Raw genomic sequence first — 114693 nt, forward strand, 5'->3', positions numbered from 1 at the left:
GCGATCCGCCGCCAACTCGCCTGGCGTCATGCTGATCGAGCTGGTTTTGGCTCTTGTCTCGGCGATTGCGTTCTGTGTGGCGCGCCACAACGGCTGCGCAAAATATGCCGCAAAGGCGGCGACAAGAGAAAACGCGATCCGCCGCATGAGCGCACCGTAAGCCAGCGGCGGACTTGCCGGAAAGGCCGCGCCGCCGCTGGAGTCAAGCATAGGCCGCGCGCCGCGCCTGAGTCGAGAGCCACGCGCCTCTCGTTGCGCCGACGATTCGTCCATGCCGCTGTCCCATGCGCTTCTTTGGCCGACGCCATTTGGAGCCGGCGGGAATATCTTTTAGGCTAGGTTCTGCGTCTGGGGATTGCGCGAGCGCACATCAAAACCAGGGAAGTCGGCATGCGTCGGTCGCTATTTGCCTTTGTTCTTTTCGGCGCGCTCTCCTGCGGTCAGCAGGCGGCGGCGATAAAGCTGACGCTCGCCTACCCGGCGGTGCTGCGCGCCGGTCCAGAGGAGAATTACGCGGCGATCACGACCGCGCCAGCGGGGACGGAGGTCAAAATCTTGCGCGACGATCCAAGCTGGACGCGCATCGCCATCGACAAGAGGCGTTTTTTCGTCGCGACCCTAGAGCTTGTGTTCATGTCGTCTAGGGTCACCCAGACGTCCGGCTGCGATTTCGGCTATCCCTATTCGGGCAGCAGCCAATATTTCGCCTCGCCGTTAGCGGAGTTGCGCCACAGCTGGCCGCTTGGCGAGCTGCTCGGCTATCATAACCGCTTTCCTTGCTAGATCACAGGCTGTCGCCGACGCGGGCCAGTTCGACTTGTGGCGACCGCGTGCCCGTATCCTCGAACTTCGCCCGATAGACGACGAAATTCTCCATCACCCGCTGTACGTAATTGCGCGTTTCGGTGATCGGAATCCGCTCGACCCAGTCGATCGGATCGACATTGGGCTTGCGTGGATCGCCATAGGCGTCGATCCATTGCTTCACCCGGCCGCCGCCAGCGTTGTAGGCGGCGAAGGTGAGGAGATAGGCGCCCCGATATTCGCCCAGCAGAATGCCGAGATGCGCCGCGCCGAGCTGGGCGTTGAAGGGCGGATCGCTCAGCATCCGCGACATGTCGAAGCTGACGCCGCGCATATAGGCGGTGTGCCGCGCCGTCGAGGCGATCATCTGCATCAGGCCCATGGCGCCGGCGGAGGAGACGGCCTTGGGATCGAAGGCGCTTTCCTGGCGTGCGACGGCGAAGACCATCGAACGGGACGCGGAGCCTGGAAGCGCGTTGAAATCCGGAACGCCATAGGCGGGGAAGGCGACGTCGTCGAGCGCGATTCCCCTATAGGAGGCGGCCTTGCCGTAAATGAGCGAGAGTTTCGCGTCGCCCTGGCGCGCAATGACTTCTCCGAGCGCCGCGACCTGCGCCTCGTCCTGCAAGTATTTTGCGCTATCGAGCGCAAGCGGCGCCGCGACGTCCTTCTCGCCCACGGCGAACAGCAACTCCGCGACGCGAACCGCTTCGGCTCGGCTGTCGCCGGAGGCGGCTGTCGGTGGCCGGCGAAGCGGGCGCTCGTCGGCGCCGACGCGGGAATTGGCGAGCTGCCCGTAGAACGTCGTCGAATGCGTGGCCGCCTGGAGATAGAAATTGCGCGCTTTGGAGTCATCCTCGGCGTGCGCGGTTTCCGCCGCGCGTCCCAGCCAATAATACGCGCGAGACTTTTGCAGCGGAGTCTCGGCGACCTGCGCAAGCCGCGTGAAATGGCGCTCGGCTTTGATCGGGTCGTTCAAGAACCGCAGAGCAATCCAGCCAGCGTTGAATTCGGCGTCGACCTTGTTGCTGGTCTTGGCGGCGGCGTGATCCGCGCAAAGCGTGTAAGCGGTCTGCGGATCTCCCTGGTCCAGAAGCTTGCGGGCGACGATGCGCCGCTCCTCCCACCAGGCGTCGCCGTCGACGACCTTCTCGATGTCGCGCGGCGCATTGCGCAGCAGCGCGCCCGCTTCAGCGAATTTCTTGTCGTTGCGCAGCTTGTGCACGCGTCCGTAAAGCAGTCCGGGATCGTTCTGCACAGACGCCGGCAAAGCGGCCGCCAGCTTATCGACGCCGGACATGCGCGCGCGGGCGAGCAGCGCGACGTCCTTGCCGGCGAATTCGGCGCTGCGCAAAGCGAGCGTATTCTTTCCAGCATAGAGCAGACGATCGGCGCGGAACTTGTGATCGGCCGGCGTCAGAAACTCGCCGAGCTCCTTGTTGAAGATCGTATCGAACCCCTGTCCGATATCGTCATTGCGCCAAGCGTCTCGCGCCAGCGCCGCCGCCGATTCGAAATCGCCTTCGCGTGCGATCGCCCGCGCCTGGGCATATTTGCCAAAGCCGGTGAGCGGCTTGTTGTCCGCGAACCAGGCCAGCACGCTCTTGTCGGCGTGGCGCTCGGCGACGAGCGCCTGCTCGGCGCGACGGCGCAACCAGTCGCCGGCGGGCCAGTCCGGGTGAGCCGCAAGGAATTCGGCGATGCGCTTGAACCCGGCTTCGCGGGGATGAAGCCGAAGGCCGGTCCATCGCGCGGCGTCGGCAAGCGGCGTACGGAGCCGCGACGCGGCCTCGTCGCCTTGAGCGAAATCGCCGCCTTTATACAAGGCGACCGCTTGTATGAAGCCGTCTGTGTCGTCGCCCAGCAGCGCGGCGAGACTCGCCTTTGCTGCGGCGCCATTAAGCCAGCCCTGTGCAGGAACGTAGGCGACGATCGGCGGCAGCGCGCCTTCGTCGGCGGCAAAGAGTGAACTTTCCAGAGGATGCGCCGCCTCGTCGTCAGCGTGTTTGCGGTCGACGAACTCGCGCACAGTCTCCTGCAACGTGCCGACCCGCGAGCGCCAAGCGCCGAGACTGAAAGGAATCGATGGCGTCCAGCGCCAGGAGGCCTTGCGCTTCGCCTCTCCGTCGCCAAGACGGTCAAGGCCGGTGAAAGCTGGCGCGGCGATCACGAGGGCGGCGATGCCGACCGTCAGTTTGAACCGCGTCGCGACACGTCGAGGCAACATCATCACCGCGTTTCCCTACTGGTGTGAGAAAGCTGCGCTCATTTGGTTTACGAAGGATCAACTTCGCGCGCCGGCTGTCTTCGAGCTCTGGCGTCTCCCATTATAGCGTGGGGCTTTATAGCACAGCGTGGGGCTTTCCTCGACGCAGCCCAACGGCTATGAAGGGCGATCAATCTTAGCGACGCGATTACGGCGGCTCTGAGGCGTAGGGAAAGCATTGATTCTATGAGCGTAAAGCCGATTTTTCATGGGTCGATGACGGCCCTGGTCACGCCGTTTTCCCATGGAGAGGTCGATTATGACGCACTACGCGCGCTGATTGATTGGCAGATTGAAAATGGAACGCACGGCCTCGTTCCTGTTGGCACGACGGGCGAGAGCCCGACGCTGACCCACGAGGAGCATGGGCGGGTCATCACCGAGACGATCCGCGCCGCGCGGGGGCGGGCGCCGGTCGTCGCGGGCGCAGGCTCGAACAATACCCGCGAGGCGATCGCCATCGCCGGCCACGCGGAACGGGCCGGCGCCGACGGGCTCCTCATCGTCACGCCCTACTACAATAAGCCCAATCAGGAAGGGCTTTATCTGCACTTCAAGGCGATCAACGACGCCGTCTCTATTCCCATCATCATCTACAATATCCCGCCGCGCTCGGTCATCGACATGAGCGTCGAGACCATGAAGCGCTGCGCCGAGTTGAGCAATGTCGTCGGCGTGAAGGACGCCACGGGCAACATCGGCCGCATTTCGCTCCAGCGTGAGGCGATGGGGCCGGAGTTCATCCAGCTTTCGGGCGACGATCTCACGGCGCTCGCCTGCATGGCGGCGGGCGCGCATGGCTGCATCTCGGTCGTCGCCAACATCGCGCCGCGGCTTTGCGCCGATTTGCAGAACGCCTGTCTCGCTGGCGATTACGCCAAAGCGCTGGAGATCCAGGACAGGCTGACGCCGCTGCATGTCGCGACTTTTCTTGAGGCCGGCGTCACGGGCGCGAAATACGGGTTGTCGCTTCTCGGCAAGGCTGAAGAAGAGGTGCGTCTTCCTCTGGTGCCGTGCACGCAACCGACCAAGGATCGCATACGCGCGGCGATGATCCACGCCGGCGTGCTCCCCGCCTAGAGCGCTTCCCGATCACACGGATGTGATCGATAAGGAATCGCTCGAAATCAAAATGGTGGAGCAGGTTCTCATCGAAAAAGTCTGTCAACTTTTTCGGAACCTGCTCTAAGGCGCTAGTTTCGCGTCTCTCCTTTGTCGAGACGCTTTGAGGAAAACCAGTGGCCGCAAAGCCGGATCCGAATTTCAAGGTCGTCGCCGATAATCGCAAGGCGCGCTACAATTATGAAATCGGCGAAATTTTCGAAGCGGGGCTGGCGCTGACGGGCACTGAGGTGAAGTCGCTGCGCACGGGCAAGGCGACGATCGCCGAAAGCTACGCCCATGTCGATCGGCAAGGCGAGGCATGGCTCGTCAACGCCAACATTCCCGAATATCTCGCCGGCAACCGCTTCAACCATCCGCCGAAGCGGCCGCGCAAACTGCTGCTCAAGTCGCGGGAACTCGCCAAGCTGTCGCAGGCTATTGAGCGCGAGGGCATGACGATCGTGCCGCTGAAGCTCTATTTCAACGCCAAGGGCAGGGCCAAGCTGCAAATCGCCCTAGGAAAGGGCAAGAAGCTGCACGACAAACGTGAAGTCGAAAAGAAGCGCGACTGGAGCCGCGAAAAAGGCCGGCTGTTGCGCGCGCGCGGCTGACGTCGACCTCCTAAGGTTCGGCGCCCTGAAAGTCGAGACGCCGACCCTTTGGTTTTCCGTCAGGACCGCGCCGTCACTCGCCGTCTTCTTCTTCGGCGTGAGCCGCTTGTGGCGCGGGACGAGGACGCTCCTGATACCGCTGCATGCGCTCTGCGCGTTCGCCCGGATCGCGGCCGATTTTACCCACAAGATGAATAAGGTCGATGAATTCGTCGGCCTGGCGTCGCAATTCGTCAGCGATCATCGGCGGCTGGGTGGTGATCGTCGAAATGACTGAAACTCGAACGCCGCGCCGCTGCACGGACTCGACCAGCGACCGGAAGTCGCCGTCGCCCGAGAACAGGACCATGTGGTCGATATGCCCGGCCATTTCCATGGCGTCGACCGCCAACTCGATGTCCATATTGCCTTTAACTTTGCGACGGCCGAGCGAATCGACGAATTCCTTCGTCGGCTTGGTCACGACCGCATAGCCGTTGTAGTCCAGCCAATCGATCAGAGGACGGATTGACGAATACTCTTGATCCTCGATCAACGCAGTGTAGTAGAACGCGCGGATCAGACGGCCCTTGCCCTGAAATTCGCGGAGCAACCGCTTATAATCAATATCGAATCCAAGTGATTTCGCGGTCGCGTATAAGTTCGCGCCGTCAATAAACAACGCAGTTCGTTCGATATCTGCCATCTTAGTCTCGCGGTCGGGTTAAGGTGTTAAACGCGGGCGTCGTCGGCTAACGCCGTCAACCCGCAGTTCGGCGTTTCGCTCAATCGTCCAATGTCCGGCGCCCAAATTAACGAATAGCGATTGCGCCGTTCTCGCTGCATTCGCCGGCTATTCACAGCCATCCTTAAAAAGCGCCGCACACATCTCTCGCAAATACATCGCCTCTCCATGTCACAGCGTCAAGAGGAACTGCGTTTTTTTGCGGGACGATGATTGGGCATTTTCTAGAAAAAATCCCCAAGGCAGCGTCAAAAAAAAGCGCCCGCGCGTCTAGAGCTAAGAGATTATTGCCTAATTTTCCTAATTGGCGTATCAGCGCTACTCCCGAACCAAATGGAGCTTGACAGCTGATGGCGCGCGTTACTGTCGAAGATTGCGTCGACAAGATCGAAAATCGCTTCGACCTCGTCCTTCTCGCGGCGCATCGGGCGCGGAACATTTCGTCTGGTCAGCCGATCCTCGTCGATCGCGACCGCGACAAAAATCCTGTGGTCGCCCTGCGCGAGATCGCTGAATCGGCGCTTGCGCCGGAAGACCTTTCCGAGGATTTCATCCACTCGCTGCAGCATCACGTCGAAGTCGACGAGCCGGAGGCCGAAGCGGCGCCGGCCTTGACCCCAGCGGTCGGCGGCGAACTCGAAGTCGAGGGCCCATTCGACCGGATGACGGAAGAAGACCTGCTGCGCGGTCTCGAAGGTCTGGTTCCGCCCGCCGAGGTCGAGGACGAAGCGGAGTAGGTTCGACCCGATTCCCGCGCTGGCGGGGCGTCCGCGATACGTCTCCGCCGCGACGCCTCCGCCAGAGCCGCGCCTTCGCATCGCCGCCGTTGGTCGTCGTCGCCGTTGGTCATGGCGGCCGGCGTGCGCTATTCTCGCTCAACACACTCGCCGCTCCGGCGCCGCTCGCTTGCCTTTTGCGTGGAATTTGCGCATGGACGGCGGCCGGGTCGGCGCATAACCGGTCCTTGGCGCCACGCGCATGATGCGTCAGTACGAGCTTGTCGAACGCGTGCGGAAGTATAACCCGCGCGTCGACGAGGATTTGTTAAACCGGGCTTATGTGTACGCGATGAAGGCGCATGGGGCGCAAACCCGCGCCTCCGGCGACCCTTATTTTTCCCACCCGCTCGAAGTCGCGGCGATCCTCACCGATCTGAAGCTCGACGACGCGACGATCGTGGCGGCCGTTCTGCACGATACGCTCGAAGACACCGACGCCACGCGCGAAGAGATCGATCGGCTGTTTGGCGAACAGATCGGCAAACTCGTCGAGGGCCTGACCAAGATCGAGAAGCTCGATCTGGTCACCAAACAGGCGCGGCAGGGCGAGAATTTCCGCAAATTGCTGCTCGCCGTCGCCGAAGACGTGCGCGTGCTGCTCGTCAAGCTCGCCGACCGCCTGCACAACATGCGCACGCTGCATTTCGTCCCGCAGGAAAAGCGCGCGCGCATCGCTCAGGAGACGCTCGACATCTATGCGCCGCTCGCCGGCCGCATGGGCATGCAGCGGCTGCGCGAAGAGCTCGAGGGCCTCGCCTTTCGGCATTTGATGCCGGAAGCGCATCAGACCATCGAGCAGCGACTGCATGATCTGCGCGCGAAGAACGGACGCATCATCAAGCGCATCGAGGACGAACTCACCAAGGAGTTCGAGGCGCGCGGCATCACCGCGGCGGTCACCGGACGCCAGAAGACGACCTTTTCGGTGTGGCGCAAGATGGAGCGCAAGTCGATCTCCTTCGAGCAGTTGTCCGACATCTTCGGCTTTCGGATCATCGTCGGGGCGGTGGAGGATTGCTATCGCGCGCTCGGCGTCGTGCATACGAAGTGGCCCAACGTCCCCGGCCGCTTCAAGGATTACATCTCGACGCCGAAACAGAACGACTATCGTTCGATCCATACGACGGTGATCGGTCCTGGCCACCAGCGCGTCGAACTTCAGATTCGCACCGCCGAAATGCATGAGATCGCGCGCTTCGGCATCGCCGCGCACGCGCTCTACAAGGATGCGGTCGGCGCGCATGGCCGCGAGCAGCTCGCCAAGGAAAGCCGCGCCTTCCGCTGGCTGCAGGAAACGCTCGATCTCCTCGCGCATGGCGACAATCCCGAGGAATTTCTCGAGCATACGCGCCTCGAGCTCTTTCAAGATCAGGTGTTCTGCTTCACGCCGAAGGGCGGATTGATCGCGCTGCCGCGCGGCGCGACGCCGATCGATTTCGCCTACGCCGTGCACACGAAACTCGGCGATTCAGCCGTTGGCGCGAAGATCAACGGACGCGTCGGCCCGGTGTTGTCGCAGCTGAAAAACGGCGACGAGGTCGAGATCATCCGCGCCGAAGGGCATGTGCCCCCTGCCGCCTGGGAGGGGGCGGTGGCGACCGGCAAGGCGCGCGCCGCGATCCGACGCGCGACGCGCGACGCCGTCCGCCAGCAATATGCCGGGCTCGGCCGCCAGATCGTCGAACGCGCCTTCGAGCGGGCCGGCCGCGTCTGGAGCGAAGAGAAACTGAAGGCGGCGCTGACCAGGCTCGCGCGGCCGTCGGTCGAGGACGCGCTCGCCGCCGTCGGCCGCGGCGAAATCTATTCGGGCGACGTCGTCAAAGCGGTCTATCCGGATTTCAGCGAAGAGCGCAAAGCCGCGCCCACCGCCATCGGTCCTGGGGAGCCGGGCTGGTTCGGCGTCAAGGCGAACGCCAATGTCGTCTTCAAAGCGCCCGGCGCGAAAGAGGGCAGCGGCGCGATTCCGATTCGCGGGCTGCGCGGCGACGCGCCGGTGCGTTTCGCGCCGGACGGCGGCGCCGTGCCGGGCGACCGCATCGTCGGCATTTTCACGCCGGGCGAAGGCATCACCATCTACCCGATCCAGTCGCCCTCGCTCACCGCCTTCGACGACCAGCCCGAACGCTGGCTCGACGTGCGCTGGGATATCGAAGCCGGCTCTTCGGCGCTATTTCCCGTTCGCATCGTCGTGACGGCGATCAACGAGCCGGGCACGCTCGGCGCGCTGGCGACGCTCGTCGGTGAGACCGGCGCCAATATCGACAACATCAGCTTCAAGGCGCATTCGCCGGATTTCCGCGAAATGACCTTCGATCTCGAAGTCGCCGATCTGAAACATCTGAACGGCATCGTCACGCGGCTGCGCGCGAGCGCTTTGGTGAGCAAGGTCGAGCGGATGATTGGGTAGTTGGAGATTAGAATGGACGTCAATAATTTTCAGCGTGTCGGTTCCATCAGCAATGCGCATGCAGGAAGGGAGTTCGAGCAAGCGGCGCAGTTGTTTTTTGCCCGCCAAGGCATCGATTTGATTAGCAACTTTGGCGTGGAAGTAGGCTTTGCCAAGAAAAAAATCAGAAAGTTCGATCTGGGATCGAGCGATCCAGCTGTCGTTGTGGAGTGCAAATCACACAACTGGACGCAGGGGGGCAATATTCCAAGCGCAAAAATTACTGTTTGGAATGAGTCGATGCTTTACTTTCATATCGCGCCCGACCGGTACAGGAAAATACTTCTGGTGCTCCGGAGCGTCCGGAGCAATCAGTCGCTTGCTGAGTATTATTTACGCAACTACGGCCATCTTATCCCACCGGGTGTCGAAATCTGGGAGTGCGACGCGACGGGCTGTTCCGGTCAGCGCATTTCTCCACGTTGAGCTATAGCCTAGAAAGAAAGCGAGTCGATCGCCGCGCCACCGCCTACAATGTGAAATGTGGCTGTGCTGACCTCGCCCGCACCTAGCGACGCTCTTCGTTGCATCGGTTAAAGCGTGCCGATCAGACGGGGTGCGGCTTTCTTGACGGGCCGGCAGCGTTACATCTTTGACAGCTTTTGCAGCTTGAGCAGGTCGAGGGCGAGAGTCGGGGCCTCCCCTGGCAGGCGGGTGAATCCGTGATGCATGTAAAAGGCTTCGGCGGCGGGCGAGATCGCATGGACGACCACCAGCCGCGCCGAGACCTCCGCCCCCGCCCGCAGCGACCGCCGCACCACATCGGCTAGCAGCGCGCGCCCCAATCCCTTCCCCTGCCACGCGCGATCGATCGCCAGACGCCCGAGCGCCACCGCCGGAATCTGTCTCGGCATGTTCCGGCGCATGGAGCCTTTGACGTCCTGCGCGAGGATTTGCCCCATGCTCAAGGCGAAATAGCCGATAATCCGGCCAGATCCAGCGGGGCAAATCACATAGGTGCGGCTGGCCGCGGATTGCATATTGTCCCATGCGCGGTTGCGAAGCCAATCATCGAGCACGGGTTCGCCACAGTCGAACGACGCCGCATCATGCGCTTGCGTCAATAAAACGGGCGGGCTGAATAACGGCGTTGCGTCAGTCACTCTGCCACGGGGCTTTGGATTGAAGGATGCGCTTCATGCCTGCCGCCTCGTCGGACGTCGCTTCGGCATCCATCCAGTCCATGATTTTTTTGAAAGTCTTCGCGTCGGCGTAGATGGTCGACTGGTCGAGCAGAATGTTTTTGGCCTCTTTGAGCGCCGAGGCCATCATGAATTGCGAACGGTTCGACCCCACCAGCTCCGCCGCCTGATCAATCAACTTCTTGTCCCTAGCGCGGGCGCGCAGGTGAATATTGACTTCGGCGGATGGGCGGGAGCGAGCGGTCATTTCGGTATCATATCAATGTGTGTTGACAACTGCAACACATCCTATGGCGCGCGCGTCAAATGGCGAGCGCGCCGCCCGCCGCCGGCCGCTATTTCAGCGGCAGATAAATCTCGGTCAGATGGCGGTGTTCGGGCGTATCGTGATCGAGGTTCAGATAGTGGAAATAGACCGGGAAATCCCGCAGCTCTTCCCCTGAATCCGGCAGCCAATCACGATAGAGCGCGTAAACGCTCTCGTCGATCCGGTCGCGAGAACCGGCATGGATCGTCATGGCGCAGCGGCCGCCCGGGATCGTCTTTGTGACGACGCCCTGAGTGTTGGCCGGCGCCGGCGCCGTCACCGAGCCGCAAATGTCGAAGCGAAACTCCTCGGGCGGCGTCGTGTTGGGGTCGTTATAGGGCACGCCGTAGGTCTCGCATTGGCTGACCGGAGAAAGCCCGGACGATTTTCGCCAGGCGATGAAACGCTGCACTGATTCGTTGAGCCGCGCCGGCGTGCCGCGATGTTCGAGCGCCGCGACCAACACCGGTTCGACGTCGATGATCTTTACGTCCATGTCTTTCGTCCTTTCGCTGGGTGGGAGGCTTATTCGAGATCGCGCGCTCCATGACGCCCAGTCCGGCGTCTTGCGAAACGCGCTGGGCGTCTGGCCGAACGCGGCTTTGAAGGCGCGGGAAAAAGATTCTGGATTCTCGAATCCCGAATCCAAAGCGACGTCGATGATCGGCGCGGTCGGATTGAACGCCAGTCGATAAGAGGCTCTCTTAAGCCTCATGAATTGGATGTAGCGTGAGAGGCTAATCCCGCAGTTCTGGGAAAATTGCCGATGGAAGTGGAATTTTGAAAAGTTCGCGACTTCGCTCAGCACGTCGATGGTAAGTTCTTCGTCGAGATGCTTGTCGATGTAATCCAGCACGCGATTGATGCGTCGCGCATAGTCAGGTTCCTTTCGTCTTGTCTTGGTCTCCATGTTTGCATCGTAGCAAGCGCAACGGCCGGCTTCCTGACCGAAATTGCTCTTTGCGCCGTCGCGCCGGCCGCGCGCCCAATGACAAACCGTCCGCCCGCGCGCTATGAGAGCGCAATGACCACGAAACCCCTCCGCCTCGGCGTCAACGTCGATCATGTCGCCACCGTCCGCAACGCGCGCGGCGGGCCGCGGCCCGACCCCGTTCGCGCGGCGCTGCTCGCCATCGAGGCCGGCGCCGACGGCGTCACCGCGCATCTGCGCGAAGACCGCCGTCACATCAATGACGCGGACATGGCGCGGCTGAAGGCGGCGATTTCGAAGCCGCTCAATTTCGAAATGGCGGCGACCGAGCAGATGCTCGACATCGCCGTCGCGACGGCGCCGCACGCCGTCTGTCTCGTGCCGGAAAAGCGCACCGAGCGCACGACGGAAGGCGGTCTCGACGTCGTCGGCCAGCACGACTACCTGCTGCCTTACGTCGATCAGCTGACGCGGGAAGGGGTGCGCGTGTCGCTGTTCATCGAGCCGTCGGCAGAGGCGATTGACGCGGCCGTCTCCATCAAGGCGCCGGTCGTGGAGCTCCATACGGGCGCCTGGTGCCATGCCGTCGAGGTCGGCGACACGGGCCGGGCCGAGGCGGAATTCGCGCGGGTCGCCGAAGCCGCCGCCTATGGCGCCGCCCTCGGCCTCGAAATTCACGCCGGGCACGGCCTCGATTATGAGACGGCGCGCCGCGTGAGCGCCTTGCCGCAGATCGTCGAACTCAACATCGGCCATTTTCTCATCGGCGAGGCGATATTCGTCGGGCTCCCGGAGGCGATCCGGCGGATGCGTGAGGCGATGGAGCAGGGCCGGGCGCTGGCCTTCTAGGGCCAGGGCGCGGCGCGGCGGATCGCAAGCGCAGGCGCGGCGTTAGCCTTAATCCCGATCGGGCGGAGACGCGCTCGCTGAGCGCGCTAAGGTGGCGGGCGGTCATCCATTTGACGCCGGCCCGGGACTATTCTTTGGCTCGGGCGAAGGTTCTCATGGAAGCTTTAGCGTGTTAAGCCGGGCGGCCGGGCGGGCCGACGCCGCCCTAATGCATGAGGAGTGAGTCGGCTTGAGCAGGAACGTTCCGGTGGCTGAAAAACGCGAAGAGGGCGGGGTTCTCGAAACCATCAAGGTCATCCTTCAGGCGCTGGCGATCGCGCTTGTCATTCGCACGCTGCTCTTTCAGCCGTTCAATATTCCTTCGGGCTCGATGATCCCGACGCTGCTGATCGGCGATTATGTTTTCGTGTCGAAATACGCCTACGGCTATTCGAATTACTCGATGCCGTTCGGACCCGACATTTTCTCCGGCCGCATTCTGGCTTCGCCCCCCAACCGCGGCGACGTCATCGTCTTCAAGCTGCCGCGGGACAATGAGACCGACTATATCAAGCGCGTCATTGGGCTTCCCGGCGACCGCATCCAGGTCATCGATGGCCGGCTCTATATCAACGGCGTCATCGTGCCCCGCACCCCGCTCGAAAAGGAAGTGACGGAGAACCGCGAAGGCCGCGAAGTTCCCGTGACGACCTATGAGGAAACGCTCCCCGGCAACGGCGATCATCCCGCGGTCGAACATACGATCATCGAAATCGAGGGCGATCACGGCATTAACGACAACACCGAGCTGTTCGTGGTGCCGCCCGACCACTATTTCATGATGGGTGATAATCGCGACAACTCTACCGATTCGCGCATTGCGCCGGAGATCGGCGGCGTCGGCTTTGTGCCCTTCGTCAATCTCGTGGGCCGCGCCGAGATCATCTTCTTCTCGGTCAGGAAGGACGAATCGGCGCTCGCCTTCTGGCGCTGGCCGTGGTCCGTGCGTTGGGACCGGCTGTTCCGGCCCGTTCATTGATCGGACGCACAGGCGTGACATGACGCGCAGCCGCGACAAGGGGCTCGCTGATCTCGAGGCGCGTATCGGACATGACTTCGCCGATCCGGCGCTGCTCGGCCGAGCGCTGACGCATGTCAGCGCCTCGCCAGCCCGGCGCGATTCATACGAACGGCTGGAGTTTTTGGGCGACCGCGTGCTCGGCCTCGCCGTGGCGCACATGCTCTATGACGCCTTTCCGAACGAAAGCGAAGGCGAGCTGTCGCGCCGCCTCGCGGCGCTGGTGCGCAAGGAGACCTGCGCCGAGGTGGCCGAAGTCTGGGGCGTTGGCGCAGCAATGCGGCTCGGCGAGGGCGAGGCCCAGACCGGCGGACGCGGCAAACGCGCCTTGCTCGGCGACATTTGCGAAGCGATCATCGGCGCAGCCTTTCTCGACGGGGGCGCCGCTGCGGCCGAACATATCGTTCGCAAGGCGTTCAGCGACCGTATGGCGGCGAGCGGCCAGGATTTGCGCGACGCGAAGACCGCCTTGCAGGAATGGGCTCAGGCGCGCGGCCTCGCCACGCCCCGCTACCGGCTCGTCGCCCGCAGCGGACCGGACCACGCGCCCTTCTTCGAGGTCGTCGTGGAGGTACAGGGATTTGCGGCGGCGCCCGGATCGGGCGCCTCGAAACGGGTCGCGGAACAGGCCGCTGCGGCGGCATTTCTGGCCCGCGAAGACGCGGCCAAAGGAAAGGGCGACACATGAGCGGCGACGACGAATTGGCGCCGGAAGGCACGCGCTGCGGCTTCGCGGCGCTGGTCGGCGCGCCCAACGCCGGCAAGTCGACGCTGCTGAATCAGCTCGTCGGCGCCAAGGTCTCGATCGTGTCGCGCAAGGCGCAGACGACGCGGGCGCTGGTTCGCGGCATCGCCATCGAGGGCGCGGCGCAGATCATCCTTGTCGACACGCCGGGCATCTTCAAGCCCAAGCGGCGGCTCGATCGCGCCATGGTCGCGAGCGCGCTCTCGGGCGCCGCCGACGCCGACGTGATCGCGCTGCTCATCGACTCCCGCAAGGGGATCGACGAAGAAGTGGACGCGATACTGGCGCAGCTTCAGCACGCCAAGGCGCCCAAGCTCCTCGTCCTGAACAAGATCGATCTCATCCCCCGCGAAAGGCTGCTGGCGCTGGCGCAAACGCTGAACGCGCGAGAGAAATTCGACGAAACGTTCATGATCTCGGCGCTGAAAGGCGACGGCGTCTACGATCTGCGCCAGGCGCTGGCGCAGCGCATGAGGCCCTCGCCCTGGCTCTATCCCGAGGATCAGCTTTCGGACGCGCCGCTGCGGCTGCTCGCCGCGGAAATCACCCGCGAGCAGATCTACGAGCGGCTGCACGACGAATTGCCCTATCAGTCGACGGTCGAGACGGACTCCTGGACCAATCAGAAGGACGGCTCGGCGCGCATCGAGCAGACGATCTTTGTCGCGCGCGACAGCCAGAAGAAGATCGTCATCGGCGAAGGCGGCCGCACCATCAAGGCCATCGGTCAGGCGGCGCGGCGGGAGATCGCCGAGGCCGCCGAACAGCCGGTGCATCTCTTCCTGTTCGTGAAGGTCCGGGAAAATTGGGCCGACGACCCGGAGCGCTATCGCGAGATGCGCCTGGATTTTCCCAAGGGCAAATAATATCGGCCAAGGTCGGGTGATTCGCGCGGCGCTGGAGAATCGAATGTCGAACGAACGCAAGGCGATGACCGCCTATCGTTTTCTCACCGGGCCGGACGACGCGGCGTTTTGCCATCGCGTCACGGAAGCGTTGAGCCTCGGCTGGCGACTCCACGGATCGCCGTCGCTCACCTTCGACCCGACGCAAAACCGGGTGATTTGCGGCCAGGCTTTGATCAAGGATGTCGAAGGCTTAGATTACAGGCCGGATATGAAGCTTTCCGAAGTGTGAGCCTGATATGGAATGGCGCGACGACGCTCTCATTCTCGGCGTGCGTCGGCATGGCGAAACTTCCGTCATCCTCGAGGTGATGACGCGCGGACACGGCCGGCATCTTGGTCTCGTGCGCGGCGGTCGCTCGCGTCGGCTCCGTCCGATTCTGCAGCCCGGCAATCTCGTCGCGGCGCAGTGGCGCGCGCGTCTTGAGGACCATCTCGGCGCCTTGACGGTCGAGCCGCTCGCCGCCCGCGCTGCCTATTTCCTCGACCGCGCCGCGGCGCTCCATGGCGTCGTCTCGCTCTGCGCGCTGCTGCGCCTGCTGCCGGAGCGCGACCCCCATGAGGAATTGTTTGAAATGGCAGACGCCATTGCGGCGCTGTTCGGCGACATTCGCGCCGTCGAAGGCGCCGCGACGATGTTGGCGCGATTCGAGCTTGCGCTGCTCGGCGCGCTCGGCTTCGGCCTCGATCTCAACGCCTGCGCGCTGACCGGCGCGAGGGACGATCTCGCCTATGTGTCGCCGAAATCCGGCCGCGCGGTGAGCCGCGCCGCCGGCGCGCCGTGGCGCGACAAACTCCTGCCCTATCCCGACTTTCTTCAGCATGAGAGCATTGTGGCGGAACAGGCCGATCTCATCGCCGCGTTCCGGTTGACCGGATATTTCCTGACGCGCGACGTGCTCAAGCCGCGCGGCGTCGCGCTGCCGGCGGCGCGCGAACTTTACGTCGGCGCTCTTTTGCGCGTGGCGTGAGGAAAAAACAGTTCTAGCGGCGCTTGTCGCCGCAAATATAACGCGATTCATGGCTGCTGACGCCGTAGCCCTGATCGATGTCGACGAGCACCTCGCGGCAGAGCGCCTGCATGTCTTCGTCAGCGTCGCGCGCCTGAGCCGCGCGGTCCCGCGCGGCGACCGTCGAGCCGGCGACCGTCATTTGCGATCTATCCAAGGCGAACGAGGCGGATGTTACGAGCAGCGCGGCGATGAGCGACGAAAACAGTTTCTTCATGGACGCCATGTTTTGAAAGCCGCGGAAAACCGGCGAAAATTCGACCGCGCCGATCCGCGCCATCGCTTCGCAAGCCTTCTAAAGGACGAAACGCGGCGTCTGCAATACCTTATTTGCTACGATTCCGCACAAAACGCAGCCGATGCGTCGACGACGCCCTTTCAGAGTTAAAGAGCCGCCTCGAAATCCTTCGCTTGCGCCGACGCTCCTGCGGCCATAGTACCGATCACAAAGGCAGAATCGGGTTTTTGACATGGCGCAAAAAGGCGGCGGGGGAAGCGGAAAAGGCAAGAGCGCAAGCGATGTTAGCGTAATTGCGCCGGTCGATCTGCGCGAGGCGCTCGAGGAGCGCTATCTGCGTTACGCGCTGTCGACCATCACCGGCCGCGCGCTGCCCGACGCCCGCGACGGGCTCAAACCCGTGCACCGCCGCATCCTTTACGGGATGCATATTCTTCGCCTCGATCCCGGCGCGCCGTTCAAGAAATGCGCAAAGATCGTCGGCGACGTGATGGGCTCGTTCCACCCGCATGGCGATCAGGCGATCTATGACGCGCTGGTGCGCCTCGCGCAGGATTTCTCCTCGCGCTATCCGCTCGTCGACGGGCAGGGCAATTTCGGCAATGTCGACGGCGATTCGGCGGCCGCCTATCGCTACACCGAAGCGCGCATGACGGCGGTCGCGCGCTCTCTTCTTGAAGGCATCGACGAAGACGCGATCGACTTCATCCCGAATTATTCCGGCGAGGAGAAGGAGCCGGTGGTGCTGCCGTCGGCGCTGCCCAATCTCCTCGCCAACGGCGCGCAGGGGATCGCCGTCGGCATGGCGACGTCGATTCCGCCGCATAATCTCGCCGAGCTGTGCGACGCGGCGCTCTATCTCATCTCCCACCGCAAGGCGACCGCCGAACAGCTGCTGACCTTTGTGCAGGGGCCGGATTTTCCAACGGGCGGCATCGTCGTCGACAAGCGCGACGAGATCATCGAGACCTATCGCACCGGGCGCGGCTCGTTTCGTGTGCGCGCGCGCTGGATGAAAGAGGAGCTGCCGCGCGGCGGATGGGTCATCGTCGTCACGGAAATCCCTTACGGCGTGCAGAAGTCGCGCCTTATCGAACGGCTCGCCGAACTCATCTCTGAGCGCAAACTGCCGCTTGTCGCCGATGTGCGCGATGAATCGGCGGAAGACGTGCGCATTGTTTTCGAGCCGCGCGCGCGCACGGTCGACCCGGCGCTGATGATGGAGACTTTGTTCAAGCTCTCCGAGCTCGAAACGCGCTTTCCGATGAACATGAATGTGCTCGTCGACGGCGTGACGCCGCGCGTCGTTTCGCTCGACGAGGCCTTAAGGCAATGGCTCGACCATCGCCGGACCGTGCTGCAGCGCCGCTCGCGCCATCGCCTCGCCGCGATCGTTCGGCGCATCGAGCAGTTGGAAGGCATGGTCATCGTCTTCCTCAATCTCGATGAGGTGATCCGCATCATCCGCGAAGAGGATGACGCCAAGGGGGAATTGAAAAAGGCGTTCAAGCTGACCGACCTGCAGGTCGAATACATCCTCGACACGCGGCTGCGCGCTCTGCGCCGGCTCGAAGAAATGGAGCTGAAGAAGGAGCTGGGCGAGCTCTCGACTGAGCGCAAGGAGATCGAGTCGCTGCTCGCCGATGAGGACAAGCAGTGGAAGACCATCGCCTGGCAGGTGCGCGAACTCAAAAAAACCTATGGCCCGCAGACGCCGAAGGGCAAGCGGCGCACGAGTTTCGAGGACGCGCCCGAGGCGATCGATCTCGACCTCGCCGAGGCGATGATCGAACGCGAGCCGGTAACGATCGTGGTGTCGAAGAAGGGCTGGATCCGCGCGCTCAAGGGCCATGTGCAGGATCTCTCGAGCCTGCAGTTCAAGGGCGACGATGAACTCGGCGCGTCATTCTTCGCGCAGACGACGTCGAAAATCCTGGCGCTTGCTGCGAACGGCAAGGCCTATACGCTCGATGCTTCAAAACTTCCGGGCGGGCGCGGACATGGCGAGCCGATCCGGCTTTTCGCCGAGATCGAGGAAGGCGCCGACGTCGTCGCCGTTCTGCCGCATGTCGCGGGCGCCGCGCTGCTGCTCGTGACCAATGACGGACGCGGCTTCGTCGTGAGCGAGGACGATCTCTTATCGTCGACGCGCAAGGGGCGCGCGGCGCTCAATGTCGAGCCGCCCTCTATATTGAAGATCGTGACGCAGGCGGAGGGCGATCATATCGCCATCATCGGCGAGAACCGGAAGCTGCTGGTGTTTCCCTTGAGCGAAGCGCCGCGCATGGCGCGCGGCAAGGGCGTGCGCATGCAGCGCTACAAGGACGGCGGCGTCGCGGACGCGAAGGTCTTTGCGCTGAAGGACGGCCTCACATGGACCGATGCCTCGAACCGCGTCTTCACGATCGACAAGGCGGAACTCAAGGACTGGATCGGCCATCGCGCCGAAGCGGGACGACTGCCGCCGAGAGGATTTCCGCGGAACAATCGGTTTGGGTGAGGGCAATTTGCGTTGGCCCACTCCTCTGATGAGGATGTGAGCGGATAATGGACTGTCCCAGTCAGCGCCTCATTTCGTGGCGGCCGCCAGTCCGGCTGTGGCTACGTCACGCGAGATTTCAGAGACGTCCATCTGGTAAGCGCCGGAGCGCAGCAGCCCGATCAATTCGATCGTAGATTCTCGCCATGTAAGAGTCGCAACGCGAGGCGGCCGTTTCTCGTCTGAGAGCGCTTGCATGAGGGCGTCTGCGAGGCTCGCCGAATCGAGGAGATCGAAATAGCGCACATCTGAGCCGCCAAGCTCACGAAATTGGGGGATGTCGCTGGCGATGATGGGGGCGCCGCATTGTGCGGCCTCCACCAAGGGCAAACCAAAGCCTTCGGCGAAGGTCGTGAACACGGCCGCGCACGTCTCGCGGTAAAGGTGGCGCAAATCCGCATCACTCGCGTCGTCTAGCCAGAACAGACGCCGTCCCTTTTCCTCATGCTGCCGCAAGCGCTGTTCAAACGCCCGGGCGTTCCACCCGGGTCTGCCAACAATGACAAGGTTGACGTCTATGTTGTCGGCCCAAAGACGTTCGAAAGCCTCGATCGCGACCGGATAGCCTTTGCGCGTCTCGACTGTGCCGACGCAGAGAAAAAATGGGCCTTGCGTCGCGATTTCGATTGCGGCTGCGGCTGGTTCTCTGGAGGGTTCAGCCGATAGATTGGCGCCCAGCCGCCACCAGCCGATTTTTTGGCTCCTGCACCATTTATATCGCATCATCGCATACTCGGCATAGCACGTCGCGGAACACCGAGAAATTGCAACGACCGCATCACTCCGGGAGACGACGTCGCTGAGCCAGGTCTCAAAGGCGATCACGAGTTCGGGCCCGTATAACGTCGGATAGAGGACTGGAAAAAGATCATAAACGCCAGCTACGACAGCGCCGCCTTTTTCTTTGAAGGAGCTGATGGCGTGCGCATAATTGTCCACATTGTTCCAGCCAGCGTCTAGCAACAGGAGTATATCGCCAGGACGCGCTTCGATCCTGCCCATCACTCCGTCTATTTCGGCTAGTATAAGTCCCCCGCGAATCTGGACCGGTTGGCCGTTTCCCAGTTCCGTGACGTAATGAGCGGTCTCGCTGACAACGCGTTGAATGCCCGTCACTTTGTCAAAAAATTTGGTGTCTGTGACATCGACGTATATGCATGGCTGGTCCCCGGGCGCGATCGTAATGAGCGGGAACTGTTGCTGCGGGGCCGGCCGTGGGGCTTCCTCTATACATTGGGCTGCGGGCGACCTGCGGCGGGGCGGAGCAAGCACTCGTGACAATGTCCAGTACAGCTCCAGCATCCTACGATAGGCGCCGCGCGTAAACGGATCGACATCATACGTCGTGTCTGCTTTTTGAGCCTCGAACTCATAGCGCCTTTCAGCTTCAAACTGACGGCGCAAATAGCCAACAATTTTGCGGTGATCACGTTGCGCAATTGTCACGCGGGCCTCAAACATGCGGGTTAAACCTGAAAAAGCGAACGAGAAATTGTTGATCGTTTCTGCGTTCACCTGATTTCTGAAGCGACGGTCTTGATGCCAGCTTAAGCGACGTCTAATCGTTCCGGAGTGGAGACCCGGAATGATTTGGCCAGCGCCGTGTAGGTTTATAAAGTAGTGACCTAGTTGTCCTTTAGGGGCAACTCCTGTGGACACAATGCCGCTCTCTACCGATACGCTATCGGCAAATCAATCCATGACTTGCGAAAATGATAATTTCTCGGCGCGGTTGGGAAAACGTCCCGAGTAGTTGGATGAGCCGTTCATGCGCGGAGATCGACGAGCTGGTGAAAGCCGTCGCGGTTTACGTGCAAGATTCAGGAATCTTCATAACGCGCGCAATCTGCCCCCTCTCCTGCGCGAAGCGCGGGGGAGGCAGGGGCACGCCAGGAAAGGGCTCAATCCGTCTTCGAAAAATCCGGAATTTTGAATCCGAGCTTGCCCTGGCGCCAGAGATAAAAAGCGGCGCCGCCGGCGGCGGCGACGAAAACGGCGAAGGCGATATAGAGATAGATTTCCTCCTCGGTGACGAGGCCGACCGAGAATGGGTGCTTGCCGATAAAACTCTTCGCGCCGTCGTCGCTCGTCAGCTTGGCGTAGAGCACATAGGCGCCGGGCTCTTTAAAATTTTGGTCGAAATTCACCATGCCGTTGCGAAATTTCTGCACCGGCAGGCGGCCGACGATGTCGGCTTCGGGGTCGGCGTCGCCGTTCGGCCCCTTGCCGCGTAGGATGCGGATATCCCAGTTCATGTCGCGCAATTCAGCGTCAGCGGCGTCGAGCACGATGACGCTCGGGCCGACGTCGGGCAGCGCGATGCATTCCCGGTCGACGTTCTTCTTGGGCTGCATGGCGACGAATTTCATCGACTTGCCGCCAAGATCAATCGGACACTCAGGGTCGTAATAATGCCAACCGGCGGCTGTCGCGGCGCGTGGAGACAGCAACGACGCCGCGACAACGACGAGCGCAAAGCCCAGTAGAATTCTGCTCAAGGTCAACCCCGCCCCTCACATGCCGGCGTCGAGATAGGCCAGCATCTGATCCATGGCAAGCGCCGGCTCGGCGCAGCGCGCGTCGCCGACGATTCTGGCCGGCACGCCGGCGACGGTCTTGTTGGCGGGCACCGGGTCGAGCACGACCGATCCCGCGGCAATCATGGCGCAGCGGCCGATTTCGATATTGCCGAGGACCTTCGCGCCGGCGCCGATCAGCACGCCGCGCCTAACCTTGGGATGGCGATCGCCGCGCGCCTTGCCGGTGCCCCCTAACGTCACGCCATGCAGCATCGACACTTCATCTTCGACGACGCTCGTCGCGCCGATGACGACGCCGGTCGCGTGATCGATGAAAACGCTCTTGCCGATCAGCGCGGCGGGATGGATGTCGACCTGGAAGGTCTGCGACGAGAGGCTCTGCAGGATCAGGGCGAAGTCGCTGCGGCCGTTCTTCCACAGCCAATGCGCCAGCCGGTAGGTCTGCAGCGCATGGAAACCTTTGAAATATAGCGCCGGCTCGATCAGCCTTGTGCAGGCGGGGTCGCGCTCAAGCACGGCGAGCAGGTCGGCGCGGAAGGCCTCGACCAGTCCAGGCTCGCGCGCGGCGCATTCTTCGAACGCCTGGCGGATGGCGATATAGGGGGCCTCCGGCCGGTCGAGGCGCTGCGCCACGCGATGCGCGACGACGCCCAAGACGCCGTTCTGCGACAGGATCGCCGGATGCAGGAAGCCGCCGAGCTCCGGCTCGCGGCGCAGCACGTCCTCCGCCTCCGCGCGCAGCCGCGCGAACAACGGATCGTTCTGGGCGAAGTCGATGATTTTCGCGCCATATTCGCGCGTTTCGGCGCCCATCCGCCCCTCCTTGGTCAGGCAATAATATAGCGGAGCGCTCGGACAATAGCACGGGCGCCCGCCCGCGAGCGTTAAGGCCGCGCGTCAAGGAACTCCAGCACCGCCTGCTTGTAGATCCTGTCGCCGACGGCCCGGTTGTGGTCGCGGCCGGGAATATCGACCACGCGGGCGTTGGGGAAGAACTCGGCCAGCGGGAGCGGATCGCCGGCGACGTCATCGCGCGTGCCGACGCAGATCAGCACCGGCGCGGTGATGCGCGCGAGCAACTCTGGCTCGACGGACTTGCGGGCGCCGCGCACGCAGGCGGCGAGGGCGGCGAGGTCGCTACGGGTGGCTTCGGCGAAGCCGCGGAAGATTTTCAGCGTCGAATCGTTAATGTCCTCGATGCGCTCAATCTCCATGGCTTCGGCGAGGCCGCGCGGCAGGCCGGAGTTCTCGATGAGATTTTCGCCGATGCCGCCGAGGATCAAGGAGCGCACGCGCTCGGGCGCGGCCAGCGCCAGCACCGTGCCGATGCGTCCGCCGAGCGAATAGCCCATGACGTCGGCGCGCGGGATCGACAGATGGTCGAGCAGATGCACGATGTCGGCGGCCATCAGGTCGAGACTATATTGCGCCGGATCGTACAGCTTTGCGGAGCGACCATGGCCGCGGTTGTCGAAGACAATGACGCGGCGGCCGTCTTCGGTCAGCGTCTTGACCCATTGCGTGAACAGCCAGTTCACGGCATGGGTCGAGGCGAAGCCATGCACGAGGACGATCGGTTCGCCGCGATCTTCCGTTAAAGGCTCGAAATCCACATAGGCTATCTCGACGCCATCCGACAGGAACGTTTCCATTAGAAATCTCACTTAGGGCCTTTTATCTAAATGCTTACACGGTCGACGCAAGGCCGCGGCGCGGCGAAAGTAAATGCGCTATTGCCATTCGCGTCGCTTGCCGGTAAACGAGCCGACACGTCGCCATAGCCCGTTTAACGCACAGGGGCTATGGCCAGACAGGCGCCCGTAGCTCAGCTGGATAGAGCACCAGACTACGAATCTGGGGGTCAGAGGTTCGAATCCTTTCGGGCGCGCCATCCTATCAAAGCTCACAAGCCAAAAAGGCTGACGAGCTACTAGCCCTTCCCCCGCGCGGGTCGCCCAAAAGTTGACGGCGAAAGATGCCCTGAGCGCTCGCGATGGCGCAAATCACCACCGAACGTCCATTTGCGCGCCGCAGCCTGCGTGGGACGATTTGACGGTGGAACGGATGCAAAAACGCGCGGTCACAGCGAAATGCGGGAGGCCTCATACCGGGGTCAAAATTACGCTTCGGATCCTCTTGACTGGATCAATGCACGACACAAACCGAGACGCTCCGCTTCCATGTCGCCATCCTTCCAAGCCTGCCTTGAAGGCAAAGGGAGCGCCGGTCTGAGTCAATTTTAACGATTACTCCCGCGCGTCTGGCTGCCGGCCACATCGATTCGACAACGGCTCACCGCCATCGCTGGCCTTGTCTGAACGGTAGATAGGTCCATATTTTCCGCAGGGTCGGCTGCCGTTTGGGCAAAGTCGGCTTGGTGGAGACGCCACAATGATCGAAACATTGATAGGACTCATCTTTCTCGTCATCATCATCGGGGTTTTTTGGTGGGCCGCGACGACCTTGCTCCGTGTCATTCCTCTCGCAGAGCCATTTCGAACAGTTGTTCACGTGCTCGTCGTTTTGGTCGGGGTGTTCATCGTTCTTTATGTGGCGCAGATGTTCCTGGAGGCAGCCGGCATTAAAGTGCCATGGCCCAAGTTTGGCGAAGTGAAATCAATACACTTGGTCATGCCGGCCTGAGTGATCCGTTTACAGTGAGTGGACCCGCGCAGCTGCACCGCTCAGGTGCTGCTGACGAGTCTTCAACGCGTGTGGATACCGCTCCTGAAAATTATCCCGGCAGACCTTTCGTTGTCCGCGCTACTCAGCAATTTGAACTCCTCGCCACGCGCCTCGCGGTTTATGCGCGTCTCCAGGGCAGTTGTTGTCGGGAAAACTTCGCAACGCGATGAGCGGCATTCTTTGCGTTGCTGAAGGCTTAGGTTGCTCCGCAAGAATCCAGCGACATATTGGTGTCAGGGATTCGCCCACTTCTTTTTTGTCTGTCGGCATCCCCCATATGCTGTGCCTATCTCGGCGTGGTCATTTGTGAACAAGCCAAAGCCGCAGCCATCGCACTGAAGGGAATGTACATCATGGATACCCAGACGCTCCTCATCATTATTATTGTTCTTCTCATCCTTGGCGGCGGTTGGTACGGCCGTGGACGCTGGTTTTAGGCGGCAGGCGGGCGCCCGACGCGGATCATGTTGGAATAAACAAAGGCTCCTGGCGTCCGATCAGGCGGCGAGCGCTAACGCTTGGCCTTGAGGGGATCTAGTCCGGTCACGCAGATTTCTTGGAAACCTTCTCGCGCCAGGTCATCCGGAAGGGTGAGCTGAACCTTACTTGCTACCGGCAATCATCCGGTCTCTCGGGAGAGGTTCGAATCCTTTCGGAGGCGCCACGTCTTTTCCGTTAAAACCCCGCCGACTTCGGGACGATTGCGCCCGCGCGCGGGCGGCGTTATGAAAGCGCCGTCCATCCAAAGCGACTTACGTCGACTCGTATCGGCGACTGAGCGCGACAGGAGCGCAAACATGGTAGCGGTTACATTCCCCGACGGGGCGTCCCGTCAGTTCGAGCCCGGCGTTTCGGGCGTCGACATCGCCAAGAGCATCTCTCCCTCTCTCGCCAAGCGCAGCGTCGCCATGACGCTCGACGGCGCGCTCGTCGACCTCGCAAGCCCGGTCGCGCGCGATGCTAGAATCGAGTTCGTCACGCGCGAAGATCCGCGCGCGCTGGAGCTCATCCGTCACGACGCCGCGCACGTGCTGGCGGAGGCGGTGCAAGAACTCTATCCCGGCACGCAGGTGACGATCGGCCCGGTCATCGAGAACGGCTTCTATTACGATTTCTTCCGCGCCGAGCCGTTCACGCTCGAAGACCTGCCGGCGATCGAAAAGAAGATGCGCGAGATCGTCGCGCGCGACGCCAAGATCACGCGCGAAGTCTGGAGCCGCGACGACGCCAAGCAGTGGTTTCTGACGAAGGGCGAGATTTTCAAGGGCGAACTCATCGACGCGATCAAGTCCGATGAGCCGCTCTCGATCTATAAGCAGGGCCAGTGGCTCGATCTCTGTCGCGGTCCGCACCTGCCCTCCGTCGGCAAGGTCGGCACGGCCTTCAAGCTGATGAAGGTCGCAGGCGCTTATTGGCGCGGCGATTCGACGAAGCCGATGCTATCTCGCATCTACGGCACGGCCTGGACGACGCAGGAGGAGCTCGACGCCTATCTGCACCGGCTGGAGGAAGCCGAGCGGCGCGATCACCGCCGCTTGGGACGCGAGATGGACCTCTTCCATTTTCAGGAGGAAGGCCCCGGCGCGATCTTCTGGCACCCGAAGGGCTGGGCGCTGTTCCAGAACGTCATCTCCTACATGCGCCGTCGCCTGAAGGCCGACTACCAGGAAGTCAACGCGCCGCTGCTTCTCGACAAGTCGCTGTGGGAGACGTCCGGCCATTGGGAGTGGTTTCGCGAGAACATGTTCGTCTCAGCGCCCGCGCGCGAACAGACGGACGAAGATCGGCTGTACGCCATCAAGCCGATGAATTGTCCCGGCCATATCCAGATCTTCAAACACGGCCTGAAGTCGTACCGCGATCTGCCGCTGCGCATGGCCGAGTTCGGCGTCGTGCATCGTTACGAGCCGTCCGGTGCGCTGCATGGCCTGCTGCGCGTGCGCGCCTTCACGCAGGATGACGCGCATGTCTTCTGCACCGAAGCGCAGATGGCCGAAGAGTGCCTCAAGATCAACGATCTCATTCTCTCGACCTACGCCGATTTCGGCTTCGAGGAAGTCGTCGTGAAGCTCTCGACGCGTCCCGAAAAGCGCGTTGGCTCCGACGAGGCCTGGGACGAGGCCGAGGCGATCATGACGCGGGTCTTGAGCGACATCGAAGCGGGCTCGGGCGGACGCATCAAGACCGGCATCAATCCGGGCGAAGGCGCGTTCTACGGCCCCAAGTTCGAATATACGCTGCGCGATGCGATCGGCCGCGAGTGGCAATGCGGCACGACGCAGGTCGACTTCAACCTGCCGTCGCGCTTCGGCGCCTATTACATCGGCCCGGACAGCGAGAAGAAGACGCCGGTGATGATCCATCGCGCGATCTTCGGCTCGCTCGAACGCTTCACCGGCATTCTGATTGAGCATTTCGCCGGACATCTGCCGCTGTGGCTGTCGCCGCTGCAGATCGTCGTCTGCACGATCACGCAGGACGCCGACGACTACGCCTATGAGGTCGCCGCCGCGGCGCGGAAGCTCGGGCTTGTCGTCGAGGTCGACGCGCGCAACGAGAAGATCACCTACAAGGTGCGCGAACATTCGCTGGCGAAGGTCCCCGTGCTGCTCGTCGCCGGCAAGAAAGAGGCGGCCGAGCGCACGATCTCGATGCGCCGGTTGGGCTCGCAGGCGCAGACGCAGCTTTCGCTCGAGGAGGCGTTGAAGCGGCTGGCGGAAGAAGCGACGCCGCCGGATCTGCGGGGTTAGTTTTATCGCAAGGGCTGACGCTGGGAGCGCAATCCTTTTCCCATTGGGAGAGGGTGGCCCGGCGGAGCCGGGTCGGGTGAGGGGTTTATCCCCACATACACGTCAGGCGCTTTCCCCTCATCCGTCGCGCTTCGCGCGCCACCTTCTCCCCATGGGAGAAGGGATGCCCGACGAACTCGGGGCGCCGCAAAACAAAAGCCCCGCCGCAAGCGACGGGGCCAAATGTCAAAACAGAAGGCGAAGCTTTAAGCGCTCGCGGCCGCCTGCTTCTTCTCGATTTCGCGCTTGAGCGTCCGGGCGTTCTGCGACAGCTCTTCGGTCTTCGCCTTCGCGAGGAAGGCGTCAAGCCCGCCGCGATGCTCGACCGACCGCAGCGCGGCAGCGGAGATGCGCAGTCGCACCGAACGCGCCAGCGCCTCTGAGGCGAGCGTCACATTGACGAGATTGGGCAGAAAGCGGGTCTTCGTCTTCCGATTGGAATGGCTGACGAGATTGCCGGACTGCACGCCCTTTCCGGTCAGCTCGCAACGGCGGGACATAATGGTTCCTTTCGCTCTATTCTTCCATGCGTCGGCCGCTGCGTCAGTCGCCCGCGATCGCCAGCAGAGGGTGAAAAAGACAGCGAGGCGCGACGCCGATTGCGCCGAGCCTCGATTGCGGGGCTTATAGAGGCAAAGCGCGGCCGGCGTCAACCGACAGCCCCCGCCATGCGGCCGCACGCTGCGGCGCACGCGCCTCTAGACATCGGCTTCGTTCTGGGTTCTAAGCCTCCCATCGCTCCGGGCGAGGCCGAGGCGCGCGCCCGCGCGCCGTTCCTTTAGCCGGGTATCTTTGAGAGATCGAGGGGCTGGAGACTGTCTCCCGCCGCGCGTCGCCTATTGGCCGCGTAAGACGCGAAAATCGAGGGAAAGGTTGGGGAGATTCAATGGCCAAAGCGATTCTGCACATGCTCAGCACGTTGAAGCATATGAGCCCCTTCGATGTGAACATGGCCCTCGACGCCGGCTATGACGCGGCGATTCCCTACACCAATGTCACGCTCGACGAAGTCACCGCGCTCGTGCAGGACGCGATGTTTTCGCGCGCGCCTTCGGCGGCGCTGCGCACCGGCATCTTCTTCGCCGGCCGCGACGCCGTGCTCGCGCTCGACATGATGGACACGGCAAAGAAGGCGCTGCTCAAGCCCTTCGAAGTGTCGCTCTTCGCCGATCCCTACGGCTCCTTCACCACCGCCGGCGCCATGGTCGCCTGCGTCGAAAAGATTCTGCGGGAGAAGAAACAGCGCGAGCTCAAGGGCGCAAAAGTCGTCATCTACGGGGCGACGGGCGTTGTTGGCTATTCCGCCGCCGTCATCTCGGCGCTTGAAGGCGCAGAGGTCACCGTCGTCGGCTATAGCGGCCTCGAGCGCGTCGCCAAGCTCGCCGACGAAATGTGCAAGCGTTTTAACATCAAGGTGGCGCCTGCCGACGGCTCCACTCCAGAACAAGTGCGGGAATTGCTGCGCCAGCATGAAATCGCGCTGTGCGCGGCGCGCGCCGGCGTCCAGGTGCTATCGAAGGACGATCTCGCCGCCGCCAAGGATCTCCTGATCGCCGCCGACGTCAACGCCGTGCCGCCGCTTGGCGTTGAAGGCTGCGGTTTGCACGACAATGGCGTCGTGGTTTCGCCTCATGGCGCGCTGGGCATCGGCGCGCTGGCGATCGGCAACGTCAAATACGGCACGGAAGCTGGTCTCTTCAAGAAGATGGCGACGTCCGACGAGCCCCTCTGCCTCGACTTCCGTCACGCTTTCGCGCTGGCCCGCGAACTCGTGTGACGTCTCGCGCGCTTGCCAGGTCTCGCGCCTTGGCAAGACCGCGCGAAAATGGTTGAGTCCGCGCCGCGAGCGCGGGCTCTTATCGCCGCGCGCCCCGCGTGCGGCTCGCTTAGGCGCCTGTGAATCCGGCGCCAGAATTCTGGGAGAAAAACATGGCTTTGATCAACAAGATGCTGGTCGGCGAGTCGCTGGTCGGCGACGGCAATGAAGTGGCGCATATCGACCTGATCATGGGTCCGCGCGGCTCGGCGGCCGAACTCGCCTTCGCCAATGCGCTCGTCAACAACAAGGACGGCTTCACGACGCTGCTCGCCGTCGTCGCGCCGAACCTGCTGTGCAAGCCCAACACGATCCTCTTCAACAAGGTGACGATCAAGGGCGCCAAGCAGGCGGTGCAGATGTTCGGCCCGGCGCAGCATGGCGTCGCCAAGGCCGTTGCGGATTCGGTCGCCGAGGGCGTGATCCCGATGGATGAGGCCGACGACATCTTCATTGCGGTCGGCGTGTTCATTCACTGGGACGCTTCGGACGACAAGAAGATCCAGGACTACAATTATACCGCGACGAAGGAAGCGATCGCCCGCGCCGTCAAGGGCGAGCCGAAGGCTTCGGAAGTCGTCGCCAAGCGCAACGAAGCCAAGCACCCCTTCGCGCCGAACTGAGTCGCGCGAACGTCTTCAATATCGAAGGGGAGCCGCGCGGCTCCCCTTTTGTTTTTGGAATAGGCGCGTGGCGACGGTCATCGGCTGGGATATTGGCGGCGCCCATGTCAAGGCGGCGCGCGCGGACGACGGGCGCCTCACGGCGGTCGTGCAGATCGCCTGCGCCCCCCACGAAAGCGTCGCAAGCCTGGAGCAGGCGCTACGCGCCGCGCGCTCGGCGCTCGGCGAGGCAGAGCGTCATCGCATCACCATGACGGCGGAGCTCTCCGACGCCTTCGAAAGCAGGGCGCGCGGCGTCGTTACGGTCGCCACCATCGCCGCGCGTGAAATCGGCGTTCCTGACATTCTTTTTTACGCCGGCGAACGCGGCTTCATCAGCCGCGACGAGATCGGCGCCAATGTCGACGCCGTCGCTTCGGCGAATTGGCGCGCCTCGGCTGAATTCGTCGCGCGCCATTGCGCCGAGGCGCTTTTCATCGACATTGGATCGACGACGACGGACATTGCGCCGATTTGCGCCGGACGTGTCGCGGCGCGCGGGGCGGGCGACGCCGAGCGCCTCGCTTATGGCGAACTCGCCTATGCCGGATTTTCACGCGGCGCGCCTCAGGCCTATGCGACGCGCGCGCCGATCGCCGGACGGTGGACGCCGCTCGTCAACGAGGCCTTTGCGTCGATGGCCGACGTGCGGCGCGTGCTCGGCGATCTTCCCGAGGGCGAAACCGATGCGGATCTTTCACCGACGGCGGACGGGCGGCCGAAGACGGCTGCAGCGTCGCGCGCGCGGCTGGCGCGTCTTGCCGGGTGTGACGCCGCCGAACTGAGCGATGCGCGATGGCGCGCCTTCGCGCAGTATCTTGCGCGCGCGCAATCGCGCGCCATCGAAGATCAGATGGCGCTGCTCGCATCGCGTGAGGCGATTGCATACGACGCGCCCATCGTCGGCGCCGGCGTTGGTCGCAAACTCGCTGCGCGTCTGGCGCATGCGCAAGGCCGAACATTCATTGATTTCGCCGATCTGATCGCGGCGCCGCCGGATTTGGCCGAGAGGGCGGCGAATTGTGCGCCGGCCTCGGCGCTCGCGCTGCTGGAGGTCCGGTAGCGCACAACGATCATTGGATTGTGAATGGCGCGATTACGTCCATCGAGAAAAGGCCCTGCGTGCGCTTTGGACCGTTCGGCCCGAAGAAGGGCGCCGCATCATTCACCGCGGCCTCCCATCGAAATTCGGGTCTCAGGATCAATCCTGAAAAATACGGAATCGCTGTCAGCTTTTGCGAAAAGGTAACGCCGGCCGTAATTGCAAGATAGCTCGTCCCTTGTCCCTGCGGCTGCACAATTACCGATGGAGCGGGAAAGCCGTGTTCGGAGTTGACGCTGTCGAAGTAGCCCGGATAGGCGGCGGCGAAGAAATTTTTGGCGTCGCGCCAAAATTCGACGCGCGCGCCGAGTTTGATCGAGTCGTCGACCTTGTACGTCGCATATTGGGCAATCCCATATGCGTTGGCGCCGCGAGGATGTTGCGGGAAGAGAGACGCATTGAAGCCGAAGCCGTTAGGCAGGGCGTTAAGCGTGTCAAAAGAGGATCCGAAAACCGATACTGGGTACCAGCCGCTCTCCCGAAAATAGCTGATGTCCGACGTGAAGCTCAGGTTTTCCGTGACATTCCAGGTCGCCGTCAAATTATTGAACAGACGCCAGGCGTTGTTGGGATTGCAGGCGCACGCCGCAGGTACGCCGCCGATGACGCCATCCGGCCAACCCACCAACAAAGGGTCTTTCACATTCGGATTTTCTGGTCCGGAATGTGTAATCGCGAGGATCGAAAGCTCGCCGTCGAGCAGGTTGAGACCAAAGCCGGCATGAATTGAGGGCGAATTATTATTGTCGCCGGGCCAGCCGATTGAGGTGTCCACGCCGGAGACAATGCCGGCGTATAGATCGAGCCAGTCCGTTGCATGGACGATCGACATGACGCCGGTGTCGACGAAGGGTCCGAAATTCGAGCTGTAGGAGCGCGTATAAAAAACATTGTCCTTCGACGTGAGCTTTTCGAAGCCATTATAGCTCATGAATTGTCCGATCGTGACGTCGACGCCGCCCTTGGTCAGAATTGGCAGGTGGACCTGGAGATTCGCCTCGACGATCGAGAGCTGCGTGCGATCGTGAATGAGGTATTCGGTCTGGCCTAGGAACTGCGTGTAACGAGCGTCTGTGCCGATCATTCCGATGAAGCCAAGTCCGAAGTCCAGGCCGGTCGCCTTCTGGTCGAGCGGACGCTCCACATTCAGTATCGCTTGATTGAATTGCGGCCAGTTGGCGCGATCCGTCTCGAGATGACCGAAGTTTATCTTGTTGAAAGGACGCGCGAAGTTGATGGCCACGCCTCCCGACAGGAAGCCGTCGATCGACAGGCTATCGAGCCAGCGTGACGTCGACGCCGATGGCTTCGTCGACGCGTCGCCACAAATTGCCTGCGACGTTGAAAGGAGAACGATCGCCGCCATCGCGCAGACGTTTCGGTTCATCGCACGCTTCTTTCATGGGGCATGCTTGCGAATCGCGCGACCAAAGTTCGCTAACGCGACGCGCGCTTTTCCGCTCGCTCCTTATGCGCGTCAATTTTTTCCATCACCATGTTCCAGGCTTCGCGCTCGGCCTCGCCGGCGGTTTTGTCGATGGCGATCTGCAGATAGGCGAGTTCGCTCTCGATTTTTTCACGCGGAAGCATGTCGAGCCGAGTTGCGAGAATCGCCGCTTCCAGCACGGCGGCGCGCGCCCGGTTCATGCCGAGAAAAGCGCGATGCGACTCAATTCGCCTCACTCTGCAGAAGAAGCGCGGCCGCGATTCATGCTCCTCGACGCGCGCGACGATGAGTTCGGCGTGCGCCAGCGCGGCGGAAAGGCGCGGCGCCGGCCAGTCTTCAATGTCGGTGAGCGGCCAGTTGCGTTGGCCGGCGACGAGTCCGGCAAAAATGCGCGCGTCGTCGGTGAAGCTCGCCGTCGCTTTGGGATTATGTGTGAGATTGAACAGGGTCGACGATGGACGAAACGGCGCCGCGATCCAGAAACCGTGTTCCTCGATCAATCCGAGCGGCGCGATATGCGGTCGACCTTCCGGCGACAGCGTCGTGACGACGCATTCATGTATCAGAGGCATCTTTCGCAGGTCCTTCGCCCGCTTTGCGCATGGTGTGACCCATTTCCTTGAAGCGGGTCGCGTCCTCTTCGTTGACGTCCGACGCGACCCCGAAGTCGAGCGGCTCGTCTTGACGATAGCGCTTGCCGAGCTTGTAGGCGATCTCGGCTTTCATCAATTCCGCGCCAAGGTAAAAAGCGTGGGCGCCGTCATGTTCGACGGCAAGATGCGGGAAGAGCGCCATCGCGTCTGCCGCGACATGGTGGAATCCTTTGGCGTAGATGTGCACGCCGTCCTGCGTCACATCTATGCGGAAATTAGCATCGCGCAGTTCGCGCGCAAGCGCGGCAATCTCTTCCGGCGTCGCAGCATAAGGTTTGCGGTCGTGGATCTGCAGCAGGGCGTCGCTATAGCCCTTTGGCAGCGCGCGGTCGGCGCGCGCCGCAAACATCAACCGCCTCGCCGCATCGTGCTCCTGCAGCGTCCGCCGCGTATGAGGGGACACCTGCACCGTGAGGAGATGCCGGATGTCGAGCTCCGAACATATGCCGAGCATCGCCGCGGTGACGCCGGCGGAATCGGCGTCGGTCAGCTCCGTGAGATTGCCCGTTCCCATCATGATCTCGGCCTCAGGCTCGCGCGCGCGCAGTTCGACGTAGCGGGCGATCGAGGCGGCAAGGCCGAAATGAATCGGATCGAGGATCGGATCGAGAATGGCGCTGATTCCGCGCGCGCGCGCACGGCGCGCGGCGCGCTGCAGCGAGTCGAGATCGCCGTGCGGCCGCGGCGTCAGAATCGGAATGACGGGCGAATTGTCGGGAAGGATCGACAGCGTTGCTTCGTCCAAACTCAAGAGGTGATCGACGCCGGCCTTCGCCGCGCGTTCAAGCTCGGCGACATTGGCCGAGTCGACGCTCACCTTCAGGCCGTGGGCCTTGAGCGCCGCGATCGTTTCCTCAAGATGATCGAAAGGCGTATCCGGTAGACAGCCGAGATCGATGACGTCGGCGCCGCCCGCGGCGAGTTCGCGCGCCTTGACCGAAATATCTGCGACGCTCATCTTCGATGCGTCGACGATCTCGGCAAAAATCTGCATGTCGTAGCGTGAGAGATCCGGCGCCGCGCCGCCGCGCCCGAGATAGGCGGGAAGATCGGCGATCTCTTCCGGCCCGCGTTCAAAGGCGACGCCGAAATCCTCGGTCAGCACGGCGAGATTGGCGCGACAGCGCCCCGGCAATATGACGCGGTCCGCTTGCACGGGTCGCGGCAGGCGACGATGAATGATCTCCTGGGTCATGAGCGCCGCGACCTTCACGCCAATGTCGTGGATGCGCCACCCCTGCGCCGCTTCGCCGAAGCTCGCGACCATGCGCTCCAACCGCGGCAGTGCAAGATGGCCGGTGAGGAACAGCAGGCGCTCGCTCATGCGGAGCTTTCGTTAGGGTTGCGGCTCGACTTCGCGACGGCGACGCTCCACCGCCTCCTGTAGCGCCGCGAGGCTTTCGACGACCTGCGTCGCTTCGAAGGATTTGAGCGCGTCGGTGTTCTGCAAATCGATGCGGCGCGGATAGACCATCACCATGCCCTTGGGCGCGCGCGTCTCGAGTTCGGGCGCGGTGTCGCAGGCGAAGACGATCGTCGGCACGCGGCATTTGCCGGCCTGCGCGAAGACATTTGTCGCAAGGTTGTCGGAAATGCCGGCGACGCATTTCGCGACGGTGTTCGACGTCGCGGGCGCGAGAACCAGCGTGTGATAAAAGTTGTAGTAGAAATTCCCGACCGGCGCGGCGCTCGCGGTGGTGTCCTTAAAGATGCGAACCGTTTCCGGCAGATCAAGATCGTGCTTATACATGCGCACGACTTCCGCCGCCGCCTTGCTGACGAAGAGATCGACGTGATCGAGCGAGCGGATCATCTCGAGACATTCGGTGAAGAAATGCCCAGATCCGGTGAGCGCCCAACCCCAGCGCGGCGTGACTACTTTCTTTTTGGTCATCAGGCGAACTTCCGCGTTGGAAAATTTGTGATGGCTGCGCCCGGCGGGACGCCGTCGGCAAGAAGCGCGGCGGCGCGCGGGAGAGACGAGGGGCCGGCGAGGAAGAGCGGCGTCCCATCGAGATAATCCGGAAGCGCCGAATCGACAACGCCCTTGCGCACAATCTCGCTCAATAAGGCGCCATCGCCGACATCGACGCTCTTGATAAGCATCAGCGCGCAAGCGTCTATTTTTTTGGCAAGCCAGGCCGCGAGACTGTCGGAGGTGACCTCCCAGGAGGGCGCAATGTCATCGGCGGCGGCGACCATTGCGCTCGGCCGCCAAAGGGCGATTCGACCTCGCGCCTGCGCCGCTGCGATTGCGTCACGAGAGCCCGCGAGCTCCAGCGAGTTGTCACGGTTCGCGAGCGCCAGTGCATATTGCTCCATCGCCAGAACCGCCATGGCGTGTGCGGTCTCATCGTCATAGCCTAATGCGGGTTGCGCGGCGCGCACGGCGTCGGCGAAGGGTCCGCCGCCGGGAACGATGGTCAGCGGCCGCGAATAGCGCTTCAGCGCCGCAACCCAATCGGCGAGCTCCGGGGAAGCGTGCAGGCTGCCGCCGAGTTTAACGACGAGGGGCGCGCTACTTGACGGCATCGATGCGCATCGGCGCCGGCTGCAGGCGACGCACATCCTCATGGGCGCGCGCGCGACGGATTTTCACGCCGACGGCGCCGGGCGCGACATCCAGCTTTTCGACCTGGACGGTGACGGCGCGCACGCGTTCATGCAGCAGCACGCTTTCGGCGAGGCGCTCGGCGATCGTTTCGACAAGCTCGATATGGCCGCCGGCGAGGATCATTTTGATCGCGTCCATGATCACGTCGTAGGAGAAGATCGAGCGCATGTCGTCGGAGCCGTTGATGCGGGTCACGTCCGCTTCCACGTTGAACCGCACACGCTGCGTATGCCCGTGTTCGTGGGCGTAGGCGCCGATCTCGACAGGCGCGACATAATCCTTGAGAAACACGCAATCGGTGTCGTTCGCGCCGGCGGGCTCGATATAGCCGCGGCCGAGGAACGACCAGTGGGCGTGAAAATCGGCGTGCGCGCCTCGTGTCGAAGGGATCAGATCGCGGATCAGCGTCGTGGCGCGGGCGTCGATGGCGGCGCGCCGCTCGCCATGCGCGCAGAGCGCGCCGCGAAAGCCGAGCACGTCCGCTCCGGTGACGAGCAGGCGCGGCACATCGGGAGGCTCCAATGCCCCAGCGAGTCCTGAGGCGAGCCCGAGCGCGCGGCAGCGCGCCACGAATTCGGACAGCGCGCCGACGCTCATAAAGTCGACCAGTCGGCCTTTGCCTTTATGCGCGGTATCCAGCATCGCGCCATGAAAGCCGGCGCCGGCCAGCGGCTCGAGAGTGTCGAATTCGGGGCCGAGATCGGCGAAGAGGACGGCGACGAGCTTTGTTTTTGCGGTCAGCGGCGCCAGCGCCTCGATGATCTCGACGGCGTCGGGCGTCGCCGGCAGGGCGAATTTGACATAATCGACGCCTGCCGCGACGACCTCTTCAAAGTCGCGCAGCGCATGCGCGACGTCGTGCGGCAGCTCGACGACGGCGCTGACGGGGCGGCGCCCGTCGACGAAGGCGACGATCTCAGCGACGGTGTCCAGGGGTAGGGCGCCCAGCGCGCCGCGCGAGGGCGCCTTGCAGTCGATGATGTCGGCGCCGCGCGAGAGGGCGATCTCCGCCTCTTCGCGGGAGAGAACGCTCGCCAACATCAGGGTCATGAGTTCTTGGCTCCAGTCATTGCGCAACGCGCATCTGCGCGCTTGTGGAGCAAATTTTTACCGAATCCAAGTGGCTCGCGCGCCTACCCTCCTGCTCGCGCTGGGCGCCGCCGGACCACTGCGTCATTTTTTCGCAACCCCAGCCATGCGAACATGCTCCCCGAAACAGGAGAAATCCGTGAAAATCCTCATCGTCCTCACCTCGCATGACAGGCTCGGCGACACAGGCCGAAAGACGGGCTTCTGGCTGGAAGAGCTCGCTGCGCCCTATTACGTCTTTCTCGACGCCGGAGCCGAGATCACGCTTGCCTCGCCCAAGGGCGGTCAGCCGCCGTTGGACCCAAAGAGCAACGAACCCGAATTTCAGACCGATCTCACCCGCCGGTTCCAAGCGGACGAGGCCGCCAAGGCGCGCCTCGCCGACACGGCGCGGCTCGATAGCGTCCGTCAGGACGATTTCGACTCGGTCTTCTATCCCGGCGGCCATGGGCCGATGTGGGACCTCGCCGAGGACCCGGATTCGATCAGGCTGATCGAATCCTTCATCCGCGCCGGCAAACCCATCGCGCTCGTGTGCCACGCGCCGGGCGTGCTGCGCCATGTTGAAGGTCCCGACGGCCGGCCGCTGGTCGCGGGCAAGACAGTCACCGGCTTCACCAATGTCGAGGAGGAGGCGGTAGGCCTCACCCACGTCGTTCCGTTCCTTGTCGAGGACGAGCTTCAGGCGAAGGGCGGGCGCTTCTCAAAGGCGGCGGACTGGGCCCCGTATGTCGTCCGCGACGGCCAGTTGATCACGGGCCAGAACCCGGCTTCCTCCGGTCCGGCGGCTCGCAAGCTTGTGGAGGAGCTTACAAAAGCGTGAGACCCGGCTCTCTCGGCGATGTCGCGGCGCGGGCGAAACGGGGCGGCGCGGCTCATTCCACCAGCGAGCCGTTGGCCGCCAGCACCGAGGCGGCAAGATAGAGCGAACCTGCGATGAGCACGCGCGGCGGCGCGTCGAAGCTGCGCGTCGAAAGGAGCGCGAGCGCTTCCTCGACGCCTCCCGCTGCGGCGCCGGGCATGCCCTCAGCCCTGGCAAGTCTCGCGACGTCCTCGGGCGGCCAGCTCTTATGCTCGCCCTCGACCGGCACCGCGACGACCTCGCGCGCCAGTCCGACGAAATGCTTGAGCAGCGCGCGAATGTCCTTGGTCGTCTGCGCGCCGCAGATCAGCGCCAGCGGGCGTGGCGCCTTGTCGTGGAACTCGGCCATCGCCTCGGCCAGAACGCGGCCGCCATCCTCATTATGGCCGCCGTCGAGCCACACCTCGGCGCCGGGCGGCGCGAGATCGACGATGCGCCCGCGTGTGAGCCGCTGCAGCCGCGCCGGCCATTCGGCGCGCGTCAGCCCCGCTTCGATCGCCGCAGCCGGAATCTCCGGGGCGACGGCGCGCAGGGCGGCGATCGCGCCGGCGGCGTTTTCATGCTGGTGGCGTCCGGCGAGACGCGGCAGCGGCAGATCGAGCAAACCGCGCTCGTCCTCATAAACGAGGCGCCCGTTCTCATTGGAGATGTGAAAGTCCCGGCCGGCGACGATCGGCGTCGCGCCGACGCGTCGCGCCTCGCGCTCCAGCGCCCTCGCCACGGGTTCCGACTGGAAGCCGATCACGGCCGGGGCGCCCTTCTTCAATATTCCGGCCTTCTCATAGGCGATCTTTTCGACCGTATCGCCAAGGAACTCGAGATGGTCGAGGGAGATCGAGGTGATGACGGCGCATTTGGGCTGCGAGATGACATTGGTCGCGTCATAGCGCCCGCCGAGCCCCGTCTCGAGCAGCAGCCAGTCGGCCGGCGCTTCGGCGAAGAGCAAAAAGGCCGCCGCCGTCGTGATCTCGAAGAAGGTGATCGGCTGCCCCGCGTTCGCCTGTTCGCAACGTTCGAGCGCCGCCTTCAGACGCTCGTCGTCGACAAGCGTTCCGCCGCCGTCGCCGCCGAGACGAATCCGCTCATTGAAGCGCAGGAGGTGAGGGGACGTATAGACATGCACGCGCTTGCCGGCGGCTTCGAGCATGGCGCGCAGAAAGGCGATCGTCGAGCCTTTGCCGTTGGTTCCGGCGACGTGGATGACGGGCGGCAGTCTGAGCTCCGGTCGTCCGAGCGCGGCGAGCAGCCGCTCCGTGCGCCCCAGCGACAGATCGATCTTCTTTGGATGAAGCGTGAGCAGTCGCGACAGGATCGCGTCATGCTGATCCATTGCGGCTGCGCCTCGCGATATCAGGCGGCGGCGCGGCGCGGCGGCGACTTGGTCAAGAGACCGCACAGGCGCGCCAGCGTCTGGCGCAGCTCCTGACGCGGCACCACCATATCGACCATGCCGTGATCGCGTAGATATTCGGCGCGCTGGAAGCCTTCGGGAAGCTTCTCCCGGATCGTCTGCTCAATGACGCGTGCGCCGGCGAAGCCGATGATCGCGCCGGGCTCGGCGATCTGCACGTCGCCGAGCATGGCGTAGGACGCGGTGACGCCGCCCGTCGTCGGATTGGTCAGCACGACGATATAGGGCAGGCGCGCCTCGCGCAGGCGCTGCACGGCGATGGTCGTGCGCGGCATCTGCATGAGCGAGAACATGCCCTCCTGCATGCGCGCGCCGCCCGACGCCGTGAAGATCACAAAAGGCGTGCGCTTGGCGAGCGCATGTTCGCAGCCGGCGATGATCGCCTCGCCGGCGGCCATGCCGAGCGAGCCGCCCAGGAATTCGAAATCCTGAACCGCGACGGTGACCGGCGAGCCTTCGAGATTGCCGAAGGCGATCGTCACGGCGTCCGCCATGCCGGTTTTGACTCGATATTCCTTCAGCTTGTCGACGTAACGCTTGATGTCGCGAAACTTGAGCGGATCCAAGGGCGCTTCCGGCGTCGGAATCAGCTCGCATTCGGCGCCGTCGAAAAGACTGGCGAGCCGAGTCTCGACCGGACAGCGCATGTGGTAGCCCGAGCCGGGCACGACATAGAGATTGGCCTCGATGTCCTTGTGGAAGACGAGTTGGCCGCTCTCGGGACATTTCACCCAGAGATTTTCCGGCGCTTCACGCTTGATCAGCGCCTTGATCTTCGGCGGGACGACGTTCGAATACCAATTCATGACACGAGCCTCGTCAGCCAACTCATAAAGCCGCCCTTAGGGCGAGCGTCGCGCACGCCTTCGGCGATGGACGCGACGAGCCCGGTCACAGCGCCAACGCTCGAAGGTCCGGCGCGGCCTTCCGCGTCGAGCGAGGCCTTAAGCGCTTGGACCAGCGCCGTGCCGACCACGACGCCATCGGCGTTACGGGCGAGTTCGGCGGCGTTCTCCGCATTTTTGACGCCAAATCCGACGGCGATCGGCAGCGCCGTGTGCCGCTTGATGCGCGCAACCGCCTGACTGACGCCGGCGTAGTCGGCAAGCGCCGCGCCGGTGATGCCGGTAAGCGACACATAGTAGACGAAGCCGCTTGTATTTTCGAGCACCTTAGGAAGCCGCTTGTCATCGGTCGTCGGCGTGGCCAGGCGAATGAAGTTCAGCCCAGCGCTGCGGGCGGGAACGCAGAGTTCCGAGTCTTCCTCCGGCGGCAGGTCCACGACGATCAGGCCATCGACGCCGGCGTTCCGGGCGTCGCGCAGAAAGGCGTCGACGCCGTAAACATAGATTGGATTGTAGTAGCCCATCAGCACGATGGGGGTGGCGTCGTCTCCGGCGCGGAAGTCGGCGACGAGCTTCAAGGTCTTCTTGAGCGTGGTCCCCGCCTTGAGCGCTCGCAGGCCCGCCGCCTGGATCGCTGGCCCATCCGCCATCGGATCGGTGAAAGGCATGCCGACCTCGATGACGTCCGCGCCGGCGCCGGGCAGGCCACGCAAAATGTCGAGCGACGTCGCGAGATCCGGGTCGCCGGCCATCACAAAGGTCACGAGGGCGGCGCGCCCTTCCTTCTTGAGGGCGGCGAAGCGATCATCGATGCGGGTGGGCATAAGCGACAGACGTCCTTCGTAAGGCGGTGAAATCTTCAAAAAGCCCTTTCGACCGGGCGCCGCCGGGCCCTTTCGGCTCTTACGCGAGCCCCGCAGGCCGCCGTTGCTTAGGGCCTGGGCCCCGTCCCGTCCACTGTTTTCGCGCGCGCTAAATCGTCACTTGCGCGCCCAGTTCGACGACTCGGTCGGAGGGGATCGAGAAGAAGTCCGTGGCGTTGGCGGCTTGTCGAGTGAGCGCGACATAGAGCTTGTCCTGCCACACCGGCATTTCGGAGGAGGGGCTTTCCTTGATCGAGCGCCGGCCGAGGAAGAAGCTCGTGGTCATGATGTCGTATTTGAACCCGGCTTTGCGCATGGCGGCGAGCGCGGCCGGAACGCGTGGACTTTCCATGAAGCCATAGTGCAGCGTCGCGCGGTAGAAGTCGGCGCTGAGCTTCTCGATTTCGAAGCGCTTGTCCGGCGCGACGCGCGGCCGATCCTCGGTCCTCACACAAATCACAAGCACGCGCTCGTGCAGAACCTTGTTGTGCTTAAGATTGTGCAACAACGCCGCCGGCGCGACGGAAGGATCGCTGGTCAGAAAGACCGCTGTGCCAGGTACGCGCGTCGGTTTTGACTTCTCCAACATCGCAATCAGCTCCCTGAGCGGTATTGAGTCGCGATGGGTTTTTTCGGCGAGAAGCCGCGTGCCGCGCATCCAGGTCCACATGACGATCATTGCGCAACCGCCAAGCGCGAGAGGCACCCAGCCGCCATCTTTGACTTTCATAAGGTTCGCCGCAAGGAACGCCAGGTCCACGACGAGAAACGCCGAAATCAGCAGCAGCGCCGCCCAGAGCGGCCAGCCCCATTTTTTCCATACCACGACGAAGGCGAGCCCGGTCGTGACCACCATGGTGCCCGTCACGGCGATGCCATATGCAGACGCCAGAGCCGACGAGCTTTTGAAGGCGATGACGAGCAGCAACACGCCAATGAGCAACAACCGGTTGATGCGGCCGATATAGATTTGGCCTTCCTGCGAGGCGGAGGTATGCGTGACCTCCAAACGAGGGACCAGCCCCAGTTGAATCGCTTGTCTCACGATCGAAAAAGCGCCCGTGATCACCGCCTGACTCGCAATGACTGTGGCAAGCGTCGACAAAATGACGAGCGGCAATAGGCCCCACTCTGGGGCTAAAAGAAAGAAGGGATTGTCGATCGTTTCCGGACGGGAAAGAATCAAAGCTCCCTGGCCCAGATAATTCAGCAAGAGCGCCGGAAGCACGAAGGCGAGCCAAGCAAACCGAATAGGAAAGCGGCCGAAATGGCCCATATCGGCGTAAAGCGCTTCGGCGCCGGTCACGCCCAGGAAGACCGATCCCAGCACCGCAAACCCCAACCATCCATGTTGGAGTAGAAAGCTTATGCCAGCGCGGGGGTCGAAGGCGGTCAACACTTGCGGCGCATCGGGAATGTGCGCGGCGCCCAGCACTGCGATGCAGAGGAAAAACGCAATCATGATCGGGCCGAAAAATGCCGCGACTCGCGCCGTTCCATGGCTCTGCACCCAGAACAGCGTGACCAGGATGAAAATGGTGATCGGCAGAACGAATTCGCTGAAGCGGTGAGTGACGAGCTCCAGTCCCTCGATCGCCGACATGACCGAAATTGCAGGCGTGATGATGGCGTCGCCGGAGAATAACGCAGCGCCCGCGACGCCGAGCAGAAAGACCGGCGCCGACCCCCCGCCAAGTGCGGATTGCGCCAGCGCCATCAATGATAGGATGCCGCCTTCGCCGCGATTGTCGGCCCGCATGAGAAAAACCACGTATTTGATCGTTACGGTGAATATCAGGGCGAAGATCAATAGCGAGATTGGGCCTATCACCGCTTCTTCAGTAAGGACATCGGCCTTCACGCTGTGGGCGAGCGACTCGCGCAGGGCGTAGAGCGGGCTCGTGCCAATGTCGCCATAGACGACGCCCATCGAACCGATGATGAGGCCGACGACACCGCCCTTCTCGCGTTCCTCTCCCTGGTGCGCATGCGTTTGCGTCCCATCGCCGCCGGAGGCGGGACCGGCGTCGGATCGCTGCATCATGGGAGGTTTCCTTTGAGAGGAGCGCGCCGCGCCTCTTGTCGACGGTCTCGGAAGAGGGCGCTCGCCGGGAGCGAGAACGAGGGCGCCAAGGCTTCCTCTCCTTCGGCGTGGGGCCGCCGATACGGTGCGGCGATATACGCGGTTTCGCGCACAAAGAGAAGCCGCGGTTGCGACGCCATATAGGCGCGCCGGACTTTCTACGCCCCGGGGAGGGGGTTCGCGGCGGTCGGAACTTTAAAATAGAGCCGACGGCGTCGTGGTCGGCCGGCTGGACACAGCCCGTCCTTTGCATAGCTAATCCCCGACGTCAGCTTTGTAGGAGGCCTCGTGACCTTGCCTTCGAACAACCACGCCCGGTTCGCCCAAGCGGCGGGCGCGCCCGCGCCAAGCGCCATCGCCACGGACGTGGAGGGGCTTGAGGCGGACATGACGACGCTGCCGGGCGGCGCGCCGGCCTATATCGCCCGCCCGCGGACCGGCGGCGATTTCCCGATTATTCTTGTGGCGCAGGAAATCTTTGGCCTGCACGAACATATTCGCGACATCGTGCGGCGGTTCGCGAAGCTCGGGTTTCTCGTCATCGCGCCCGACTTCCTCATTCGCTACGGGGACCCGCAGGAAGCGCCAGACATAGAGGCGATTCGCGCCATCGTCGCCAAGGTTCCCGACGCCGAGACGATGGAGATATTCGATCAGGCGCTCGCTTACGCCGCGACGAAAGGCGGCGACGCCAAACGCGCGGCGATCACCGGGTTTTGCTGGGGCGGGCGCGTCGCCTGGCTCTATGCGGCGCACAATCCGCAACTCCTCGCCTGCATCCCCTGGTATGGAAGGCTCGATGGGCCGCATACGCCGGCGCAGCCACGCTGGCCGATCGACATCGCGGGGGAGCTGAAAACGCCGACGCTGGGGCTGTACGGCGGCGCCGACCCGAGCATTCCCGCCGAACTCATCGAGACCATGCGCGAGCGTCTGAAGAAGGCGCAGGCGCCCGCTGAGATCATCGTCGATGCCGACGCGCCGCATGCGTTCTTCGCCGACTATCGCGACAGCTATCGGCGAGACGCCGCCAGCGACGCCTGGGAAAAGGCGTTGGCCTTCCTGCGCGCGAAGGGCGTCGGGTAACCGCGTCTATCGCGGGACGAGCGCGATGATGCGGGCGGGGCCGCCCGAGCCTTTTTCGATCTTCATCGGCAAGGCGACGAGAATCGCGCCCGTTGGCGGCAGCTGATCGAGGTCGGTGAGGTTCTCAAGCCCGCCAATATTGGCGGCGCCAATGATCCGGTGCACCAAAAAATCCTGCGACGGTCCGTTGTCCACGCTCGCCGTGTCGACGCCGATGAGGTTGGGGCGGCGCTCTTTCGCGAGCCAGGCCGCCGCTTCAGGCCCAAAAGACGGGAAATGGAGATGTGTGGCGTCGCCCGGCGTGTCGTCGCCGAGATAGGCCTTCTTGTCGGGCCAGCGCGCGCTCCATCCGGTGCGCAGCAGCACGATCGCTTTGTCGGGTATGCGGCCATGCGCCGCCTCCCAGGCGGCGATGTCTTCGATCGTCAGCAGATAGTCCGGGTTCGCCGCGGCCTTGGCGGCGACGTCAATGACGATCGCCGGGCCGACGAAGCGCTCGACGGGAATTTCGGCGTTTGTCCAGCGGCCCTCGGCGAAATGCATCGGCGCGTCGAGATGCGTGCCGCCATGCTCGGGCGAACAAAAGGCGTTGGCGAAATAGAAGAACCCAGCCTTGGTCGGTCCCTTGTGCAGCACTCTGAGCTCGAAGCCCGACGGCGAAGTCGGCCAGTAGATGGTTTCGGCGCTGAAGGCGTGGCTGAGGTCGACGACCTTGCTCGACGCGAGATCGAGGCTCTGAGCTTGCGCCAATTCGAGTTGGGCGGCGGAGAACGTCAGACACAGCAACAGACCGCCTAACGCTGTTCGTTTTTTCATATCGGAACGCTCTCCAGAAACGCGCTCGCGCGCAGCGGATCAAAAATCGCTAGCAATTCCTTTGACTTCCCAGTCGCCGTAGCGCGCCGGGTCGGGTCCGTCGCGGCCGCCAAGTTCTTGCGGCGGGGCCGGAGCTTGCGCGGCCTCGCGGCGACGCGCCTGCGCTTCGGCCAATGCGCGCTGCGCGGCCGGCGGCGGCTGCGCGCGCCGCTCTGTCAAATTCGCTGTGTCTTCTGCCTTCGACACGGTCCGTTCCTGTGTGCATTCATCGCCCGCCGCCGCGCTATTGTGCTATGATTCGGTTCGGTCGCGGAGGGAGAAGCCGTTTGGCGAACAGCGACAGTAGATCAATTTCCGCCCGGACCAAATCGGCGCGTCAAGGGTCCCGGCAAGGCTTCGTGCCCGCCGAAGCGGTGCGGGAGGCCGAAGCCGCGAAGATTCCCGGGTTGCCGGCGCGCCTCGCCGCCGCCAACATCATCGGCGACATCGTGCAGGGCGGCCATCGTCTCGATGAGTGTTTCGCCCCGAACGCCGTTCCTTCGCGCCTGTCCGGGCTCGACGCCCGCGACGTGTCGCTCACGCGCTCGATCGTCACGGTCGCGGTGCGCCGGCTTGGCCTCATCCGCTACATTCTCGCCGAACTCCTCGAAAAGGGGCTGCCGCGTCAGGCCGCTCGGCTTGAGTTCTCGCTGATCGCCGCCGCCGCGCAAATCCTGTTTCTCGACGCCGCCGATCACGCCGCCGTCGATCTCGCGGTGCGCGCGGCGCGCCTCGAACCGAAAACCGCCGGCTTTAGCGGACTGGTGAATGGCGTGCTGCGCAATCTCGCGCGCCGTCGCGAGGAATTCCTCGAGATCGCCGCAAGCGGCGAGTACGACGCGCCGCCATGGCTGGCGCAGCGTTGGCGCAAGCATTACGGCGAAGACGCTGGGCGCGCCATCGCGGCGATGCACATGCTCGAGCCGCCCCTCGACGTGTCAGTCAAGGACGATCCCAAGGGCTGGGCGGAGCGGCTCGACGGCGTCGTGCTGCCGACAGGCTCGGTGCGGCTGCGCACCCACGCGCCGATCAGCGAACTTCCCGGCTATGGGGACGGCGAGTGGTGGGTGCAGGACGCCGCCGCCGCTCTGCCGGCCCGCCTGCTGGCGCCGCGGCCCGACGAACGTGTGCTCGATATGTGCGCCGCGCCTGGCGGCAAGACGGCGCAGATGGCGCTTGCCCGCGCGCAGGTGGTCGCTCTGGACCGTTCGGCGGAGCGCCTAAAGCTGCTCGCCGCCAATCTCGCTCGGCTACAGTTGCACGCGGAAGTTGCGGTCGGCGACGCCGCCGCCTATCAGGCGCAGCCTTTCGACGCGATTTTGATTGATGCGCCCTGTTCGGCGACGGGAACGATCCGCCGCCACCCCGACGTGCCCTGGACCAAGAAGCCGGGCGACATCGAAGCGCTCGCGAGCTTGCAGACAAAGCTGCTCAATCGCGCGGCGCTCCTGACGCGGGCCGGCGGACGAATCATTTATTGCTCCTGCTCGCTGGAGCCTGAGGAAGGCGAACAGCAGATCGCCGCGTTTTTGCGCCGCAATCCCGATTTCCGCCGAATGCCGATTGATCCTGGCGAGGGCGTCCCGGAGGAGTTCATCAACCGAGACGGCGATCTGCGCACATTGCCGCATTACTGGCCGAACGAAGATCCGCGCCTTGCCGGCATCGACGGATTTTTCGCCGCGCGGCTGCTGCGGTCGGCCTAGCTTTAGGCCCGCGCCGCGACGAGAGGCGCGAATTCCTTCACCACCTGCTCATAGACGATCCGCTTGAACGGCACGATGAGTTCCGGCAGCGCCGAAAGCGTCTCCCAGCGCCAGGCGTCGAATTCGGGCTTATGCGCGCCGTGGCCCGGCGCGTGAATATCGATCTCGCTTTCGTCGCCGGTGAAGCGCAGCGCGAACCAGCGCTGGGTTTGGCCGACATATTTGCCGCTCCAGCGGTTGTTGTTGTTTCTGGGCAGATCGTAGCAAAGCCAGTCTGGAGCCTCGGCGAGAAGGGCGACGCTCGACACATTGGTCTCTTCGTGAAGCTCGCGCAGCGCCGCCTCATAGGGCGTCTCGCCCTCGTCGATGCCCCCCTGAGGCATCTGCCAGAGATAGGGTGGGCGGGTCTGGTCATGGGCGCCTTTGGCGCGCCGCCGCCCGATAAAGGCGAGGCCTTGCGCATTGAGCAATAAGACGCCGACGCAGGGCCGATACAATCCGCGGCCGCTCATCGCCCCGTCTCGTGGCGCGGCCCGCGCTGGCGCGCTCCATCGATTGCATCTGTCATCCGCTCCCCCCAAGCGTTCGCATTTTTTTCGCGGACGTTTCTGCCCGTCCGCGCGCCCGCCGTCGAGCCGCTAGAGCAGGTTCCGGAAAAGTTGACAGACTTTTTCGATGAGAACCTGTTCCAACATTTTGATTTTGAGCGCTTCCCGATCACATGATTTCATGTGATCGGGAAGCGCTCTAGACGCGCCGCGTCAGCGCGCCGTCGGCCTCCATCAGCTCCAGCAGCATGCCTTCGCGCAACCCCCGGTCGGCGATGCGCGTCCGCTGCGCCGGAAAAAGCGTGCGAATCGCCTCGAAAATTGCGCAGCCGGCAAGGACGAGATCGGCGCGTTGCGGTCCGATGCAGCCGTTGGCGACACGCTCATCGAAATCCATGTCTCGCAGCCGCAGGATCGCCCGCGTTGCGTCATCATCGCTCATCCACAGGCCGTCGACGCGCCAGCGGTCGTAACGCTCGAGCCCAAGATGAACGCCGGCCAGGGTGGTGACCGTCCCCGACGTGCCCAGAAGATGGAAGCGCGGACAGCGGCGCTCCGAGGCCATGCGCCGCGCGAAGGGGGCGAGAGTCTCGCGCACCTGCTGGGCCATGGCCGCGAAGGTCTCGGCCGAAACGCAGCGGCCGCCGAAATGCTCCGCGAGGGTCACGACGCCAAGTTCGAGCGAAGTCCAGGCGCGAAAGGCGTAAGCGCCATTTTCGCTGCGCCGTTCGCGCGTCAGCCACACGAGCTCGGTGGACCCGCCGCCGATGTCGAACAGCAGCACGCTTTCGGCGGCCGGATCGGCGAGCGATCCGCAGCCGCGGGCGGCGAAGCGCGCCTCGGTTTCGCGGTCAATGATCTCGAGCTGCAGCCCGGTGCGTTCGCGGACGCGCTCGACGAATTCGTCGCCGTTCGCCGCGCTGCGGCATGCCTGGGTCGCGACGAGCCGGGCGCGGGTGACGCCGCGCGCATCCATTTTTTCGCGGCAGATTTGGAGCGCGGCGATGGTGCGCTCGATCGCTTCCTCGCTGATCCGGCCAGCCTTGCCGAGGCCTTCCCCCAGCCGCACGATGCGCGAGAAGGCGTCGATGATGCGCAAAAAATCATTGTTGCGCCGCCGCGGCCTGTGCTCGGGCCGGGCGATCAGCAGCCGGCAGTTGTTGGTGCCGAGGTCGAGCGCAGCATAGACATGGCGCGAGTCGAGCGCGCCGGAAGCGACGCCGGGGGTGATATGAAGCTCGGGCGCGGCCTGCGCCGAGGCCGACGCCGTAGACGGTAGACCGGTTTCCCTCACTCGATCCCTTCCGCGAAGCCGCTCCGTCTCGCCTTGCGCCGCATCGACGGAAGCGGAGCGGCGATCATCGTAACGCCAGACGGCTGGCGTAAATTTCTTACATGCAGGATCGGCGCGCCGCCCGCAAGGGCGTTTCCTGCAGCCATAAGGGCGCGAGCGGCGGCGTTGGCGGCCGGAAGGTTGACACTGTCGGCGGCGCTCTCTAAGTCACCAGCCGTTCGCGCGCGCTCTGCGCGGCGCCGTTTGGGGGATAGTTCAACGGTAGAACAGCGGACTCTGACTCCGTTAATCTTGGTTCGAATCCAGGTCCCCCAGCCAGCTAACTCCCTGATTTCCTGTGTCTCCGAAGGTTCCCGGTTGAGAAGGGGAGGGCCAGACATTTCCGTGGGTTACGAGAGGGGTTTTGCAGCGGTCGCTTTTCAGAGACGAAAACCGGGGCTTTCGGTGCCTAAACGGCGCGAATGTCTCTCGGGCCGGTTTTCGAACCGTCAGTTGCGCAGCTTTGCTGGTGGTTTTCAGGCCCCGGTCAGGGTGTGGGGAAGCCAAGGACGCGCTTTTGTTCTTGCCAATCGTGCGGGAGACCTCTCGACAGGGCGATAAGCCGCGTCGGCGTCAACTCGACCGGGTGCTGGCCGGCGAGGATGGCCCGAACAATGTCGGGCGAGAGGTACGATAGGCGCAGCAGCACAGCCAGATAATCCCGCCGCACACCCAGCCGCGCGGCCATCGCCTCAACGCTGTCATCTTGGCCCGAGAAGAGCATCGCGCGCGAGGAGATTGCTTTGGCGACGAGCGAGGCGAGGCCGCTGTCGATGGCGTTGGCGGCGCCTCCGCCGATCACAAGCCGTATGCCCTTTCCGGCGCGTTGGAGACTAGCGGTAATGGACAGCACCAAAGGCTCGAAGGGCAACGCGGGCTTCATCGACCCCGGCGACCAGTCCGGCAACGCCACTGAAGGAATCGATGCTCGATCCAGGTGCATGAAGATCTGCTCTTCGTCGACCTCGATCCGTGGGATGAGCGCCAGGACGATCTCGCGCCGCTGAAGCGAGGTCAGTCTGGTCCAGCGCTCAGCGAGGTCTTTGGATCGACCAAGCAGAGCCCGTTGGGTCGGCGCGTCGAGACCGAGCGGCGCAACCGCGCTCGTGATCTCCGCTTCTGACGCGAACAGCGCGCGCAGCCGATCCAGAACCAGCCCTTCAATGTCGCCCGCAGGGATCCGTCGGCCTTTGGATTGGTCATTCCGTTTGCCGGCGATAAGCGCGGCGGAGACGTAATAGCGGTAGCGTTTGCCTTTCTTCACGGAATGGGTCGGCGACAAGCGTTCGCCATCCGTATCGAAGATCAGGCTCGCCAACAGGCTCGACTCTTCCGCGCCAGTGCCCAACGATCGTTCCACCCGATTTGTTGACAGACAATCTTGCACAGCTTGCCAAAGCGCTGCGTCGATGATCCCCTCCTGCTGTCCCGGATGGATGTTACCTTTGTGGGCGATCTCTCCGACGTACAGCCGGTTCTGCAGCATCAGGTAAAGGTTGCCTCGCGAGAAGGGCTTGCCGCCGGAGAGTTTGCCCTGCGCGCCCTCCCGTCGTTTGCTGACGACGCCGCGCGCATCGAGTTCGGCTTTAAGGAGCGAGACTGAGCCGAGCTCGGCGTAACGCCGGAAGATCATTCGGACAGTCGCCGCCTCAGCCTCGTTGACGACAAGCTTCCTGTCCTTGACGTCATAGCCGAGCGGCACATTGCCGCCCATCCACATGCCCTTCGCTTTTGACGCGGCGATCTTGTCTCGGATCCGCTCCCCCGCGATCTCCCGTTCGAACTGGGCGAAGGAGAGCAGCATGTTCAGGGTCAGACGCCCCATGGAGGTTGTGGTATTGAACTGCTGGGTGACGGAGACGAAGGAGGCGCCATGGGCGTCGAGCACATCGACGATCTTGGCGAAGTCGGCCAGCGATCGGGTCAGACGGTCGACCTTGTAGACGACGATGATCTGGATCTTCTTCGCCGCGACCTCGGCTAGCAGCCGCTGCAGGGCAGGGCGCTCCATGGTGCCGCCGGAAAGGCCGCCGTCATCATACATGTCGGGAAGGGCGATCCAGCCGGCGTGGCGCTGGCTGATGATGTAGGATTCACAGGCTTCGCGCTGGGCGTCGAGGGAGTTAAACTCCTGCTCCAGCCCGTCTTCGGAGGATTTGCGCGTATAGATGGCGCAGCGGACAATGCAAGCTGACTGCGCGCGATCAGATTTCCGCACGGCCGCTCTCCGCGCCCTTTGATGAAGCGCCAGTCAGCCTTCTCAGCCCGAAGAACCGCGGCCCCGACCAATGGGCGCCGGTGATCTTTTCGGCGATGAGGGTCAGAGAGCCATAACGTTCGCCGCTCCATTCAAATCCATCCGCATGGACCAGTACGCAGTGGGTGACGCCACGCCATTCGCGCACCAGCCGCGTGCCTGGCTTCACGGAAACCGGCACGGGCGGCGGTTTGTTGACGTCGGTGTTAGCTTTCAAGCTTGCCAGTTTGCGTAACGTCGCCTTGGAGAGGCCGCCGAGCGGCCTCTCCTGAAGCTTGTAAGTGATGCCGCGCATGAGGAGATCGCGCGACAAGCGCATCGGCGGCTGAGCCCGATGCAGGCGCCGCCATTCGGCGCGAAGCTCGAAGATCGTCAAATCGGCAAGCCGGGCGAGCTCGGCGGCGATGTCAATCGAAACCTTGCTCATATCAGCGGCCTCGGCGCGCCTTGATGTGATAGCGACGGACGCCATCGGCGGTCTTGGCGCTTGACAGAACAAAGCCGAGCTTCTTCTTTACTGTCCCTGCGAGGAAGCCGCGAACACTGTGCTGCTGCCAGTTCGTCGCCTGCATCATCTCTTCGATACTGGCGCCCTCTGGGCGGCTGAGCAGGGTAAGCATGCGCTCCTGCTTCGTGCTGGGACCGACCTGCGGTTGATCGACAGGCTTCGGCGCGGTTGCAGCAGTCGCCGCTACCTTCTGGCGCTTCGACGCCCCGGGAGTTGTGGGCGCTGAAGGGGCTTTTGCATTTCCGTTCTTAGACGGAGTGACCCTCTCGACTGGAGATTTTTGTCTCGGGCGGGCTGACATGACCTGGGCTCCTTGGGCGGGCGTCGGAATGACGCTTGCACTGCCCAAAGCCCCGCAAATCGCGGGGCGCGCCCTGCTGTCGGCGGCTTATCAGCGGTCACCGAGTGACCACCACAGTGCGTACTGTGCGGGAGAAGTCCAGTCAGTTGGGGGCAATAAAATAAACGAAATCCGGTGGTTAAGAACGGCGCTCCGAGCAGCGTCTCTCGGTTCGAATCCTCTCGCCCCAGCCATGCATTCCCGGAAGTTCACACAGGACGCAGACTTTGGGGAAAGGGCCGGGAATTCGGGGCATTCGCACTGGGAGCGGCGGCTCAGAGACTTTCCAGAGTCTGAAATCCCGGTTTCAATGGCGTGAATCCAGGCACGGTCTCAGTCGGCGATTTTCCAATGTCGGGATTTTTGACGGACGCCGCCCGAGACGGGTTCGCTTCGCGCGCAGACCGGTTCGCTTCGACGCGGTTCGGTCGATAAACCCGGATGTTTATTCACTGTGTCATCCATTCCAGGATCCAAACGCGACGGCGGCATGAGACGGCGCGGCGCCGGTCGCAATCGGTCAAGATGGTGATTGGGGATTTTAGCCGATGCCGAGCAGTCGCTCTTGATCCGCCCAAGCATGAGGCAGAGCCTGTGTCAGGCTGGAGACTGTCACACCCGAGGGAGCGGCGCCGTCAGCGATCGCCTGAACGCTTTCGGCGACAGGAACGCAAGGACGGCCAAGCGCCGGACATGACGTTCGGCGAGGCCTTCGCTCGAGGCGATCTCGTCGAATGATGCGGCCTTACCCGAGAGGATCATCTCCATCCATCCGCGTGAACGCGCAATCGCCTTCAGCAACGTCTCGCGCGTTTCGGAAACAATCCTCTCCTGGTCCATTGGCGCATGCACAATTCCCGTCCGGCGCATGAGATTTGGAGCAAAGGGGATCGTCAGCTCGGTCAATCTGTTGGGCGCGGTTTCAGAGTTTGATAGATCCGCTTCCAGCTCCGGCCGGTGAAACGTAACCACGATCCGATCGGCTTGGATGACGATCCGCTCGATCCGGGCCCGAATCAGATCACGATCGCAGGCGTCGTCATCTGCGTGCAGCCTCCCCCTCAGAGCGTCGCAAACGAGTTGTTCGATGTCGGGCGCCGACACGCGGGAGACGGTTCCCGCTTCGCTCTTTCGGTTCTGCAATAAGGCGTGAGACACGTAATAGCGGTAACGCACGCCCTTCTAGTTAGCGTGGCTCGGGCTCATCGGATTGCCGCGATCGTCGAAGAGAAGACCGACGAGCATGGACGAGGAAGCGTGATCTCGTGAGCTTTCGCTTGACGGCACCTTCGGCCAGTCTCACCTGCACCGCGTCGAAGAGATCGCGATCGAGGATCGGCTCGTGCTCGCCCTTGTGGATGTCGCCGCGATAGGCGATCTCACCGACATAAAAGCGATTTTTAAGCATATGCGCGAGCGGACCGACCATGAAGCGCGCGGCGGCGACAATTTTGCCGCTCGCGAGCTTCCGGGGTCTTGGTCTGACGCCTTCCCGGTCGAGCGCCGCCGCCAGTTCGCCGATCGATTCAAGGCGCAGGTAGTCGGCGAAGATTTTTCTTACCAGTCCCGCCTCGTCAGGAACGACTTCGAGCTTCTTGCCGACGCTTCGATAACCTAGAGGAACCGGCCCGCCGACCCAGATTCCCTTGCGCTTGGAGGCGGCGATCTTGTTGCGGACGCATTCACCGATGACCTCGCGTTCAAATTGAGCCAAGGACAGCAGCACGTTCTGGGTCAACCTTCCCATGCTTGAGGTGGTGTTGAAGGATTGAGTGACCGAGACGAAGGAGACGTCGAACTCATCGAAGAGCTCGACCAGCTTAGCGAAATCGGCGAGAGACCGCGTCAGGCGATCGACTTTGTAGACCACGATGATGTCGATCTTACGGGATTGGACCTGCTCCAAAAGGCCTTGTAACGCCGGGCGCTCTAGCGAGGCTCCGGACAATCCGCCGTCGTCGAAGCGATCGGCGACGAGGCGCCAGCCTTCATGCGCCTGACTCTTGATATAGGCCTCACATGCTTCTCGCTGCGCGTCGAGCGAGTTGAAGGCGAGGTCGAGATTATGCTCGGTGGACTTACGCGCAGCGCTGAGGCTTGGCGACTGCTGTTTTCATGCGCTGCGTCCCCCGACTAACAAGGGGAGAGGCGGCGGCTGGCGAGCCGCCGCCTGAGCGTTGTGCGGGAAGGGTTGGCTCGGGCGTATTCCTGCCGGGCCGAATTGAAGATCTTGTTGGCAGAGCACGTGATTGGGTTGTCGTTTCTGCGTCTGGTAGCCGCTCAGATTCTTCGGCGCCTCGCAGGCCAAAGAAGCGCGACGACATGCTTCGCAAAATGCTCCAGTCTGGACGCAATAGATTCAAGATGATCCGTGCGTTCCGTAAGCACAACGGGCGATCGTCCCGCGTCAAGAGAATTCAAAATATCATCAAAGATGAGCGCGTTCCGCTGCTCATCTGATACAAGCGCCCTGAAATTTTTTGAATAGAAACGGCTGCGGAGAGCGCCGCGCTATCGACAGCAAAGCCGGTTTCCCGGACGCATATCAAATGGTCGAAGGGACGTTTTGCCGCTTCCGAACGCAGGTCCATTTTGTGGCTAATGGGACCACATTGCATCGCTATAATCGGATGGTGGCCGTCCGTGCGCGTCGTCCGTAGTCGCCGACAAGATCGTCGACCTCGCCCTTCCGAACAAAGCTCTGGATCAGCGCCACATCGACCGCGCCCTTGGGCTTTCGTTTGTCCGCCCCGATTACTCCGACGGCTTCGCGAGGCAGATCGGAGAAGGCGATAACTCGCACGATCCACTGGTCCAGAAGTTGACGCCGCTTCACGAGAATCAGATTGCTTACGCTGCGCTCAGCGATCATTTTTATCGCCACGACGGTCTTGCCGAAAGCCGTTGTCTCTTCGATCGTGACCAAAATCCCCAACGACTCGAGTAGGCCAACGCGGCGTCAAAGCACCCTCGGGGAAGCGCGATATGACGGCTCGTCAGTTCCGCGCACGAGATGATGCGGGGCTTGTCGTGATTGGAGCGACGCATCGCCTGCGCCGCATAAAATTCCCGGTTTTGGAACGCCGGCAGGCGGATCAGTCGTGTGATCAAGGGCGCTCGTAATTTGGACGAGGCGCGAAAACCGTCGCCTGGAAGCGCTAATCCGAGCTTGCAGACCCGTCGAGCTCCCGCGCTATACGGAAACCTATCTGATCACTGCTGTCGTCATTTATTGGTTGCCAATCGCGACTGGCCGACCGTAATGCTTTGGCGTCGGATTGCCAATGTCCGCCGCGCACCACGCGGTGATTGCAAAATCTGCCAGTTGTCCATGCTGCTTCAGTAAGCGGCGCGCCGTTGTAATTATCATGAAAACAGTCCTCCACCCACTCAGCTACATTTCCATGCATATCTTTGAGCCCACTGGGATTTGGTTTTAATTTGCCAACTGGATGAGGGCTGCCTTTGCCTTTCGAGTTTGACTCATACCAAGCGTATTGATTGATACTTGGCTCTGGGAACGAATAGCCTGATGTGGTACCTCCCCTCGCGGCGAATTCCCACTCCGCCTCGGAAAGTAGTCGATATCGCTTTCCAGTCAAAGCAGAAATCCATTTGATGTAAGTTTGCGCGTCTTCCCACGAAACCTTCATCACGGGAGCATCTTGGTTTTCTCTTCCCCATTCGCTAGACGAAAGATTTGATCTGCATACGCCCTGGCTCGCACAAAAATCCCATTGTGAAAACGTGATCTCAGTGACCGATACAGCAAAACTTTTTCTTATTTTAACGTCGCTGATAGGCGTTTCTCGATCTGGAGCGGGGCTTCCGAGGAGAGGTCCGCCGCGGCGAAACTCGCCGCTAGCAATAGAGATCATTTCCGGGCAGTCCAGACATTCTTTAAATTTCACCTGCCTTTCTGAATAGGCCTTCTCGTCCGCTTGTGACTTCACGTAAGGACGGACATTGAAGAACCAATAAGAAGCAAGTCGCAATCTATCAAAATTATATACGGCCAATCCTCCAGTTCCGATGACCACCAGTAAAACTCCGACGATCGCCTTTGAACGACGCTTCGACCATTTTTCGGCGCTCTCGCGCTCCGCGCACGCTGCGAGATACGCCTTCGCCGCAGCGATTTCGCGCGCCCAATTGGGGCCGCGAAAGCCGAGCGCTTGAGCTTTCGCCAATCGAGAACCACGATGGAGAAGAAAATCCGCCTTTCGCAAATCTTGAGTCTTTGACCATTCCTCGGCAGAGAGGAGCACGCCGTCGAGCAGCAGCAGCGCATCTCGGTCCTCGCCGAGCAATTCGGCCAGCATCGACCAGTGGCGGAACAATGCCTCGTGTGCGACCTCGATCGTGGTTATTGGGGTATGGTCGGAGCCGTTTGCTGCGCGTTCGACATCTGTCGCCCCTCCGAACGCGCCTTTGGCCACCGCTAGCGTCGCGCGGACGACCAGAAGCCGTCGCTCGGTGAGCGCGCGTGCAAGCGGTAGGAGCTCACTCGACAATTCGGTCTGCGACGCCACATGGCGCTGCGCCGCGTTACTTTCGCGGTTGATGCGTACGAGGGGCGGAATGAATAACTTCCGCAGCGCCTCGCGACGGTCGTTTCGACTGTGTGCGTATCCGGCCTCGGAAAACGCCGCCTCGGCTTCCAACTCAATCGCTTCGGCGAGCCCGCCGGACCGATGTATTTGTGAAAGCCCGATGACGCCTTCTCCAGCGTGCTCGCGCATGAGGCGCTGCAGCACAAAGGCAAGCAAAGGCAGCGCGTCGGGCTCTCCCTCGAGTTCAGCCTGCAGCCGCTCAACCACAGCCGCGTCAAACACCGGGGCGTCGGGCCCGACCTTTCGGCGCAGGATTTCGGCCGGCTCGCGAATGATGCTCGCGAGCTCGCCTTGCGGCATCGGTCCCAGGCTGATGGGGACCTGGTCGATCCCTGCAAACGCCTTTGCAGTCTGCATTCGGCTGTAGGCGTCCGACCGGATGGTGATCAGGATCAGCGCTTCGTCCGCCTCGCTTGCCGCGCGCGCAAGCAAGAGCAGCCTCTCGCTTTCCTTTCCCTCGTCGCTTGCGAACAATTCTTCGCCCTGGTCGAGGCAGATTACCGGGAGGGGAAACGGCGGCTCGGTCAAAAGCGCGCGTTTTGCCGCGACCTGCCGCAGCTCACGTAAGAGGCTGACGAACCCATCGGCGCTCTGTAGCCGCTCGCGCAATTGACTGCGGCTGGACCGGAGCGCAAATCGCAAATGGACGTCCAATAGCGCGGCAAGCAGGCCTTCTTGCCCTTCGATCGCGCCGCCGCGCGCAGCCCGAATGACCTTCAGTGGCAGCCACTGAGCGTCGTCGCGCGATAGCCTCGGCCATAACCCGGCGCGCAAGAAGGACGACTTACCTGCTCCGGACGCTCCGAGGATTACGGCGACCCGGGGCGGCGCGCGCGTGGCGAGCCCGCGTAATGTGTCCATGCCGCGGACGAGGTCGGCCCTTCGGCCAAAAAATACCGCGGCGTCCTCCGGCTCGAGCGCCTCAAGCCCGCGATAGGGAGAACGCCACCCAAAAATGCCATTCTCATCTCGCTGCAGGTCGAAATTCTCAGGTCCCACGCCCGCCTTTTGAAGGCCGCTCTTGAGTTGGGTAAGGCCAGTCTTCGAGATGTGCACGGGCCATTGCTTTTGTGAATACGGATGCACCGCGATAAAGCGCTCGGCCGGCTCGCCCTTCAGCCTCACAATTTGCCACTGCGCAGTAAGACCGCCCGGGAGCGTCTCGAGCGGCGTATCGTCGATCAGCAACGCAAAGAGTTTCTTATTATATTTATTGGCCAGTTGATATTCGTCGTGACACCAGTGCGAGGCAAGCCATTGCGCCGAGACCAAAAACAGGACCGCCTCGCAACGCGTTGCGGCATCTGCGAACGCTTGCTGCCATCTTTGGCCACCCGCAATGCCCCTCTCTGGATCAAGATCCAGAAAAATATCGTCCGGACCGCTCCAGCCCTCCGCCATCAACCAATCGCGCAGAGCAATCGCCCACTCGTCGTTATAGCTCGAATGGCTGATGAAAAGTTTGGCCATCTAAACCCCCGCCAAAAAAATTCAACATAATCCTGTAAGGCTACCGCATTTTTGCTTCAAAAAAAACGCATCGCAAAAGCGGAATGGATGAATGGCGCGAATTCTCCGTCGCCTTCCTACGTAGGGCGAAGCATTAACGCTTGACGACACGGGCCCACATTCCCAAAATGCGCTTAGCTTCGAATTTTTTGGAGGCTAATATGAGGAAATCACTTGCCTTAATTGCATTTCTAAACGCCGTCACTTGCCTATTCTTAATGCGACCAGCATGTCACGCGAGCGAATATAATATCGGGGCGATAAGCCTGAGGAAACCGTTGAACGATGAAATGAGTTCGCTGTATAAATGCTCTCCCCAGATAGAATTCTCGCATACATTTTCGTGTGAGCTACCGGTGGCAAAGCGCCAACATCAACCAGCGCCTCTGCCTGATAACTTGATCAAAGACTCTGATAATAAGATATTATACGCTTACAAAATAAATAAAGAAGAAGGCGGCTTTGAACAAGTCTTAAAAAAAATTTCAACGACAGCTGCTGCTTCGCTTGGAGAAGAAGCATCTAAGAAATTCACACTAAAAGACGCGAAGGTGTTGATATGGGGAGATGCCAAATTAGAAAAAATTGCCACCTCCAGTGAAGAATACGACGAAATCAAAGGTCGTTTTGAACAAAAATATGGACTGCTTATTTCGCCAAACGACAATTTCAAAGGGTCCGACGACGATAGGCGTCCGGTCTATCGCGTTGTAGGCGGAGACGGACTTATTATCATAATTTCACAAGAATCGCGGGGACAGATCCTGGTCCAGCGAGCAATGGTCGCTGCGGGCACCTTGGCCGAACGAAATTTTGAATCGCAGGCGCGTCAGTTCTTCGAGGCGGACCGGACGGCTCCGAGTGACGATTTATCAAAGTGGTCTGAAATTGCTTTCATGGTCCGTCGCCTCGCGCTCAACACTACTCCTGATAAGGCAAACAGGATCGTTGATGAGATTTTTCGTTCTGCTCCGATCAAAAAGTATCACTCCCACGCATGGGCCGTTCTTCCGACAAGCGTGATAAATCATTTGAAAATGGGAACTTATAGAGCAGTGGACGTTTTCGGAGAAAAAACCGAGTTTCCGGAAATTCGCGATCAAATCATGCGTCAGCTCAAATTGGAACCCGGTGATAATTTTTCTGAGTTCCTGCTCTACTCTCTGGGACGCTTCAGAGAAGCCCTAGAAGCTCATCCAGGCTCTCCAATCCATTCTGTATTAGCCTATTCCCTAGGGCATTCAATGCTTAGAGGTGTGCTTACAAACACTTATAAACGTTTATCCAAGTCAGATGACGACGAGATATTTTCAATTTACAGCTCAAACTATTCTTATCTCGCAGAGGTTACTTATAACATCAATATAGAAAATGAAGATTCTTATTATCCAGAGGATAAACATCCATATAAAGAACCCACTATCGAAGAGAAATACAAAACACTTGCTACCAGAAGTTTTTTTGACGGTTATTATAATTATGCGCTAACCATCCCAGACTCGCAAAATGAGTATAGAGATGGTGGCTTATCTCTATCTCAGTGCGTAAATTATTTTAATCAATTCCCTGAGCGTTACGACTCGAAGCCTCTTTGCCGTAATGATCCGAGCTTCATCTCCCACACAAATGATATTCTAAAGCATTTCAAGGAGGTTCTAAAGGATCAGAAGTCTCCACATTTTGACGATGCATCGTACCTGCTCGGGTGGCTTGAGTATCATCGGGGAAATATTGGAACCGCACTTGAGAGCTTTGAACCCGCGATCAAGTTCATGAAGGATATCCCTTCCGAGGAGCTCGAGAATTATGACCACAACGATTACTCCCTTCCCGCGATACATCAGGTTGCGCGCATTTTGGGAACGCTGTCACCTGAAGATGCGTTCAGTCGCGTGCAGAAAAGCAAGGTCCTATCCGGGGAGCCCGACGTTTGGAACAGCGTATTGACTTCGTTTTATCATGCCCATCAATATCGGACAGTTATGGACGGCGCTAAACGAGCGCTTGATACATTTGGTATTAAGATCGAGAGTCTACCCGTAACGACTGATCCTAAGCGGATCGAGGCGATCCTCAAAAAATTTCACCTCGAAATGACGTCCCTTGGGGACGTCATTTATCTCTATCATTCCTCGCGTGAAATTGGACAAATCGAAGATATGCTCAAAAATCCCGGCGATCGCTCTCCCTCGGCAATTTCAGCCAAAGTCAAAGAGATCGTCGTCAAATACGCCTTAACTGACGAATCCGATTTTGAAAAAAAATCTTCGCGACAGGGACCAACACCAAAACACAAGGATTTGCGTCAGAGTATTTACATCGCACGGCGATCGCTCGATCTTCTGCCGAAGACGCCCGACTATTCAAAATTGCGACAATGGCTCTATTATAAGCAAATCAGGCTTCTCGCCCAATTCGATCCGATAAAGGTAGCCGCCGCAAATCTCGAGTTTGGCAAAGAATTTCCAAGTTCTCCCTTGCTCGACGACGTCTTGGCGGAGCAAATTTTTGCCGAAAGCGTCATCGTCGGAGACATGGCTAAGGCGGTTACGACATTCGACGCGCTTCGCCGAGACCACCCTAGAGGGAACGCTATCGATAATGCTTATAGTTGGATGGCGATTGGTTGGACTTGCGCGGGTCAGCCAGCCAAGGCGCGCCAAATTGATAAGGAAATCATACGCCTGTTTTTGTTCACTCGTCATGCTCGTTATGCTCGCGAAAGAATCCAAAATCCGTCCGCCTGTGAAGCGCTGTATGAATTATTCAAATGGGAACTCGAAGCTATGAATTGGCGTCAGCGTAATCGAATTGACATTATCCAAAGCACGCTAAAGGCGAACGATTCAAGTTCGGCTGAAAAATTGAGATGATGCCGTCCACAGACACAGGGTTGCTGCATCGCTTTTCTCTGATCGGTGGAGAGGATGCCTCGAGGGCTGGAAGCGATCTACATTCCCACAATCGACGCGAAACGCATTGAAACGCTGTATACAGCTGGAGACCTCCAGAAGCCGCGATTTTGCATTTGATACGGATCGGACAACCGGTCGATGTGATCTGCGACGATCACCAGACCAATTTCCGACCGCTTTCGACAGCGACCGTCGCCGGCCTTTCGGCCGTCGACCTTATGCGGCAGCGCATTTCTTCATCAGCCAGAGGAAACGGCGCATGTTGTAGGCGAGATTAGCCAAGCCGATTTTCACTTTAGCCCGTGCGATGCCGATCGTTCGCACGACGAGGCCCATTGGTCCCTTCTCGTGGGCGAAGACGTCCTCCACGGCGCTGCGCACTTTCGACTTCAGTGCATTGGCGATACGCATGCGCTCGGGCATCGGCTTGCCCTTTGGCTTCTTGCGATGAATGCGCGAGACGAAGCCGCGCCGCGGCAGCATCGCTTCGTTCTTCGCCGAGCGATAGGAAGTATCGGCCCAGACGTCGCTCTGAACAGCCGTATGATCGCTTCGTAATTTTCACGCGCTACTCCGCTCAGAGCGTCCAGCGCCAGCGGCAGTTTCGGGAGTGGCAGCGAACCATCGGCCAATCGGTCGACCGCGTGCTGCGAAGGGGCGCAAACTGCTTTGCGCATCGCACGAAGCACATCGTCACTGGCATTATCGTCCCGACCGAGTAAGTCTCTCAACGCGCGGTCGATCACATAAGCGCGCGCAGCGGGGGCCATAAATTTGCGGACGACGTGGCGCCGCGCGAGTTTTATTGATTTCAGTTCCAAAGTTTAGTGGTGTCAAGCCAGTAGGTTTGTCCGCCTCGATTGGCGACTTCCTTCATCAGGTGCCCCGTACCGCCAGGTCCATCTCCCTCCTTGCCATCCCAAAGGCATATGAAGTCGACGCGTTCAGGCCCAAAGCGCTCAGCCGCCTCGAGCATCCAGAGATTATTCTGCTCGTATGGATTTGCTTCCGGGTCGATTTCTCGCTCCAACGGCATCACATGCAAGACTCCGCGTAACTTCACTGCGAAAAAGCGCTTGCGCCACTTGTCGCCGGCAAATTCGACGGATTTTTCGAGAAAGGTCTTCTCGTCGAACGGAATATAGAGCTCTGTTTTGGCATTGTGCGAAAGCGCCGCCTCGGCAAAGATCAGATCGCCACCGCACGCGCCCCCGCATATGCAAAGATCGCTCGCCGCGAGCCCAATATTATCCAACGTTGAGCCAATGGCGTGAGCCGCTATTGGTTCTTTATCGGCCGGAAAACGCAACGTTTTACGACCCGGAGCATCGATCATGTGCCCGCTGAACAGAACGACCTTCCTCGGGGTGCGATCTGGAGTTGGGGCCATCGAGCAGGTCCTCTTCGAATAAAAAGGTCGCATACATTGGTATTGCCCTGGTCGCTAGATAAGCTCGCATCATCTGAAATCCACGAGCCCGATCGCACTTTCATCGACTAAAGGTCGAAGACGATGTCGAAATGCTCCGCGCTAATCTGCTTCACGGCCGCGCGCTTACCCAAGTCTGCGAGCTGATCCATGTTATTCGGATTGTCCATCTGAGCAATTTGAGAGAGAGCGCTGGCGTCAAATTGAACGCCCAATTCCCTTTTAAGCCAGTTCTTCTCAAGAAGGACGTTGTAGCGCGCATAGGTCGCGAGTTGCGGCCCGCCCTCACTGTCCAATTTCATGTCGCCCATAGCTCGATCGATCGTCCAGGGCGTCAAGCAGTGGGTCAGCCATTGGAGAATAGCTTGATTCATCCGACCACAATCATCCATTAGCGATTGCAGCGCGATGAGGCCCTGTTTCGCCGTCAACATTCCGACAAGCGCGTCTGCTTGATGCGTTTCCTTGAAAGTTCCCGTGCCGACGGAAACCAGGAGGAGCTTATCTTTGCCCCTCGGCCATTTGAACCCGTGGCCGGCAAGCGCAGCGACCATGAGAAGCTGCAGCGCAGGATCATTGAACGGACTCACGCCTCCATCAACGAATGCGCCATTCACACTGGAGCCGTCTCGAGATGAGATAGCGATAGATTCCGGTTCAAAATATGTCGGCGCCGCGGTGCTCGCCCGAACGACTTGCGTTAAACGAAGTTGACCATCCTGCTTTGCGTAAGGCGCATCCGGGCAGTTGTGTAGCGGCCAGGGACTGCCTGTGTCTAATCGCTTCGTCATGATCATGAGGCCAGTGCGGATCTTGTCGCTCTGGAGCGTCGTATCTGCGCCAAGCTTTTCATCTAAGGCCTGTTGGAGCCGGTCGGCCGGAAATTTTGGAGCCCAAATGCCGTTGCGCAAGAAGCCCTGCTTAAAAACCTGAGAGCCGATTTCACGATATAGATCCTTCAACTCCTCAACGGACATCCCGCAAGCCAGTCCAGCAGCGATGATCGATCCCGTTGAGGTGCCGCCAATCAGATCAAAATAGTCGCTCAGCACAAAATCTGGCCGATTGAAACGCGTTTTCAGCTTGCTTTCAATGAGGCTCAAAAATTCGAGCGTCAGAATACCGCGAATGCCGCCCCCATCGAGCGACAAAATGCGTTTTGGCATGTTACTTGATGACAAGTGCTGAGTTTTGGTCAGAACCATGATTGGCTCCTTGCGAAATTTGTGATTGTAGGAAATTTGTTGATTGTAGTAAGCCAAGAAATCAGCCCGCTTAGGCGCAGCTTGCAGATTTTAGCTCGGTGACGTGAGGAGTCCACTGCTTTTGGAGGAGCGTTGAGATGGGGCCAATATACGTCGCCTTCGACGGCGACAAGGACAAGTGGGCGTATGCCTATATGAAGGGTTGGAAAACGAACGAACGCATTGACTTCGATTTCGAGGACGCACACGACTTGGATTCGATGACCGGGCGCGCTCAAGATGAATATTATGTCAAATCCGTCTTGAAAGAGCGCATGAAAAAATCCGACGCGCTTGTCGTAATCGTAGGGGAAAGCACAAAGTACCTACACAAGTTTGTACGCTGGGAAATTGAGTTAGCGTTGGAACTCGGACTTCCGATCGTAGTCGCGAATTTGAACAACAAAACACAGATGGATCCGGATCGATGCCCGACGATCCTTCGGGAAGCCTGCGCCATTCACGTTCCCTTCAAAAAAGACGCAATTAAGTATGCGCTTGAAAATTTTTGCAAAGCATTTCATGCGTGGAGCCTAGAGGAAAAGGCTAAAGGTTGGCGCTACTATGACAGGCCTGAGTGGTATAAGGCCATGGGTGTGTAGCTCGTAGAGTGGTCCGCTCCCGCCTTCTAGCCGGCATCGGCGTCTTTGCCGCGATAGACCTTCAGCTTGGCGGCGATGCTCGTGCGATCCTTCAGGAAGCAAAATCATTCCAGTTTCGAATGAGATGAACGATGCAGGTCGTCTGCGGGAAAACGGCCGTGATCGCCTCTGGACAACCCAGTAAATTTGTCGGTCCCACGTTTTTTGCCAGGTGGCCTGCCCCTGAACTTTCATCGAGTGGCGATTAGAGTCCCGGGGTCAAGCCTATGACGCCATAACGCTTTCTCTTGGCTCTGAGCACACACTAAGCATGGCGATTGAAAAAATCTCACAGGCGAGACGATGAAGAAGGCCTGAAGCTTTTTCGAAGGCTGTGTGTGCAAATTCATGGAAGGCGTTTGCGAAGCGGCCGTTGGAGGTTCGACGAAGATCACGTAGCAAGAACCCTTGGAAGCTGTGTTCCACCTATCTGAACGCCCGTAATATCGCGGCCGAGGTCGCGTATCGCAATCTTGTGCGCAAACTGGGCGAAATCTTTGGCGACCCGAATCGGTGAGGCGAACGACGGCGACTCACCATCCCAAACGCGAGACAAACGATGCATAAGCCCCTTTGCTTTGTCCTCATGCCCTTCGGCCGAAAACCGGGATCCGGCGGCGCGACGATCGATTTCGACGCGGTCTACGATGGATTAATAAAGCCCGCGATTGAAAGGGCGGAACTCCTGCCCTTGCGCGCCGATGAAGAGCAAGCAGGCGGGATTATCCACAAGCCGATGTTCGAGCGGCTCATACTGTGCGAATTCGCCGTGGCCGATTTGACCACCGCAAACGCCAACGTATTCTATGAACTCGGCGTGCGTCACGCGGTAAAGCCCGCGACGACGATGCTGCTGTTCGCAGCCGAAGGCGCGCGCCTTCCCTTCGACGTCGCGCCGATGAGGACGCTGCCGTACCGACTCGGACCCGACGGGAAACCCAGCGCAGCGGAAGAAGACAGGGCCAAGCTCGCGCAATTGCTCGCCGCAGCCACGTCCGGCACCGTGGACAGCCCGCTGTATCAACTCGTCGAGGGGTTTCCGGACATCCAGCACATCAAGACCGATGTGTTCCGCGAGCGCGTGGAATATTCGGCCACGATCAAGGAGCGGCTCCTGGCGGCTCGCAAGCAGAGTGTCGAAGCGATCGAAGCGATCGAGCGAAGCCTCGGGTCGCTCGAGCGCGCCGAGGCCGGCGTGCTGGTCGATCTGCTGCTTTCCTACCGCGCAAAGAGCGCGTGGGACGAAATGATCCGCGTGGCGGGGGCCATGCCCCATCCGCTGCGGCGAACGCCGCTCGTGCAGGAGCAGCTTGCATTCGGCCTCAACCGCGCTGGGCGCGGAGATGAGGCTGAACGCGTGCTGCTCGAATTGATCGAGACACGCGGCCCGAGTAGTGAGACGTATGGCCTTCTCGGACGCGTCTATAAGGACCGTTGGGAAGCCGCCTTAAAGAAGGGGGAGACAATTCTCGCTCGCGGACTGCTCGACAAGGCGATCGATGCCTACGTGAAAGGTTTCGAGACCGATTGGCGTGACGCCTATCCCGGCGTCAACGCCGTGACGCTAATGACGCTTCGGACTTCGCCGGATAACCGCGTGAACCATATCCTGCCCGTCGTGCGCTATGCTGTGGAACGCAATATCGCCTCCGGCAAACCAGACTACTGGGACTATGCGACGCTGCTCGAACTAGCCGTTCTGGCCAAGGACGAAAACGGCGCCATTGACGCGCTCGCGCAAGCGTTGCCGATCATCCGTGAGGGCTGGGAGCCCGAAACGACTTTGCGGAATCTGCGATTGATTTACGTGGCTTTCGAAGAACGAGGCGAGGCGAGACCGTGGATGAAGGATATCGAAAGTGAGCTCGAAACGAACATGAACAAATGAGCAAGCGAACTTGACACGCAGTTGATGGCTCAGGATGTGACCCCATCATTTCCAGATTCGGAATAAGAACCCCAGTGCCATCCTCGCCGCGCTCACGCAATCGCTACGGTGTGAATCGGCACCACGCTATGACCACGACGAGCGTTTACGGGCCGATCGGCGTCCGGACCCCCGCCGATGTAGACGCTCTAGAGTGCACCCTGTTTTGACCGGACATCGGGCATAGCAACAAGGCATAGGCGTAAGCCTATGAATACGACTATGACCAATGTCCCCGAGACGCCGGTTTCGCGCGTCGAAGTCATCACCTCTGTGCAACGCCGCCGGCGTTGGAGTGCGGCCGAGAAAGTCCGCCTCGTGGAGGAAGCCTCGCAGCCCCGGATGAGCGTGTCCTTCGTCTCCCGCCGCGCCGGAGTCGCGCCGTCTCAACTCTTCGCCTGGAAGCGGCGCATGGCCGAGGGCGGTCAGGCCGCCGTGGCGGCGGACGAGGATGTGGTCAGCGCCTCGCAAGTTCGTGATCTCGAGAGGAAGGTCCGTGAACTGGAGCGCCTGCTCGGCAAGAAGACGATGGAGGTCGAGATCCTCCGGGAAGCGCTCGACACGGCGCGGGTAAAAAAACCGACCTTGCCGCTCGTGTCGTGGAAGGCGGACGCTTCCCGATGAGCGCCGTCGCCGAAACGCTCAGCGTTGCCCGCTCCAACCTTGCCGAGCGCAAGAAGGGCGCGACAAAGCCCCGTGGCCGCTATCACAAGGCGGAGGACGCGGACCTTGCGCCGCTCATCCGCGCCATCGTCGACGCGCGTCCGACCTATGGCTATCGGCGCGTCTGTGCGCTGGCGAACCGCCAGCTGCGGGCCGAGGGCAAGCCGCCCGTGAACGCCAAGCGCGTGTTGCGGATCATGCAGAAACAATGGGCTGACGCTCGAACAACATACGGCGCGCCGGCCGGGCCGCACCCATGACGGCGTCGTCATTGTGCTGCGCTCGAATTGCCGTTGGTGTTCCGATCATCTCAAAATCCGGGCCCGCAACGGCGAAGTCGTGCGCGTGCTGTTCGTCATCGACGCCTGCAACCGCGAGATCATCGCCTGGTCGGCGATCGCCAATGGCGGCGTCTCCGGCGAGATGGTGCGCGATCTGATGATCGCCGCCGTCGAGCGCCGTTTCGGCGACTTGAAGCTCCCACACCGGGTCGAGTGGCTCTCCGACGATGGCAGCGCCTATATCGCCGCGGACACCGCGGATACGGCCCGTGCGCTTGGCCTGACGCTGCTGTTCACGCCGGTGCGCAGCCCCGAGAGCAACGGCATGTCGGAAAGCTTTGTGAAGACGCTCAAACACGATTACGCGAGGCTCGCAGTCTTGCCGGACGCCGAAACGATCCTTGCCAACTGCCCGGCTGGATCGAGGATTATTGAGAGGTTCACCCGCACCGAGGCCTGAAGTTCCGATCCCCCGGGAGTTCATCCGCCTCAGTGCTTAAGCAGCCCGCCCGATGTCCGGTCAAATGGGGTGCGCTCCATGGAGCAAGGCGCCGATCCTGTCCCAGAGGGCGTCGACGGTCTCGGCGGCCTTTCACAACCATTATATAGCGAGCCTAGCCGATTTCGGAGCCGTATCAAAGTGAATGAGGTTTTCAGCACAGTAAGCCTCCGGCGAGAACCGCCTGGCGCTGAGCGCGCTGCGCTTGGATAGATTGCGCATGAATGGCGCGGTGATCGTGTCCATTTCTAATACAAGCGGACACTATTGCGGATGTCGGACGGCGAGGACGATGGTGGAGCGGCGCCCGGGCGCAGGCGTCGATTCTGGACCCTTGATGAGAAGCGCCGGATCATCGACGAGAGCCTGGAAGATGGCGCCTCGATCGCCGAGGTCGCGCGACGGCACGGTCTTAACGCCAACCAGCTCTTCACCTGGCGTCGGCAGTGCGGCTTGGCGTCCGCGGAGCCGAAGAAACTCGCGCCGATCCTACCGGTGACGATTACTCCTGCGGCAGCGGCGGAAGAATTCGGGCTGGGATCAAGCGGGCAGATTGAGATCGTGCTCGCCGAGGGCGAACGGATCCTTGTGTGGTCGGACGTCGAGACGGCGGCGTTGACGCGTGTGCTGAAGGCGCTGTCGCGGCGATGATCCCGATTCCGAGCGGCGTTCGGGTATGGATTGCAACGGGCCACACCGACATGCGGCGCGGCATGCAGGGCCTCGCGCTTCAGGTTCAAGAGCAATTGAAACGCGACCCTCATACGGGCGATCTCTACATTTTCCGCGGACACCGCGGCGATCTCGCCAAAATCCTCTGGCACGACGGGATCGGTCTGTCGCTCTATGCCAAGCGGCTCGACCGCGGAAAGTTCATCTGGCCCTCGGCGACGGAGGGCGCGGTGTCGATTTCGGCCGGTCAGATGGCCTATATGCTTGAAGGGATAGATTGGAGAAACCCACAGCTGACGTGGCGACCCAAGAGCGCTGGCTAATCTGCGCCAGAAATCTGGGCGGGGTGGGGCGAAAAAATGTCGCGATGCGTGCATTTTGGGGCGCCACAAATCACGCGGTTTGTGGTTCACTTCGGCTCATGGACGCTGCGGCCAAAGCCCTTTTCGACGGAAACGCTGTGCTGAAAGCGGAGCTGGCCGTCGCGCGGGCGAAGGCGTCGGAAGACATGGCGCTGATCGCCGCGTAGAAGCTTCAGATCGCAAAGTGGCAGCGTCAGATTCACGGGCAGAAGTCGGAGCGTTCGGCGCGGCTGCTCGATCAATTGTCGCTCGAACTCGAAGAACTGAAAGCGAGCGCGACGGAAGACGAACTCGCCGCGGAGCGCGCTGTCGCCAAAATGACGAAAGTCGCCGGCTTCGAGCGCAAGCGGCCGGAGCGCAACGCATTACCGGAGCATCTGCCGCGCGAACGCGTCGTGATCGAGACGCCCAGGACCTGCGCCTGCTGCGGCGGTTCGCGCCTGCGCAAGCTCGGCGAGGATGTGACGCAAACGCTGGAGACGATGCCGCGTCAATGGAAAGCAATCGAGACTGTGCGGGAGAAGTTCACCTGCCGGGACTGCGAGAAGATCACGCAAGCGCCGGCGCCATTCCATCCGATACCACGCGCGTGGGCGGGCCCGAGCCTGCTGGCGATGATCGTGTTCGAGAAGTTCGGACAGCACCTGCCGCTCAATCGTCAGGCCGAGCGGCGGATTGCATTGATGGTGCCCCCAAAGGGTCAAAAACGCGCCGATGGACGATCGCCTATTGGCGTTGCAGCGCGCGTAACGTGTGCGCAATGTCGAGCCAAGATCTTCGCGAACGCTTGTATGCTGAATAAATTGCGCTCGATTGTTGCGCAGATCTCAGCTAATATTCTTCGCCCGCCAATTTCCGGTTCGGTCATCTTTTTGGCGACGGCCTTTTTTGAGAGCATGCCATGGATTTCACGCTTCCCGGCGTCGCGCTGGCCACCACCGCAATTTTTCTCTTTCACGCCTTCATCCTTTGTCCGGCGCTGGTCAACAGCTTGCGCAGGACCGGCCTCCGCTCGGTCGGGTTCTGGGCGACGCTCTCGACGATCGCCGAGGCGTCGCGGCTGATCTGGATGGTGCTGGCGGTCAGTTCGCTTCTGACATGGGCAGCCATCGCTCTCGCCGGCTCGATCGGCGGCGACACGACGGCGGCGGTCGAAGGCGCAATCGAGCGATTGCAACAGGTCCGCGCCGCCATCATGACGGTGGAGCAGGGCGGCAGCATGCTGCTGCTGGCGCTGGCGGCGGCGGCCCTTTCGTTCTGGATCTGGCGTTACCGTACCCAGAAGGTGACGGGCGCGATCCAGCAGATCCGGCAGGCGCAGGCCGAGGTGTTGCTCGAACAGGCGCGGGAGGGAAACCTGCCCGAACTGCCGCCGACCGAGTCGATGCAGAAGATCGCCGGCGTGCTGGAGGGCCTGCAGGCGCAGCAGGGCGAACTCGTCCAGAAGCTCGTCGACGCGCAGGACGACGCGGAGCGCGGCAAGTTCGCGAAGGAGCTCGACGAGCTCGAGAAACAATCGGACGAAGTGCGCAGCTTCCTACTTATCGCCGACCTCGATCGCCGCATCGTCGTGTCGCCGCTCGAAGTGGTCGAGGGCGACATTCCGAGGAAAGCGCTCGGCTGGCGCGAGAAGCTGGGCCGGGTCTTCATCAGCCGGGGCCTGCTGCAGCAGCTGAGCTGGGGGCAGCGCGGGCTGTTGCTGCTCAATCTGCTGCTGGCCATTCCGACGATGCTGGTCGTGGCCGACGGCGCCATTGCCGGCCAGCTGGCGGCGCGCGAGGCGAAACTCGCGGACATATATGTCAATCTCGCCGGACGCGAGCAGGCGCAGCGTCTCGAGCGGGAGCTGGCGACGGCGCAGTCGAAGCCGCAGCCGGAGACGGCGGAGGCGTCGCAACCGAGCCCCGTCCAGATCGCGAGGAGCGCGAACCTCATCGCGCAGGCGTTCGAACGCAGTCTCGGGGACAGCATTGCCCGCGCCATTCGGACGCGGGAGGCGATCCCGCTCGAAACGCCGTCCGACGCGCAGATTGAGCGCGCCCAGGCAGAACTGCGCGCCGACAAGGCGCGGCGCGAGGTGCTGGAGTTCGTCGCCGCGGATCATCCGAACGGCGACATTTACGTTGACGAGGGCCAGGTTCATCCGAGGCGTCTGCCGGGAGGGATCGGCGACCGCGAACGGGAAATCCCCGGCCTGACCAGATCGGCCGAGAATGTCGCGGCGGCGCTGGCGCGGGAGGACGGACGTCCCGTCACGACCGCCGGACGCGCCGTGGCGCGTCAGGTCGAGGAGATGATGACGGCGTCGGCGGAGCTCCGCGACGCCCTCATGCGCGTCAGCGCGAGCTATCAGCAGGTGGCGCGGCCGGCGCAGGTCGCGAATATTCTGTTCACGGAAATCTTCGCCGGCGCGTCGCACGCCGCCGCCGGCGACATCCTAACGCCGGAAACGCTGCAGTGGATGAACGGCGCCGTCGATCCGGCGGTGGGGGCGCGCGTCAATGCGGCGATGTCGTCCTCCTTCCGCGCGACGCTGATGGAGACGCGGGACCTCGCGGCGGCGAACGCCGCGCTCGATAATGTCGCGCGCCGGTCGCTGGCGATGGGTGAATTCAGCGCGCTGCGCGCGTCCGTCGCCGCGACATTGCCCAGTGACCCGGCGCTGGGCGAAATGGCCCGAGCGACGCCCGGCCTTCGGGAGGGTGTGAACGCCGACGTCGCGGCCAAGCGCCGCGAATTGACCAAGGCTGTTTACGCCGCGCGAGTGGAGTCGAGCGAAGTGGCCGGCGCGGCTCGGGCGATTAATGAGGCGACGGACGCGGCTGGCGCGACAATGTCCTTCGAGGAAGTCGCGCCACCCTCAGTCGGGGGCGGGGGCGGTGGCGGTGGTGGCGGCGGTGGGCGGTCGCGCCCGGTCGCGGAGCCGAGGGCCCCCGTCCGCGCCGCGTCGGCAACCGCCGTGACTCGCGCCCGCAGCTTCGGCATGTTGCGCGGCTTTGCACGCGTCGGCGGCGTCCTCATCGGCCGCGATCCGGAAGGCGGCGCGCCGGCGCTCGACTTCCGGTCGTTCGACTGGTCGCGGGAGAACGGCGCTCTGCGCTTTCATCTCGTCGCGGCGGACGGCGCGACGGTCGACGCCGGTCCGTTTCACGCTTCCACGGTCCATGGCGCGCTCTCCTACGCCGCGGACGGACGCGCCCTGACGGCGACCATGATCTCGGCGGAGCCGCTTTCCGAGCTCAAGATCCTGTTGCATCCGGCGCTGCGCGACACGGCGCTGGGCTGCCGCGCCATCAACATCGACCGTTTCGCCGACGAATCGACGGGTCCGCTCCAGTATCCGGCGCGGACGCAGGCGGAACTGTCGTTCAAGGCCGACGTCATGCTCTACGAAATGGCGCGGGCGGCCATCGTCGACGCGCTGCCGGCGACGACGGACAGCGAAGACGCGGATTTCCGCAAGCGAACAACGAGGAGAGGACATGAGTTGATGTCGCTGGCGACCGCCTCGCCCGGAAGAGACGACCGTGAACTCTATGAGTTGCTCGCCCTTGGAGTTCGTAACAAGACCGCGCCGGGTTTGCGCCGCTACGATCACTTCAACCGCGACTTCGTCGAGATTGTTGAGAGTTGCAAGGGGCCGGAAAAAGACCTCGAGGATTTCACCGGCTGCGTGATTGACAAGGGCAAGAATTTTGTTGCGTCGACGCGGGACGGGGACAAACTCGGCGCGGCGACGCTGCCGGTTCCCACGTTCCAGATCTGGTCCGGTGTGCGGGAAGCGGCCTATCAGCCCGACGCGACGCTCTCCTTCCTGAGAGAGCCCAAGCCGGACGCGCTGCAGTTCATGGTGCAGGTGGCTTTCACCTCTCCGCCCTATCAAAAGCTCGTCCAGTTGGGCAGGAGGTCCGTTGAGGAAGGAGACGAACAGTCGGAGCCCTACGAGTTCTCCGATCTCAAAATCGCGGACAAGGTCCGCGCCCACGTCGCCGCCAATGCGGAGAAGAAGGATATTTACGACGGGATCGTCGAGTTTACGGCGCTGCAGCGCTTCTTCCGCCTGGCCTTTGCGGGCAAGCTGGGCGCCCGCTTTCCGATGGAGAAATTGACGGCACTCGCGAGCGACACGCGCGGCGACGTCAAGCGACAGGAGACGCCGCGCTGGAACTCAAGGCTCCTCGAGGCCGGTTTCCTCTATGAAATCGCTTCGTCGATGCCCAAAATGCCCAAGGAGCTGAAGGCGAAAGCCGCGGCGTGTCTGACCGCGAACGGTCTAAAGGCGCCTTCTGCGCCGGGCAAGATCATGCGAGGCACTTTCGTGGAGGCCTGGAAGCGCCGCCCTGCCGTCGATGCGGAAGTGTGGAAGAACGCCTGCGTCTTTCCAGACTCGCTCGCGCCGCGCGAGCAGGCCGGCGTCGACGACGACGTGCTCAAACTGGTGGCATTCAGTCAGGCCTTTCCAGCGACGCGCAGTCTGCGCCAGTCGCTCGGGGTCGACGCCGCCGACCGCAGCGAGATCAAGGCCTGCGCGCCGCTTTGACGCGCCGCTCGGATCGTTAGCTAAGCTTTGAGTCAACTAAGCTTTGAGAACGCCGACGATCTTTCTCTCCAGCCGCGTCAGGCCGAGCGCCCGCGACCGCCGAAGCGCGCTCTCGGCCAGCCGAAACGCAGCGTCGGCGAGAGCGCTCTTTCCGGCGAACAGAATGGCCTCATCCATATCCGCTTCGATGAGGGCGATCTGGTCGTTCATCTCTTCGGCGATCCGCCGGCGCGACGCAATGATTTCGCGCGCGTCTGCGAAGCGCGCCGCGTCATCCGTCGCGACGGCGGTGCGAATGGCCAGGCCCTCCAGTATTAACCGGTTGTCTCCTAGCAACTCGCCCACCGCGACAACCGACTGCGCCTTTTCTTCGGCGGACTTCCTGTAGCCGCGCAGCAGGTCGGCACGCGCCAGGCCGGCCTCGGCCGCCGCGCCGCCGGCGAAATCGTCGTCGCGCAGCGAGATCTGCTTCACCCTGGCGAAATGCGCGCGCGCCTTGCGCAGGTCTCCGACATCTAGCGCCGCCAGACCTTCCACGAGCAGCACGGTCGCCAGGGCCCGACCGTCGGGAGAGTTGCGCGCCCGCTCGCGCGTTTCGTCGACACGGCGCGTCACGGCGGCCGCGCCGCCTTTCAGGAAGTCGAGGCGCAGCGTGTTCGCCGCGACGAGCGCGCGAAGGGCGTCGTTCCCGGCTGCGTTTGCCATGCGCTCGATTTCCCGGCAATGATCCGTGGCGTCGTCCAGTCGTCCTGCCGTCTCGGCGAAACGGGCCAGCACCAGAAGCGCACGAACCCGGGTCGCCGCGTCGCCCGCGTCCCTCCTCGCCAGGGCGTCCTGCGCCAATCGTTCGACGACCTGCGCGGCACTGCGTAGAGAGAGGTATTCAGCTGCGAGCGCTACGCGATCCGGTGGCTCGACGCCGATCCAGGCGCCGTAGACCTGTTCTGGGGAACTGTGATGATGCGCGCTTAGATTGCTCCACGCGGCCGCAAAAGCCTCGGGGTTCGACCGCATCAGGGCGGCGGCGAGGTCGGAGCGCGCGAGGAACACCGCCAGCCGCGGCCAGTCGCCGATCGCCTCGGCCTGGGAGAGGATTTCCAACGCCGCGCCCGGCACCTCGACCTGCGACAGGCTCACGTCGATGATCGCGAGGCGCATGCGGACACGGTCATCGTCGCTGCCAGCATCGAGAATGATGCGGCGGAACACGTCATTGACGAACAGCAAACGTCCGGCGTTATTCGTCGCATATTCGCCGACCGCTTCGCGCAGGAGGCTGATGTCGATCTGTCGCCCGGTGCCCCCGCTCGTCTGGGCGAGCTGACATAGCGTCTCGTCGGGGATGCCCATTTCCGAGACCGCGACTGCGAGTATGACCTCCTTCGCCCAGGGACGGCCGTCTAGGATGCGCGCCAGCGCGCGTCGCGCCAGCGCCTCATCGTCTCCCAGCGTTCCCAATTCAGAGACCGAGGCGTCGAGATCCTCGAAGCGCTGGGTCTGGCGGAGTTCCTCTCCCGCAATCAAATAGCCGCGGGCGCTGCGGCGTTTCGATAGTAGCTGCGCGAGCTGAGGTTCGTCGAGGCGGCGGGCGTAAGCGAGCAAATAGCGCTCGATCATCTCCTGCGCGAGCCTCGCGTCCGGCGGTCCGATGTCGACGGATGCGTAACCGTGCGAACCGGCGAGGGCCGCTTCACGCGTGCCGCCCCTTAGGGCGACGACGATGACGGTGTTCGGGATGAACTCCGGCAGCCAAGCGAGATCGTCGCCGGCGGCGGCCGCGACGTCGTCGATAAATATACAAAGAGGCGAGAGGGCCGACGCCGCCTTCACGGCGTCGTGGAAGCGGCGGGTGAGGCTCGCGGGCCCGCCGGCCTTGCCATGGCCGGAATCGCCCAATTGCTCTAGCACGGATTTGAACGCGCCGGTCCAGTTGCGGAAGCCGCCAGGCGCGAAGGCCGCGACGCATTTGACCCGGCCCTCCGCCTCAAGCGCGCGCACAGCCGCGGCCATGACGGCGCTCTTTCCGCAGCCGTCCGGGCCGACGAGCGCATAACGGCCCGCCGAACCGGCGGCCAGCCGGACGAGCGTCTTGACCTCTCGACGCATCACAAAGCCGTTTCGCCTTTCCTCGGTACGGGCGCGCGCCAGAAACTGCGCGAGCGGCAGGGCGGGTCGGCGCGGGAGGCGCGCGTCGACGAGCGCGATCAGCTCATCCCGCAAAATGTCGGCAAATGCGCGCAGATCCGCCGGGGCGGATTTCACCGGCGCGCCTGAGTTTTCGAGGTCCGACACGAGGCTGGCGAAGGGCGTGTCCGGGGCCGGCGCGACCCTCCAATAGAGCAGCGCCGCCGGAGCCGGGCTGTCGACCGGCCGATTCGTGATCGCGTGCCGCAGCTCGAGCTCCGTCACGCTGGCGCGGGAGTGATCGAGCAGACGGCCGAAGCGCGGCTCGGCGGAAAGACGCTCATGTGTCTTTGGATCGACCCATCCGTAGCGATTGCTCAACATGCCTAGGATCCACGGCCGGCACCGGTCGATCTCGCGCAGGCAGATTCTAAGAACCTCGCCCGCCTGCGCTTCCTCGCGCGTGACGCCCCAGCGAAGATCGATGTAAACAAAATTGACGCCGCGCTCCCATAAGTGACGCCGGACGATAGGAAAGACGTCTTCCTGCAAGAGGAGTCGCTCTTCCTGCATGTCCACGAAAGTCGACGAGACGAACAGACGAATGGTCCGGTCGTCCATCACGTCGACGTCCTGTCGAGAAAGCCGCGGTCGCCCACTCAGAACCCAGAGCGCCTTTCGGAACCAGAAGACGACGAGCCAATAAAAGTGCTTGAACATCACTGATACCAATAGGGGCGCATGGCGCATCAAAGAGATGGACGATTTTAGCTTAGGAAAAGACAAGTTGAACAGGCGCGCATGAGGAGAAGTGGCACGGCGTTCGACACCTCCCCTCGACGCGACGCTGGCTGCGAGGAGCACGATCCTGTCTCTTATTATCGCCTCGTCAGGCCATCCTTGGCCGGGCTCCTTGTATCGAGGACCATCGCGAGATGACGGCGCTGGCGATCGCGCGTCGCGCAGAGGCCAAGAACGCCCGGCCGACATTCGCCCCCGAGGATCAGAGAACGCCAAACGGGAAGCAACGGGTCTAAGCCCGCACAAAGTTCAAGACAGTAGTGGAGAGCTTGCGTCGGGTTCGGTAAGCGGATCCCAAGTCTCTTTGCGTGGGGTCGCCAGCGAGCGGGTGACCTGCCCCTGATGTGTCAGAGATCGCCGCCAGGCATTCGCGCGTCACGTCGTCGACGATGTTGAGGATGCGGAACCGCCGGCCACAAGCGAACTGGCCATGCACGAAGTCCAGCGACCAGCGTGCGTTCGGCCTTGGCTCTATAAGGATCGGCGCCCTTGTTCCGACCGCGCGGCGGCGGGCGCGGCGCTTGCGCACCATGAGCCCTTCCTCGCGATAGAGCCGGTAGATGCGGTTCTTGCCGGAACGCTCGCCTTCCTGACGCAGCAAGACGAACAGCCTCCGATAGCCAAAGCGGCGGCGCGCGTTGCCTAGCTCCCGAAGTCTCTCGCGCAATTGCGTGTCCGCCGGCCGCTTTGGCGTGTAGCGGACCGTCGCGCGGTCGATGGCGACGATGCTGCAGGCCCGACGTTCCGAAAGGCCCATGACGGCCCGAAAGTGTGCGACGGCTTCGCGCTTGGCGCCGGGCCCTACCATTAATGGGATGGTCCGCCTCGTCCTCCTGCCGCAGAATGCGGCATTTGGACAGGAGGATTGCCTAATGGCGGAACGTAACAAACCAAAGGAAGCTGCCGTGTTCGGCGTCGATATCGGCAAGAATGTTTTTCACGTAGTCGGGATCGACGCATCCGGTGCGCCGATCCAGCGAGCGAGCTTTCGGCGGGATACGCTGCTGCAATTTTTCGAGCGCGCAAAGCCGACAGTCGTTGGCATGGAAGCCTGTCCTGGCTCCCAATGGCTGGCGCGAAAGATTATGGCCTTCGGACACAGGGTCCGGATCGTCCCCGCGAGGTTCGTCAAACCTTACGTCAAGTCAAACAAGAACGACATCATCGACGCAGAAGCAATTGCCGAGGCAGTCTCGCGGCCAACAATGCGTTTCGTCGAAGTGCGGTCACCGGAACAGATTGATCTCCAGGCGCTGCATCGCGTTCGTGACCGGATGGTGGCCCAGCGGACACGACTCGTCTGCCAAATGCGCGCCTTTTGCCTGGAATACGGCATTGCGATGCATCAGGGCGTCGGCAGATTCAAGGCAGACCTGCCAAAGGTCCTGGCGAATGAAGAGAACGATCTCACGCCAGCGATGCGCAGACTGCTCGCGAGCTTATTCGAAGATGTGCGACAGCTCGAAGCGCGAATCTCTGAGATATCGCGCGAGATTGAAGCTACAGCGGCGGCTGACGACACCGCCCGGCGTCTAATGACGATCCCGGGCATTGGACCGCTCGCGGCGACGGCGCTGCTCGCAGCGGCGGGCAAAGGCGCGCAGTTTAAAAAAGCTCGAGATATGGCGGCTTGGCTCGGGCTCACGCCGCGCGAACACTCAACCGGGGGCAAGACGACATTGCTCGGGATCAGCAAGCGAGGAAACGCCTATCTGCGCCGGCTTCTGATCCACGGATCACGGTCATGCCTGCTACACCTGGACCGATCGCGCGATCGGCTTGGTGGCTGGCTCGAGCGGCTTCAGAGCCGAATGCACAACAACAAAGCGGTCGTGGCGCTTGCCGCCAAGGTCGCACGCATCGCCTGGGTGATCATGACGACGCCCGGCGCAACCTATGAGAAGCGCGGTCCGGCAGCAGCCTGATTGCCCTTTTCGACAGACTGCGAGGTTCGGGAGAGTGATGACGAAACAGTTGATCGGCACGCCGTAAGCTCTGGGCAAAAAACCGGGCTTCGTGCCCGCACCATTATTCGAGAACGGCGTGTGCGCATCTCATCATGGCCTGGCTGCAACAGCAGCTCGCTCGCGAGAGGCCGGATACATTTATGCAGACTGGAACGTCAGAACGAACGCGACCCTTGCACGGACGGGGCGGACCATACATTTTTTGCCAGAAGCTCCCGGAGCCCGGCTACGTCGAGCATCTGGTCCGCCAGAAGCTTCTTCAGCCGCGCGTTCTCCTCCTCGAGCGCCTTCAGACGCTTGGCTTCGGAGACGTCCATCCCGCCAAACTTGGCTTGCCAATTGTAGAGCGTCGCTTCTGAAACCGCATATTTGCGCGCCAGATCGGCGACCTTCGCGCCCGCTTCCTGCTCCCGCAAAATGCCAATGATCTGCTCTTCCGTGAACCGTTTCTTCTTCATCTCGTCCGTCCTGCAATAGGCCGGACTCTAATCGATCATGGAGGTGTTTCTCAGGGGCAGGTCAAAACGTCAAGACGCATTCCCCGCACACGAGGGGTTAAATCGATAACCTGGATTCCTGTGTGTTGTACGCTAAAGCAGGACTGTCCAGAACGGTATAAGGCTGACGGGTCAGAGGAAAAGACAAAAGCCGCACATGAGCGAAAGCCACGAAGACCTGCTTAATCGCCATCGCTGGGTTCGCGTCATGGCCGACTATTCTTGCGATGGGGTGTGGGACATCGAGGGAAATTCCTGTGGGACCGAGGAATTGCCGATCTCTCCTGCGCTCGTCGAGCGCCTTCGCCGCTGGCAGGCGCACTATGAAGCGATCGAGGATGCGGTCGAAGAAGAACGGCCCTACCGAGAAAGCGACTGGACGAATTTTTCCGCCGAAGGCCTCGCCATTGCTCGCGCCGTCAAGGCCGAATTACCCGGCTGGACGGTGTTCTACTTCGATGAGGCCAGGGCGTGCGTCGTTCCCTTGGACAGGAAGCGCCGGCTACGGAGCACCTTTGAATACGAAATTCTGCTCGACGACGAATCTTGCGACTAAGAAAAGTTTTGCCTCGGAGAGCGCCAAAAGAATGTCGCCGCTCTTTGAAAAAATTCGTCGCACTGTAGCGCCGCTTACCTTCAATAAGATGCGCGAGTGTGATCATGCCAACTAATATCAGGACGGCGCGACTCTATCCGATCTCCAGAGAAACGAATCTCTTCAATTTTCTTCAGCCTCATTGGCGCCCTTGAACCCTTCGACGATCGCACGAGCGATTTCGAGCCTGGGGAATATTTTGCCGCGCGGGACATGAAGGCCGGCGGCGCTCCATGCTGCGCGGGTCGATTTAAGGAGGGTGCGCTTCGGGATATTCTGAAAATACATAAGCTTCGTTATAAAGTCGGTATCGCTCAGTTGGAGCCGCTTTGGCAGCGTCCCGTTCAGGAGCGCCACGAATATTGTCGCAGCGTCGGCGCATCGGAGTCCTGCCTCTATATTTTCTGGCAAAGCGCATCGCTCATTGACGGCAATTTGCATGATGAAGGCGTCCATCAGTTTGATACGCTCCTCTAGATCCTTGAGCTCTGCTTCGTTCGTCGGCCCTGTGAAGAGAGGCGGCTTCCCATATCGGATGATGATGTCGTCTGGGTGTGGAAGATGCAGCGGCGGAGCCTCGCCCTTCGATTCAGCTTCTTTGATTTCTTCCCGACATTGCCGCTGATAGCTCTCCCAAAATTCATTCTCAGCTTTGATCTCGATCGCCTTCTCTCGTTCGATCGGCGCATAAAGCAGGGTCCAGGTTCTCTGCGCATGAGGGTTGCCTTTGAGAGCCGTATTCTGCAATGCGCGAATAACAGCCTGTTTCGCTGGAATGACAGAGACGCTATCGCCTTCACGAATCGTGACGCCGCGCTCGGCTTCTTTCAGGATCAATTCCTGTATGGGAAGCGGCTCAACCCGCGGATGAAATGGAAAGCTTGACGTTTTCTTAGGCCTTCCTTTTGGATTGCCTGATTGTCCTTTTTGGAAACGCGTTGTTTTTGGCAGGGCTGGAATCGGCTCACCAAATGTAATTGCGCTCTTCAAACGATCCACCATTTCGTCGGAAAACAAGCGTTCCGACTGCTCAGAGGGATCTTCGGTCGAAGATTTGTCCGCGCGACGCTTTGTCATAAGTCATCATTCTCCGGCAAGGAGCGGTTTATCATTTGGGGGACGTCGGGACGCGATCGGTCTCAGTCGACGAGCGCTCCACGCTTCCGGCCCTGTCGATCTCGCCTCGTTCGAGACGTCATGCGCGCCTTTCCTGCCGATCGAACGGTCAATCGCTCGGCTGCAATGTCTTCGAAGCGTCGGGTCGTTTCGGCGTGGACGGCCGACTTGCCCGTCAGTCTCTCCCAGCGAGAGACGATGACGTCGCAATAGAGAGGGTCAAATTCGATAAGCTTCGCCCGTCGTCCGCATGTCTCCGCCGCAATGAGGGTCGAGCCGGAGCCCCCGAACATGTCTAGGACCATCTCTCCGCGTCGAGAGCAATCCTTGATGGCGTCGGCCACGAGCGCCACGGGCTTGACGGTCGGGTGCATCGACAAAGCCTCGGAACGATCCGATCCAAGACTGCTCACGCCGGGGTAGTCCCACACATTCGTGCGATAGCGTCCCGTTTCGCCGAGCCCGAAGTTGTTCGTATGGGGAGCGGTCCCGACTTTGTAGACGAAGATCAATTCATGTTTGGAGCGGTAGAAGCTGCCCATGCCGCCATTGGTTTTGTTCCAGACGCAGAGGTTCTTGAATTCGGTGAAGGCGGCTTCGCCTGCTTCCGTCATTTCACGGATGTGCCGCCAGTCCATGCAGGCGAAGGCGATCGTCCCATCCTTGCTTACTGAAGCCGCGTTGGAGAGGGTTATGGTCAGGAACTCGGTGAAAGCCTCGCGAGACATCTCGCCCGAGGCCATGGCGAATTCCCGGTGGCTGTGGCGTCCGAGGCCGGTGACATTGCCGTCGATCTCGACGTTGTAGGGCGGATCCGTGAAGATCAGATCGGCTTTCTCTGCGCCAAGCAGACGGGAGTAATCACGCTTTTCCCTCGCGTCGCCGCACAGCAGCCGGTGTTTTCCCAGGATCCAGAGATCGCCCAAGCGTGTTACAGCTGCTTCGGGTAAATCTGGGATGACGTCGAGCCCATCCGGCGCCTCGACCGAAGCCTCCCGCGCCTGATCGAAGGTGAGATCGATCTCCGCCAAAGAGAAGCCGGTGAACGAGAGGTCGAACTCCGAGTCGATCAGCGCCTGGAACTCGATCGCCAGCATGTCGATGTCCCAGCCGGCGTTAAGGGCGAGCTTATTGTCCGCAATGACATAGGCGCGCACTTCCTCCGGCGTGAGATGCGACAATTTCAGCGTCGGGACCGTTTCGAGACCCAGCTCCTTCGCCGCCATAACCCTGCCATGGCCGGCGATAATGCCGCCGTCGTCCCTGATCAGGACCGGATTAGTGAAGCCGAAGCGGCGAATGCTCTCCGCAATTTGCCGGATCTGTTTCTTCGAATGACGCCGCGCGTTGTTTGCATAAGCCTTGAGGGAGGCTACGGGTCGCAATTCGATGGCGGGGGGAGTGGCGTTCATGGTCTGCCTCGACAGCAATTTTGGCGCGACCGGCTTGCGCGCTTCGCGCAACGAGCGCCGATCGAAGTTGCGCAAAGGCTTTCACAAAGAGATTCCAGTCGTCAATATTCGGAACGGGGATAAGCTTGGGGAAAGCGCCTTTAAACACCGATTCAATGGTAGTATATGTATAGATCTACCCTTTAGAGGCTATTGCTGTAGCAAAAAAATTTTCACGGCGGAGGAGGGGCTTTCAAGGGCCCTTCAAAGCCCCTTTAAAGGCCATTTAACAACCGGCGCGTTTCAGAGGGCGCTTTTTACTCGTCCGAATGCTTGCAAAATACTGGCGTTGCTTCGAGCGCGATGCCGCCTCGATCGGGTTGGGACGCCCCGCATAGCAAGCACCCCGCTCAAGAGGTCGGTCGAGGGCCAATTCAGACCCTGGGGGACGGGCTCGAAATCCCGAATCATCCCGTTCGATTCGCAATACGCAAGGCGTTGTCGCAGTCCGACAACATCCATCCGCCTTACGGCAACGCCGTTCCAGATAGCGACTCGCATATCCGCCTAACGGCGCGCTCATCCCGCTCAACGGCAACCGAAATCCAGATAATGGCAATCGAATCCCGGCTAACGACAATCCGATCCCGGTTATCCACAAGAAATTCGCCTGATAAAAAGGCCCGCATCCCGCGTTCCTGGCTACATGCTTCCCTTTTTTGCAGCAGGGAATAGGCGTCAGGACACTGAAATCACGTGGGTTTCGTCGCAGACGATGGGGTGAAGCCTGAATTTTCCCTGTTTTTATTCTTGAGCCAGGGAGGGGATAGGGGAGACCGGTTCGCGGGAGACTGCGTCCTCAGCCAATCGCTTCAAGCATTTCCGACAGGAAGCTGATTTTTCAGTCTCGGGATCGTCTCATTGGGCGAGTCGCGCGCCGTGGACGCAACATGTGCGCTGACCGTTAATAACGCCAAATTCAACCTCGCTACGTGCGAATGGGCAGTGCCTCGCCGTCAGGCGCTGCCGCTGTTCGTCCCCGGAGCGGCAATGAGAGTTGTTGCCTTCGATGACGCCTGGGCCTCTGTCCGAGACCGTCGCCTATCTCCTCCTTGGCGACGGCTTCAGTATTGCGTTGAAGCCCGACATCTTCCGCCGCAAGCGGTTGGTGCGCAGAAATTTGCGAATCACCAATGAAATCGTTAGCAATCGCATCTGTGCGGATGAGCAATAATGCAGGCGCTTATCTAGTAAAGGACATCTTATGGCTAGAGGAAAACCGGTGAAGGCGGCGAGCAGGAAGGTCAGCAAGGCTGAGCCTGCCGCCATTCGGCCGATCAAAGAGACATTTACAAAATCGGCTCTCATCAACCGGATTGCCGAGGAAAACGACATTCCTCGCAAGACCGCGGTGGGCGTCTACGCGACGTTGGAGAGTGTTTTTCTCGGGTCAGTTCACCCGCGCGGCGTGGGCGAATTCACCCTGCCGGGCCTTCTGAAAGCGACCCTTCGCAAGGTGCCGGCGCGGAAGGCGGGGACTTTGGTTCGCAATCCTGCGACGGGCGAGATGGTCAAGGCCGCCGCCAAGCCCGCAAGCGTGCGCGTCAAAATCCGGCCGCTCTCCAAACTGAAGTCGGCGGCGACGAAGTAAAGCGCCATCGACCAGGTCGTCGCGTTGTGTTGGCGCGGCGCCGTTGGGGGATAGTTCAACGGTAGAACAGCGGACTCTGACTCCGTTAATCTTGGTTCGAATCCAGGTCCCCCAGCCAAGAATTTCCAAAATTCGGCGCCGAATTCCGCCTTCAGGCGGTCGCGGGAGTATAACTGCGCCGCATTAGTGAGACGACGAAGGCTTTGGGAGCGTCGAGCACATCGACTATCTTGGCGAAGTGGCGTCCGGATTGAGCGCCTTGTTGCGGCGCGCCTCATCTTGGCCGGCTATTATTCGCGATGCAACGAGCTGCGCTTTTGCCCAACACGACTTCCCACGCGCGCATGTCGCGATGGAAAGTTTTTGCCTGCACTTTTTGCGCAAGCAATTGATGGAGAGAAAAGTATATAATCAGCTTCTTCTGACGGCGCGCAGGCGGCTTGCCGCTATGTCTTTGGCGCCGCCAAGCATGGTTTCAGCCGCGATGTTTCCTGAAGGGGATTGATCCACTCCACGTCGGGCCAGAACCGAGTTCATCGGACTGGCGTTCAGGTCGGAGGCTTCGCGGACGATGCATTACGATGCGCTCTTGGCAGCCCTTGTCGCAGGAGTCGTCACTCTCCTCGCCTTCCTCTTTTGGCCAGCGGTGGCGGATCAGCTCCCGGAACTGGCTCTGGCGGCGATCGTCTATCTTTTAGTGATGCTCGTTGGGGCCTGGATCTTCAACGCCTGGCGTCGAACACGGCGCAAATAAACGGTTGATAGCGCAAATTGTCGATGGGCGGTCGCCGAGCTTGGCTTTCCCACTTGACAGCGATCAATAAACCTACTCTTAACAGCTCGCCATTTAGATCGCGATCCTTCTCAGGCGAACAGGGTTCATGCGCTTTCTTAAAAAACTCCCAAGCTTTGCCGCGCCGCTTGTCGGCGTCACGGTTGCGCTCGCCTTGTGCGTCGTCGTCTTCGCTTTGTCCCTGGCAGGGATCGATCCAAGCCTCGACTAAGCGGCGTCAGAACGTCAACAGCTTATTCGGTGGCGGTTACGACGACGTCCGCTTCTACTTCTTCCAGCACCGCTTCGATTCTGTCTTCTTCCTCATCGGCCGTTGAGTCTTCCTCCTCATCAGCCGTTGACAAGAGAACGTCATCAACGATCGGTTCGATGACCGGCGCGACTGGCGCGGACCTGGCGAAAGTCGCCGAATGGTACGCCGGTCGCCTTGCCGCCGAACGCAAAACCTCCACGACTTGAAAGGCCGCGGCGCACTTCGGGCAGACGATCGGCAAGCGATTGAGATCGTAAAAAGCAGTTGCGCACGTCAGGCATCGGCGCTTCACGCCGAGTTCAGCTTTGGCCATTGAGTCTATCCCTTCGAAGTTCGGACTGCGGGCGCGGCAGGGTGTATTGTTATCGCCCCTGGGGACGACTCGGCGCCAAGCGTCTCTCTGCCAGTTCAGTGGCTACGGAGTATTAGCACGGCGGAGACGATCGGCTGACAATATTTCGAGATGACGCCGTGAAGCTCGCAAAAACCGCCTTCAATATTTGGGGATCCGATCATCGGAATACAAGGCGGGCGCGGGTCCGCACCTACGACCAGGTCAACATGGAGAACTGCAGCTCCGTTCACAGCCCGCAAATGAGTAAAAAAATATCGGAAGCGCACAACACTCAGGCGGAGACCATAGTCTCAGACCTCAACGAGAACTCGAACGCTGAAAATAGAGACAAGGACTTAAGACGGCAGTGCTGGGTGAGCGCGCGGCATCCGCTCCTTCACGGCTGCGGGCGGGGCGTCGTCGCGACGCTCGGCGGCAGAACGGGGAGAGTGAACTGTGGTGGCCGGCCAGTCAGTGTTTTGAGGAAGTCTGTGACCTTGTCGATGTCGTTCTCGCTCAGTTTTTCGCCGAGTTGAGATTCGCCCATCACCGCCACGGCCTGTTTCAAATCCCAGGCATGCCCGCTATGAAAATAGGGGGCGGTCAGTTCGATATTGCGCAGGGTTGGAACCTTGAAAACATAATCGTCGCTGACGCTCTTGGTGACGACGAACCGGCCCCGGTCATCCGGCGGCAAGAACTCCCAACCAGGTTTCTCGACGACGCCAAAAGGCGCATACATGCCTCCCCCGACGTTGATGCCGTTGTGGCAGGTGGAGCAGCCCTTCTCGACGAATATCTTCAATCCCTGCTTTTGGTTGGCGGTCAGTGCGTTGTCGTCGCCCTTGAGCCAGCGATCGAAAGGTGCGCCGGGCGTGATCAAAGTCGCCTCGAAGACGGCGATCGCCCTTCCAATGTTGTCGTACACGATCGGATCTGACTCGCGAGGAAACGCCTTCTTGAATGCTTCGACGTAGCCCGGAATGCCTTTAAGCTGTTCGATGGCGTGCTGCTTGGTCCTTCCCATTTCGACCGGATTCACGATCGGTCCGCCGGCTTGCTCCTTGAGGTCAGCGGCGCGGCCATCCCAGAATTGCGCCGTGTTGAACACGGCGTTCAGCACCGTCGGCGCATTGCGACCGCCTCGCTGCCAGTTGTGGCCTATGGACGTCGAGCGACCGTCGGCTCCGCCCATTCCGATCATATGGCAGGTGCCACAACTGATGTTGTGGCTTTCGGAGAGTCGCGGATCGAAATACGGCATCTTCCCGAGTGCGAGCTTTTCCGGCGTCGCCGGATTGTCCGGCAGCGCGCGCGGCGTTTCCGGTATCGGCTCGAACATACCCTTCACCTGATCGCGGAGAGGATCGGCGGCGCGCGCAGTCCCGGCCACGAGTAATGCGAGAAGCAATGCTGTTATCGGCGGACGCAAGATCATTGGGCGGCGTCTTTCTGTCCGCGAGTCTCTTATGCACGACGACGCCAATCGCATGCAGTGGGCAAGACGACGGCGCGAGTTTGCGATCCTCGCACCGTCAGGAGGCGCGCGCGACCTGTTAAGGCGCGCGCATAAAGTTCAGCAGGGTGGCGCTCAGGCTACCGCCCGTGAACACGATCGTCGCGCCAAGCGCGAGCAACGCGACAAGGTTGAGGGTCAGATCATTCGCCGCGCCCGCTATCGCGAGAATCCCGAGCACGATCACGGCCAAACCCGAGAGCGCCTGAATGCCTGCTGAGCCAAAGGCCATCTCGCTCGCGAGAATTTCACTGCCGCCAGCGCCAGCTTGATTTCTGCTCCTCAGCGACTCTTGGCTGAGCACATGCAGTTGCCACACGGCATTGCTACTCAGAATTAGGGCAGACCCGAACGCGATCGCGGCGATCGGCGTTAGCGTTGCAGGCTCAATGCCGAGCAGCGAAAGCACGCCAAGAACGATGCCGGCCGCGCCGGCGAGGAAGACGACGGACAGGCTGCTGCCGCCAAATCCCTCGATGTTCGTGGCTCTTGAGCCTGCTGGAAAGATAATCTGGGCGTATTCCGACAGCATGGTTCCGCCTTGAATCAACAAGGCGGCGCCGAAGACGATCGTCGCGACCGAAGCCATCATCGGCGCATTCACGCCCGATAATCCAACAATGGCGATAACAACGGTGGCTAGACCGCCGATTGCGTCGATCAGTCCCCCATACGCCGCTGTTTCACGAAATGTCGATTCTCGAGATGTAATGGACATGACAGTGTCTCCAGACTTGCGATATCTCCACACGAGCAAGAGCGCGTGATTCCACATAGCGCGGGATTCACCCAGTCAAGATCTACAGCCGGTATGCCGCTCAAGCTTAGATGCGGCTCCTCTTGAGACTGCAAGCCAAGTCGCAGCCCGTGCAAGGTCTGTTCAATTTGCGCGTCACACGCGCGGAGTCGGCGGCCGTCGCGAAGTGGAGCGCATAAAGCTGAGGAGGATGGCGTTCAGGCTGCCTCCCTTCAGCACGAGCGCGGAGCCGAGAATGAGCAGCGCTACGAGGTTGAACGTAAGGTCATTCCTAGTCCCGGACGCGGCAAGAATGCCGAGTACGACTGCGGCGAAGCCGCCAAAGATCTGAATGCCGGCGGAATCAAAAGCCATTTGGTTTGCGAGAATGTCTCTCGAAGACTCCTCGCCCTTGGAGGCGCGTCTGACGACATTAAGATGCCACACGGAGACGCTGCTCAAGACCAGCGCGCTTCCGAACAGGATTGACGCGATTGGCGTCAGCACGGCCGAGTCGAAGTCCAGCAGCGAAAGCACGCCTAGAGCGATGCCGCCGGCTCCAAGCAGAACAACCGCCGAACGGCTGCTGGCGGTGAAACCGTTGATCGAAGACGTGCCGCCGAGCAGCACAGAAAATCTGGCATACTCAGACATCATGCCGTTGCCCTGGATCAACAGCGTCATGCCGAACACAATTGTCGCGATCACGGCCAAAATCGGCGCCTGGAGGCCGATGAGTCCGAAAATGGCGAGGATGACGGTTGCAACGCCGCCAACATCATCGATCAAGCCGCCCTGCCTGGCGCGCTCGGGAAAAGTCGATTCGCCGACCGTTATCGACATGTTCGTCTCCCAAGTTCAATGCCCCCAAAGATAAGATTTAATTAGCGGCCATTTGGCGTCGGCAAAGATCCCCGCCGAGCGCCCAAACTTTGCTCTAGGCCTGGCCGCGCGCTCCACCTGGCCGACGCCGGAGTTTGGAAGCGCAAAAAAAAGTCCCGAGGGTGCGCAAACCGCGAGGCTTCCGCGTCAAGGTTGAGCTAATGTTTTGGAACGCGCGCCGTCGCGATCAAGCTTGACGCTCGATCACGCGGATCTCCACCCGATACGGGCGATCGCCGCCACACGCCCTCGCGGGGCTCGATGTCCGTCTCCGTGCCGCTCGGGCGATCAGTGACGCGCGCTGCAAAGCAATGACGCGGCGGCGCGCCACGTCCGCCCCAGGTCAAGAGGCGAGCGCGCCGGCGTGCGCGGCAATTTCGTCGAAGACTCAGCCACTCGCGCCGACCCGAAGTCGCGCCGTCCTATGAGGCGAGGGTCAGTCGAGAGCCTTACCGCCTGCCTCTTCGCAGGCCGCGGCCGTCTCCTTAAAGACCCAGCCCTGGCCCTTGCATGAGTTCATGCCCTTGCACGCGTTTTTGGGCGAGTGACAGTCGGCCTTGCCCTTACAGCTATTGACGCCGAGGCAATGCACTTTGCCGGTCGACGCCGCCTTTGCGGGCGGCGCAGCGCCAGCGAGAACGATTGAAACAGCGGCAACGGCCAGCGTCGCACCCTTGCACACATCATTTTTCATTTTTCCGCCTCTTCGTTTTCTGACTCTTCTCGAAGGTAATCGGCATGCTTCGCCCTCTCGTGGAAAGCAAGTATGACCTGAAGATAATGGCGACCAAAGGAGAACTTCGCGGAAGTCGGAGACATGCGCCGTCGTCCGCGACGCATCCCGCAAACCCGTGTTCGGAGCTGAATTGCTTGACGCTTTGAGTATGATGCTGTATGAAATTATTCATACTAAGCCGGCGTGATCATTAAAGTCGCCTCAGCGCTCGCAGGCGGCGGCGCTGCAAGGCGTCGCAAACTTCAGCCAAGCACGAGAGCGAGATGAGGGCGCAATTCGCGGGAAGGCGAAATGTGGAGCGGACAAACATGGCTCCTGGCCGTTGCGACATGGGCAATCGTCGCGATTGGGGGCATGGTTTATTTGCTCGTCGAGCGGCGGCGCGAGAAGAAGTGATGTCATCGTAAAGGATGCGCCGCGCTGACCGCATTCAGCGCCATGAGGCCAGCGCCAAGAGGCCGAAGCTCCGGTCGCCTGCAAAAGCCGACCGCATCATTGGCTTGTGCATTTGATGGCGCGTGACGTCAGACATGGCGTCGCCTGAGCGCCGCAGCTTCAGTTGACAGGGTCGCCCGAAACGGGTGGGATTAGATGCGATGGAGGCGCGAAAGCGCTGGCGGACCCAAGTTAACACGATGGTTGAGAGAACGATCGAAGCCCGCCCCAACAGAGGGGCGGCGTCGCCGTCGCGTATCGCGCGTCGGCGCGAAGTCGCACGCAAGGTCTTTCTGCAGCTTCATCGAACCATCGGCCTCTTCGTCGGGGCCGTGTTCGTTTTGGTCGGGCTCAGCGGCGCGGTTCTGGCTTTTCGCGAGGATATCGACGAACTGCTGAACGCTTCAATCATGCGCGTTGATACGCCCGCGCAGGCTTCTTACCGCTCGCCGGACGAAATTCTCGGCGCCGCTTTCGCGGCGATGCCGGCCGACGGCAAGGCGGAAAGACTGACGATGCCGCGCCATCCGGGCTCGGCTGCGGCGATAACCTATATGGTTGAGACGGACGATCTTGAGACCGACGTATATCAGTTGTTCGTCGATCCCTACACGGCGAAGGTCAAAGGGCAGCGCCTTTATCAGCATCGCGGCAGGCTGTTTTCGCAGCCTCTCATCCCGATTCTCATGACTTTCCATTGGACGTTGCTGCTTGGAGTCAACAACGCCTATGTTCTCGGCTCGCTCGCCATACTTGTTTTCTTTTCCATCCTCGTCGGACTTTATCTGTGGTTCCCGCTCAATGGCGATTGGCGACTGGGATTGAAAATCAAATGGGGCGCCAGCGCCGAAAGACTTGCCTTCGACATACATCGGAACGTCGGCATTTATTGCGCCGCTATTTTGTTGGTCATGTTATCCACTGGAATAGCCATGATCTTTAAGCCGGCGACGCGGTCGGTGACGACCTTGTTTTCTCCGGTGCGTCCTAAAGTTGATTTTGGGAAATCAAAGCCGCTTCCAGGCCAATCGCCGATCGGCGTCGGCGCGGCGGTTGCGGCCGCCGATAAAATCTTTCCCGATGGAAGGCTCCACTGGATTCTTCTGCCAAGCGCGCCAAGCGGCGTCTATGTCGTCGGCAAGCAATCGGACGATGAACCCAACCGAACCAAAACAAGCCGAAATGTCGGCGTCGACCAGTACAGCGGCAGAGTCCTCCAAGTGCAAGATCGCAATGGTTTCACCGCCGGCGAGAAATTTCTGGAATGGCTATTCCCGCTGCATTCGGGCGAAGCTTTCGGCGCTGTCGGACGTTCGATCGTTCTATTAATCGGGCTGACGCCGCTTGCGCTTTACGTCACGGGCTTTTTGCGGTGGCGACAAAAGCGCCGCGCGCGAAGGCGTGCGAGTTATTGAACAATCCGCCAGTTCACTTTGCAAAGCTCTGATCATTTTCCGACGAAAATCGGCATCTCGATGGTGTCCTCGGCGTTCTTCGCCTCGCCAAAGGCGAGCTTGAGCAGGTATTTCCCCTTGTGAGCGACGTTCGCGTCCAAAGTCACAAAGCCGCTTGAGCGGGGCCGAGACGGCAGAGCATTGATCTGTTTGAGACCGCCATCCGTATCGACTTGATAGAAGGAAAGCGCGACGGATTCGTTTCTCGCGTCTTTTTCCATGAGGGTGACGGAAAAAATCAACTTTCCCGTTCCCGGCACGCGATCGCAATATTCGGCATATTTGCTCAAATCGTCCGTCGTCCCTCCGGCGCTTTCTTCGGAGTCCGGCAGGAAATATGTCGTGAGGTGCACGGAGTAGAAATCGCTGACCCCAAGACATTCCGAAATTGTGCGATCGCCCGCCTTCACGGCTGGTCTTAGCGTATGCGCCTTCCAAAAGTCGTCCACATATTGATTGAGGGCCGGAGCCCATAGGCGATAGGAAAACGCCGCGCCGTTGACGCCAATCAGCAGCACGATGCCTACGAAAACCAGTGCGTTCAGACGGCCAGGACTCATCGCTTTTTGTTTCCTTCCCTTACGCCGAAGAGCGGTTTTCGCATGAATCCTCTGATCATAACCGCCAGTTGCGCGCCTTCGCGCCTTCGATACGCGCGCCGCTCTTGCCGGCGCGCCTCAAGGACGCGCATCACGGGCGCACCTCGAACTCCCAGGCGCCGCTGACGAGATGGCCGTCAGCCGAAAGCGCCCGGTAGCGAGCGGTATATTTACCGGGAGTCAACCGGTTCACGCTCACCGACACATGGCTCGGATCCGCGCTATCAATCGCGGCGTCGCGCTTGTCGACCCTTTCGCCCGACGCGCTCACAACCGCCAATGCGGCAAAGGCGTCGCGAATGCCGGCGTCGTACCACACTTCCACTTTTCCGATGTCTTCGGCGCCGACGCCGCCTTCCGCGGGGGAGGTGCGGACAACGATCGCATGCGCCAGAATGATCGCCGGGCGTTGCGGCTCTCGCGGCGGGCGCGACGGGCCGGTGAGTTTCATCGCCGGGGTAGGGCCAAGCTGTTGATCGCGACTTGGGGAGTCAGAGGCAGTTCCGTACGCCGTGGCGGGTTCAGGCGTCGCGCCGACTGACAGGAGCGCCCCAGCAAACGATAGCAGGCGCGCATGCCGGTTGACCGACATCCAGGACGGGCTTTTTCGACGGGAGACTCTTGCCTGTCCGCTCTTCGTCATGGGGCGAAGTCCGATTCAATAATCATTTCCGAGCTCGCTCGCGCGCAAAGAATGCGTCGGGCCGCGAGACGCCGATTGCTCATCTTGTCACAGACTTGACCAGCGACGCCATTCCGCCGCGGCGCCAAAAAAGCCGTATCGATTACGTCCAGCGCGCCTCGCGTAGGCTGCCGCGCTGATGGACTTGAGCTTGCCCTTCTCCCTCGATATGCATCTTTTTATCAAAGTGCATACGCCGCAGGCGCGCGGCGCGTCAAGGGAGTCCGCCCGATGGTATGGTTGCTGAACGGCGCGGTCGCTGTCGTTGTGGCGTTTTTCGCGAGTGCGCCGGCGGCGCGCGCCCATACGGCGAATATTTCCAGCAGCCGAATCGTGCCGGCAGGGCACGGTCTTTATCGCGTCGAGGTCGGCTTTCTGGGAACTGACATCGAGCGCATGTTCGCCGAGAACAAACCGAAGAGCGACGAGGTCGATCTCACCGAGCCCGGCGTGATCGAGGGCATGATCGGCAAGTTCATTCAGACGCGCGTCGATCTGCAGAATGCGGAAGGTCAGACCTGCGCGAGCACCGTCGTTTCGGTCGGCGATGATCCGACCAATCCTAATGACTCAAAAGTCGTGCTGCGGATGGACTGCAGCGCGGTTCAAGGGCAGATTTTTTACAATCCGTTCAGACTTCTTGATGCGCAGGGACCGCGCGCCAAACAACTCGTCAGCATCGGGGAGAAAAGCGATGAAGCCAATCTGACCGAGGCGCAGCGCCTGGGCCGGGAGCCGGCGCCCGGACAAGTCATGATCTATCCCGGCGACCCGATGATCGATCTCTCCAAGCCGCTGCTGACGCCTTGGGAGCTTGCGCCGAAATTTTTGTCCGCCGGGGTCGAGCACATCGTGACGGGCTATGATCATCTGTGCTTCCTGATTGCCGTGATGCTGTGGGCGACGCGCATCTGGCCCGTCGTCAAGATCGTGACGGCTTTCACAGTGTCGCATTCGGTGACGCTGTCGCTCGCGGCGCTTGAACTCGTCAATCTCCCGAGCCGTTGGGTGGAGATCGCAATCGCGCTGTCGATCATCTATGTCGCAGTTGAGAACTTCTTTACGCGCAAGGTCGACGGTCGCTGGCGCGACACCTTCGCGTTTGGTTTCATCCATGGCTTTGGTTTCGCGAGCGGTCTGATCGAGCTCAGCGTTCCTCAACGCGCCATCGTGCCGGCGCTGGCGAGCTTCAACATTGGCGTCGAAGTCGGGCAGATCGGCGTCGTGCTCATCGTTCTCCCCTTACTTCTTATGACAGATAAGATTTTCACGCGCGGTCAGCGTAGTCCGCTCCTCGTGCAGGTCTGCTCAGCGATTATCGCCTGCTTTGGCGCTTATTGGTTTTTTGTGCGCGTCGCCGAGCTGGGCTAGGGAAATTAGCTAGGCTCTGTGTTCGGCTGAATTGAAGGAACGCTTCGCCTAAACGCTGTTTTTAAAGGTGAAACTGCCCACGAGGGCGAGCTGGCTGATGACGCCTCGAAAAGCTTAAATGCCTGGGCCAGCAAAACGGAAAGGCTCCGGCGCGGCTAAGGATGGTCAAAGCACGCCGATGGACTTTCATTTTTTTAATGTTTAGTTCAAGCGCGCCGGGCTGGGGCGTTAGGCGCGGGGCGATAGTCGGAACCGCCTGCCTTGACGCGCCCTTTGCCCGGCGAAAGCCGCAGGGTCAGGCGGCTCTTCGGAAATCTGGTTTTATCGGAGGAAATCTTATGAGGAAGCTGATGTTTGCGCTTGCCGCGGCGGGAGCGCTCGCGCCTTCGCTGTCCAACGCGCAGGTCAAGATCGACATGACCCGCATCACCTGCGGGGAATTGTTGGCGATGCCGGCCGACGATCAAGCAGACTTCGGGGCATTCATGGGCGGCTGGTTCGCGCAGAAAAGCGGCCGAACCTTTATCGACCTGAACTTGTTTCGGAAAAACTCCGCCAGCGTGAAGAGCTGGTGCGCTTCCAATCCGAATGAGTCGGTCATGGCGGGTCTGCAGCGCGCTTTTGAGCAGAAGTAAAGAACGGGGAACCACATGAATCGCAAACTTATTTTCGCCGGCGCTCTCGCCGCGGTCGCCCTCGCCGTTCCCGCCAACGCGCAGGTCACGATCGAGATGTCGGAAATCACCTGCAAGCAGTTCGCCGAATATGACGCAGACACCCAGGACTTTGTCGCCAACTGGATGAGGGGCTATTTCAGCTCCAAGAACAACATCACTGTAATCGATTCGCGTTACGTGAGACGCAATACGGATAAAATCACGCATTATTGCAAGAAGAAGCCGAATTCTTCCCTCATGGATGCGATCCAGAAGAACGCCCGCTGACCCGAATGGAGCGCACGGCCAGGAGTCGGCCGTGCGCTTTTGCCATTTCTTTTTGAATTTCATAGTTTACAGCTCCAACGCGGCAGTCTGCCGTCGTCCGGCTCTCTTTGCAGCCAGAACGTGATGCGTCCGCGCGGCGGAACCGACGCCGATCTTTAGGGTTAAGGTAGGGGCCGGCCCGCCGCTGCAGGCTCGAGCGTGAGCGCGCGAATGCGGCAGCTCACGAACGATACACGGCGAAGAGACGGAGGACGCCTGCGATGAACGACGCTGCTGCGTCATCGGGTTCGCGCCAGCGCCGCCTGTTGTTCCACACCGCGGCAACCCTCGGGCCGGCGAGCCATTCGCCGCCGCCGCGTCGATGAACTGCGCCTGATGCTTCCGAGCGCGACGGAACTCGATCGGCTCACTGCGCCCGGCGCCTTTTTTTGGGCGACGGGTATTGAAGACACGTTCATTACCGCTCCGCATCCGAGAACCGGGCGCATGCTCGACGAATATGAGCTGACGGATCATTACCGGCGGTGGGAAGCGGACATCGCGTTGATGGCGCGCTTGGGCGTTCCCTGCGCGCGTTATGGCGTGCCCTGGCATCGCGTCCAACCGTCGCCGAAGACCTGGGATTTCAGCTTCGTCGACGCCGCGCTCGAGCGCATGCTCGAACTTAACATCGATCCGATCGTCGATCTCGTACATTACGGTTTGCCGCAGTGGATGGAGCACGCCTTTCTCAACGAGGGCTATCCAAGCCGCGTCGCGGAATTCGCGGCGCGACTCGCCGAACGGTTCCGGGGAAGGATCCGATGGTACACGCCGCTGAACGAGCCTCGGATCACCGCATGGTACTGCGGACGTTTGGGCTGGTGGCCGCCCTACGGACGCAGCTGGCCAACTTTCGTTGCGGTGATGCTGTCGATCTGTCGCGGAATCGTCGAAACGACCCGCGCGCTACATGACGTCGACCCCGAAATCGTCGCGTTTCATGTCGACGCCACCGATGTTTTCGAGTCGAGCGACCCGGCGTTGGCCGAGGAGGCCGAGCGGCGTCAAACGATTGTGTTCCTTGCGCTCGATCTCATCAGCGGGCGCGTCGATCCGCGTCATCCGCTGTGGACCTGGCTTCTCAAGCAGGGCGCCGCGGAACCCGCGCTGAACGCCTTTCGTGAACGCCCGCTTGAACTCTCTGTCATTGGCGTGAACCTTTACCCGATCTTCACGCTCAAGCGGATGTCGCGCGACCGTTTCGGGCGGCTGCGCATTCGAATGCCTTACGCCTCCGGCGCGCTCCTGACGAAGATCGGAGAGATGTATTTTGAACGTTACGGCGCGCCGATCATGATCTCGGAAACCGCGACCAAAGGCTCGGTGAGACAGCGGCAGGCCTGGCTCACCGACTCGGTCGAGGCGGTGAAGACGCTGCGCGCGAAGGGCGTTCCGATGGTGGGCTATACATGGTGGCCGATGTTCGCGCTCGTGACATGGGCCTATCGTCAGGGGCTGCGGCCCCTCCACGATCATCTTTTGCAAATGGGGCTTTGGGATCTCGATCCTGATCCATTGGGGCGGCTGGATCGTGTCGAGACGCCCCTTGTCGACGCCTATCGTCGACTGACGTCCGGTGGCGCGGCTGCGGTGGGTCCGCTCGCGCCAACGCCAAGGCTGCCGTAGCGCAGCCTCCACGAGCAATCGGGGAGTAAGGGCATGTTTCAGAGTTTCTTTCTGGCTGGTTTTGAAGGATCGACAGGCTTCAACCGGCACGGCGAGTGGTTCGATCAGGTCGTCGCGACAGGTCACGACGCCAATGTCCACGAAGACTATGCCGACATCGCGCGACTGGGCCTGCACGCCGCGCGTGAGACCGTTCGTTGGCCGCTTGTCGATTGTCGCGGTCGATACGACTTCACCTCGCTCGAACCATTCATTGAGGCCGCAAAGCGCCATGACGTGGGCGTCATATGGGACCTCTTTCACTATGGTTTCCCTCAGGACGTCGACCTTTGGTCCGAGGCATTCGTCCGGAGATTCGCAGACTACTGCTATGCGGTGGCGCGCTTCGTGGCCGCGCGCATGGATGGTCCCTGCGTCTTCACGCCAATCAATGAGCCTTCGTTCATGGCCTATGCCGGCGGCGAGAAGGCGCTGTTCGCGCCGTACGGGTCGGGACAAGGCTGGGAGCTGAAGGTCGCGCTCGCGCGCGGCGCAATCGCCGGCATCAATGCGATACGGGCCGCCTGTCCCGACGCGCGCTTTGTGAATGTCGATCCCTTGTGCCGCGTCGTCTGTCCCAAGGACAGGCCCGATCTTGTTCCTCATGCCCATGATTTCAATAACAGGCTTGTGTTTCAAAGCTGGGACATGTTGTGCGGCAGGCTCCTGCCCGAACTCGGCGGCAGTCCTGAACATTTGGACGTGGTGGGAATCAATTATTACTGGACCAATCAGTGGGAGTTGAACGACACGCCGAACGATGACGGAAACGTGCCGCCGCTTGACGACGATGATCCGCGCCGAGCGCCGCTCTCGGATCTCATTCTCTCTGTCTGGCAGCGATACGGCCGCGAGGTCATGGTCACGGAGACCAGCCACGTCGGGGACAATCGTGGACCGTGGCTGTGCGAAGTCGTCAGCGCGTGCCACGCGCTCTTGCTGCAAAACGTGCCGTTACGCGGCGCGTGCCTTTATCCGATCTTGGGAATGCCAGAGTGGCATGATCGCGATCTCTGGACGCCCATGGGCCTGTGGGATCCGCTCTGTCACCGCGATCCTGGCGCCGGCCGGCTTCTGTGCGAATCGATGGCTGAGGCGCTTTTAGGCGCAGCGCCGCTCGAAGCGCTTCATCAGGCGCAGCAGGAAGCTGAAGGTCGCCGCGACTCACAGTTCAATCTTGCGAGGCGCAAGCGCTACGCCGCGCTTTGACGGCTATCCCGCGAGTCGTCACTCCGCCGCTTCAGCGCGTCTCCGCGCTTTTGAGAAAGCGCCGCCTGAAGAGATGAGCGCGTCGTGCGCGCCGCGTTCGACGATTTGTCCTTTGCTCATGACGAAGATGCAATCGCAATCGACAACCGACTCCAGCCGATGCGTCACGAGAATGATTGTGCGTGATCCCTTTAGTCGGTGCAGCGTTCCTATCAGCCTCCGTTCCTGCTCGGGATCGAGCGCGCTCGTTGGTTCGTCAAGGACGAGGAACGGCGCGTCGGATAGCAGTGCGCGCGCGATGGCGATCCGCTGCCGCTGACCGCCGGAGAGATTCGCGCCGCCTTCGGCGAGCACGGTTTCATAGCCATGAGGCAGAGGATGAATGAATTCGGCGGCGCCCGCGTCTTCGGCCGCTCGTTCGATTTCCGCTCGCGTTGCGTTCTGCCGCCCATAGGCGAGATTTTCTGCGATGGTCGCCGGCAGCACGAGGCTGTCTTGCGCGACGAGCGCGAAATGCGCTCTTAGCGACTCGAGCCGTACGTCCCTGAAGTCGACGCCATCCAAGCGTAGCGCCCCGCTCGTTGGATCGTAGAACCGAAGCATGAGACTTAAGAGCGTGCTCTTGCCGGCGCCGCTCGCTCCGACGAAGGCCACCATCTGGCGCGGCCGTATCGTCGCCGAAACGTCGGTGAGAATTTGCTTGCCGCTCCCGTAGTCAAAACTCACGCGCTCGAGCGTCAGAGTTCGCGGCTTACTGGAAATCCAACGCGCCGTCGGCGTATCGACAACGACTTCCGGTTCGTCGAGCACACGAAAAACCCGTCGCGAAGCGGCCTCGAAGATGCGCACTTTGGCGAAGAACTCGCTGAGCCATTTCAGCGGGTCCCAAAGCTTGCGCAAATAGTCGATGAAAATGAGCGTCGTCCCGACGGTCATCCCATCGGCGACGGGCACGAGAAACTGGTCTCGGTAAACGAGCCAGCCTCCATAGCCGAGGATGATCGCTCCGCCCACGGATAGGATGCCGTCGCGCGCGAGAGGATAGAGCTGTTCCTGCCAATTCAAGCTCAGCAGCGCCTCGACGCTTCTGCCGACCGCGCCGGAGAAGCGTCTGAATTCGAAAGCCTCGCGACGAAACGCCTGCGCCAAAGGTATACGCGCCATCGCCTGCTGAATATGCGCGGTCAGGTCGGCGTCGATCTGCTTCGAGTCAAGCGCGCGTTTGTGGATTCTGACGCCAAATCGCCAGTTGCTCCATATCATGAAGGGGGCGACGGTAAATGCCGCGAGCGTTAAACTGACGTTTCGAGAGAAAAGAATAATGGTCATCACGGTGAGCGTTACGGCCGCAACCGAGGTTCCAATCACAACGTCGACGATGCCCCACGGGCCGAAGGCGTCTGTCGTCAGACGATAGATCGAATCGCCCTGCGGTCGGCTGCGGTGATACGTCAGGCCAAGAATTTGAAGCTTGGTGAAGAGATCAAACCGCACCCGCGTCGTGCCGCGATAATTGAGGTAATAATTGATCATCATGCGGCCCATCCAGGCCGTATATCCGACGAGTTGCAGGCCAAGTCCGATCGCGACCAGACCTGCGATCTGCCCCGACTTGTCGGTCGGCAATACGGCGAGGAAGTAGCTGTGTATCCAGTTGCCTTTCGGCTCGCTGGAAAGCACGGAGTCGACAAGCACCGCCAGCGGCCACGCCTCGAGGAGGCCCACGCTGACGGAGACCGCTATCATCGCGACAAGCGCGGCGATCCGCACTCGGTCTTGCAGGAAGTATGTCAGCGCCCGGCGATAAACCGCGACGTCTGTCATGTCTTGCGCAGAATGCATGGCGCTATAACGCGCCAGCTCGCCTAAAGGTCTTCCCAACCCACGGGTTCGAGCTTGGAGATCGCAGGCGCCGGACCGGCGCTTCGCGCCGCAGCCTCGATCAGACCGCCAAGCAAAGCCGCGGCGGTTGGATCTTCTCCTGGAGGATCGCGGAACAGTTTGAAGGTCGTGATCACGATGCGGCCTGTGCCGTAATTGCGTCCGACCGCGATTGCAGCCGGACGATGGATCCATCCGACAACCAGCGCGGCGTGAACGCGCGCCTGAAAATCGAGCAGATTGCAGCCGGAGATGACATGCGTCGGGATCACACGGTCAAACGCGTGGTCAAGCAAAGGCCCGCCGGGAATCGCGGCGAAGGGACCCTGCCGTCGAAGCCAGGCGAAGGAGGACGCCCAGTCGCCTCGCCAGAGCGTGCCGTCGCGCGCCACCACCTTGACGTTCTGCCAGTGCGGAAAGAACGGCGTCAGCGAGCCCGGCGTTTCGGTCAAGAGAACCGCTCGGCCGCCGGCGCGCACATAGGCCGCGAGCGCGGCGGAAGCTTGCGTTTCGACGACGACGTCCGCGGTCTCAGCCCCTTCCGCCAATCCATAGCCAAGCGCCTGCAACCGGTCCCGAATGTCATTCTGTGACGACCACAGCGAAAGCTCCGGCGGTCGAAGCTTCGCATGCACGGCAATCTCGACGTCATTGCTCGCGAGGAGTCGTCCCTCAAGAGAACGCAAGCGCAGGGTGAGACGGCGCAGGCAGGAGTGCTCGACGACCGGGAGTTTCACCGAAATCATGCCCAGATCAACCACAGCGCCGGGCGCGATGGAGGGGATTTCCAACGTCATCGGCTCGGCGAGCGATATGTCGAGAGCCGCCGGCTCCAGCGGATTTGGCCCGCCATGTGCGACGCAGAGCGAGAGGTGAACGGCGTCGCCCGACCAGTAGGCGGGTCGATCGAGTCTGGGCAGAACAACCGTATCGGCATTGATCGAGTGAAACAGATTGTGAAAAACGCGCGGATTCGAGCGCATGTCGAGAAGGCCGTTCGCCTCCCAGTGACAATCGGTCAGCTCGGTGATGACGTAGCCGGCGATCTGCGGCTTCCGGCGCATGGCCTCGATCTGGTATTTCAGCGCCCGAAACTGTTGCCACTGCGTCGCTTCGACGAAGCTTTCGAACGTTCCGAATACGCGATCGAGACTCCAGTCTTGAAATCGGTTGCGAACGCCATGTGCATACATGACGCCTTCGCTCCAGTCGTGGCCGGTCTCGAACCACCAGGCTTCGGCGCCGGCCGCGTCTCTCAATTTCTCGGGGTCGGGCAGCCCCCAATTGCCAAATTCCGAGCATAGCAGCGGCTCTTGTCCCGTAGTGACGGCGTCGCCCTCTGGGCTGAAGAGCCATTCGGCCCTTCCGGCGAGTTCCTCGACGAACTGATCCCAGTCCTCACGACTATCGGGAATGGCGGCATAGAAATGGAAATCCGCGAGATCAGTCTGTACGTGAAAGCTTGGCGCCAAAGGGGAGTTGTCGACGACAAGCCGGGACGGATCGTAGGATTTGAGCCACAGATACAGCTTCTTCAGCCATGCGCGGTGATAGGCGTCATGGACAAGGTCGACGCCCCAGTTCTCGTTGATCAGCGTCCAGCAAAAGATCGAGGGATGGTTTCCGTCGCGATCGATAAGGCCCTTCAGCGTGAGCTCCTTGCGCTCTCGCGAGAGTTCGGTCGAATCACCAGCATTTGGCAGCTCCGCCCAAATCAGCAGACCAAGGCGATCGGCAACCTCATAATAGCGCGGATCCGGCACTTTAATGTGGCAGCGCAGGGCGTTCAGCCCGAGTTGCTTCGCCTTGCAAAATCTGTCCTCAAGAAATTCTACGGAGGGCAGAGTGCAGATCGTGTCGGGATAATAGTCCTGATCGAGAGCGGCGCGCAAATAGAAGGGCTTGCCGTTGAGATACAATTTCCCGTCGCGGGTTTCGATGCTGCGAAAGCCGAATGTCGTCTCGGTTTGATCGACGATGACGTCTTGGCGCATCATCGAGACTTGCAGACGGTAGAGATAGGGGCTGTCAGGCGACCAGCAGCGAGGCGCCGGCACGAACGAATAAACGATGGCGTTTTCGACGCCGGCCGCCAGCTTGGCGCATGACCGCGCCACGACGTTTTCCTCTGCGTCGACGATCGTAATCGTCACGTCGGCCGCGTCGGTGAGCGGGCTCTCGAAGCGCACATGCGCCGAAATCTCTCCGCTTGCCAGCGATGAACGCACACGCATCGTCGTCACGTGGTCCGCGATCCGCCTTTCGAGATACACGGACTGCCATATCCCAGAGAGCGGGCCGTACCAGCTCTGCTTGCCGAACGGCATTTCGGCGAATGGCGTCGTGGGGAATTCGAACGGATCGTCGGTGGGGCTTTCCACCTTCACCTTTATCTCGGCCTTTCCGTTGACGATCCGATCCGTAATGTCGAAATGAAACGGCAGGAAGCCGCCCACATGGCTGCCGACGAATGCGCCGTTAACAAACACATGGGTGATATGGAAAACCGCGCCGAAATGCAGAAAGACGCGCTGCTCCAGCCATTCTTCCGGAAGCTCGACGTCTCGGCGATAGACAGCGACGCCGCCGCGCATGCGCAGATCAGCGAACTGGGCTTGCCAAGGGCTCGGGACAAGAATCGTCCGGCTCTCGGCCGGCTTGGCGCCATAGCCGAGATATTTAAAGTCCCACAACCCGTCCAGGGATATGCGCGCTGCGCTCACCAAACCTCACCTCGACCAATAGCGCCAGCGCCGGAGCATCGACGCGATGGTCGACTATAACAATGAGCGATCCACAGACGATTTTCTACATTGCGAACGCCAAAACGCTCAGTATTTTTATTCACGACTCAAGCTGAGCCGATCAAGCTGCGCCGCAGAGTTAGCTCATCGCATTTGCGACTCGCCTATTCCGCGGCGACTGAGGCCGTAGCGAAGGCCGCGCTGTTACGAGCCGGGATCTCCTTATTGATCCGTCGGAACGTCGCGAGCGCCTGTCCGACCACCTGATCCATATTGTAGTACCGATAGGTCGCCAGCCGCCCGACAAACCAAACATTTTGCTGCGCGATCGCGAGCCTTTCGTAGCGCTTGTAGATTTCCGCATTTTCCGCGCGCGGCACGGGATAATAGGGATCGCCTTCATCGCTGGGAAACTCATAAGTCAAGCTTGTCTTAGGATGTTCCTGACCCGTGAGATGCTTATATTCCGTCACCCGCGTATAGGCTTCAGTCTGCGGATAATTGACGACGGCCACGGGTTGATGCTGCCGCTTATCGAGCGTGACATGTTCGAAGCGCAACGACCGATAGGGCAGCTTGCCGAAGCGGAAGTTGAAATATTCGTCGATCGGCCCGGTGAAGATCAGTCGTCGATAGAAGACTTCGTTGCGCAGCTCCTCAAAGTCGGTTTGCAGCATGACGTTGATGTTGGGGTGGTCCAACATTCGTTCGAACATACGCGTATAGCCGTGAAGCGGCATGAACTGGTATTCGTCGCCAAAATAGCGGTCGTCGCGATTGAGGCGCGTAGGCACCCGCGCCGTGACGGACTTGTCCAGCTGCGACGGCTCGACGCCCCACTGCTTTTTGGTGTAGCCGCGAAAGAATTTCTCGTAGAGTTCTCGCCCCACCGTGCTGACGACGACATCCTCGGATGTCTTGATCTGGTCACAATGTTCCGCGCGGCTCGCGAACCACTCCGCAAGCTGGTTGGAATCTAAGGAGAGACCGTAGAGGCGATTCACCGTGTCCAAGTTGATCGGGATCGGCACGAGCATGCCGTCCACGTTCGCCAGTACGCGGTGCTCGTACGGGCGCCAACGCGTGAACTGAGAAAGATGCTCGAAGACCGCTTCGGAGTTGGTATGAAAGATATGCGGGCCGTATTGATGCATAAGGACGCCGGCGTCGTCGTAGCGGTCATAGGCGTTCCCGCCAATGTGCGGCCGGCGATCGATAAGAAGGACACGCTCGTCGCGCTGCGACGCGAGCCGTTCGGCCAGCACGCTTCCCGCGAAGCCTGCCCCGACGATAAGCCAGTCAAACAAGTTGCCCCTCCCGCGATTTGGACTCGGCGCCGACGCTCGCGATGTGCAGCATCATCCTTGCCCAGGTCTTGTCCCACGACATTTCCGCAAGATGCGCATCGATCGAATTGAGCCAGTGCGCCTTCGGCCGCGAAAGCAACAGATCGATCTTGGCGACGAACTCTTCCGCGTTCGATGCGATTTCCACATGCCCGGCCGCGCCGTAGGGGTTAACGACATCGGTGATGGGCGTTGAAACGACTGGCACGCCTGCAGCAAGAAACTCGGGCGTTTTCGTCGGGCTGATAAAGCGCGTCGCTTCATTCATCGCGAATGGCATGATTCCGACGTCCCATCCCGAGAGATAGTTCGGAAGCTCCTGGTACTGCTTGCAACCCAGCCAATGGATGTTTTCGGCGCGCGGCAGAGATTGCGGGCTGATCTTCGCGGTGGGGCCGATCATCACCAATCGCCACTGCGGCCGCAGCGCCGAGATGCCGGCGACGATATCCATATTCATGCGTTCATCGATCACGCCAAAAAACCCGATGCGGGGATGCGGAATCTCCCTTTGATCGTCGGGATCCACGACAGGCTGCCGCGCGCTCTTGAAGTGAGCGGCGTCGACGCTGCTCGGGAAAACGTGAATGTTGTCGTGCCGTTTGCGTTTGGATTCGTACAGGCTCTGTCCGCCGACGAACATGAGATCGCAGTTGGCCATCAGCTCTCGTTCGAGATCGAGAATCCCTTGCGGCGCTCCAGCGAACGCGGAAAGCTCATCCATATTGTCATAGACGCGCAGGTTGGGAGAAAGATGCCGGGTAAATTGAAGCGCCATGGGCGTATAGTACCAACCGACCCATCGCGAAGGCTGCACCTCCGCCAGCAAGTTGTCCACGACGCGGTGTTGCGCGTTCGTGATTTCGTCTGTTGAGAGGCCTTCTGGAAGAACTGGCGTCACGACAACAACGCCGCAGGCTTCGTCCCTTTGGAATTTTACGCCTGCTTCATCATGAGAAAAGATGGGCTCTTCGACGTAGAAGACGCCGAGATTTCTAGCTGCTCGACTGAGAAGATGTTGTGGTCGCTGATAAACGAAATTCCAACGAAGATGAGAGAAGCAAAACAGATGACTTGGAACTGACATCATGCCCCACCTCAAGCCTTGCCGATTTCCTTGCTTTTCGGTCTCCCGGAACCAAACTCCGGTTGAGCACCTTTGTTCCGGCATTATGAACAATTGGACAGGATGGGCGGGGAACGGCGAGGGCGAGGCGAGTGCGCCCCCGCGCCTGGCGTCTGTCGGAACAGCGTCTCTGCCGGCGCGTTTTAGGCGGACCGTACGAACGGCGCTGGCGAACGGCGGTTGGGTCGGGGGCATTGGCAGTCATTTATGTGGGAATGGGCGTTAGGCTGGATCGCGCCAGCCGCAACAATGATCGCCGCGATGATGACGGCCGCCAACGCCGGCGCGCGCGTCACGGGCTGGGGCTTCGTCGTGTTTGCAATCGGCTCCGTCGCCTGGAGCTTGACGGCGACCTACACCCACCAGAGCAATCTCCTGCTCACCAACCTTTTTCTTACAGGGATCAACTTGATTGGGGTGTGGCGGTGGTTGGGCAGGCAGGCAAGGCATGAGGACGGAAGCAACAAGGCCGTGCGCAAGAGCAGCCAGGCGGGCGACGTGCCGACGCTTTTTTCCGCGTCGGCGGCCGTTGGCGCCAATGTCATAGACGTGAGCGGCGAAAAACTCGGCGTCGTCATCGATCTGATGCTGAAACGCGATCAGCGCGGTCTCGCCTATGTGGTCATCGCCCAATATGGACTGGGCGGCGTCGGCGAGACGCTGCGCGCCGTCGATCCGGCGCGCATAGAGTTCACAGGCGGCTATGCGCACAGTAAAATGTCTGGGAAGGAGTTCGACGCCCTACCGGTGCTTCGAGCTGGCGATTGGCCCAGCGCCTTACCATCTGAGGGGCAGCGAACGAACCCCGGCGCGCTGGATCGAAACTGAACATGGCCGACGCTCATGCGCCGGCCATCCTTCATCCGCCAAACGTCAGTCGCGCGGATAGCTGCTGCCCGAATTCCACATCGCGCCCAGCATGAATCCCGCAGCCACCGCCATGAGCACAGTCGTCGTTGGCTGATTACGCGCCGACGTCTCAATGGCTTGCCGGAAGTTGCCGATCACATCGCCGGCGCGTCCGGCAACTTCGCTGCCTTTCTCCTGCACCGTCGATATCGCCGATCCGGCTTGCTCCATTGTCTGATTGATGCGTTGTCCGACTCTGTCGGCCGCCGCCATTGCTTTGTCGCCCATGACCGCAGCAGTTTCGCTGATCGGGCGATCCGATTGTCGGATGCGCTCCAGTTCTGGCGTCGCCATTCTTGCCTCCATCCTCGAAATTGTTCGAGCCTCGGCTCAACCCGCTGACGTCGTCGTTGTTCCAATCGCGGAAAAGCCTGAACTTCGCAGGTCGCAATGGGGCTGATGCGTTCGGCAGCTCTTTTTGGCGCGCCTGAAGCGTTGCTGTTCGCATGCCGTTCAGTGGCATGCCGTTCAGCGGAACGTCTACGGCGGCTTGATTTGAATGATTTACGCTTTATTTCCAAAAAAGTGCTTGCGTTTAGCTGGCGCGTCATACGCATTTCGCGTCGCATGTTAGCGAGCCGGTGAGGAAGATCTCGGGATGGCGAACACGACGATGTGGCGAGTAGACGACGTCGGGGATTGTGCGATCGAAGACTTAGAGCTCTCTACACAGGCTCGCCGGAATTGCGGGACGAGCGACCTCTACGGCGAAGCGATCCGACGCGGGGAGGGAGTCGCATCCTCGACGGGCGGACTGGTCGTGGAAACCGGCGCCCACACGGGGCGATCGCCGAATGATAAGTTTATCGTCTGCAACGCTTTGACTGAACCGACGATCTGGTGGGACAACAATCTCTCGACGACGCCAGAGCAATTTGACCGGCTGCGTCAAGACATGTTGACGCACGCGCGTCGAATGACGCTCTTCGCTCAGGATCTTTATGCCTGCGCAGCGCCAGCGCATCGGCTCAATATTCGCGTTCTAACCGAATACGCTTGGCATTCGCTCTTTGCGCGGCATCTTTTCACTCCGGCTGAGAGCGCGAGCGATTTCGAGCCGCAACTAACGGTTCTGGACTTGCCTTCATTCCAGGCTGACCCCTCACGCCACGGTTGCCGCTCCAGCACGGTGATCGCTATGGACTTGTCGAGAGGCGTCGTGCTCATCGGCGGCACCCAATATGCGGGAGAGATCAAGAAGTCGATCTTCACCTATCTCAACTATGTTCTGCCCGCGAAAGGCGTGCTGCCGATGCATTGCGCCGTCAATGACGGCGAGGGTGGATCGGCGGTGTTCTTCGGGCTTTCTGGGACAGGCAAGACGACGCTTTCCGCCGATCAGACGCGCAGCCTGATTGGCGACGACGAGCATGGGTGGGACGAGAACGGTCTCTTTAACTTTGAAGGCGGCTGCTACGCCAAGGCGATCCGGCTCGCGCAACACTCCGAGCCCGATATCTACGCCGCCTCTCATCGCCGAGGCGCGATCCTCGAGAATGTGTCGTATGATCACCGCGCCGGTCGGTTCGACTTCGACGACGATTCGAAAACCGAAAACACGCGGATCGCTTATCCGCTCGACTTCATCTCCAATGCTTCGAAGACGCGTCGCGCGAGTCATCCCCGGAACATCGTGATGCTGACGTGTGACGCCTTTGGCGTGCTGCCGCCGATCGCGCGTCTCACACCCGCACAGGCGATGTACCATTTTCTGTCCGGCTACACCGCGAAAGTCGCGGGGACCGAGCGTGGCGTCAAAGAGCCCCAGGCGACGTTTTCCGCCTGCTTTGGCGCGCCCTTCATGCCGCGCCGGCCAACGGAATACGCCGACCTGCTGCGCGAGTTTATCTGTTCCAGCCAAGCGAACTGCTGGCTGGTGAACACCGGTTGGTCGGGCGGACCCTATGGGACCGGACGTCGAATGCCGATCGCGGCGACGCGCGCCTTGCTTCAGGGCGCTCTCGGCGGCTCCCTCGCGCAAGCCGACTTCCGGATGGATCCATCCTTTGGTCTGTGCGTGCCGACGTCTGCGCTGGGCGTCGACTCGAAAATGCTGGATCCTGTTCAGACGTGGTCCTCGCGCGAAGATTTTAACCAGATGGCGAAAAGGCTGATCGGCATGTTCGAGGCGAATTTCAGCCGGTTTGCCCCCTTCGTCGACCAGCAGGTGCTCGACGCCCAGCCGGGCGTCGTCGGATAGCCAGCGAGCGCCTCGCGCCAAACAGGGCCGCGCAAGCGCGCGCCAACTTGAAACTTCGCCGATTCGAGAAATATAGGCTCTATCTTGGTGCGCCGCCGGAGGATGCGCATGCGCCATTGGACGCCTACTCTTGACTTCGATCTCGGCGATGTGGCCGACCGCGTGCGCAGCGCGACCGAAGCCTTCGCGACGGCGGAAATCGCTCCGCAGGCGCAGCAGATCGATGCGCAAAACGCTTTTCCCCCGGATCTTTGGCCCAAGCTCGGCGCGCTCGGCGCGCTCGGTCTGACCGTGCATGAGCAATATGGCGGCGCGGGCATGGGTTATCTGGAACATGTGCTGGCGATGGAGGAAATCAGCCGCGCCTCGGCGTCGGTCGGATTGTCCTATGGCGCCCATTCCAACCTTTGCGTCAATCAGATCCATCGTAACGGCTCGGACGAACAGAAGCGGCGATATCTGCCGAACCTCGTGTCTGGGCGCCACGTCGGCGCGCTGGCGATGTCGGAGCCCGGCGCCGGATCAGACGTCACGGACATGAGGCTTAGCGCAGTGAAGCGCGGCGATCGTTATGTCCTGAACGGAAGCAAGATGTGGGTGACGAACGGTCCCGACGCCGACGTCGTGATCGTCTATGCCAAAACCGATCCGGGCGCCGGCCCGCATGGCATAACCGCCTTCATCGTCGAGCGCGTCTTTGCCGGATTTTCATCAAGCGCGAAGCTCGACAAGCTTGGCATGCGCGGCTCCAACACATGCGAACTCGTATTCGAGGACTGCGAGGTTCCCGAAGAAAACGTGCTCGGCCTCCCCGAGCGCGGAGTCAATGTGCTGATGAGCGGCCTGGATTACGAGCGCGCGGTGCTTGCGGGCGGTCCGCTTGGAATCATGCAGGCCTGCATGGATGTCGTGCTCCCCTATGTGCACGAGCGCAAACAGTTCGGTCAGCCGATCGGCGAGTTCGAGCTTATGCAGGGCAAGCTCGCCGACATGTACACGGCGGTCACGGCCACGCGCGCCTATGTCTATGCGGTCGCGAAGGCGTGCGATCGCGGCCGCGTGACGAGGAAGGATGCCGCGAGCGCGATACTTTTCGCCGCTGAACGCGCGACATGGATGGCGCTTGAATCCATTCAGTGTCTCGGCGGCAACGGCTATATGAACGAATATCCGACGGGAAGATTATTGCGCGACGCCAAGCTTTACGAGATCGGCGCGGGAACAAGCGAAATTCGCCGCATGTTGATTGGGCGCGAACTCTTTCAGGAGACAGCCTGACTTTGGATTAAAGATATGCCCCGCCTCGATAGCCTTGTTAATCCGAAAGACGCCGATTACAGGAATAATCACCAAGTCATGGCCGATCGCGTCGCCGAGTTGAAGCGGATCGCGGCGGATATTCGAGCAGGTGGCGGCGAGCAAGCGTGTAAGCGGCATCTCGCGCGCGGTAAAATGCTCGCGCGTCAGCGCATTGATGCGCTTGTCGATCCTTTCTCGCCCTTTCTCGAAATCGCGCCATTTGCCGCTTACGGCATGTACGACGGGCGTGTCGCAGCGGCCGGAGTCGTCGCCGGCATAGGGCGGGTGCGCGGCCGCGAATGCATGATTGTGGCCAATGACGCTACGGTCAAAGGCGGCGTCTATTTTCCGCTGACCGTGAAGAAGCATCTTCGCGCGCAAGAGATCGCCGCTCAGAACGACTTGCCCTGTCTCTATCTCGTCGACTCAGGCGGCGCCAATCTGACCAGCCAGGAGGATGTTTTTCCCGACCGGGATCATTTCGGCCGGATCTTTTACAATCAGGCCACGATGTCTTCGCGCGGCATCGCGCAGATCGCCGTCGTCATGGGTTCGTGTACCGCTGGAGGCGCCTATGTTCCGGCGATGAGCGATGAAACGATTATCGTGCGCAACGAAGGCGCGATATTCCTGGCCGGCCCGCCTCTCGTCAAAGCGGCGACGGGCGAGGTTGTGACCACCGAGGAGCTCGGCGGCGCCGACGTTCACTGCCGCCGGTCTGGCGTCGCCGATCACTGCGCTGAGAATGACGCGCATGCCCTCCAAATCGCGCGGGATATCATCGGCAATCTCGGGCCTTCGGGCGCCGTCACAGTTCCGGTGAGAAAGCCTGCGGAGCCTTGCTATGATCCCGCCGAGATCTACGGTCTGCTGCCGCAGGACCCGCGAAAGCAGTTCGACATCCGCGAGGTGATTGCGCGCCTCGTCGACGCAAGCGAATTCGAGGAATTCCGCAAGCTGTATGGTCCGACGCTGGTGACAGGTTTCGCGCACATCTACGGATATCCTGTCGGGATCGTGGCCAACAATGGCGTCTTGTTTCCCGAAAGCGCGCAAAAGGGCGCGCATTTCATCGAGCTTTGCGCGCGACGAAAAATACCGCTGCTCTTTTTGCACAATACGACGGGCTTCATGGTTGGGGCGAAGTACGAAAGCGCCGGCGTCGCCAAGGAGGGAGCCAAAATGGTGACGGCCGTCGCGACGGCCGCGGTGCCGAAGCTCTCGATCATCGTCGGCGGCAGTTTTGGCGCCGGCAACTACGCCATGTGCGGACGCGCCTACGCGCCGCGATTTTTATGGATGTGGCCGGGCGCGCGGATCGGCGTCATGGGCGGGGAACAGGCCGCGAGCGTGCTGACGCGCGTCAAGCGCGAGGCCATGGACAAGCAGCAGAAGGCTTTCTCGGAAGAAGAGGAAGAGGACTTCGCGCGCCCGATTCGTGAGCAATATGAGCGCCAAAGCCTGCCGCTCTATTCCAGCGCCCGACTCTGGGACGACGGCGTCATCGACCCGCTCGACACGAGACGGATTGTCGCTTTGGCGCTATCATTTGCGCTGAAGGCGCCGATCGAAGAAACTCGCTTTGGCCTGTTTCGCATGTGAGTCATGTTCTATGACGACGTTGCTGCAATCGGTTGACGCGAACGGCGTCGCGACTTTGACGCTGAACCGTCCAGACAAGCGCAATGCGCTCGACTATGAGCTTATTGGCTCTCTGAAGGAAGCGCTTGTAGGATTGGATGCGCGAGCCGACGTCCGCATCATTACGCTAGAGGGCGCGGGAGACTATTTTTGCGCCGGGGGCGACATCGGCTCGATGATCCGCGTCACGCAGCGTTCATCGAGCGCCAATGAACAGGACGCTTTGGCGCTCGCCCGAATGCTGCAAGCTCTGGACACCGTGTCAAAGCCGACGATCGCCTTGGCCAAGGGCGTCGTCGTTGGCGGAGGCGTCGGCCTGCTTGCGTGTTGCGATATCGTCATTGCCGCCGACGACGCGTCATTTTCGCTCAATGAGGTGCGGCTGGGCTTGCTTCCGGCGATCGTCGCGCCCTTTCTCATCCGGGCCATAGGCCTGCGGCAGCTGCGCCGATATGCTTTGACCGCGGAACGATTTTCCGCCGTCGAGGCGCAGAAGTTGGGTCTCGTCCACCGTGTGACGCCAAGGCTGGAGGTCAATTTGGCGCATGCGGCGATCGTCGCGGACGTGTTGCGCGGCGCGCCTGGCGCGCAGGCGGATGTGAAGAGCTTCTTTGCGGAATGCCACGGCCACGGTGTGGACGCTGAACTCTTGCGCGAGGCCGCGCATCGACTCGCCGCAAGGCGATCGAGCGCGGAGGCGCAGGAAGGTCTGTCCGCCTTTCTTGAAAAACGAGCGCCGCTCTGGATCGCGGCCGATTGAGATGATGCGCAAGCTCCTCATCGCGAACCGCGGCGAGATCGCTTGCCGAATCATGCGAACCGCGAAAAGATTGGGCGTCACGTCGGTCGCCGTCTATTCCGACGTCGACGCTCAGGCGCTGCATGTCGAACTGGCGGATGAAGCCTATCTTCTCGGACCCGCGCCGGCGCGCGACAGCTATTTGTCGATCGGGAAGATCATCGAAATTGCGCATCGTTCCGGGTCGGACGCCATACATCCGGGCTACGGATTCCTGGCCGAGAATGCGGACTTTGCTGAAGCCTGTGCGGCGAACGGACTGATCTTCGTCGGGCCGCCGCCCCACGCGATGCGGCTTCTTGGCTCCAAGAGCGAGGCAAAGGCCGCGATGATGCGGGCGGGGGTGCCTGTGGCGCCGGGGTCATCCGGGGGCGAAGACGCTGAACTGCTCGAAGCGGCGCGCGCCATCGGCCTTCCATTGCTCGTGAAGGCGTCCGCCGGCGGCGGCGGCAGGGGTATGCGCATCGTGCGCGCGCCCGAGGAATTGCCATCGGCGATCGAAAGCGCCCGGCGTGAAGCGGGTGCCGCGTTCGGGGATGACACGCTGTTCATCGAGAAATATTTCTCCGGCTATAAGCACGTCGAAATCCAGATTTTCGCGGACTCTCACGGCAATGTCGTTTCTTTCCTTGAGCGCGACTGTTCGATGCAGCGCCGCCACCAAAAGATCATTGAAGAGACGCCTGCTCCCGGTTTGACGCCCTCGTTACGCGCGCAGATGAGCGACGCGGCGATCCGCGCCGCCCGAGCCGCTGGCTACATCGGCGCAGGCACGGTCGAATTTCTCGTCGGAGAAGACCACTTCTATTTTCTCGAGATGAACACGCGGCTTCAGGTCGAACATCCCATCACCGAGATGGTCTCGAAACAGGACCTCGTCGAATGGCAGCTGCGCGTCGCCTGTGGCGCGCCGCTTCCCTTGACGCAGAACGATCTGAGGATGAGCGGCTGCGCAATTGAAGCGCGGATCTGCGCGGAAGATCCTGCTCGCGGGTTTATGCCGTCGGTCGGCGAGATCGTCCATTTTCGCGGGCCGCGGGAAGCGCCTTTTTTGCGCATCGACTCAGGCGTTCGCGCCGGCGATCGCGTCACGCCTTACTATGATTCGCTCCTGGCGAAACTCATCGTCTACGGCGAAAGCCGCGAGCAGGCGTTGCGCTGCTTGCAGGCGGGGCTGGAAGAGATCGAGATCGTTGGCGTCGCCACAAACCTCGATCTGCTGCGGGCGATCTCCAAGAGCGACCGGATGGCGGCCGGCGATTACGACACGGAATACGTCGGGAACAATATCGCTATGCTGACGTGCGCCGCGGCTCCGAGCATGGATTCGGACCGCGTCCTTCTTGCGGCGGCGAGCGCGGTCTTCCTGGCCAACGCGCGGCGCGCGGCGCTTGAAGCGAGTCGAGCGGTCGGCGACGATTGGTCGCCCTGGGCTGGAACGGACGCATGGCGGCTCTATGAGCGCGCCAATCAGGAGCTCAGGGTTACGCAGGCGGGCCGGACGCTTGCTGCACAAATCATGCGCCCGCAGGACAGCGGCTTCCTGCTGAGCTTTGGCGACGCGGTCTCGGCGGTGGAAGTTCAAAGCGTCGGCGGTCGCGTTTCGCTGCTGGTGGACGGGGTTAAGCACGAGGTCTCAACAGTCGCCCTGGACGACGGCGTCGTCGTGATTCTTGGCGGCAGGAACTATGTCATCAACTGGGTGGAAGCGGCGAGGTCGTCGCAAGGCGAGGGACCATCGAACGAGCGTGTGCTCGCGCCGATGCCGGCGACGGTCACGCGAGTCGCGGTGAAGTCGGGCGACGCCGTCAGCAAGGGCGAGACCCTCTTGGTTCTGGAGGCGATGAAAATGGAGATCGCTCTTGCTGCGCCGCATGACGGCGTGGTCGAGAGCGTCGCCTGCGAAGTGGGCGACATGGCGATCGAGGGCGCCGAACTCGTCACGATCCTGCGAAAGGACGTGGCATGAGCCTTCCTGCGCGCGTCAGCATCGTTGAAGTCGGCCCTCGCGACGGCCTGCAGAACGAGAAGGTGACGCTGTCGCCGCAGATCCGGGCCGAACTCATCAGCCGTCTTGCGGCCGCGGGTCTATCGCGCATCGAAGCTGGAAGTTTCGTCTCCCCTACGGCCGTGCCGCAGATGGCGCATACGGATGAGACTCTTGCGCTTGCGCCAAGGCAAAATCTGCGGCTGAGCGTGCTGGTTCCAAACCTGCGCGGACTCGCGGCGGCGCTTGCGGCCGGGGCGGACGAGATCGCCGTGTTCGCTGCGGCGTCGGAGGCGTTTTCAAAGCGCAATATCAATTGCTCGATCGAGGAAAGTCTCACGCGATATGCCAAAGTCGTCGCGGAAGCCCGGCGATACGAGGTCCTGGCCCGCGGCTATATTTCATGCGTCTTGGGCTGTCCGTACGAAGGAGAGGTCGATAGCGGCCGAGTGGCGTCGATCGCCGGCGCGCTCCTCGATATGGGATGCTGCGAGGTCTCGCTCGGCGATACGATCGGCGTCGGCGCGCCGCTGCCAGCTCGCCGACTGGTCGAGCGCGTGGCGCGCGTCGCGCCGCTCGATAAGATCGCGGTGCATTTTCACGACACCTACGGACAGGCGCTCGCCAATATTTTCGCTTGCCTCGAAGTCGGCGTCAGCGTTGTCGATAGTTCGGTCGCCGGCCTTGGCGGATGTCCTTTCGCGCCCGGCGCCGCCGGAAATGTCGCGACCGAGGACGTCGTTTATATGCTTCAGCGAATGGACGTCGAAACCGGCGTGTCGCTTGATCGCCTTCTGGAGGCGGGGGCCTTCGCCTGCCGCGAATTGAAGCGCGCGCCGGCGAGCCGCGTGGCGCAAGCCTATGCCGCCAGATGCGGCAATCCGACCGAAGCCGCTTCGCGACGCTGACTTGTCAAAAAGCTTCGCCGCGACAGATTAACGTCAACAATTGCGGTGAATGGCCGAATGTCGTCCTATTTCGAATTGAGCGCCGAGCAGCAAGCCATTCGTGAATTGGCGCGAGACTTCGGACGCGATCGCCTCGCGCCCTTTGCTCTCGATTGGGATCGCGAGCATGTCTTTCCGACAGACACGCTGCGTGAGGCGGCGGCGCTCGGCATGGCGGCGATTTTTGTGCGAGAGGCGTCCGGCGGCGCCGGGCTGACGCGCTTTGACGGCGTGCTGATCTTCGAGGCGCTCGCGATGGGTTGTCCGACGATCGCCGCCTATCTCTCGATTCACAATATGTGCGCGGGCCTGATCGACGCTTTCGGAACCGAGCGCCAGATCGACGCATGGCTGCCAAGGCTCGCGACAATGGAGGTTCTCTCGAGCTACTGCCTGACCGAATCGGGCAGCGGTTCCGACGCTGCGGCGCTACGCACGCATGCAAAGCGTAGCGGCGATCATTATGTCTTGAATGGCGCGAAACAGTTTATCTCGGGCGCCGGCGCGGGCGGCGCCGACCATCTCTACGTGGTCATGGCGCGCACCGGCGATCCGGGGCCCCAGGGCATATCGGCCTTCGTCGTCGAGGGTGGCGCCCAGGGTTTGAGTTTCGGCGCGCTCGAGCGAAAAATGGGATGGAACGCCCAGCCGACGCGGGCAGTCATCTTCGATGACTGCCGCGTGCCGGCCGAAAATCTCATCGGACGCGAGGGCGACGGATTCAAGATCGCCATGGCCGCGCTCGATGGCGGGCGGCTCAACATCGCCGCCTGTTCGCTTGGCGGGGCGCAATCGGCCTTCGACCATAGTCTGCGCTACATGGCGAGCCGCAAGGCGTTCGGACGCGCGCTCGATGAATTCCAGGCGCTGCAGTTCCGGCTCGCGGATATGGCCACGCAGCTTGAAGTCTCGCGCACATTCCTTTGGCGCGCGACGGCGGCGCTTGACGCTAAGGCACCCGGCGCCACGACGCTATGCGCGATGGCCAAGCGCGTCGTGACCGACGCCGGCTTCACGGTCGCCAATGAGGCGCTGCAATTGCATGGCGGCTACGGATACTTAAGCGAATATGGAGTCGAAAAGATCGTTCGCGATCTGCGCGTTCATCAGATTCTCGAAGGAACGAATGAAATCATGCGCGTCATCATCGCGCGCTCATTACTGAAGTGAGCTGATGGATCTCATCGCTTCGCGAGAGGGCCGTCTCGGACGCATCCTCCTCAACAGACCACAGGCGCTCAACACGCTGACGCTGCCGATGGTGCGCGAGTTCCGGCGCGCGCTTGACGACTTCGGGAGCGACGCGAGCATTTGCGCCGTGCTCGTCACCGGCGCCGGCGATCGCGGTCTGTGCGCCGGCGGCGACGTGAGGATTCTCTACGAACTGGAGCCCTCGCAAAAGCGGCTTTTCGCCGACTTTTGGCGCGAGGAATATGCGCTGAACGCCCGCATCGCCTCCTTCCCCAAGCCTTATGTCGCGATCATGGATGGCGTCGTGATGGGCGGCGGCGTGGGAATATCTGCGCATGGCAATCGGCGAGTGGTCACGGAGCGAAGCCGCGTCGCGATGCCGGAGGTCGGCATCGGATTCTTTCCTGATGTGGGCGCGACCTGGCTTCTTTCGAGAGCGCGCGAAATCGGCGCCTATCTGGCGCTTTCGGCGACGTCGGTGGCGGCGGCGGACGCGATAGAGGCCGGTCTTGCGGATGTTCTAATTCACGCGGAGGACATTGAGCCGCTGATCGGCAGACTGGCGACGATAGGAGCCGCCGAAGACGTCGATGTTGCGTTGCGGCGCCTCGCCCGCCACCCCGGGAGCGGCCGACTCTCGCTGCACAGGCCGTTGCTCGCTGCAGCGACGGCGCATGAGAACATCGCAGACGTGGTCGCCGCCTTCGAGCGCGAAGGGTCTGAATTCTCCTTGCGCGCGGCGGAGGACATCAGCGCGAAATCGCCGACGGCGCTGAAAGTGACGCGCGCATTGCTGCTGCGCGCCGCGGGAGCGCCGGACGTCGAGACGTGTCTGACGAATGAATTCAAGGCGTCGTGCCGCATGCTGGCGACCCACGATCTTTATGAAGGCATCCGCGCCGCGATCATCGACAAGGACCGGCGCCCGAGATGGTCGCCGGATAAGCTTGACGCTGTGAGCGACGCAACCGTCGAAGACATTCT

General features: G+C 61.4%; 98 protein-coding genes, 3 tRNA genes and 8 pseudogenes (2 of these 109 only partly in view). 54 read left to right on the top strand and 55 right to left on the bottom strand.

The window, feature by feature from the left end; genetic code table 11:
• On the bottom strand, positions 1 to 210 hold the start of the coding sequence (locus IYW40_RS11805; protein ID WP_246720759.1) for a hypothetical protein. 4956 nt of this gene lie to the left of the window's left edge; 210 of the gene's 5166 nt are visible here — the first part of the coding sequence; its start codon is at positions 208 to 210; the stop codon falls past the left edge of the window.
• Positions 211 to 390: 180 nt separating this feature from the next.
• Here IYW40_RS11805 and IYW40_RS11810 point away from each other — a divergent pair, with 180 nt between their 5' ends.
• The gene (locus IYW40_RS11810; RefSeq protein ID WP_196400601.1) at positions 391 to 783 is read left to right on the top strand and encodes an SH3 domain-containing protein; all 393 of its coding nucleotides are present in this window, start codon (positions 391 to 393) and stop codon (positions 781 to 783) included.
• A 1-nt stretch (position 784) separates the two neighbouring features.
• Here the strand turns inward: IYW40_RS11810 and IYW40_RS22115 are convergent, their stop codons facing one another.
• Positions 785 to 3034, bottom strand: coding sequence for a lytic transglycosylase domain-containing protein (locus tag IYW40_RS22115; RefSeq protein ID WP_196400602.1), 2250 nt, complete (start codon positions 3032 to 3034; stop codon positions 785 to 787).
• Positions 3035 to 3256: 222 nt separating this feature from the next.
• On the opposite strand from IYW40_RS22115, the gene dapA reads away from it, so the two are divergent.
• Both dapA and smpB read left to right on the top strand, forming a co-directional pair.
• Positions 3257 to 4150, top strand: a complete 894-nt coding sequence (gene dapA, locus IYW40_RS11820) for a 4-hydroxy-tetrahydrodipicolinate synthase (protein WP_196400603.1) — start codon at positions 3257 to 3259, stop codon at positions 4148 to 4150.
• Positions 4151 to 4308: 158 nt separating this feature from the next.
• Entirely contained in the window at positions 4309 to 4785 is a 477-nt protein-coding gene (gene smpB / locus IYW40_RS11825) for an SsrA-binding protein SmpB (RefSeq protein WP_196394704.1), read from the top strand.
• Between the two features lie 73 nt (positions 4786 to 4858).
• On the opposite strand, the gene IYW40_RS11830 is transcribed toward smpB, so the two are convergent.
• Positions 4859 to 5470 (bottom strand): NYN domain-containing protein, encoded by a 612-nt coding sequence (locus IYW40_RS11830; RefSeq protein ID WP_196400604.1) that lies wholly within the window; start codon positions 5468 to 5470, stop codon positions 4859 to 4861.
• A gap of 389 nt (positions 5471 to 5859) precedes the next feature.
• Between IYW40_RS11830 and rpoZ the strand changes: the two genes are divergently transcribed.
• The 3 genes from rpoZ to IYW40_RS11845 all read left to right on the top strand — a co-directional run bounded on the left by rpoZ (position 5860) and on the right by IYW40_RS11845 (position 9160).
• Complete coding sequence (gene rpoZ, locus IYW40_RS11835; protein WP_196400605.1) at positions 5860 to 6246, top strand: DNA-directed RNA polymerase subunit omega; 387 nt, start codon at positions 5860 to 5862, stop codon at positions 6244 to 6246.
• A gap of 241 nt (positions 6247 to 6487) precedes the next feature.
• Positions 6488 to 8695: a bifunctional (p)ppGpp synthetase/guanosine-3',5'-bis(diphosphate) 3'-pyrophosphohydrolase gene (locus IYW40_RS11840; RefSeq protein WP_196400606.1), complete on the top strand. Its 2208-nt coding sequence runs from the start codon at positions 6488 to 6490 to the stop codon at positions 8693 to 8695.
• A gap of 12 nt (positions 8696 to 8707) precedes the next feature.
• A complete protein-coding gene (locus IYW40_RS11845) occupies positions 8708 to 9160 on the top strand; it encodes a hypothetical protein (RefSeq protein WP_196400607.1) in 453 nt (150 codons plus the stop codon).
• A 158-nt stretch (positions 9161 to 9318) separates the two neighbouring features.
• Here the strand turns inward: IYW40_RS11845 and IYW40_RS11850 are convergent, their stop codons facing one another.
• The 3 genes from IYW40_RS11850 to IYW40_RS11860 form a co-directional block, all read right to left on the bottom strand.
• Positions 9319 to 9798: a GNAT family N-acetyltransferase gene (locus tag IYW40_RS11850; RefSeq protein WP_210327260.1), complete on the bottom strand. Its 480-nt coding sequence runs from the start codon at positions 9796 to 9798 to the stop codon at positions 9319 to 9321.
• A gap of 31 nt (positions 9799 to 9829) precedes the next feature.
• Positions 9830 to 10123 (bottom strand): DUF1778 domain-containing protein, encoded by a 294-nt coding sequence (locus IYW40_RS11855; RefSeq protein WP_196400609.1) that lies wholly within the window; start codon positions 10121 to 10123, stop codon positions 9830 to 9832.
• Between the two features lie 88 nt (positions 10124 to 10211).
• The gene (locus IYW40_RS11860; RefSeq protein ID WP_196400610.1) at positions 10212 to 11093 is read right to left on the bottom strand and encodes an AraC family transcriptional regulator; all 882 of its coding nucleotides are present in this window, start codon (positions 11091 to 11093) and stop codon (positions 10212 to 10214) included.
• A gap of 114 nt (positions 11094 to 11207) precedes the next feature.
• Here IYW40_RS11860 and IYW40_RS11865 point away from each other — a divergent pair, with 114 nt between their 5' ends.
• The 6 genes from IYW40_RS11865 (at position 11208) to recO (ending at position 15641) form a co-directional block, all read left to right on the top strand.
• Positions 11208 to 11963: a pyridoxine 5'-phosphate synthase gene (locus IYW40_RS11865; RefSeq protein WP_196400611.1), complete on the top strand. Its 756-nt coding sequence runs from the start codon at positions 11208 to 11210 to the stop codon at positions 11961 to 11963.
• A gap of 247 nt (positions 11964 to 12210) precedes the next feature.
• Positions 12211 to 12981, top strand: coding sequence for a signal peptidase I (gene lepB / locus IYW40_RS11870; RefSeq protein ID WP_196400794.1), 771 nt, complete (start codon positions 12211 to 12213; stop codon positions 12979 to 12981).
• 19 nt (positions 12982 to 13000) lie between these two features.
• Positions 13001 to 13708, top strand: a complete 708-nt coding sequence (gene rnc / locus IYW40_RS11875; RefSeq protein WP_196400612.1) for a ribonuclease III — start codon at positions 13001 to 13003, stop codon at positions 13706 to 13708.
• A complete protein-coding gene (gene era, locus IYW40_RS11880) occupies positions 13705 to 14631 on the top strand; it encodes a GTPase Era (protein ID WP_196400613.1) in 927 nt (308 codons plus the stop codon). The genes rnc and era overlap by 4 nt, the downstream gene beginning before the upstream one ends.
• 64 nt (positions 14632 to 14695) lie before the next feature.
• Positions 14696 to 14902, top strand: a complete 207-nt coding sequence (locus IYW40_RS11885; RefSeq protein WP_026223201.1) for a DUF1737 domain-containing protein — start codon at positions 14696 to 14698, stop codon at positions 14900 to 14902.
• Positions 14903 to 14909: 7 nt separating this feature from the next.
• Positions 14910 to 15641, top strand: a complete 732-nt coding sequence (gene recO / locus IYW40_RS11890; RefSeq protein WP_196400614.1) for a DNA repair protein RecO — start codon at positions 14910 to 14912, stop codon at positions 15639 to 15641.
• Between the two features lie 13 nt (positions 15642 to 15654).
• On the opposite strand, the gene IYW40_RS11895 is transcribed toward recO, so the two are convergent.
• Positions 15655 to 15960, bottom strand: a complete 306-nt coding sequence (locus tag IYW40_RS11895) for a hypothetical protein (protein WP_196400615.1) — start codon at positions 15958 to 15960, stop codon at positions 15655 to 15657.
• A gap of 190 nt (positions 15961 to 16150) precedes the next feature.
• On the opposite strand from IYW40_RS11895, the gene parC reads away from it, so the two are divergent.
• Entirely contained in the window at positions 16151 to 18418 is a 2268-nt protein-coding gene (gene parC, locus IYW40_RS11900) for a DNA topoisomerase IV subunit A (protein ID WP_196400616.1), read from the top strand.
• 69 nt (positions 18419 to 18487) lie between these two features.
• Here the strand turns inward: parC and IYW40_RS22265 are convergent, their stop codons facing one another.
• From IYW40_RS22265 to IYW40_RS11920, 4 genes are all read right to left on the bottom strand, one after another.
• Entirely contained in the window at positions 18488 to 19972 is a 1485-nt protein-coding gene (locus IYW40_RS22265; protein ID WP_196400617.1) for a glycosyltransferase family 1 protein, read from the bottom strand.
• Between the two features lie 386 nt (positions 19973 to 20358).
• The gene (locus tag IYW40_RS11910; RefSeq protein WP_246720760.1) at positions 20359 to 20955 is read right to left on the bottom strand and encodes a hypothetical protein; all 597 of its coding nucleotides are present in this window, start codon (positions 20953 to 20955) and stop codon (positions 20359 to 20361) included.
• Between the two features lie 15 nt (positions 20956 to 20970).
• Positions 20971 to 21810 (bottom strand): serine O-acetyltransferase, encoded by an 840-nt coding sequence (cysE, locus tag IYW40_RS11915; RefSeq protein WP_196400619.1) that lies wholly within the window; start codon positions 21808 to 21810, stop codon positions 20971 to 20973.
• 71 nt (positions 21811 to 21881) lie between these two features.
• On the bottom strand, positions 21882 to 22649 hold the full coding sequence (locus tag IYW40_RS11920; protein ID WP_196400620.1) for an alpha/beta hydrolase: 768 nt from the start codon (positions 22647 to 22649) through the stop codon (positions 21882 to 21884).
• A gap of 162 nt (positions 22650 to 22811) precedes the next feature.
• On the opposite strand from IYW40_RS11920, the gene IYW40_RS11925 reads away from it, so the two are divergent.
• The 3 genes from IYW40_RS11925 to thrS all read left to right on the top strand — a co-directional run bounded on the left by IYW40_RS11925 (position 22812) and on the right by thrS (position 26432).
• Positions 22812 to 22888, top strand: a tRNA-Arg gene (locus tag IYW40_RS11925).
• A 500-nt stretch (positions 22889 to 23388) separates the two neighbouring features.
• On the top strand, positions 23389 to 23640 hold the full coding sequence (locus IYW40_RS11930; RefSeq protein WP_175092966.1) for a hypothetical protein: 252 nt from the start codon (positions 23389 to 23391) through the stop codon (positions 23638 to 23640).
• Positions 23641 to 24479: 839 nt separating this feature from the next.
• Complete coding sequence (thrS, locus tag IYW40_RS11935; protein WP_196400621.1) at positions 24480 to 26432, top strand: threonine--tRNA ligase; 1953 nt, start codon at positions 24480 to 24482, stop codon at positions 26430 to 26432.
• Between the two features lie 245 nt (positions 26433 to 26677).
• On the opposite strand, the gene rpmB is transcribed toward thrS, so the two are convergent.
• The gene (gene rpmB / locus IYW40_RS11940) at positions 26678 to 26971 is read right to left on the bottom strand and encodes a 50S ribosomal protein L28 (RefSeq protein ID WP_029651098.1); all 294 of its coding nucleotides are present in this window, start codon (positions 26969 to 26971) and stop codon (positions 26678 to 26680) included.
• A gap of 386 nt (positions 26972 to 27357) precedes the next feature.
• Here rpmB and IYW40_RS11945 point away from each other — a divergent pair, with 386 nt between their 5' ends.
• From IYW40_RS11945 to IYW40_RS11955, 3 genes are all read left to right on the top strand, one after another.
• Positions 27358 to 28248: an NAD(P)-dependent methylenetetrahydromethanopterin dehydrogenase gene (locus IYW40_RS11945; protein ID WP_196400622.1), complete on the top strand. Its 891-nt coding sequence runs from the start codon at positions 27358 to 27360 to the stop codon at positions 28246 to 28248.
• 152 nt (positions 28249 to 28400) lie between these two features.
• Positions 28401 to 28910, top strand: a complete 510-nt coding sequence (gene fae / locus IYW40_RS11950) for a formaldehyde-activating enzyme (protein WP_026223198.1) — start codon at positions 28401 to 28403, stop codon at positions 28908 to 28910.
• 67 nt (positions 28911 to 28977) lie between these two features.
• On the top strand, positions 28978 to 30012 hold the full coding sequence (locus tag IYW40_RS11955) for a hydantoinase/oxoprolinase family protein (RefSeq protein WP_196400623.1): 1035 nt from the start codon (positions 28978 to 28980) through the stop codon (positions 30010 to 30012).
• A 10-nt stretch (positions 30013 to 30022) separates the two neighbouring features.
• Here IYW40_RS11955 and IYW40_RS11960 read toward each other — a convergent pair whose 3' ends face one another.
• Genes IYW40_RS11960 through IYW40_RS11985 form a run of 6 tightly spaced genes read right to left on the bottom strand, consistent with a single transcriptional unit; the run spans position 30023 to position 35815 of the window.
• Positions 30023 to 31438 (bottom strand): outer membrane beta-barrel protein, encoded by a 1416-nt coding sequence (locus IYW40_RS11960; RefSeq protein ID WP_196400624.1) that lies wholly within the window; start codon positions 31436 to 31438, stop codon positions 30023 to 30025.
• A 50-nt stretch (positions 31439 to 31488) separates the two neighbouring features.
• Complete coding sequence (locus IYW40_RS11965; protein WP_196400625.1) at positions 31489 to 32070, bottom strand: DUF447 domain-containing protein; 582 nt, start codon at positions 32068 to 32070, stop codon at positions 31489 to 31491.
• Entirely contained in the window at positions 32054 to 33475 is a 1422-nt protein-coding gene (locus tag IYW40_RS11970; RefSeq protein WP_196400626.1) for a DUF6513 domain-containing protein, read from the bottom strand. Before IYW40_RS11970 ends, IYW40_RS11965 begins: the two co-directional genes overlap by 17 nt.
• 12 nt (positions 33476 to 33487) lie before the next feature.
• Positions 33488 to 34045 carry a flavoprotein gene (locus IYW40_RS11975; protein ID WP_018409685.1) on the bottom strand — a complete coding sequence of 186 codons (558 nt, stop codon included), beginning with the start codon at positions 34043 to 34045 and terminating at the stop codon, positions 33488 to 33490.
• The gene (locus tag IYW40_RS11980) at positions 34045 to 34683 is read right to left on the bottom strand and encodes a uridylate kinase (RefSeq protein ID WP_196400627.1); all 639 of its coding nucleotides are present in this window, start codon (positions 34681 to 34683) and stop codon (positions 34045 to 34047) included. Before IYW40_RS11980 ends, IYW40_RS11975 begins: the two co-directional genes overlap by 1 nt.
• Entirely contained in the window at positions 34670 to 35815 is a 1146-nt protein-coding gene (locus IYW40_RS11985) for a (5-formylfuran-3-yl)methyl phosphate synthase (protein WP_196400628.1), read from the bottom strand. The genes IYW40_RS11980 and IYW40_RS11985 overlap by 14 nt, the downstream gene beginning before the upstream one ends.
• 178 nt (positions 35816 to 35993) lie before the next feature.
• Between IYW40_RS11985 and IYW40_RS11990 the strand changes: the two genes are divergently transcribed.
• A complete protein-coding gene (locus IYW40_RS11990) occupies positions 35994 to 36677 on the top strand; it encodes a type 1 glutamine amidotransferase domain-containing protein (protein ID WP_196400629.1) in 684 nt (227 codons plus the stop codon).
• A 52-nt stretch (positions 36678 to 36729) separates the two neighbouring features.
• Here the strand turns inward: IYW40_RS11990 and IYW40_RS11995 are convergent, their stop codons facing one another.
• From IYW40_RS11995 to IYW40_RS12010, 4 genes are all read right to left on the bottom strand, one after another.
• Complete coding sequence (locus IYW40_RS11995) at positions 36730 to 38046, bottom strand: folylpolyglutamate synthase/dihydrofolate synthase family protein (RefSeq protein ID WP_196400630.1); 1317 nt, start codon at positions 38044 to 38046, stop codon at positions 36730 to 36732.
• A gap of 20 nt (positions 38047 to 38066) precedes the next feature.
• On the bottom strand, positions 38067 to 38933 hold the full coding sequence (accD, locus tag IYW40_RS12000) for an acetyl-CoA carboxylase, carboxyltransferase subunit beta (RefSeq protein ID WP_196400631.1): 867 nt from the start codon (positions 38931 to 38933) through the stop codon (positions 38067 to 38069).
• Entirely contained in the window at positions 38930 to 39796 is an 867-nt protein-coding gene (trpA, locus tag IYW40_RS12005; protein WP_196400795.1) for a tryptophan synthase subunit alpha, read from the bottom strand. The genes accD and trpA overlap by 4 nt, the downstream gene beginning before the upstream one ends.
• Positions 39797 to 39944: 148 nt before the next feature.
• A complete protein-coding gene (locus IYW40_RS12010) occupies positions 39945 to 41879 on the bottom strand; it encodes a potassium transporter Kup (protein ID WP_196400632.1) in 1935 nt (644 codons plus the stop codon).
• A gap of 327 nt (positions 41880 to 42206) precedes the next feature.
• Between IYW40_RS12010 and IYW40_RS12015 the strand changes: the two genes are divergently transcribed.
• Positions 42207 to 43004 carry a dienelactone hydrolase family protein gene (locus IYW40_RS12015; RefSeq protein WP_196400633.1) on the top strand — a complete coding sequence of 266 codons (798 nt, stop codon included), beginning with the start codon at positions 42207 to 42209 and terminating at the stop codon, positions 43002 to 43004.
• A 6-nt stretch (positions 43005 to 43010) separates the two neighbouring features.
• Here IYW40_RS12015 and IYW40_RS12020 read toward each other — a convergent pair whose 3' ends face one another.
• Both IYW40_RS12020 and IYW40_RS12025 read right to left on the bottom strand, forming a co-directional pair.
• Positions 43011 to 43820, bottom strand: a complete 810-nt coding sequence (locus tag IYW40_RS12020; protein ID WP_196400634.1) for a cyclase family protein — start codon at positions 43818 to 43820, stop codon at positions 43011 to 43013.
• 39 nt (positions 43821 to 43859) lie between these two features.
• A complete protein-coding gene (locus IYW40_RS12025) occupies positions 43860 to 44066 on the bottom strand; it encodes a DUF1674 domain-containing protein (protein ID WP_196400635.1) in 207 nt (68 codons plus the stop codon).
• A 152-nt stretch (positions 44067 to 44218) separates the two neighbouring features.
• Here IYW40_RS12025 and IYW40_RS12030 point away from each other — a divergent pair, with 152 nt between their 5' ends.
• The gene (locus tag IYW40_RS12030) at positions 44219 to 45565 is read left to right on the top strand and encodes a transcription antitermination factor NusB (protein WP_196400636.1); all 1347 of its coding nucleotides are present in this window, start codon (positions 44219 to 44221) and stop codon (positions 45563 to 45565) included.
• A 2-nt stretch (positions 45566 to 45567) separates the two neighbouring features.
• Here the strand turns inward: IYW40_RS12030 and IYW40_RS12035 are convergent, their stop codons facing one another.
• Entirely contained in the window at positions 45568 to 46077 is a 510-nt protein-coding gene (locus IYW40_RS12035; protein ID WP_196400637.1) for an RNA pyrophosphohydrolase, read from the bottom strand.
• A 235-nt stretch (positions 46078 to 46312) separates the two neighbouring features.
• On the bottom strand, positions 46313 to 47407 hold the full coding sequence (locus IYW40_RS12040) for a Ppx/GppA phosphatase family protein (RefSeq protein WP_196400638.1): 1095 nt from the start codon (positions 47405 to 47407) through the stop codon (positions 46313 to 46315).
• Between the two features lie 244 nt (positions 47408 to 47651).
• Between IYW40_RS12040 and IYW40_RS12045 the strand changes: the two genes are divergently transcribed.
• Positions 47652 to 47725: transfer RNA gene (locus tag IYW40_RS12045), tRNA-Gln, on the top strand.
• Positions 47726 to 47933: 208 nt separating this feature from the next.
• Here the strand turns inward: IYW40_RS12045 and IYW40_RS12050 are convergent.
• The 8 genes and pseudogenes from IYW40_RS12050 to IYW40_RS12075 form a co-directional block, all read right to left on the bottom strand.
• On the bottom strand, positions 47934 to 49664 hold the full coding sequence (locus tag IYW40_RS12050; protein ID WP_196400639.1) for a recombinase family protein: 1731 nt from the start codon (positions 49662 to 49664) through the stop codon (positions 47934 to 47936).
• Positions 49651 to 50130 carry a DUF2924 domain-containing protein gene (locus IYW40_RS12055; RefSeq protein ID WP_196400640.1) on the bottom strand — a complete coding sequence of 160 codons (480 nt, stop codon included), beginning with the start codon at positions 50128 to 50130 and terminating at the stop codon, positions 49651 to 49653. The genes IYW40_RS12050 and IYW40_RS12055 overlap by 14 nt, the downstream gene beginning before the upstream one ends.
• A gap of 1 nt (position 50131) precedes the next feature.
• Complete coding sequence (locus IYW40_RS22120) at positions 50132 to 50512, bottom strand: DUF3489 domain-containing protein (RefSeq protein ID WP_196400641.1); 381 nt, start codon at positions 50510 to 50512, stop codon at positions 50132 to 50134.
• 651 nt (positions 50513 to 51163) lie between these two features.
• A complete protein-coding gene (locus IYW40_RS21845) occupies positions 51164 to 51727 on the bottom strand; it encodes a hypothetical protein (protein ID WP_246720762.1) in 564 nt (187 codons plus the stop codon).
• Between the two features lie 10 nt (positions 51728 to 51737).
• Entirely contained in the window at positions 51738 to 52277 is a 540-nt protein-coding gene (locus IYW40_RS21850; RefSeq protein WP_348644272.1) for a recombinase family protein, read from the bottom strand.
• A pseudogene (locus tag IYW40_RS21855) lies at positions 52251 to 52577 on the bottom strand (recombinase family protein); the annotation flags it as partial. The gene IYW40_RS21850 and the pseudogene IYW40_RS21855, both read right to left, overlap by 27 nt.
• 594 nt (positions 52578 to 53171) lie before the next feature.
• Complete coding sequence (locus IYW40_RS12070) at positions 53172 to 53486, bottom strand: DEAD/DEAH box helicase family protein (RefSeq protein WP_196400642.1); 315 nt, start codon at positions 53484 to 53486, stop codon at positions 53172 to 53174.
• Between the two features lie 223 nt (positions 53487 to 53709).
• Positions 53710 to 56634: an SUMF1/EgtB/PvdO family nonheme iron enzyme gene (locus IYW40_RS12075; RefSeq protein WP_196400643.1), complete on the bottom strand. Its 2925-nt coding sequence runs from the start codon at positions 56632 to 56634 to the stop codon at positions 53710 to 53712.
• Between the two features lie 395 nt (positions 56635 to 57029).
• Here IYW40_RS12075 and IYW40_RS12080 point away from each other — a divergent pair, with 395 nt between their 5' ends.
• On the top strand, positions 57030 to 59546 hold the full coding sequence (locus IYW40_RS12080; RefSeq protein ID WP_210327263.1) for a hypothetical protein: 2517 nt from the start codon (positions 57030 to 57032) through the stop codon (positions 59544 to 59546).
• Positions 59547 to 59804: 258 nt separating this feature from the next.
• Here IYW40_RS12080 and IYW40_RS12085 read toward each other — a convergent pair.
• The 3 genes and pseudogenes from IYW40_RS12085 to IYW40_RS12095 all read right to left on the bottom strand — a co-directional run.
• Positions 59805 to 60116: pseudogene (locus IYW40_RS12085) on the bottom strand (IS5/IS1182 family transposase); the annotation flags it as partial.
• A gap of 283 nt (positions 60117 to 60399) precedes the next feature.
• Positions 60400 to 60924: a hypothetical protein gene (locus IYW40_RS12090; RefSeq protein ID WP_246720763.1), complete on the bottom strand. Its 525-nt coding sequence runs from the start codon at positions 60922 to 60924 to the stop codon at positions 60400 to 60402.
• Positions 60925 to 61085: 161 nt separating this feature from the next.
• Positions 61086 to 62222: a patatin-like phospholipase family protein gene (locus IYW40_RS12095; RefSeq protein WP_196400646.1), complete on the bottom strand. Its 1137-nt coding sequence runs from the start codon at positions 62220 to 62222 to the stop codon at positions 61086 to 61088.
• Positions 62223 to 62359: 137 nt separating this feature from the next.
• Here IYW40_RS12095 and IYW40_RS12100 point away from each other — a divergent pair, with 137 nt between their 5' ends.
• Complete coding sequence (locus tag IYW40_RS12100; RefSeq protein WP_196400647.1) at positions 62360 to 62863, top strand: TIR domain-containing protein; 504 nt, start codon at positions 62360 to 62362, stop codon at positions 62861 to 62863.
• A 29-nt stretch (positions 62864 to 62892) separates the two neighbouring features.
• Here IYW40_RS12100 and IYW40_RS21860 read toward each other — a convergent pair.
• Positions 62893 to 63047, bottom strand: a pseudogene (locus IYW40_RS21860) (transposase); the annotation flags it as partial.
• A 414-nt stretch (positions 63048 to 63461) separates the two neighbouring features.
• Between IYW40_RS21860 and IYW40_RS12105 the strand changes: the two are divergent.
• The 6 genes and pseudogenes from IYW40_RS12105 to IYW40_RS12130 all read left to right on the top strand — a co-directional run bounded on the left by IYW40_RS12105 (position 63462) and on the right by IYW40_RS12130 (position 71846).
• Positions 63462 to 64790, top strand: coding sequence for a TRAFs-binding domain-containing protein (locus tag IYW40_RS12105; RefSeq protein ID WP_196400648.1), 1329 nt, complete (start codon positions 63462 to 63464; stop codon positions 64788 to 64790).
• Between the two features lie 261 nt (positions 64791 to 65051).
• Positions 65052 to 66273: pseudogene (locus tag IYW40_RS12110) on the top strand (IS3 family transposase).
• A 311-nt stretch (positions 66274 to 66584) separates the two neighbouring features.
• Positions 66585 to 66923 (top strand): annotated as a pseudogene (locus IYW40_RS22125) (transposase); the annotation flags it as partial.
• Positions 66920 to 67267, top strand: a complete 348-nt coding sequence (tnpB, locus tag IYW40_RS12120) for an IS66 family insertion sequence element accessory protein TnpB (RefSeq protein WP_196400650.1) — start codon at positions 66920 to 66922, stop codon at positions 67265 to 67267. The pseudogene IYW40_RS22125 and the gene tnpB, both read left to right, overlap by 4 nt.
• A 98-nt stretch (positions 67268 to 67365) precedes the next feature.
• A pseudogene (locus tag IYW40_RS12125) lies at positions 67366 to 67977 on the top strand (IS66 family transposase zinc-finger binding domain-containing protein); the annotation flags it as partial.
• Positions 67978 to 68207: 230 nt separating this feature from the next.
• The gene (locus IYW40_RS12130) at positions 68208 to 71846 is read left to right on the top strand and encodes a hypothetical protein (RefSeq protein ID WP_196400651.1); all 3639 of its coding nucleotides are present in this window, start codon (positions 68208 to 68210) and stop codon (positions 71844 to 71846) included.
• A 36-nt stretch (positions 71847 to 71882) separates the two neighbouring features.
• Here IYW40_RS12130 and IYW40_RS12135 read toward each other — a convergent pair whose 3' ends face one another.
• Entirely contained in the window at positions 71883 to 74690 is a 2808-nt protein-coding gene (locus IYW40_RS12135) for a DUF4062 domain-containing protein (RefSeq protein WP_196400652.1), read from the bottom strand.
• 412 nt (positions 74691 to 75102) lie between these two features.
• A pseudogene (locus tag IYW40_RS12140) lies at positions 75103 to 75579 on the bottom strand (IS3 family transposase); the annotation flags it as partial.
• A 64-nt stretch (positions 75580 to 75643) separates the two neighbouring features.
• Here IYW40_RS12140 and IYW40_RS12145 point away from each other — a divergent pair.
• Complete coding sequence (locus tag IYW40_RS12145) at positions 75644 to 76696, top strand: IS110 family transposase (RefSeq protein ID WP_196400653.1); 1053 nt, start codon at positions 75644 to 75646, stop codon at positions 76694 to 76696.
• 236 nt (positions 76697 to 76932) lie between these two features.
• Here the strand turns inward: IYW40_RS12145 and IYW40_RS12150 are convergent.
• Positions 76933 to 77196: pseudogene (locus IYW40_RS12150) on the bottom strand (transposase); the annotation flags it as partial.
• A gap of 196 nt (positions 77197 to 77392) precedes the next feature.
• Between IYW40_RS12150 and IYW40_RS12155 the strand changes: the two are divergent.
• Positions 77393 to 77791 carry a hypothetical protein gene (locus IYW40_RS12155; protein WP_196400810.1) on the top strand — a complete coding sequence of 133 codons (399 nt, stop codon included), beginning with the start codon at positions 77393 to 77395 and terminating at the stop codon, positions 77789 to 77791.
• A 162-nt stretch (positions 77792 to 77953) separates the two neighbouring features.
• On the opposite strand, the gene IYW40_RS12160 is transcribed toward IYW40_RS12155, so the two are convergent.
• Both IYW40_RS12160 and IYW40_RS12165 read right to left on the bottom strand, forming a co-directional pair.
• Entirely contained in the window at positions 77954 to 78907 is a 954-nt protein-coding gene (locus IYW40_RS12160) for a DUF5681 domain-containing protein (RefSeq protein WP_196400654.1), read from the bottom strand.
• A gap of 62 nt (positions 78908 to 78969) precedes the next feature.
• Positions 78970 to 80358 (bottom strand): DNA methyltransferase, encoded by a 1389-nt coding sequence (locus tag IYW40_RS12165; protein ID WP_246720764.1) that lies wholly within the window; start codon positions 80356 to 80358, stop codon positions 78970 to 78972.
• A gap of 1048 nt (positions 80359 to 81406) precedes the next feature.
• Between IYW40_RS12165 and IYW40_RS12170 the strand changes: the two genes are divergently transcribed.
• The 6 genes from IYW40_RS12170 (at position 81407) to IYW40_RS22130 (ending at position 82992) form a co-directional block, all read left to right on the top strand.
• On the top strand, positions 81407 to 81571 hold the full coding sequence (locus IYW40_RS12170) for a hypothetical protein (protein WP_196400656.1): 165 nt from the start codon (positions 81407 to 81409) through the stop codon (positions 81569 to 81571).
• 30 nt (positions 81572 to 81601) lie between these two features.
• A complete protein-coding gene (locus IYW40_RS12175) occupies positions 81602 to 81988 on the top strand; it encodes an HU family DNA-binding protein (RefSeq protein WP_123176692.1) in 387 nt (128 codons plus the stop codon).
• A 44-nt stretch (positions 81989 to 82032) separates the two neighbouring features.
• A tRNA-Gln gene (locus IYW40_RS12180) sits at positions 82033 to 82106 on the top strand.
• Positions 82107 to 82238: 132 nt separating this feature from the next.
• The gene (locus tag IYW40_RS12185; protein WP_196400657.1) at positions 82239 to 82493 is read left to right on the top strand and encodes a hypothetical protein; all 255 of its coding nucleotides are present in this window, start codon (positions 82239 to 82241) and stop codon (positions 82491 to 82493) included.
• Between the two features lie 66 nt (positions 82494 to 82559).
• On the top strand, positions 82560 to 82742 hold the full coding sequence (locus tag IYW40_RS12190; RefSeq protein ID WP_196400658.1) for a hypothetical protein: 183 nt from the start codon (positions 82560 to 82562) through the stop codon (positions 82740 to 82742).
• Positions 82743 to 82869: 127 nt separating this feature from the next.
• Positions 82870 to 82992 (top strand): hypothetical protein, encoded by a 123-nt coding sequence (locus IYW40_RS22130; protein WP_281432878.1) that lies wholly within the window; start codon positions 82870 to 82872, stop codon positions 82990 to 82992.
• 22 nt (positions 82993 to 83014) lie between these two features.
• Here IYW40_RS22130 and IYW40_RS12195 read toward each other — a convergent pair whose 3' ends face one another.
• The 5 genes from IYW40_RS12195 to IYW40_RS12215 all read right to left on the bottom strand — a co-directional run bounded on the left by IYW40_RS12195 (position 83015) and on the right by IYW40_RS12215 (position 87196).
• Complete coding sequence (locus IYW40_RS12195) at positions 83015 to 83347, bottom strand: TIGR02300 family protein (protein WP_175092985.1); 333 nt, start codon at positions 83345 to 83347, stop codon at positions 83015 to 83017.
• A gap of 418 nt (positions 83348 to 83765) precedes the next feature.
• Complete coding sequence (locus IYW40_RS12200; protein WP_348644268.1) at positions 83766 to 84860, bottom strand: cytochrome-c peroxidase; 1095 nt, start codon at positions 84858 to 84860, stop codon at positions 83766 to 83768.
• 64 nt (positions 84861 to 84924) lie between these two features.
• Positions 84925 to 85602 (bottom strand): hypothetical protein, encoded by a 678-nt coding sequence (locus IYW40_RS12205; RefSeq protein WP_196400796.1) that lies wholly within the window; start codon positions 85600 to 85602, stop codon positions 84925 to 84927.
• A gap of 174 nt (positions 85603 to 85776) precedes the next feature.
• Positions 85777 to 86463 carry a hypothetical protein gene (locus IYW40_RS12210; RefSeq protein ID WP_196400660.1) on the bottom strand — a complete coding sequence of 229 codons (687 nt, stop codon included), beginning with the start codon at positions 86461 to 86463 and terminating at the stop codon, positions 85777 to 85779.
• A 475-nt stretch (positions 86464 to 86938) separates the two neighbouring features.
• Positions 86939 to 87196, bottom strand: coding sequence for a hypothetical protein (locus IYW40_RS12215; RefSeq protein WP_196400661.1), 258 nt, complete (start codon positions 87194 to 87196; stop codon positions 86939 to 86941).
• Positions 87197 to 87873: 677 nt separating this feature from the next.
• Between IYW40_RS12215 and IYW40_RS12220 the strand changes: the two genes are divergently transcribed.
• Positions 87874 to 89088 carry a PepSY-associated TM helix domain-containing protein gene (locus IYW40_RS12220; protein ID WP_196400662.1) on the top strand — a complete coding sequence of 405 codons (1215 nt, stop codon included), beginning with the start codon at positions 87874 to 87876 and terminating at the stop codon, positions 89086 to 89088.
• Positions 89089 to 89120: 32 nt separating this feature from the next.
• Here IYW40_RS12220 and IYW40_RS12225 read toward each other — a convergent pair whose 3' ends face one another.
• Together IYW40_RS12225 and IYW40_RS12230 are read right to left on the bottom strand one after the other, a co-directional pair.
• Entirely contained in the window at positions 89121 to 89687 is a 567-nt protein-coding gene (locus IYW40_RS12225) for a hypothetical protein (protein ID WP_196400663.1), read from the bottom strand.
• A gap of 130 nt (positions 89688 to 89817) precedes the next feature.
• The gene (locus tag IYW40_RS12230; RefSeq protein WP_196400664.1) at positions 89818 to 90177 is read right to left on the bottom strand and encodes a copper resistance CopC family protein; all 360 of its coding nucleotides are present in this window, start codon (positions 90175 to 90177) and stop codon (positions 89818 to 89820) included.
• Positions 90178 to 90639: 462 nt separating this feature from the next.
• Between IYW40_RS12230 and IYW40_RS12235 the strand changes: the two genes are divergently transcribed.
• The 5 genes from IYW40_RS12235 to IYW40_RS12255 all read left to right on the top strand — a co-directional run bounded on the left by IYW40_RS12235 (position 90640) and on the right by IYW40_RS12255 (position 95639).
• Positions 90640 to 91779, top strand: a complete 1140-nt coding sequence (locus IYW40_RS12235; protein WP_196400665.1) for a HupE/UreJ family protein — start codon at positions 90640 to 90642, stop codon at positions 91777 to 91779.
• A gap of 161 nt (positions 91780 to 91940) precedes the next feature.
• Positions 91941 to 92414, top strand: a complete 474-nt coding sequence (locus IYW40_RS21870) for an HdeA/HdeB family chaperone (RefSeq protein WP_246720765.1) — start codon at positions 91941 to 91943, stop codon at positions 92412 to 92414.
• A 15-nt stretch (positions 92415 to 92429) separates the two neighbouring features.
• Entirely contained in the window at positions 92430 to 92723 is a 294-nt protein-coding gene (locus IYW40_RS12245; RefSeq protein ID WP_196400666.1) for an HdeA/HdeB family chaperone, read from the top strand.
• A 375-nt stretch (positions 92724 to 93098) separates the two neighbouring features.
• Positions 93099 to 94391 (top strand): family 1 glycosylhydrolase, encoded by a 1293-nt coding sequence (locus tag IYW40_RS12250; RefSeq protein WP_196400667.1) that lies wholly within the window; start codon positions 93099 to 93101, stop codon positions 94389 to 94391.
• Between the two features lie 33 nt (positions 94392 to 94424).
• Complete coding sequence (locus tag IYW40_RS12255; protein ID WP_196400668.1) at positions 94425 to 95639, top strand: glycoside hydrolase; 1215 nt, start codon at positions 94425 to 94427, stop codon at positions 95637 to 95639.
• Between the two features lie 18 nt (positions 95640 to 95657).
• Here the strand turns inward: IYW40_RS12255 and IYW40_RS12260 are convergent, their stop codons facing one another.
• The 4 genes from IYW40_RS12260 to IYW40_RS12275 form a co-directional block, all read right to left on the bottom strand.
• Positions 95658 to 97463 (bottom strand): ABC transporter ATP-binding protein, encoded by a 1806-nt coding sequence (locus tag IYW40_RS12260; RefSeq protein WP_246720766.1) that lies wholly within the window; start codon positions 97461 to 97463, stop codon positions 95658 to 95660.
• Positions 97464 to 97504: 41 nt separating this feature from the next.
• On the bottom strand, positions 97505 to 100243 hold the full coding sequence (locus IYW40_RS12265; protein WP_196400670.1) for a sugar-binding domain-containing protein: 2739 nt from the start codon (positions 100241 to 100243) through the stop codon (positions 97505 to 97507).
• 185 nt (positions 100244 to 100428) lie between these two features.
• A complete protein-coding gene (gene glf / locus IYW40_RS12270; RefSeq protein WP_196400671.1) occupies positions 100429 to 101571 on the bottom strand; it encodes a UDP-galactopyranose mutase in 1143 nt (380 codons plus the stop codon).
• Positions 101564 to 102511 (bottom strand): glycosyltransferase, encoded by a 948-nt coding sequence (locus IYW40_RS12275; RefSeq protein WP_348644269.1) that lies wholly within the window; start codon positions 102509 to 102511, stop codon positions 101564 to 101566. Before IYW40_RS12275 ends, glf begins: the two co-directional genes overlap by 8 nt.
• A gap of 486 nt (positions 102512 to 102997) precedes the next feature.
• On the opposite strand from IYW40_RS12275, the gene IYW40_RS12280 reads away from it, so the two are divergent.
• Entirely contained in the window at positions 102998 to 103564 is a 567-nt protein-coding gene (locus IYW40_RS12280) for a PRC-barrel domain-containing protein (protein WP_246720767.1), read from the top strand.
• 45 nt (positions 103565 to 103609) lie between these two features.
• Here IYW40_RS12280 and IYW40_RS12285 read toward each other — a convergent pair whose 3' ends face one another.
• Positions 103610 to 103939 carry a hypothetical protein gene (locus IYW40_RS12285; protein WP_196400673.1) on the bottom strand — a complete coding sequence of 110 codons (330 nt, stop codon included), beginning with the start codon at positions 103937 to 103939 and terminating at the stop codon, positions 103610 to 103612.
• A 319-nt stretch (positions 103940 to 104258) separates the two neighbouring features.
• Here IYW40_RS12285 and IYW40_RS12290 point away from each other — a divergent pair, with 319 nt between their 5' ends.
• The 8 genes from IYW40_RS12290 to IYW40_RS12325 form a co-directional block, all read left to right on the top strand.
• The gene (locus tag IYW40_RS12290; protein ID WP_348644273.1) at positions 104259 to 105845 is read left to right on the top strand and encodes a phosphoenolpyruvate carboxykinase; all 1587 of its coding nucleotides are present in this window, start codon (positions 104259 to 104261) and stop codon (positions 105843 to 105845) included.
• Between the two features lie 108 nt (positions 105846 to 105953).
• Complete coding sequence (locus tag IYW40_RS12295; RefSeq protein WP_196400675.1) at positions 105954 to 107123, top strand: isovaleryl-CoA dehydrogenase; 1170 nt, start codon at positions 105954 to 105956, stop codon at positions 107121 to 107123.
• A 15-nt stretch (positions 107124 to 107138) separates the two neighbouring features.
• Positions 107139 to 108746: a carboxyl transferase domain-containing protein gene (locus IYW40_RS12300; protein WP_196400676.1), complete on the top strand. Its 1608-nt coding sequence runs from the start codon at positions 107139 to 107141 to the stop codon at positions 108744 to 108746.
• A gap of 10 nt (positions 108747 to 108756) precedes the next feature.
• Positions 108757 to 109545: an enoyl-CoA hydratase-related protein gene (locus tag IYW40_RS12305; RefSeq protein WP_196400677.1), complete on the top strand. Its 789-nt coding sequence runs from the start codon at positions 108757 to 108759 to the stop codon at positions 109543 to 109545.
• 1 nt (position 109546) lies between these two features.
• Positions 109547 to 111553, top strand: a complete 2007-nt coding sequence (locus IYW40_RS12310) for a biotin carboxylase N-terminal domain-containing protein (RefSeq protein WP_196400678.1) — start codon at positions 109547 to 109549, stop codon at positions 111551 to 111553.
• Positions 111550 to 112479 (top strand): hydroxymethylglutaryl-CoA lyase, encoded by a 930-nt coding sequence (locus tag IYW40_RS12315; RefSeq protein ID WP_196400679.1) that lies wholly within the window; start codon positions 111550 to 111552, stop codon positions 112477 to 112479. Before IYW40_RS12310 ends, IYW40_RS12315 begins: the two co-directional genes overlap by 4 nt.
• Positions 112480 to 112536: 57 nt before the next feature.
• Positions 112537 to 113688, top strand: a complete 1152-nt coding sequence (locus tag IYW40_RS12320; RefSeq protein WP_196400680.1) for an acyl-CoA dehydrogenase family protein — start codon at positions 112537 to 112539, stop codon at positions 113686 to 113688.
• 4 nt (positions 113689 to 113692) lie between these two features.
• A protein-coding gene (locus tag IYW40_RS12325; protein ID WP_196400681.1) for a 3-hydroxyisobutyryl-CoA hydrolase crosses the window boundary here: on the top strand, positions 113693 to 114693 show its 5' portion. The gene runs 73 nt beyond the window's last position; only the first 1001 of its 1074 coding nucleotides appear in the window; it begins with the start codon at positions 113693 to 113695; its stop codon lies beyond the right edge, outside the window.

This window comes from Methylocystis sp. H4A (genome assembly GCF_015709545.1).
GTDB classification, from domain to species: domain Bacteria; phylum Pseudomonadota; class Alphaproteobacteria; order Rhizobiales; family Beijerinckiaceae; genus Methylocystis; species Methylocystis silviterrae.

Excerpts from the sequence above, each read along its gene's own strand:
- IYW40_RS11895 (WP_196400615.1), bottom strand. The coding sequence starts at position 15,960 with ATGGCGCGGATCGGCGCGGTCGAATTTTCGCCGGTTTTCCGCGGCTTT.
- IYW40_RS12300 (WP_196400676.1), top strand. The coding sequence starts at position 107,139 with ATGCCCCGCCTCGATAGCCTTGTTAATCCGAAAGACGCCGATTACAGG.
- IYW40_RS12145 (WP_196400653.1), top strand. The coding sequence starts at position 75,644 with ATGGCGGAACGTAACAAACCAAAGGAAGCTGCCGTGTTCGGCGTCGAT.
- IYW40_RS12295 (WP_196400675.1), top strand. The coding sequence starts at position 105,954 with ATGCGCCATTGGACGCCTACTCTTGACTTCGATCTCGGCGATGTGGCC.
- IYW40_RS12130 (WP_196400651.1), top strand. The coding sequence starts at position 68,208 with ATGGATTTCACGCTTCCCGGCGTCGCGCTGGCCACCACCGCAATTTTT.
- IYW40_RS12290 (WP_348644273.1), top strand. The coding sequence starts at position 104,259 with ATGTGGCGAGTAGACGACGTCGGGGATTGTGCGATCGAAGACTTAGAG.
- dapA (WP_196400603.1), top strand. The coding sequence starts at position 3,257 with ATGAGCGTAAAGCCGATTTTTCATGGGTCGATGACGGCCCTGGTCACG.
- IYW40_RS12190 (WP_196400658.1), top strand. The coding sequence starts at position 82,560 with ATGCATTACGATGCGCTCTTGGCAGCCCTTGTCGCAGGAGTCGTCACT.
- IYW40_RS11830 (WP_196400604.1), bottom strand. The coding sequence starts at position 5,470 with ATGGCAGATATCGAACGAACTGCGTTGTTTATTGACGGCGCGAACTTA.
- IYW40_RS11965 (WP_196400625.1), bottom strand. The coding sequence starts at position 32,070 with ATGCCTCTGATACATGAATGCGTCGTCACGACGCTGTCGCCGGAAGGT.
- IYW40_RS12225 (WP_196400663.1), bottom strand. The coding sequence starts at position 89,687 with ATGAGTCCTGGCCGTCTGAACGCACTGGTTTTCGTAGGCATCGTGCTG.
- IYW40_RS12090 (WP_246720763.1), bottom strand. The coding sequence starts at position 60,924 with ATGATCGATGCTCCGGGTCGTAAAACGTTGCGTTTTCCGGCCGATAAA.
- IYW40_RS22120 (WP_196400641.1), bottom strand. The coding sequence starts at position 50,512 with ATGTCAGCCCGCCCGAGACAAAAATCTCCAGTCGAGAGGGTCACTCCG.
- parC (WP_196400616.1), top strand. The coding sequence starts at position 16,151 with ATGGCGCAAAAAGGCGGCGGGGGAAGCGGAAAAGGCAAGAGCGCAAGC.
- IYW40_RS11970 (WP_196400626.1), bottom strand. The coding sequence starts at position 33,475 with ATGAGCGAGCGCCTGCTGTTCCTCACCGGCCATCTTGCACTGCCGCGG.
- IYW40_RS12165 (WP_246720764.1), bottom strand. The coding sequence starts at position 80,358 with ATGAACGCCACTCCCCCCGCCATCGAATTGCGACCCGTAGCCTCCCTC.
- IYW40_RS11855 (WP_196400609.1), bottom strand. The coding sequence starts at position 10,123 with ATGACCGCTCGCTCCCGCCCATCCGCCGAAGTCAATATTCACCTGCGC.
- IYW40_RS12245 (WP_196400666.1), top strand. The coding sequence starts at position 92,430 with ATGAATCGCAAACTTATTTTCGCCGGCGCTCTCGCCGCGGTCGCCCTC.
- rpoZ (WP_196400605.1), top strand. The coding sequence starts at position 5,860 with ATGGCGCGCGTTACTGTCGAAGATTGCGTCGACAAGATCGAAAATCGC.
- IYW40_RS12035 (WP_196400637.1), bottom strand. The coding sequence starts at position 46,077 with ATGAGCGGCCGCGGATTGTATCGGCCCTGCGTCGGCGTCTTATTGCTC.
- IYW40_RS12215 (WP_196400661.1), bottom strand. The coding sequence starts at position 87,196 with ATGAAAAATGATGTGTGCAAGGGTGCGACGCTGGCCGTTGCCGCTGTT.
- IYW40_RS12305 (WP_196400677.1), top strand. The coding sequence starts at position 108,757 with ATGACGACGTTGCTGCAATCGGTTGACGCGAACGGCGTCGCGACTTTG.
- IYW40_RS12195 (WP_175092985.1), bottom strand. The coding sequence starts at position 83,347 with ATGGCCAAAGCTGAACTCGGCGTGAAGCGCCGATGCCTGACGTGCGCA.
- rpmB (WP_029651098.1), bottom strand. The coding sequence starts at position 26,971 with ATGTCCCGCCGTTGCGAGCTGACCGGAAAGGGCGTGCAGTCCGGCAAT.
- IYW40_RS12235 (WP_196400665.1), top strand. The coding sequence starts at position 90,640 with ATGGTATGGTTGCTGAACGGCGCGGTCGCTGTCGTTGTGGCGTTTTTC.
- IYW40_RS12320 (WP_196400680.1), top strand. The coding sequence starts at position 112,537 with ATGTCGTCCTATTTCGAATTGAGCGCCGAGCAGCAAGCCATTCGTGAA.
- IYW40_RS11945 (WP_196400622.1), top strand. The coding sequence starts at position 27,358 with ATGGCCAAAGCGATTCTGCACATGCTCAGCACGTTGAAGCATATGAGC.
- IYW40_RS12310 (WP_196400678.1), top strand. The coding sequence starts at position 109,547 with ATGATGCGCAAGCTCCTCATCGCGAACCGCGGCGAGATCGCTTGCCGA.
- thrS (WP_196400621.1), top strand. The coding sequence starts at position 24,480 with ATGGTAGCGGTTACATTCCCCGACGGGGCGTCCCGTCAGTTCGAGCCC.
- IYW40_RS12105 (WP_196400648.1), top strand. The coding sequence starts at position 63,462 with ATGCATAAGCCCCTTTGCTTTGTCCTCATGCCCTTCGGCCGAAAACCG.
- recO (WP_196400614.1), top strand. The coding sequence starts at position 14,910 with ATGGAATGGCGCGACGACGCTCTCATTCTCGGCGTGCGTCGGCATGGC.
- trpA (WP_196400795.1), bottom strand. The coding sequence starts at position 39,796 with ATGCCCACCCGCATCGATGATCGCTTCGCCGCCCTCAAGAAGGAAGGG.
- accD (WP_196400631.1), bottom strand. The coding sequence starts at position 38,933 with ATGAATTGGTATTCGAACGTCGTCCCGCCGAAGATCAAGGCGCTGATC.
- IYW40_RS11985 (WP_196400628.1), bottom strand. The coding sequence starts at position 35,815 with ATGACCCTGATGTTGGCGAGCGTTCTCTCCCGCGAAGAGGCGGAGATC.
- IYW40_RS12315 (WP_196400679.1), top strand. The coding sequence starts at position 111,550 with ATGAGCCTTCCTGCGCGCGTCAGCATCGTTGAAGTCGGCCCTCGCGAC.
- cysE (WP_196400619.1), bottom strand. The coding sequence starts at position 21,810 with ATGGGCGCCGAAACGCGCGAATATGGCGCGAAAATCATCGACTTCGCC.
- IYW40_RS12075 (WP_196400643.1), bottom strand. The coding sequence starts at position 56,634 with ATGGCCAAACTTTTCATCAGCCATTCGAGCTATAACGACGAGTGGGCG.
- IYW40_RS12250 (WP_196400667.1), top strand. The coding sequence starts at position 93,099 with ATGCTTCCGAGCGCGACGGAACTCGATCGGCTCACTGCGCCCGGCGCC.
- IYW40_RS11840 (WP_196400606.1), top strand. The coding sequence starts at position 6,488 with ATGATGCGTCAGTACGAGCTTGTCGAACGCGTGCGGAAGTATAACCCG.
- IYW40_RS11865 (WP_196400611.1), top strand. The coding sequence starts at position 11,208 with ATGACCACGAAACCCCTCCGCCTCGGCGTCAACGTCGATCATGTCGCC.
- IYW40_RS12095 (WP_196400646.1), bottom strand. The coding sequence starts at position 62,222 with ATGGTTCTGACCAAAACTCAGCACTTGTCATCAAGTAACATGCCAAAA.
- IYW40_RS11810 (WP_196400601.1), top strand. The coding sequence starts at position 391 with ATGCGTCGGTCGCTATTTGCCTTTGTTCTTTTCGGCGCGCTCTCCTGC.
- rnc (WP_196400612.1), top strand. The coding sequence starts at position 13,001 with ATGACGCGCAGCCGCGACAAGGGGCTCGCTGATCTCGAGGCGCGTATC.
- IYW40_RS12210 (WP_196400660.1), bottom strand. The coding sequence starts at position 86,463 with ATGTCGATAACGGTCGGCGAATCGACTTTTCCCGAGCGCGCCAGGCAG.
- fae (WP_026223198.1), top strand. The coding sequence starts at position 28,401 with ATGGCTTTGATCAACAAGATGCTGGTCGGCGAGTCGCTGGTCGGCGAC.
- IYW40_RS22115 (WP_196400602.1), bottom strand. The coding sequence starts at position 3,034 with ATGATGTTGCCTCGACGTGTCGCGACGCGGTTCAAACTGACGGTCGGC.
- IYW40_RS12200 (WP_348644268.1), bottom strand. The coding sequence starts at position 84,860 with ATGCGATTGGCGTCGTCGTGCATAAGAGACTCGCGGACAGAAAGACGC.
- IYW40_RS11960 (WP_196400624.1), bottom strand. The coding sequence starts at position 31,438 with ATGAACCGAAACGTCTGCGCGATGGCGGCGATCGTTCTCCTTTCAACG.
- IYW40_RS12055 (WP_196400640.1), bottom strand. The coding sequence starts at position 50,130 with ATGAGCAAGGTTTCGATTGACATCGCCGCCGAGCTCGCCCGGCTTGCC.
- IYW40_RS12010 (WP_196400632.1), bottom strand. The coding sequence starts at position 41,879 with ATGATGCAGCGATCCGACGCCGGTCCCGCCTCCGGCGGCGATGGGACG.
- IYW40_RS12170 (WP_196400656.1), top strand. The coding sequence starts at position 81,407 with ATGACGCCTGGGCCTCTGTCCGAGACCGTCGCCTATCTCCTCCTTGGC.
- IYW40_RS12100 (WP_196400647.1), top strand. The coding sequence starts at position 62,360 with ATGGGGCCAATATACGTCGCCTTCGACGGCGACAAGGACAAGTGGGCG.
- IYW40_RS11975 (WP_018409685.1), bottom strand. The coding sequence starts at position 34,045 with ATGACCAAAAAGAAAGTAGTCACGCCGCGCTGGGGTTGGGCGCTCACC.
- IYW40_RS12220 (WP_196400662.1), top strand. The coding sequence starts at position 87,874 with ATGGTTGAGAGAACGATCGAAGCCCGCCCCAACAGAGGGGCGGCGTCG.
- IYW40_RS12135 (WP_196400652.1), bottom strand. The coding sequence starts at position 74,690 with ATGTTCAAGCACTTTTATTGGCTCGTCGTCTTCTGGTTCCGAAAGGCG.
- IYW40_RS21870 (WP_246720765.1), top strand. The coding sequence starts at position 91,941 with ATGGTCAAAGCACGCCGATGGACTTTCATTTTTTTAATGTTTAGTTCA.
- IYW40_RS12280 (WP_246720767.1), top strand. The coding sequence starts at position 102,998 with ATGATGACGGCCGCCAACGCCGGCGCGCGCGTCACGGGCTGGGGCTTC.
- IYW40_RS12255 (WP_196400668.1), top strand. The coding sequence starts at position 94,425 with ATGTTTCAGAGTTTCTTTCTGGCTGGTTTTGAAGGATCGACAGGCTTC.
- IYW40_RS12260 (WP_246720766.1), bottom strand. The coding sequence starts at position 97,463 with ATGACAGACGTCGCGGTTTATCGCCGGGCGCTGACATACTTCCTGCAA.
- IYW40_RS12155 (WP_196400810.1), top strand. The coding sequence starts at position 77,393 with ATGAGCGAAAGCCACGAAGACCTGCTTAATCGCCATCGCTGGGTTCGC.
- IYW40_RS12175 (WP_123176692.1), top strand. The coding sequence starts at position 81,602 with ATGGCTAGAGGAAAACCGGTGAAGGCGGCGAGCAGGAAGGTCAGCAAG.
- IYW40_RS11845 (WP_196400607.1), top strand. The coding sequence starts at position 8,708 with ATGGACGTCAATAATTTTCAGCGTGTCGGTTCCATCAGCAATGCGCAT.
- IYW40_RS12160 (WP_196400654.1), bottom strand. The coding sequence starts at position 78,907 with ATGACAAAGCGTCGCGCGGACAAATCTTCGACCGAAGATCCCTCTGAG.
- IYW40_RS12020 (WP_196400634.1), bottom strand. The coding sequence starts at position 43,820 with ATGAAAAAACGAACAGCGTTAGGCGGTCTGTTGCTGTGTCTGACGTTC.
- IYW40_RS12230 (WP_196400664.1), bottom strand. The coding sequence starts at position 90,177 with ATGAAACTCACCGGCCCGTCGCGCCCGCCGCGAGAGCCGCAACGCCCG.
- IYW40_RS22130 (WP_281432878.1), top strand. The coding sequence starts at position 82,870 with ATGCGCTTTCTTAAAAAACTCCCAAGCTTTGCCGCGCCGCTTGTCGGC.
- era (WP_196400613.1), top strand. The coding sequence starts at position 13,705 with ATGAGCGGCGACGACGAATTGGCGCCGGAAGGCACGCGCTGCGGCTTC.
- IYW40_RS11930 (WP_175092966.1), top strand. The coding sequence starts at position 23,389 with ATGATCGAAACATTGATAGGACTCATCTTTCTCGTCATCATCATCGGG.
- IYW40_RS11980 (WP_196400627.1), bottom strand. The coding sequence starts at position 34,683 with ATGCCGTCAAGTAGCGCGCCCCTCGTCGTTAAACTCGGCGGCAGCCTG.
- IYW40_RS11860 (WP_196400610.1), bottom strand. The coding sequence starts at position 11,093 with ATGGAGACCAAGACAAGACGAAAGGAACCTGACTATGCGCGACGCATC.
- IYW40_RS11885 (WP_026223201.1), top strand. The coding sequence starts at position 14,696 with ATGACCGCCTATCGTTTTCTCACCGGGCCGGACGACGCGGCGTTTTGC.
- IYW40_RS12285 (WP_196400673.1), bottom strand. The coding sequence starts at position 103,939 with ATGGCGACGCCAGAACTGGAGCGCATCCGACAATCGGATCGCCCGATC.
- IYW40_RS11920 (WP_196400620.1), bottom strand. The coding sequence starts at position 22,649 with ATGGAAACGTTCCTGTCGGATGGCGTCGAGATAGCCTATGTGGATTTC.
- IYW40_RS11995 (WP_196400630.1), bottom strand. The coding sequence starts at position 38,046 with ATGGATCAGCATGACGCGATCCTGTCGCGACTGCTCACGCTTCATCCA.
- IYW40_RS12205 (WP_196400796.1), bottom strand. The coding sequence starts at position 85,602 with ATGTCCATTACATCTCGAGAATCGACATTTCGTGAAACAGCGGCGTAT.
- tnpB (WP_196400650.1), top strand. The coding sequence starts at position 66,920 with ATGATCCCGATTCCGAGCGGCGTTCGGGTATGGATTGCAACGGGCCAC.